Source organism: Streptomyces sp. MGP-BFMKR1 (genome assembly GCF_057766585.1).
In genome coordinates this window covers 6,657,132-6,772,474 of sequence record NZ_CM173408.1, presented here as the reverse complement: position 1 = coordinate 6,772,474, position 115,343 = coordinate 6,657,132, and the positions used below count along the sequence as shown (strand labels likewise).

Here is a 115,343-nt window from a genome sequence, read left to right as displayed (position 1 = left end):
CCACTAGCGCGCGTTGTCCTCAACACCACGCGAAGGCCGCCCCGAGGGGCGGCCTTCGCTGCGTGTGCGGGCCGTCCCTCCCCCCGTAGGTCCACCTGACCCGTGGACCCCTCCGGACGGAAGGACCCCATGTCAGAGCAGTCAGACCAGCCAGAGCAGCCAGACCAGTCACAGCAGTCAAGACCGTCACAGAAGTCACAGCCGTCACAGCGAGCCGGGCGGTCACCGCGGGCGGAGTCGACGCCAGCGCCCGGCGGGCCCGAGCGCGCCCAGCCCGACGCCGCCGCGCTCGTCCGCCGCCTCCTCGCCGCCGACTGCCCGCCGTACGCGCTGCTGCGCCGCCGGGCGCCGGGGCACGACGTGGACACCGTCGAGGTCCTGATCGGGCCGGTCACCGAGGTTGACCGGCTCGCCGACATCCCGCTGCCCGAGCCGGGCGCGGACCCCGCGCGGGCGGGGCGGCCGGCGTGGGACGCGCTGGCGCTGGTGCCCTTCCGGCAGATCCGCGAGCGCGGCTTCCAGGCGCACGACGACGGGACCCCGCTGGCGGTGCTGCGGCCCGACGAGGCGTACGCGCTGCCGCTGCCCGCGCTGCTCGCGGCGTTGCCCGCGCACCAGGTGCGGGTGACGGGTGGCGCCTTCGACGTCGACGACGAGGGGTACGCGCGGATCGTGCGGCGCGTCATCGACGAGGAGATCGGCACCGGCGAGGGCGCCAACTTCGTGATCCGGCGCACGTTCGAGGGCGAGATCCCCGGCTTCGCCGCCCGCGACGCGCTCGCGCTCTTCCGCCGCCTGCTGGCCGGCGAGCGCGGCGCGTACTGGACGTACGTGGTGCACACCGGCGAGCGGACGCTGGTGGGCGCCAGCCCCGAGGTGCACGTGCGGATGTCGGGCGAGACCGTCGTGATGAACCCCATCAGCGGCACCTACCGCTACCCCGAGCAGGGCCCGAGCGTCGAGGGCCTGCTCGCGTTCCTGGGCGACCGCAAGGAGGTGGAGGAGTTGTCGATGGTCGTGGACGAGGAGCTGAAGATGATGTGCGCCGTCGGCGACCGGGGCGGCGTGGTGGTCGGCCCGCGGCTGCGGGAGATGGCGCACCTGGCGCACACCGAGTACGAGCTGCGCGGGCGCAGCACGCTGGACGTGCGGGAGGTGCTGCGGCAGACGATGTTCGCGGCGACCGTCACCGGCTCGCCCGTACAGAACGCCTGCCGGGTGATCGCCCGGCACGAGCCGCGCGGCACGGACGGCCGGGGGCGCGGCTACTACGCGGGGGCCCTCGCGTTGATCGGCCGGGACGCCGGCGGGGCCCGCACCCTGGACTCGCCGATCCTCATCCGCACCGCCGACATCGACCGGCGCGGGCGGCTGCGGGTGCCGGTCGGGGCCACCCTGGTGCGCCACTCCGACCCGGCCGGCGAGGTCGCCGAGACGCACGCCAAGGCCGCCGGGGTGCTGACGGCGCTCGGGGTGCGGGCGGCGCCGGCCCGGGTGGCCGGCGCGAGCGCCGGCCGGCTCGCGGACGACCCGCGGGTGCGGGCCGCGCTCGACGCCAGGCGCGCGGACCTGGCGCCGTTCTGGCTGCGGATGAACGCGCCGGGGCAGGGCGCGGGGAGCACGGGGCACGCGCTGGTCATCGACGCCGAGGACACGTTCACCTCGATGCTGGCGCACCTGCTGGCCACCTCGGGGCTGCGGGTCGAGGTGCGCGGGTTCGCCGAGCCGGGGCTGCGGGAGGCCGCGCTCGCGCACCCGGGGCCGGTCGTGCTCGGTCCGGGCCCGGGCGATCCGTCGGACGCGGCCGACCCGAGGATGCGGCTGCTGCGCGGCCTGGCGGCGGACCTGCTGCGCGAGCACCGGCACGGGCTGCTCGGGGTGTGCCTGGGGCACGAGTTGATCGCCGCGGAGCTGGGCCTGGAGATCGTCCGCAAGCGGGTGCCGGCCCAGGGGGCCCAGGAGCGGATCGACTTCTTCGGCCGGCCGGAGACGGTCGGCTTCTACAACACCTTCACGGCCCGCTGCGACGCGGAGGCGGAGGCGGCACTCGCGCCGCGCCGGGTCGAGTTGAGTCGGGACGGGGTGAGCGGCGAGGTGCACGCGCTGCGCGGGCCCGGGTTCGGCGGGCTCCAGTTCCACCCGGAGTCGGTGCTGACGCTGGGCGGCGCGGCGTTGGTGGCCCAGGAGTTGGCGCTGGCCCGGCAGACGGTGCCGCAGGCGTAGCGGGGCGAGCCCAGGGGCGGCCGGCGCGGTGGCCGGTCGCCCCGGCGGCGGGGTGTCGCGCCCCGCCGGGCCCCGGCCGGGGCGGGCCCGCCGCGGGTGCGTGGCGGGCCCGCCGGTCGCTCAGCCGAAGAAGACCCCGGCCTCCGCGTAGAGGCGCGGGTCCACGGTCTTGAGCTTGGCCGTGGCCTCGGCCAGGGGCACGCGCACCACGTCCGTGCCGCGCAGCGCGACCATCGCGCCGTACGCCTGGTCCCGTACGGCCTCGATGGCGTGCAGGCCGAAGCGGGTGGCCAGCCAGCGGTCGAAGGCGCTGGGCGTGCCGCCGCGTTGGACGTGGCCGAGCACGGTGGTTCTGGCCTCCTTGCCGGTGCGCCGCTCGATCTCCTTGGCCAGCCACTCGCCGACGCCCGAGAGCCGCACGTGGCCGAAGGAGTCCAGCGAGCCGTCCTTGAGGACCATCTGGCCGTCCTTGGGCATGGCGCCCTCGGCGACGACGACGATCGGCGCGTAGCGGACCTTGAACCGGGACTCCACCCAGCCGCAGACCTCGGCCACGTCGAACCGCTGCTCGGGGATGAGGATCGCGTTGGCCCCGCCGGCAAGTCCCGAGTGCAGGGCGATCCAGCCGGCGTGCCGGCCCATCACCTCCACCACCAGGACCCGCATATGGGACTCGGCGGTGGTGTGCAGCCGGTCGATGGCCTCGGTGGCGATGTTGACAGCGGTGTCGAAGCCGAAGGTGTAGTCGGTGGCGGACAGGTCGTTGTCGATGGTCTTGGGGACGCCGACGCACGGCACCCCGTACTCGTCGGACAGGCGCGCCGCGACGCCGAGGGTGTCCTCGCCGCCGATCGCGATCAGCGCGTCCACCTCGTACTTGGCGAGGTTCTCCTTGATCCGGCGGACACCGTCCACCGCCGTGAGCGGATTGGTCCGCGACGATCCGAGGATGGTGCCGCCGCGCGGCAGGATGCCGCGCACCGCGGGGATGTCGAGCGGTACGACCTGGCCCTCCAGCGGTCCGCGCCAGCCGTCCCTGAACCCGGTGAAGGTGTATCCGTACTCCTGGACGCCCTTGCGGACGGCCGCGCGGATGACCGCGTTGAGACCGGGGCAGTCACCACCACCGGTCAGCACTCCGACCCGCATCGCATCTTCCCTTCTCCCGTGAATGACCCGATATGGCAGCCACGCTAATGGTGACGCAGGTCACACGAGTGAGGGTAGGGGGCGAATTGCCGCGCGCCGCGCGGAAGTTGGGCCGGCGCGTTCACTCGTACGAGGGGCGCGCGGGGCGCGGACGACCGGCGGCGGGCGGACGCCGGCGGCCTCGCGCGCTACGCGTCGCCGTCCAGGCCGCGCTCTATGGCGTAGCGCACCAGCTCGACGCGGTTGTGCAGGTGCAGCTTGCCCAGGGTGTTCTGGACGTGGTTCTGCACGGTGCGGTGCGAGATGACCAGCCGCTCGGCGATCTGCTTGTACGAAAGGCCCTTGGCCACCAGCCGCAGCACCTCGGTCTCCCGGTCGGTCAGCCGGGGCGCGCCCGGCTCGTCGGTGCTGGCCGGGGTCGGGTCGGTGGCCAGGCGCCGGTACTCGCCGAGCACCAGGCCCGCGAGGCCGGGCGTGAACACCGCGTCACCGGCGGCCGTGCGGCTCACCGCGTCCAGGAGTTCGGCGGTCGACGCCGACTTCACCAGGTAGCCGGTGGCGCCCGACTTCACGGCCTCCAGCACGTCCGCGTGCTCGCCGCTGGCCGACAGGACCAGCACCCGCAGCGCCGGGTCGGCGCCCACCAACTCCTGGCACACCCGCACCCCGGGCAGCCCCGGCAGGTTGAGGTCGAGCACCAGCACGTCGGGCCGCGCGGCGGTCGCCCGGCGCACCGCCTGCGGCCCGTCGCCGGCGGTCGCCACCACGTCGAACCCGGCCTCCGCCAGGTCGCGGGCGACCGCCTCCCGCCACATCGGGTGGTCGTCCACCACCATCACCCGTACGGCCGCTGCCTCGCTCATGACGCGTCCTTCCTCCCCCGTGGGACTCTCAACTCCACCTCGGTGCCCTGCCCCGGCACCGAGTCGAGGTCGGCGCTGCCGCCCAGGTCGCGCAGCCGTCCCCGGATCGACTGGGCGACGCCGAGCCGCCCCTCGCGCTCGGCGTCCACGAGTCGGCCCTCCGGGATGCCCGGGCCGTCGTCGCGGACGGTGACGAGCACGGCGTCCGGCTCGTCCTCGACCAATATGAAGGCTTTGGCGCCCTCGCCGGCGTGCTGGCGCACGTTGTCCAGCGCGGCGCTGACCGCGCTGGCCAACTCGGTCGCCGCGTGCGCCGGCAGCAGCACGGGGGCGCCCGGCTCGGCGAGCGAGACCGAGGCCCCGGCGAACGGCGCGAGCAGGGTGCGCAGGTCCAGCGGCTCAGACGCGCGACCCACGTCCCCCGCCTCACGGGCGGCGTGCGCGGCGTCCCGGGCGGTGGCGAGGGGGGACGGCGCGGCCGGGCCGGCGGACGGTGTCGCGTCGGTGGGCCGGGCGCCGGACGGGGGGCCCGACCGGTCCAGGCCGCTGGTGATCAGGGTGCGCAGCGCGACCTCCTGCTCGCCGGCCATCCGGCCGAGTTCGGCCGCCTCACCGCCGATGGCCACGCCCCGCCGCTGCACCTTGGCCAGCACCTGGAGGACGCTGTCGTGGATGTCGCGGGCCAGCCGCTCCCGCTCCCGGGTGGCCGCCTCGATCTGCAGGGCCCGGGCGAGGGTGCGCTCACTGGCGCGGGCCACCTCGACCACGTAGCCGATCGCCACGCTGGCCACCCAGACCAACATCACGTTGTGCACCGTGTTCTGGGCGAAGGCCCCGCGCTCGATGATGTTGGCCGCGCCCGCTATGGCCGAGGCCACCGCGCCCCAGCGCCAGCCGCCCTTGATGGCGAAGCCGAGCACGGCGCCCGCGGTCCATATCGAGGGCAGCGTGGGGCCGCCGTCGATGATCCGCTGGTCCGTGTCGACCAGCGGCGTCAGCAGGATGCCGACGATCGCCACGGAGAGGTCCGCGATCAGGAACCGCTTGGTGCACCGCTCGGCGGAGCTGACCATGCGCCAACTGAACGCCATCCAGCCGGCCAGCAGCAGCATGTACGCGCCGGCGCCGAGCGGGTGCGCGTACTCGCCGTAGGCGTGTACGTACAGGGCGATCGCGTAGAGCGCGGTCAGGATGCGGTAGCCGGTGAGGGCTCGCCACAGCGGCTGCTCGACCGACATCCGCACCACGCGCTCGCGCACCGGACGCTCACGCACCGGTTGCTGAGCCATCTGACACCCCCCGCTGGGCACCGCTCCCCGTTGACCGTAGCGGCCCGGCCTGGTCGGCTGCGACCCCCGGCCTACTCGACTGCGACCCCCGGCCTACTCGGCCTCGTTGCGGCCCGCCGCGTCCGGGTCCTTCGCGCCGGACCGGCCCGTCCGGCCCGGCTTGCCGGCCTTCGCGGCCTCGTCCTTCGCCGCCTTGGCCGCCTTCTCTTCCTTCTCCTGCTTGGCGGCCTCGGCGAGCTGCCGCTTGGCGGCGGTCGCGTAGATGTCCACGTACTCCTGGCCCGAGAGCTTCATGATCTCGTACATGACCTCGTCGGTGACCGAGCGCAGGATGAACCGGTCGCCGTCCATGCCGTGGTAGCGGCTGAAGTCCAGCGGCTTGCCGATCCGGATGCCCGGCCGCATGAGCTTGGGCATCACCTTGCCCGGCGGCTGGATCTTCTCGGTGTCGATCATCGCGACCGGGATCACCGGCGCGCCGGTGGCCAGCGCGACCCTGGCCAGGCCGCCCGGCTTGCCGCGGTAGAGCCGGCCGTCCGGGGAGCGGGTGCCCTCCGGGTAGATGCCGAAGAGTTCACCGCGCTCCAGCACCTCGATGCCGCTCTTGATCGCGGCCTCGCCGGCGCCGCGCGCGCCGGAGCGGTCCACCGGGAGCTGGCCGACGCCCTTGAAGAAGGCGGCGGTCATCCTGCCCTTGAGGCCGGGCGAGGTGAAGTACTCCGCCTTGGCGATGAAGGTGACCTTGCGGTCGAGCATCGCCGGCAGGAAGAAGGAGTCCGAGAAGGAGAGGTGGTTGCTGGCCAGGATCGCGGGCCCCTCGGCCGGGATGTTCTCCAGGCCCTCCACCCAGGGCCGGAAGGCAAGCTTCAGCGACCCACCGATGGAAAGCTTCATTGCGCCGTAGAACAACCGAGGACCTCCTGTATCCGACGAGGAGACCTTAACCCGCCGCGGGGCACGCCTCTCGCCCGCGTTCGGCGGCGGCCGGCGGGCCAGGCCACGGAACCGGCCCGGTTCCGCGTCCCTGGCCCGGCTCGCCCCGGGCCCCGCGTACGGCCCGTGCGCGGCGCACCGATCGGCCTATCCCACGTGCGGCGCTCCGCGTAGGCTGAGGTCCCAACCGTCCGGCCGCGCCCGGCCCCTGACCGAACGGAGACCCCGGTGCCGCTGTCCCCCGGAGCCGAGCCGTTCCACCACCCGGGAAACCCCGGAAACACCGTCGGTGTCCTCGTCTGCCACGGCTTCACCGGCTCCCCCCAGTCCGTCCGGCCCTGGGCCACCTCGCTCGCCGAGCGCGGGTACGCGGTCTCGCTCCCGCTGCTGCCCGGCCACGGCACCCGGTGGCAGGACTTGGCGCTCACCGGCTGGCAGGACTGGTACGCGGAGGTCGACCGGGAGCTCGGCAGGCTGGCGGCGCGCTGTTCGCGGGTCTTCGTCTGCGGCCTGTCCATGGGCGGCACGCTGGCGCTGCGGCTCGCGGCCCGGCACGGGGCCACCATCAGCGGCCTGGTCCTGGTCAACCCGGCGAACAAGATGCACGACGTGGCGGCCAGGGCGCTGCCCGTGGTGCGCCACCTGGTCCCCTCGACCAAGGGCATCGCGAGCGACATCGCCAAGCCGGGCGGCCAGGAGCTGGGCTACGACCGGGTGCCGCTGCACGCCGCGCACTCGCTGCGTCAGTTCTTCCGGATCGTGGACGCGGAGCTGGCGCAGGTCACCCAGCCGCTGCTGGTGCTGCACAGCCCGCAGGACCACGTGGTGCCGCCGGTGGACTCGGCGCGCATCCTGGCCCGGGTCTCGTCCACGGACATCACCGAACGGCTGCTGGAGCGCAGTTTCCACGTGGCCACGCTGGACCACGACGCGGAACTGATCTTCGCCGACACGCACGCGTTCATCAGCCGCCTGGCGTCGCCCGCCGACGCGCCGCACCCGGACCGGGTGGGTTGAGCCATGCCGCGGGCTGAGGGAGAGGCAGGACAGGGACCGGTGCCCGAGCGCGACGCACACACCGACGACCCGGCGGACGCCGGCGCCCCCGACGAGCGGCCGGCCACCCCCGGCCCCCAGGAACCCACCGCCGACGCACCGACCGACCGCGCGCCGGCTCCGGTCGGCGAGGCCGAGGCCGCGCGGGCGGCCGACGAGGCGTCCGCGTCCGGGGCGGCCGAGCCGCAGGACGGGCCGCCCGGCGACACCCACCGCACCACGGGCGACCTCGCCCCCCGCGACGGAGCGCCGGGCCCCGAGACCGCCACCGGCCCGGCCGCCGCGCAGCAGCCGACGGGCGACGGCGCGGCGAGCGGTGGCGGGGCGGGCGCGACCGCCACGGAGCCGGAGCACGACGCGGCCCGGCGCTCGGCCGAGGAGGCGGCGTGGGCCGAGATCGTCGCGGGTTACGGGGACGAGCCGCCGGACCCGCCGGGCGTGGCCCCCTGGTCGTCGGCCGACGCGCGGGAGCGGGCGGCGAACGGGCCCACCCGCGAGATCGCGCCGGGCAAGCCGGACAAGACGCTCGGCACGGCGGGTGGCTCCGGCCGGGAGGCGGACGAGCCCCCGGCGGAGCCGGCCATGGCGCTCGGCGGCTCCGTGATCTTCGCGCCGGGCGTCGGCCCGCGCGACTGGTCCCCGGACGAACCCTCCGACGACGACTTCGACGCGAGCGACGAGGGCCATTTCGTACCGCCCGAGCCGCCGCCGCTGCCGCACGCGGACACCACCGCCCGCTTCGCCTGGCTGGCCGTGCTCGGCGGGCCGCTGCTGCTGTTGCTGATGGTGGTGCTGCGCCAGGAGATCACCTGGTGGATCGCGACCCTGGGGGTCGGCGGCTTCCTCGGCGGCTTCGCCACGCTGGTGATGCGGATGCGCGGCGACGAGGACGACGAGGACGAGGACCCCGGCCGGGGCGCGGTCGTCTGAACGGCGGCGGGCCGGTCTGGTCCGGCCGGCCCGTCGGACCTCCGGCGGGCCGGCCCGACCCGCGACCGGCCCGCGGGCTTGGCCTTCCCCGACGGAGCGCACCCAGCCCGCCGGGCCCGGTCGGGGCGGCGGGTCAGCCCTCGGACAGCGCGGGGTGCGGCAGCCGGAGGGCGGCCAGCACGGGCAGGTGGTCGGCCGCCGCGCTCAGGTCGGCGGGGCGTACGGCGGGCAGTTCGGCCGGCACGCCACAGCCGAGAATCTCCACGCCACCGGTGGTCAGTACGGCGTCCACGCGCTCGCGCGGCCCGGCGGGCGGCGCGGTGTGCTCCCCGCCCCACGGCCGCTCGGCCCACGCGTCCCGCAACCGGTCGTCGGTCAGCCGCCGGAAGGCCCGGCCGTCCGGCGCCTCGCCGAGGCTGCCGGCGAGCACCGCGTACGGCGCGTCGAGCCCGCCGAGCCGGGACAGCAACGCCCCCGCGTGGGTGTGGCGCTCCGCGGCGTCCGGGCCGAGGTGGCAGCTCAGCACGCCGAGCCGGACGTCGCCGAAGCGCAGCACCGCGGCGGCCACGCCGCGCCGCCGCGCGCCGGGCGTGCGGGGCAACAGGATCTCCTCGGTCCGCTCCACATGGGCCCGCAGCGTGCTGAAGATCGCCGGCCCCGCGGTGGTGGCGCCGCCCGTCACGTGCACCAGGCCGGCCTCGCGGGCGAGCCGGGCGAGCGCCTTGCGCCAGCGGAAGAACCTCGGCGCCTCCTGGACACACACCACGTCCGGGGCGGTGGCGCGGATGACCCGGGCCACCGCGCGGCAGGCGGCGCCGGACGGTTGGCCGGGCGCGTCACGCAGTGAGCGGACGTTGTAGCTGAGCACCCGCACCACGACGGAGCCGTCCGGCTCCCTGCGCGAGGCGGGCAGGTCGTGCTGTTGACTCCGTACGGCCGCGAACGTCACTTCGCCACTCCAGAACTGGGACCGGACTCGATGATCTGCTGTGCGCTGTTCCGTGCTGCTGGGTCACGCTGGTGGTGCTGAGGCAGCCTGGTGATGCGTGCCCCATGGTGCCGACGATGCTGGTGTGACGGAAGTTCCCGCCGGCGGCGGCCCGTTCGAGCCGCGCGCGGGGCAGTGTCGCCGCCGGGGCGCGGGGCGAGCGTACGCCTGCGGCACACCGGCCTGCCGCGTACGACGCGACGGCGCGGTGCCGCCCGCGCGGGTGGGCGGGGGCGGCAGCGCGCCGTCGGTGTGAGGTCAGCCCTGGCGGGCCAGGTCGGCCGCGCCGACCAGCCCCGCCTTGCCGCCGAGCTGGGCGGCCAACACCTGGGCGTGGGGCCGCCATTGGCCGCCCACCAGCCAGCGGCGGAAGGACTTGCGGATCGGGTCGAGCACGAGGTCGCCCTCGTCGGAGACGCCGCCGCCGACGATGAACGCCGACGGGTCGAAGAGCGAGGCGAGGTCGGCGAGGCCGGCGCCCGCCCACCGGGCGAGTTCGCGGAAGGAGTCGATGGCCACCGGGTCGCCGCTCCGGGCGGCCTGGCTCACGTGCTTGCCCTCGATCCCGGCGGGGGTGCCGTCGCCGAGGCCGAGCAGGACCGTCGCGTTCTCCGGCGTCGCGGCGGCGCGCTGGCGCGCGTACCGGACCAGGGCGCGGCCGGACGCGTACTGCTCCCAGCAGCCCTGGCTGCCGCAGCCGCACAGCAGGCCGTCCGGGACCACCCGGATGTGCCCGAACTCGCCCGCCACGCCGAACCGGCCGCGGCGCAGCTTGTTGCCGATGATGACGCCGCCGCCGAGGCCGGTGCCGAGCGTGATGCAGATGACGTCCTCGTGGCCCTGGCCCGCACCGAACCGGTACTCGCCCCAGGCCGCGGCGTTGGCGTCGTTCTCCACCACGACGGGCAGCCCGACGCGCTGCTCGACCTTGTCCTTGAGCGCCTCGTGGCGCCAGTTGACGTTCGGGGCGAACAGCACCGTGGCCCGCTTGTCGTCCACGTAGCCGGCGGCGCCGATGCCGACCGCCTCCACCTCGTGGTGCGCGCTGACCGTGCGCACGGCCTCCGCGATCGCGTCCACGACGGCCTCGGGCGTGGGCGGGGTCGGCACCTTGCAGGTGTCCAGGATCGCGCCCTCCTCGTCGACCACGCCCGCTGCGATCTTCGTGCCGCCGATGTCGACGCCGATGGTGAGTCCCATGTGTCCCTCAGTCTCCGGTCGAACCCCGCTGCGGCCCACCGTACCGGAGCACGGGCTCAGTCGAGGTCGATGTGTTCACTTCCTGGAGGCGTATCGTCTCGGCGGTCGTCGTCTTCGCGCTCCGTCGCCGCCTCCGGCGCCGCCCCGCGCGCCGCTTCGTCGTCGCCCCGGGTCCAGCGCTGTTCCTGTCCGCTGACCGCGGCCCGAGCAGCAGCGAGCAGCTCCGTACCGGCAGTTGCCAGGTGGTCGAAGACGTCGGGGTTGCGCTCGATGACGGGCTCGACCACCGCCTTCGCCTGTCCGATCAGTTGCCGTACGACGGTTTGGGCGGCGGCGCCAGCAATCGGGCCTTGAAGCGAAGAGAGCTTGTTGGTCACTGTTTCCGCCAACTTACGCAACTCTTCGGCGGCACTGACCTGATGCGGTCCGTAGCGGTCCCGTCGCCTGGCGCGTTCGGCGTCCAGGTCCTCGGCACACGCCTGCTCCCAGGCGCCCGGGTCGGGCGCCTGACGCGGCTCGCTGTCGCGGGTGTCCTGGTCGGCGGGGCGGGGCCGGTCGCCGGCGGGGCCGTCGGCGCCGGGTCGGGAGGCGGGCCCGGGGGCGCTGGCGGCGTCGTCCGGGCGCTCGGTGGCATCGCTCATGGCGGGCTCCTGCGGTGCGGCGGGGCCGTCGGCCCGTCCGGCGCGATCGGCCCGGCCTGGTCTGGTCGGCTCTTTCGACGGTACCCGAACAGCGGTGTGCCGTTCAGTGGTCGCGGGGCCACAACCGTGGGTCGGGGGCGAAGCGCACGCGCAGGGCGCCCTCGTGCAGTCCCGCGCCGGCGACGGTGCACCGGCGCAGCGCGGAGGGCAGCGGCAGCACGCGGCGGAACTCGCCCACGGTGACGACGAGTTCGTCGCCGCGCCGCACCAGGGACAGGTCGTCGCGCTCGGCGCCGTCCAGCGGCAGCCGCCACACCAGCAGTCCCTCGTCCGCCAGCCGGTCCTCGACCGTCCACGGCTCGGCGGCGGGCTGGTCGGGGCGCGCGTCGACGGGCCCGACGGCGTCCGCGAGCAGCCCGAGGTCGGCCAGGCCCCGTGGGTCGCGGCCGGCGTGCGGCACCTCGCGTACGGGGATGGCGGCCGGCCCGCCGCCGGCGGCCTCGGCGGCGGCGTGTTCCGGGGCGGCCGGGCCGCGCCCGCACGCCTCGCGCAGCTCCTTGAGCGCGGCCTGCTGCTGGCCCGAGGCCGCGGCCAGCCACGGATCGGCGGAGCCGACCGGCAGCAGCCGGTTGGCGATCACCGCGTCCACCCGGCAGCCGTGCAGGGCGAGCCCGGCGCGCGCGGCGCGCAGCGCCCGCGCGGCCAGCGGTCCCGGCTCGGCGACCAGGCGTACGGTCACCGCGTCCGACTCGATGATCCGCCGCACCGCCGCCAGGTCCTCCTGCCAGCGGCCGAAGGTCTCGTAGAGCCGCTGCGCGGGCACGGGCACGCCGGCGAGCTGGGCCAGCATGGGGTGCAGCGCGCGGGACGCCTGGCGCTCGGCGGGCAGCAGTCGGCGCAGGTAGCGGCCGAGTTGCTCGGGCAGGCCGAGGAGGCGGATCGCCTCGGGCGCCGGCGGCAGGTCCACGACGAGCACGTCCCAGCCGCGCGGGGGCCCGCCGGCCGCGCGGGCGGCGGCGGCGCGGTCCGCGGCCTGGTGGACCGCGCGCAGGGTGGCCATGAGGGCGAACGCGTCGGCGCCCGGCAGTTCGGTGGCCTCCTCGGCGGCCACGGCGTTGGCCCCGAGGTAGTCGAGGACGCTACGGGCGCGCTCCTGTACCGCGGCCAGCTCGGACCGGAAGTACTCCGGCGTGGCGATCCGCGCCACCCACAGCCGGGGGGCCAGCTCGGTCGGCGGGCTCCAGGGCGCGGGCGCGGTCTCGGCCGTCGGCTCGGCGGCGGGGGCCGGGCCCGCGGGGTGGAAGACCTCGTCCAGGGCGCCGGCGCGGTCGGTGCTGAGCAGCAGCGTGCGCTGCCCGGAGCGGGCCGTGGCGAGCGCGGTGGCGGCGGCGACGGTGGTGCGTCCGCTGCCGCCGACGCCGGTGATCAGAACGGTGCGCATGCGGGTCAGCCCGTGGGGGCGCTCTCCACGCGCTTCTTCAGGCCCGCCAGCGCGCGGTCGATGATGACCTTCTCGGCCTTGCGCTTGATCATGCCGAGCATGGGGATCTTGACGTCCACGGTGAGCTGGTAGGTGACCAGGGTGCGGGCGCCGCTGTCGAGCGGGTCGAGCCGGTAGGAGCCGTCGAGCGAGCGCAGCATCTGGGACTTGACCAGGGACCAGCTCACCTCGCGCTCGCCGATCCAGGTGTACGCCAGGGTGTGGTCGTCCTTGATGGCGCCGGCGTCGAGCAGCAGTCGCACCTGTTCGGCGCGGCCCTGCGGGTCCCTGGCGATGACCTCGGCTTCCTTGACCTCTCCGGTCCACTCGGGGTAGCGGTCGAAGTCGGCGATCACCCCCATCACGTCGGCCGGGGCCGCTTCGATCGTGATGCTTGAGCTGGTGTGTTCCGCCATCGCCGTGGCTCCTCCGTACCCGTTCGCCGCCTGGTGCGCCTGCGGTGAAGGCTATCGCGCGCCGCCCGCCGCACCGACCGCCCCATGAGCCCGGCGCCGGCTCACCACTCCAACACCCAGGGGGTGCCGGACGAGGCGAAGTGGCCGACGTTCACGCACTCGGTCGCGCCCACCCGCATGCGGCGCGCCAACGGCTGGTGCACGTGGCCGAAGAGGGCGTACGCGGGACGCGTCGCGCGGATCGCCTCAAGGAGCGCGGAGCTGCCGCGCTCGAAGCGCCGGGCGACCGTGTCGTAGCACAGCTCCGGTACGTCGGGCGGGATGTGCGTGCACAACACGTCCACCTCGCCGAGCGCGGCGATCTTCGCCGCGTAGGCGTCGTCGTCGATCTCGTACGGGGTGCGCATCGGGGTGCGCAGCCCGCCGCCGACGAACCCGAAGACCCGGCCGCCGATCTCCACCCGCTCGCCGTCGAGGACCGTGGTGCCCGGGCCCGCGTAGTCGGGCCACAGGGCCGGGATGTCCACGTTTCCGTACGTGGCGTACGTGGGCGTGGGGAAGGCGGCGAAGAGTTCGGCGTACTGCCCCCGCACCGCGGTCTCGATCGCCTGCTCGCGGCTGCCGCCCGTGCGCTCCTCCAGGTCCGCCCAGAGCGCGCGGCCGAAGTCGCGGGCCTCGTCGAAGCGGCGGGCGGTGCGCAGGGCCACGATGTGGTGCGCGTTCTCCACCCCGAACAGGTCCGGGAAGATGCCGCGCGAGTGATCGGCGTAGTCCAGGAAGAGCACGAGATCCCCGAGACACACCAGGGCGTCGGCGCCGGCCCCCGCCTTGCCGAGGTCGGCACTGTTGCCATGCACATCACTGACCACGTGAACTCGCATGCGGCTCACCTTATGCCCGTTAAGCAGCTCGCCGGAAGGGCCCCCACCTGCGGTTACTTCCGCGTCACCCGGGTTTGGGACTACTGTGCGCGAAGCCAGCTTCCTAGTGTGTGACGCATCAAACATCTAGGCGTGACCCCTATCCCCTAGCCGTACCGATGGGTAACGTCCGGGCAGTCCTACACCTCTGCCTGATGGACCGCAGCCGACGCAGCACGCCACAGCGACGTGGCGCCGGCGCCCGACGAGGAGCAGCAGTCTTGCGCGAGTTCAGCCTCCCGGCCCTCTATGAAGTACCGGCCGACGGCAATCTGACGGACCTCATCCGGCGCAACGCCGCCCAACACCCGGACGTTCCCGTGCTGGGACGCAAGGTCGACGGCCGCTGGCAGGACGTCACGGCGGCGACCTTCCTGGCCGAGGTCAGGTCCGCGGCCAAGGGACTGATCGCCTCCGGCGTGCGCCCCGGCGACCGGGTCGGGCTGATGTCGCGCACCCGGTACGAGTGGACGCTGTTCGACTTCGCCATCTGGAGCGCCGGCGCGGTGACGGTGCCGGTGTACGAGACCAGCTCGGCCGAGCAGGTGCAGTGGATCCTGGGCGACTCGGGCGCCGTGGCCTGCCTGGTGGAGACCCCCGAGCACGAGGCCGTCGTGGACTCCGTACGCGACCGGCTGCCCTCCCTGGGCCACGTGTGGCAGATCGAGGGCGACGCGGTGGGCGCGCTGGCGGCGGCCGGCGACGGCGTCACCGACCAGGCCGTGGACGAGCGCAGCGCGGCGGCGACCGCCGACTCCCCCGCCACCATCGTGTACACCTCCGGCACCACAGGCCGGCCCAAGGGCTGCATGCTGACCCACCGCAGCTTCTTCGCCGAGTGCGGCAACGCCGTCGAGCGACTCAAGCCGATCTTCCAGACCAACGAGTCGTCGGTACTGCTCTTCCTCCCCGTGGCACACGTCTTCGGGCGCCTGGTGCAGGTCGCCTCCGTGCTCGCGCCGATCAAGCTCGGCCACGTCGCCGACATCAGGACCCTCACCGACGAACTCGCCGCCTTCCGCCCGACGCTGATCCTCGGCGTACCGCGCGTCTTCGAGAAGGTCTACAACTCGGCGCGCGCCAAGGCCCAGGCCGACGGCAAGGGCAAGATCTTCGACAAGGCAGCGGACTGCGCCATCGCGTACAGCCGCGCCCTGGACACCCCCGGCGGCGTGCCGCTCGGGCTGCGGCTCAAGCACAAGGTCTTCGACCGGCTGGTCTTCCGCAAGCTGCGCGCCGTGCTCGGCGGCCGGGCCACGCACGCGATCTCCGGCGGCGCGCCGCTGGGCGAGCGGCTCGGGCACTTCTACCGCGGCATCGGCTTCACGGTCCTGGAGGGCTACGGGCTGACCGAGTCCTGCGCGGCCACCACCTTCAACCCCTGGGACCGGCAGAAGATCGGCACGGTCGGTCAGCCGATGCCCGGCTCGGTGGTGCGCATCGCCGACGACGGCGAGGTGCTGCTGCACGGCGAGCACCTGTTCAGCGGTTACTGGAACAACGAGGCGGCCACCGCCGACGCGCTCTCCGACGGCTGGTTCCACACCGGCGACGTGGGCACGCTGGACGAGGACGGCTACCTGACCATCACCGGCCGCAAGAAGGAGATCATCGTGACGGCGGGCGGCAAGAACGTCGCCCCGGCCGTCATCGAGGACCGCATCCGGGCGCACGCGCTGGTCGCCGAGTGCATGGTGGTGGGCGACGCGCGGCCGTTCGTGGGCGCCCTGATCACGCTGGACGAGGAGTTCCTGCCGCGCTGGGCGGCCGAGCGGGGCAGGCCCGCCGACGCGCCCGCCGCCGAGCTGCGCTCCGACCCGGAGCTGCTGGCCGAGATCCAGCGCGCGGTGGACGACGGGAACGCGGCGGTCTCCAAGGCCGAGTCGGTGCGCAAGTTCCGCATCCTGGCCACCCAGTTCACCGAGGACTCCGGCCACGTGACGCCGTCCATGAAGCTCAAGCGGAACGTGGTGGCCAAGGACTTCGCGGACGAGATCGAGGCCATCTACCGCACCTGAGACCCGCCCCGTCCGGGCCCCCGAGGGGCCCGGACGCCCGCGTACCACCGGCGCGCCAACGGCCCACGCCCCGCGCCCACCCGGCCAGCGCAGCACGGTCAGCACGGTCAGCCGGTCACAGCGGCCCTCCCAGCCCGGTCGCAGCAGCCCGGTCAGCTCCGTCAGGGCAGCCCGGTCAGAGCAGCTCGGTCAGGCGCTCGGCCAGCAGGTCCCAGCGCCAGCGCTGCTCCACCCAGGCGCGGCCCCGCTCGCCCATCCGCTGGCGCAGCTCCGGGTCGCCCAGCAGCGCGATGATCCGGTCCGCGCTCTCCTCGACCGAGCCGCCCCGTACGACCCAGCCCGTCTCGCCGTCGAGCACCGCGTCCGGCGCGCCGCCCGAGTCGCCGGCCACCACCGGCAGTCCGGTCGCCGACGCCTCCAGGTAGACGATGCCGAGCCCCTCGACGTCGAGCCCGCCGCGCCGGGTGCGGCACGGCATGGCGAAGACGTCGCCCGCCCCGTAGTGGGCCGGCAGTTCGGCGCCGGGCACCGGGCCGGTGAAGCGCACCGAATCGCTCACCCCGGTCTGCCGGGCCAGCCGCTCCAGGTCGCCCCGGTACGGGCCGCCCCCGACGATCAGGAGCACCGCGTCCGGCACCCGGCTCAGGATGCGCGGCAACGCGAGGATCAGGGTGTCCTGCCCCTTGCGCGGCACGAGCCGCGAGACGCACACCACAACCGGCCGGTCGGCGAGGCCGAGCCTGGCCCGGATCTCGTCGCCGCCCGAGCCGCGGTGGAACGCCTTCTCGTCCACGCCGGGCGGGAGTTGGACCATGCGGCCCGCGGCCGGCTCGGAGAGCGCGCCGGCGATCCGGGAGCGGGTGTACTCGCCCAGGTAGGTGAGCGTGTCGGTGCCGTCGCCGATGCGGCGCAGGAGTTGGCGGGCGGCGGGGAGTTGGGCCCAGCCGGCCTCGTGCCCGTGTGTGGTGGCCACCAGCCGGCGCGCGCCCGCCGCGCGCAGCGCGGGCGCCATCAGCCCGAGCGGCGCCGCGGCGCCGAACCACACGGACGAGCAGTCGTGGGCGCGCAGCAGTTCCGTCGCCCGCCGGGTGACCCGGGGCGTGGGCAGCAGCATGGTCGTGCGGTCCCGGACCACGGTGAAGGGCTGTTCCGCGTCGAAGGCCGCGCAGGCCCGGGCGCCCTCCGCGCCGCGTTTCCAGGTGCTGGCGTAGACGACGAGGCGGGCGGGGTCGAGGCGCAGCGCCATGTTGTGCAGGAAGGTCTGGATGCCGCCGGGCCGGGGCGGGAAGTCGTTCGTGACGATCAGGGTCTTGTCCATCGCCGCCGACAGTACCCAAGGCGCCCCCGCCGCACGTCAGCAGGCGAGCCGGGTCCGCGCGCCCGTGCTAGGAGGCGGCCCGTGGCAGGGCGGGCGCGGCGAGCTGCTTCGTGAGGTAGGCCCGCCAGCGCCGGACGAACTCCCTCTCGCTCACCCGCAGTTCGTCGCGGAGCGCGTCCCGCACGCCCGCTTCGCGCTCGGGCGCGCTGCCGACCGCGCGGTAGAAGGCGACCAGTCTCCGCTCGCCCCACTGCTCGGCGATCATCCGGCAGGCGAGCCAGCCCTGCTCGTACGCCTGAGCCAGGACGTTGCCGTCCCCCGCGAAGCCGAAGTCGGCGTCGCGCGGCAGGTCGCTGGGGAGGTCGCCGCCCTCGACGGCGCGGGTCAGCTCGGGGGCGACCTGGCGCGGGAAGGTCTTGGTGTCGCGGTAGCCGACCCAGTCGGCGAAGCCCTCGGAGAGCCACAGCGGCGTACTGGCCGAGGTGTGGGCGCGGGTCGCGACGTGGGTGGCCTCGTGCGTCATGACGACCTGCCGGCCGAGGTCGCCGAGCGCGTCGTACGCCTCCGGGTTGATGATCACGCGGTCCGCGGGGACGGTGCCCGAGCCGCCGATCTCGCCGGTGGTGACCGCCGCTATGCCCCGGTAGCCGGAGGCGGAGCCGCCGAGCAGGGCCGCCATGTCCGCGAGCGAGCGGGGCACCAGGACCACCACGCGGCCCGCCCACGGCCCGCGCCAGGCGCGGTGCACGCTCGGCACGGCGCTGTCCGCGGTCGCGGCGACGCCCTGGAGGTAGCGCCGGTCCTGCCCGACCCCGAGCACGAGGCTGCGCTCGCCGCGGACCACCGAGACCCGGCCCTGGTCCCACAGTTGCGCGGCGCCGCGCTCCGCCGCCCCCGGCGCGGTGCGCGTCGGTGCCTGGACGGCGGCCACGTACCAGCGGTGCCCGCGCTGCGCGAGGGTGAGCCGTTGGGGGGCGACGACGGGCGCGGTGTCGTAGCCGGCGAGCCGGTAGCGCATCTCGACCTGGGCGGTGACCCTTCGGCCGGTGCCGTCGACGGGCGGAAAACCGCCCTTTCGGATGAAACGGTACTGCACGGAGCTGAGGGGGACCTCCGCCAGATTGTCGAACGTCCGCTGCTGCTGGGCGCGGTAGCGACCGGCCGCGCGGTCGACGGTGGCCATGAAGGCGCCCTCGTCCCGCTCGCGGACCGCGTCAGCGCGCCGCTCCAACAGCCGCTCTATCGCCCGCGCGTCCGGGTCAGGCCCGTCCGACTCGCCGCCCCAGCCGGCCATCGCCGCCAGCGTGCTGAGCAGCGCCGTGAACACCACAAGGGCGGCCACCACACCGCTGACCGCCCACCGTCCACCCCGCCGCAACCTGCCCGCCACGCCGTCGATCGTACGGGGTGCGCGCGAGCGGCAGCAGGCGAACACCGGACGACGCGGCGCGCCGTCAGGGGCGGTTGACGGACGTCACGGGCATCATCCCCACCGGGTCGTAGCGCACGTTCGCGCCGGGGTGCGGGGCGTGGATGACCTGGCCGCCGCCCACGTACATGCCGACGTGACTGGCGTCGCCGCGGTACACCACCAGGTCGCCCGGCTGCGCCTGGCTCAGCGGCACCCGCTGCCCGACGCCGGCCTGGCCCTGCGAGGTACGCGGAACGGCCACCCCGGCCTGCCGCCAGGCCCACTGGGTCAGCCCCGAGCAGTCGAAGGAGCCGGGCCCGCTCTGACCCCACGCGTACGGGGCGCCGACGGCGCTCTGCGCGGCGCGCACCGCGGCGGCGGCGCGCGGGGAGGCGGTGGCCCCGCCCGCGGGCTGTTGCCGCTCGTGCCGCGCGGCGGCCCGGCGGTCCTCCTCCTTGGCGCGCTCGCTGCGGCGCAGGGCGGCGCGCTCGGCCTCGGTGAGCCCGTTGAGCACGGTGCGGGCGGCGGCGAGCTTGGCGGTGACCTCGCGCTTGTGCCGGGCCACCGCCTCCCGGCTGCGTTCGAGTTCGACGAGCTTGCCGGTGGCCTCGGCGCGCTCCTGCCGCAGGGCGCGCTGCGCCGCGTGCAACACGCGGAGTTGGCCCGCCTGACGGTGGGAGATCCGGTCGAGCGCCGCCGACTTGGTGAGGAAACCGTCCGGGTCCTCGGTGAGCAACAGGGTCAGGCTCGGGTCGACGCCGCCGGAGCGGTACTGGGCGCCGGCGAGCCCGGCGAGCGCCCCGCGCAACTGGTTGACCCGTTCCTGACCCCGGGCCACGCTGTTCTGCAGCGCGCCGACCCGCTCGCGGAGTTGGTCGGACCGCTCCTTGGCCAGGTTGTACTTCTCGGTGGCCCGCTCGGCGTCGTGGAAGAGGCGCTCCACGGCGCGCCGGGCGGAACTGGTGCTCTGACCACTGCTCTGGCCGCTGCTCTGACCGCTGGAACCGCTGCTCCGCGCGTCACTGCTGTGCGCGTCGGACGACGGGGCCCCCGGGTCGGCGCCGGCCGGGACCGCGGTGAGCGCGACCGCCGAGGCGGCCAGCGCGGCGGACAGCATGGCCACTCGGGCCGGCCGGTCATGAGCTGAGGGCGAGGTACGGCGATGGGACGCCACTGGAGGCCGCATTCCCTTCCGCTGGCGGCGGTCCCCCGCGCCCACGGACAGGCGTACGACAGGGCGTGACCGCGCGCGGCAGAGAGTAGCCGCACGGACACGGAGGGTCCAAAGACCGTGCGCCGCGCCGCATCCCGTCCGCGCCCGGCGCCGTCGCCTCAGGCGCAGGTCACCGGCGGGGTGGCCGGTCAACCGGGGATCGGGCGATTCCCTCGTACGGGTGGCCGCCGGGGTTCGGCCGATGGGGCGGCCCGGTGGCCCGCGCCGCGACCCGGTCGTGACGCGGGGGCGGGCCGCCCGGCCGGCGGCCAACCACGGCCGCGCGGGCGGCGGTTGGCGGGCGCGCCGCCGCCGGGGCGGGCCGGCGGGGGCTTCGGGTACGCCGCGGCGCCCGGGCCGGAGGGGGCCACGGGCGCCGACGGAGCGAGCGGGTGAGGCGTCAGATGCGGACGCCGAACTGGAACGGCATGTTGTTGATCGACTCGTAGCGCACGTTGGCGCCCGGCTTGGGCGCGTGCAGCACCTGGCCGTTGCCGGCGTACAGGCCGATGTGGTGCAGGTCGCTGTAGAAGAGCACCAGGTCGCCCGGCTGGAGTTCGCTCTGCCCGATGCGGGTGCCGTTGTTGGCCTGCGCCTGCGACGTGCGGTCCAGCGAGACGTCGGCCTGGCTGTAGGCCCAGCCGGTGAGGCCGGAGCAGTCGAAGGAGTTCGGGCCGGTCGCGCCCCAGACGTACGGGGAGCCGATCTTGGTCTTCGCGGCGGCGAGGGCGATGCCGGCGCGTCCCGAGGTCGGGACGTCCTTGACGGGGTCGGAGTCGCCGCCCTTGTCGGCGTCGAGGTCCTCGCGCTGGTTGGCCGAGCGGTTGGCCCGCTCCTGGTCCTCCCGCTCCTCCTTGGCGAGCTGCTCGCGCTCCTGCGCGGTCAGCGAGTTGAGCAGCGACTGCGCCTTGGAGAGCTTGCCCTGGATCTCCTTCTTCTTGTCGCCGAGCGCCTTGCGGGTGTCGGCCAGGTCCTTGAGCTTGAGGCCGGCCTCCTCGCGCTGCTGCTTGAGGGTGCGCTGCTTGTCGGCGATCTTCTTGAGCGCCCCGGCCTGCTTGCTGGTGACCTGGTTGAGCGTGGACGCCTTGTCCAGGTAGTCGTCCGGGTCGGAGGAGAGGATGAGCTGGAGGGAGGGGTCCACGCCACCGGAGCGGTACTGGGCGGTGGCCATCGAGCCGAGGCCGTTGCGCAGCTTGTTGAGCTCCTCCTGGCCGCGTGCGACCTTGTCCTGGAGGCCGTCCACCTGCTCTTCGAGGGTGTCCTGCTTCTCCTTGGCCCCGTTGTACTTCTCGGTGGCCACCTCCGCCTCTTCGTACAGCTTGTCGACCTGAGCCTTGACGTCCTTCTTGGTCGGCTTCGGGTCGGCCTGGGCGGCCTGCGAGGTGAGGGCGACGGCAGCGGCGGCGGTCGCGGTGAGGACGGTTACCCGAGTGCGGCTCGGCTGCTTGGGTCGACGGTGGGACGCCACAGTGGGCGAGCTCCTTCTTCCTCCAGCCGCCTACCGGGTGGCGGGGGGCGCTAACCCCGGCTCCGCGTCGCGAGCGCCCAGGGCGGACGGCCGTCAACACGGACTCGGCGGTACCTCCGCTGCCACTCCGGATGAGTGATCAACCGCGCGAAGGTTCGGGGCCTGACCTTAGTGACCTCGCCGTGATCCGTTCAAACCCACAGGGAAAAAACTTGGCTCACGGGCCCATCCTTTACCAACATCACACAATCCGTCACCCCGAATTGACACACAGCTCATGAGAGAGCGATGAGTATGCCGGTCTTGATCGCCCTATGACGGGACCTGACCGATCCGCCCGGAGATAGCGGCAGATGAGCGACTATCAGGTCAGATGCGGTGGCGCGGGTGACCGAGGCGTTGATCACCATGCGGGCCCCGAGGGACAAACCAGCGAGGGCGGACGGGCGTTCGCGCGCACCGGCCCACCGCGCCCACGCGGGGCCCGCCCACGCCGTACGGGACGAGGGCGCGCACGGGGCCGCCAGCGGCCACGAGAGCGGGGCCCCGGCGCGGACGGGGGTGGGGCGCCGGCGCGGACGCGGGCGGGGCCTCAGGTGCGGGCGAGGCGCTTGAGGAGCAGGGCGGAGGCCACCGGGCGGGCCCCGGCCTTGGCGACGCCGTCCGCCACCTCGCGGTCGGTGGAGACCACCACGACGGGACGGCCCGGCGGCTCGGCCCGCACCAGTTGCCGGATCAACTCGTCCGCCGTCACGCCGGGCTTGCTGAACATCACCCGCACCCCGCGCGGCGGCGCGAGCAGCACCGGGGCGGCCAGCTCGGCCCCGTCGAAGACGCAGGTCATCTCCGCGCCGGTCTGGGCGGCGAGCACCGCGAGCCCGCCGAGCAGCCGCAACCGCTGCTTCTCCAACGGCATCGTCGGATAGCCGGTCTTGGTCACGTTGTAGCCGTCGACCACCAGGTGGGCCTGCGGCAGGGCCAGGAGTTGGTCCAGGAGCGCCGGGTCCATGTCGGACAGCGCGCGGGTGGCGATGTCCTTGGGCGTCATCTTGCCGGGCTCGACGGCTTCCACGGTGTCGGCCGGACGCATCGACGCGGGCGGCAGCGCCAGTTCGCGGCGCAGCCCCTGCGCGGCGTCCAGCATCGTGTCGAGCAGCAGCCGCAGCCGCATGTCCTCCACGCTGCGCCCCTCGCGCACCGCGCGGCGGCTGGCCTCAAGCGCCGCCTCGGTCTCGGCGAGCCGCGTCTTGAGCCGCCGCGCCTCCCCCTCGGTCCTGGCCCGCTCGGCCGCCGCGGCGGCGCGCTGCGCCTCCAGTTCGCTCGCGGACTTGCGCAGCGCAGCCTCGCCCCGGCGTACGTCGCTGAGCGCGCTGCGCAGCTTGCGCTGGAGCACGTCGGCCTCTTTGCGGGCCGCCTCCAGTTCCGCGCGCGAGCGCTCGGCGTCGCCGCGCGCGGCCGTGCGTACCTGGTCCAGCTCCTCGCGCAGCCGGCGCATCTCGTCCAGGGCGCGCGCGCCGGCGCGTTCCGCGTTGGCGCGCTGGGCCTCCTCGCCCGCGGCCTCGACGAGCTTGACCCAGCCGGTGGGGCGCAGCACGTACGCCAGGGCCGCGACGTCCACCGGGTCGGCCGCGGCGGGCGGCGAGCCGGCCTCGATGGTCTCGGCCAGCTCGGGCTGCGTCTCGCGCAGCCGGGCGGCGATCCGCTGTCGGAAGGCGGGGGCGGTGGCGATGGCGGCGGCCATGGCGTTGCCCGCGAACTTGGCCCGTCGGGTCGGGGTGAAGCGGGCGTACTGCCGCAACTGGGGCGGCAGCTCGCCGACGGTCAGGGCACCGAAGGCGTCGGCGACCAGGGCCACCACCCGGTGCCTGACCCCCTCGGGTAGCGGGCGGTCGAGCGCCTCGGCGGCCTCGCCGGTGCCGCCGTCGGGCCCGTCGAGCCCTTCGGGGCCGACGGCACCCGCGACGCCGTCAGCTCCGTCGGCGCCGTCCACGGCGTCCGGGCCGCTCGTCCGCTCCACCACCTGTCACCGCTCCGTTCTCAGGCGCTCGCGCCCGGGCGGTCGACGAGCTCGATCTGGTCGACCGCGTTGCACCAGCGGCAGCGCACCGACTCAATGGTCTCACTGACCACCTTGCGCTCCTCGGTGCTGGGCTCCCCGGCCAGGTCCAGGTGCACGTACTCGACGGCCTTGGTCGAGCGCGTCACGTCGAAACGGGTGAGGTTTCCGCACAGGGTGCAGCGCCAGCGGGTCTCGGCTGTGGGCTGGGGAGCGGCCATCGTGTCGTCCTTCACGTCTTCGTTCGCATTCGTTCGCGGTCCACGCGGCCTTCCGCCCGGCCTGGTGCACCCGGTACGCCGCGACCACGCGCGTCGCACCGAGCGCGGTACGCCGCACACGGCTGCCACCTGCCCCCGGGAGGGCCCGGGCCCCTCCGCGGTGCGCCGTCGGACTGCGGGAGTGCTGGGCGTAACCCTACGGCCTGACGGTCGCCGGGTGGGGGCCCCGGCGGCACCCGCGGCGGGTGCGGGGATCTGCGGGGTTCCGTGTGGTACGGGATGATCCGGACATGTTCAAGAAGGCGACGGCGTCCGACGGCCCTCTGGTGACATATGCGCTCATCGCCGCCTGCTGTCTGCTCTTCCTCCTCAGCCCCGCCGCCGGGCTCGCTCCCCCGGACGGGGACCGCACCGAACTCCTGCGCGCGCGGCAGGACCACTTCGCCCGGTGGGGCGTGGTCCCCGCCGAGCTGTGGGCCGGCCCCGCCCGCGCCGCCCTGACCCCGCTGACCGCGCTGTTCGTCCACGGCACCTGGCTCCACCTGCTGGGCAACATGCTCTTCCTCCAGGTCTTCGGCTCGCTGGCCGAGGCCCGGATGGGGCGGCTGCGGTTCCTGGCCTGCTACCTGGCCGCCGGCTACCTGGCGCTGGTCGGCTTCGCCGTGGCGCACGCGGACTCCACGCAGCCGCTGGTCGGGGCGTCCGGGGCGATCTCCGGGGTGCTCGGCGCCTTCCTCTTCCTGCTGCCGCGGGCCCGGGTCACCAGCCTCTTCCCCTTCCTGTTCTTCCTGCCGCTGCGCTTCCCCGCCTGGCTCGTGCTGCCGCTGTGGTGCGCGCTCCAGTGGCTGGCGGCCCGGCACAGCGGCCCCCGCCCCGGCGTGGCCTACCTCGCCCATCTGATCGGCTTCGGCGTCGGGTTCCTGTACGCCCTGCTCCGCTGGCGTGGGCGGACGGGCCCCGGGGCGGGTTCCGGGCCGCCGGCTAGAGTGAAAGAGCCCGTTCAGGCCACCGAGGGAGACAGCCAGCCGTGATCACGTCAATCGTGCTCATCAAGACCAGCGTGGACCAGATCCCCGAGGTCGCCGAGAAGATCGCCGCCCTGGAGGGGGTGAGCGAGGTCTACTCGGTCACCGGCGCGCACAACCTGATCGCCATGGTGCGGGTGGCCCGGCACGACGACCTCGCCGACGTCATCCCCGGCCAGATCAGCAAGGTGCCCGGCGTGGCGTCCACGGAGACGCACATCGCCTTCCGCACGTACTCGCAGCACGACCTGGAGGCGGCGTTCGCGATCGGGCTCGACGCGTAACGAAGGCCGCGCGGCGGGCGCGCGCGGAGCCGGCGCGGGCCGCCGCGCGCGGTACGGCCGGCCCGCGGGCCCGCTCGCGCGGCGGCCCGTCCGCGCCGTCGGCGCACCGCGCGACCAGCGAAGATGAAGAAGTCCTCATGGTGTCTTCATCGCGGCCAGCGGGTCGGCGGGACACCGTGGGCACATGGCCCTCTCCCACCGGCTCGCCACCCTCACGGCCGTCGTCGCGATCCCGCTCGGCATAGCCGTCACGAGCTACCTGCTGACCGACAGCCCCGACTCGCCCAAGGCCCCCTCCAAGGTCGAGCTCGAATCCGGCACCCCGGCGCCCGACCCGAGCGCCCCGCCGGACGCCACGCCCACCGGGCCGCCCCCGGCGTCCGACCGGCCCGCCTCCCCGAGCCACGAGGCCGTACCCCCACCGCCAGCGACCGACGGTATGGCCGATGACACCGCAGACGACACCACCGAGCACGACGACGACGCGGGCGACGACGGACCCGGTGACGACGGCTGACGCGCCCCCCGCGCCGGGGCGCCGGATCTCGGCCCGGGTACGGATCCTGCTGTGGCTGCTCCTGGTGATGGCCGTCGCGCTGGCCGCCGTCGCCACCACCACCCGCTCGATCCTGCTGCGCGACGTCGACCAGCGCACGACGGAACTCCTCGCGCAGGAGGCCGGCGAGTTCGCCAACTTCGTCGAGCGCGGCCAGGACCCGCGCACCGGCGCCCCGTTCACCGAGCCGCGCCGGCTGCTCAAGGTCTTCCTGGAGCGGCAGTACGCCGACCCGTACGAGGAACTGCTCGGCCTGGTGCACGACGCGAAGCCGCCGTCGGTGGTCCGGCAGAAGCGCGACATCCCCGTGCGGCTGCCGTTGTACCGGGACGACCGGGCGCTGGCCGCCATCGCCCGCTCCGAGCGGCACACCGGCACCCTCGACCGGGACGAGGGCGAGGTGCGCTGGGCCAAGGTCGCCATCCGGCCGGGCGGCGCGGGCCCCGAGGGCACCTTCGTGGTCGCCTTCCACGCGGATCGCGAAACGGCGCGGGCGGGCGAGGTGTTCCGGATCCTGCTGGCCATCTCGGGTGTCGCGCTGCTGATGACCTGCGGCATCGGCTGGGTCGTCGCCGGCCGCATCCTCGCCCCCGTACGCCTGGTGCGCACCACCGCGGCGCAGCTCACCGAGCAGGACCTGACCCGGCGCATCCCGGTGCGGGGCCGCGACGACATCTCGGCGCTCGCCGAGACATTCAACGCGATGCTGGACCGCCTGGAGCGGGCGTTCGGCGCCCAGCGCCAGTTCGTGGACGACGCCGGCCACGAGCTGCGCACGCCCATCACCATCGTGCGCGGCCACCTGGAACTCATGAACACCGGCCCGGACGGGGCGGCCGAGCGCGAGGAGACCGTGCGCCTGGTCACCGACGAGCTGGACCGGATGAGCCGCATCGTGGAGGACCTGCTCCTGCTGGCCAAGGCCGAGCGCCCGGACTTCGTCGCGCCCGCCCCGGTGCAGCTCGCCGAGCTGACCGCCGACGTCTTCGTCAAGGCCCGCACGCTCGGCGAGCGCCGCTGGGAGCTGGCCGAGGTCGCCGAGGGCGAGGCGCTGCTCGACGCCCAGCGCATCACCCAGGCCATGGTGCAGCTCGCGCAGAACGCCGTGCAGCACACCGCCGTCGGCCAGCGCATCCGCATCGGCTCCCGGCGCGCCCCCGGCCTGGTGGAGCTGTACGTGAGCGACACCGGGCCCGGCGTGCGGCCCGAGGACGCCGAGTTGATCTTCGAGAGGTTCCGTCGCGGCACCGCGCGGCGCGGCGCCCGCGGCCCGGGGGCGGCCACCGACACGCACGGCGGCGGCGCCGGCCTCGGCCTGTCGATCGTCAAGGCCATCGCCGAGGGCCACCGGGGCCGCGTGGAGCTGCGGCCCGGCGACTGGCACGCCCCCGCCGCCACCGCCCCGACGACCGGCCCCGCCACCGCGCCGCGCCCGTGCCCGGCCGCGCCCGGGGACGGCGCCGGCGCCACCTTCGCCCTGCTGCTGGAGGACACCACCTGATGAAGCGCATTCTGATCGCCGAGGACGAGGAGCGCATCGCCGCCTTCGTCGAGAAGGGCCTGCGCGCGAGCGGCTTCACCACCACCATCGCGGCCGACGGCGACACCGCGGCCGACTACGCCCGCACCGGCGGCTTCGACCTGATCATCCTCGACATCGGCCTGCCCGGCCAGGACGGCTTCACGGTGCTGCGCGGGCTGCGTGAGGACCGGGTCTCGACACCGGTGATCGTCCTGACCGCGCGCGACTCCGTACGGGACACGGTGGCCGGCCTGGAGGGCGGCGCGGACGACTGGATGACCAAGCCGTTCCGCTTCGAGGAGTTGCTGGCCCGGGTGCGGCTGCGGCTGCGCACGGCCGCCCGCGCCCCCGAGGTGACCGTGCTGCGCAGCGGCGACCTCAGCCTCGACCTGCGCACCCGCAGGGCCCGCGCGGGGCAGACCTCCGTCGACCTGACGGCGCGTGAGTTCGTGCTGCTCGAACTGTTCCTGCGCCACCCGGGCCAGGTCCTTACGCGCGAGCAGATCCTCTCCCACGTGTGGGGGTACGACTTCGACCCCGGCTCCAACATCGTGGACGTCTACGTGCGGGCGCTGCGCAAGAAGCTGGGCGCGGGCCGGGTGGAGACCGTGCGGGGCATGGGCTACCGACTGCCCTGAGCCGGGCGCCCGCGCGGGCGCGTCCCGCACCGGCACGGGTGTCGGGAGGCAAGCCGCAGGGCGTCGCGGGCGCCGCCGGCGGGATGAAGTTCTCCTCATCGAGCGCTCATCGGCGGCTCACCGGCGGCGCCAAGACTGACGGCGTGACCCTCACCCACCGGCAGGCCGCCGCCTGGTGCGCCGCCCTCAGCGCGTGCGCCGTACTGGCCGTGCCCGGCACCCTGCCGGGGCTGGCCACCGACGCCAGGCTCACCCTGGCCGTCTTCGCCCTCGCCACCTGCGCCTGGATCGCCACCCCGATCGACGACACCTACGTCGCGCTCGGCGCGGGCCTGGCGCTCACCGCGACCGGCGTGATCAGCAGCGAGACGCTGTTCGGCACCCTGGGCGACGCCACCGTGTGGCTGCTGATCTGCGCCTTCGTCCTCGCCGCCGCCGTGGGCCGCAGCGGGCTCGCCGGCCGGGCCGCGGCGTTCCTGGTGAGCGGGGCGGGCAGCGTACGCCAGCTCGTCCACCTCACCACGGCCGCCTTGGTGGCCACCGCCTTCGCCGTCCCGGCCACCTCCGGGCGGGCGGCGCTCGCGCTGCCGGTGTTCCTGGCGCTGGCGCGGGTGCTGGCCGACCGGGCGCGGCTGGTGGTGATGCTGGCGCTGCTGTTCCCCACCGTCATCCTGCTCTCCGCGGTGGCCACGCTGATCGGCGCCGGGGCGCACCTGATCACCGTCTCGGTGCTGTGGGAGTCGACCGGCGAGGACATCGGCTTCGCCCGCTGGCTGCTGCTCGGGCTGCCGCTGGCCATCGCCTCCTCGCACCTGGCGGCCGAGGTGGTGCTGCTGACCATGACCCGGCGGGCCGACCGCGAGGGGCCCGTACGCATCACCGCCGAGCAGCTCCAGGAGCACACCCCGCACCCGGTGACCGGGCCGCTGACCGCCGCGGAGGCCCGCTGCGCGCTGCTGCTCGGCACCGTCGTCCTGCTGTGGTGCAGCGAACCCCTGCACCAGGTGCCGCCGGCCGTGGTCGCGCTGATCGGCGCGCTGGTGGCCGCCTCGCCGGCGCTCGGCACGGTGCGGCTCAAGGACGCGCTGAGCACCGTCCCGTGGTCGCTACTGCTGTTCATGGCGGCCACGATGGCGATGGGCATCGCGCTCTCCGTCTCCGGCGCGGCCCGCTGGCTCGTCTCGGGCCTGCCCGGCGGGGGCGTGCCGCCCTGGCTGTTCCTGGGCGTGGTCATCGCCCTCAGCACGGCGGCCCACCTCGCGCTCCAGTCCCGCTCCGCCCGCTCCAGCGTGCTGGTCCCGCTGGTGGTGGCCGCCGCCGGCGAGGCCGGGGTCAACCCGGTGGCCGCCGCGCTGGCCTCCACGGCCGCCGCCGGCTTCTGCCACACCCTGCCGGCCTCGGCCAAGCCCGTGGCCCTCTTCGCCGACCTGCCGGACGACACCCCCACGTACGCGCCGCGCGACCTGTTGCGCCTCTCCCTGGTCCTGGCCCCGCTGACGGCCGCCCTGGTGTGGCTGTTCGCGCTGGGCGTCTGGCCCCTGCTCGGCGTACCGCTGTGACCCGCCGACGCCGGCCCCCACCGCCGGACCGCCACCCACCCCTCACCCCTACGGATCCACGGAGCACCATGAACGCCCCCGCACCCCGCCCCCTGCGCTTCGCCGTGGCCCCCAGCGGGTTCAAGGAGTCGCTGTCCGCCCGCGAGGCCGCCGAGGCCATCGCCGAGGGGCTCCAGCGCGTGGTGCCCGACGCCGACACCGACCTGATACCGCTGGTGGACGGCGGCGAGGGAACCGCCGAGGCGCTGGCCGCCGCGACCGGTGGCGCCCTGCACCACCTCACCGCCACCGGCCCGACCGGCGTCGCGGTCCCCACCCACTTCGCGCTGCTCGGCCCCGGCGCGCGCGGCGCGGCCGGGGGGCGCGCCGCGGCGGTCGAGATGGCCGCCGTCGCCGGGCTGTCCCTGGTGCCGCCGGACCAGCGCGACCCCGGCGCCACCACCACCCGAGGCGTCGGCGAACTCATCCGCGCCGCCCTGGACTTCGGCGCGCGCCGTATCCTCGTCGGCTGCGGCGATTCGGGCACGTCCGACGGCGGAGCGGGCGCGCTCCAGGCCCTCGGCGCCCGGCTGCTCGACGCGGACGGTCGCGAACTCCCGCCCGGCGGCCGGGCCCTGGCCCGCCTCGCCCGCGTCGACCGGTCCCGGCTCGACCCCCGGCTGGCCGACACCGAACTCCTGGTCGCCTGCAACCCGTTCAACGTGCTGTGCGGACCGCAGGGCGTGGCCCGCGTCTTCGGGCCGCAGAAGGGCGCGAGCCCGGCCCAGGTCGAGGAGTTGTCGGCGGCGCTCGAACGCTGGGCCCTGATCCTCGCGCGCGACGTGTGCGGCCCCGCCGTCGCGCTCGCCTCCCCCACACCGGGCCCGCCGCCGTGCGCCGCCCCCGCGCCGGCGCACGCCACGTCCGGCGCGGCGCCCGCCCTGGCCCCGTTGCCCTCGGCCGCCGGCGGCGTCGACCTGCGCCACGGGCCCGGCACCGGCGCGTCCGGAGGGCTGGGCGCCGGGCTTGCGGCGCTCGGCGCGCGGCTGTTGCCCCGCTTCGACGTCCTCCTCGACGGCCTGGACCTCGACGCCCGGTTGGCCCGCGCCGACCTCGTCGTCACGGCCGAGGGCGCGCTGGACCGGCAGACGACCCGGGGCAAGATCCCGGCCGAGGTGGCGCGCCGCGCCAAGGCCCACGGCAGACCGGTCCTCGCCCTCGCGGGCACCATCGGCGAGGGCGCGCGGGAGGTGCGCGGCGCCGGGGTCGACGCCTACCACGGCATCCTGCCCGGGCCCGTGGCGCTCGCCGAGGCCCTGGGGCGGGGCCGGGAGTTCCTCGCGGACGCGGCGGAGGCGGCCCTGCGGATGATCCTCATCGGCACCCGACTCGCCGGCGCCCCGGGCCGCTTCGCGCCTCCGGCACCGGCGCCGACTCCGCCCCCGGGCCCCGGGCAGCTCGTGCCGCTGCCCGGACCGCCCGCCGCACCGCGCTGAGCCCCGCACGGTGCTGAGCCCCGCCCGCCGCCGGCCCGTGGCGGGAGCGCGGCGACGCGCGGGGGCTACGGCGCTACGACGCCACGGGTCAGTGCGCCGCCGCCCCGCGGTCCGGCACGCAGCGGCCGTCCTCGGTGCGGTAGCTCCAGCGGGCGCCGTCGCGCACCAACTCCCGTACCGCCCGCACGAACCGCTCGACGTGCTCGTCGGGCGTCCCGGCGCCGAAGCTGACCCGGATCGCGTTCAGCGAGCCGGAGCCGCCGGGCGCCTGGTCCGGCGCGCCGCACTCCCCCGGCTCCGACGCCTCGCTGTCGAGCAGGGTGCGCACCAGCGGATGGGCGCAGAACAGCCCGTCCCGCACGCCGATGCCGTACTCGGCGGAGAGCGCGGCGGCGAAGTGCGAGCTGTTCCAGCCGTCCACGACGAAGGAGAGCACCCCGACCCGGGGCGCGTCGTCGCCGAACAGCGACAGGACGCGCACCTGCGGGATGTCGGCGAGGCCGGCTCGTACGGCGGCGATCAGTTCCTGCTCGCGCTCGACCAGCGCGTCGAAGCCGGCCTCGGTCAGCGCCCGGCACGCCGAGGCGATGGCGTACACGCCGATCACGTTCGGCGAGCCGGCCTCGTGCCGGGCGGCGGTGGTGTGCCAGGCCACGTCCACGCCGCCGTCGGCGGCCCGCACCACGGTGCGGCTGGCACCGCCGCCGGCGAGGTACGGCTCGGCCGCGCGCAGCCAGTCCGCGCGGCCGGCGAGCACGCCGGAGCCGAACGGCGCGTACAGCTTGTGGCCGGAGAACGCGACCCAGTCCACGTCCAACTCGGCGATGTCGACCGGGTGGTGGGGGGCCAACTGCGCGGCGTCGAGCACGATCCGGGCGCCGTGCGCGTGCGCCGTCGCCGCCAACTCGCGCACCGGCCACAGCTCGCCGGTCACGTTCGACGCGCCGGTCACGCAGACCAGCGCGGGCCCGTCGGCCGCCTGGCCCGTCAGCGCCGCCTCCAGCGTCCGCACGGCAGCGGCGGGCGAACGGGGCGCGCTGAGGTAGGTCACCGACACGCCCTCCTGCCGCTCCCAGGGCAGCAGCGCGGCGTGGTGCTCGGTCTCGAAGACGTACACCCGCGTGCCGGTGGGCAGCACGGCGGCGAGCAGGTTGAGCGAGTCGGTGGTGGAGCGGGTGAAGACGACCTGGTCGTCCGCGCGGCAGCCGAGGAACGCGGCCACGTCAGCGCGGCTGGTCTCGAACAGGTCGGTGGACAACTGCGAGAGGTAGCCCGCCCCACGGTGCACGCTGCCGTAGTACGGGGCGTACGCGGCCACGTCCTCCCACACCCGGCGCAGCGCGGGGGCGCTGGCGGCGTAGTCCAGCGCGGCGTAGCTGACCTCGCCCCCGGTGACCAACGGCACCCGCACGTCCGCCCCGAGCACGGGCAGCGGCAGCGAGGCCGACCGGGCGGCACAGGCGGGCTCGGCCGCCACCCCGGTGTCGGAGGTGGCGGACGGGGCGGCGGTGGCGGCGGTGAAGGGGCGCGTGGACATGGCGAGATCTCCCGGCAGGGCAGGGCTTCACACGAGGGAAGCAACAGGGCTTGGGGAAACGCACGGCCGACGGCTGACCCGTCGGTGGGTGCGGGAAACGGCCCGGAGGTGCCCGCGCGCTGGCGCGGATCGGATGGGCCGGAATGTCCGGAAAACCGGAGCGTGCGGAACGGGGCCGGTCGGCCCTATCGCATTCGCTGACTCACGGAGCTTCTCCCTCGACCACCAGGACCCCTGGATGTCTCACTCGAGGAAACGAGTGCGAGGGGTCCGCGCTTGCCGTAGACCTCGCTGCCTACGGCCTGGTCATCACCCGGGGCACCCCGCCACGGACGGAGGGTTGCCGGACAGCGGGCCGGGGCCTGTGTCGCTGTCACTCGTGACCTGCGAAGCATCATGCCATACCGCGCCCACACCGCAACCGCCGACCTCTCCCACCGGCAGCGCGCGGGGTAGCGAATCGGCCACGTGCCCGGACCCCGGGGCCCGTTGACGGACCCCGCACGCGGCGCGAGGGCGCGCCCCCACCCGGGGACGCGCCCTCGCGCTGTGCTGCCCTGTACCGCCACGTGCCGTGCCGCCTGGCCCGCTCTCCGTCGCGGCGCGCGGCTACTCCTGGCTGGCCGCCACCCACCGCTCCAGCGTGCGCCTGGCCGCGCCCGAGTCGATGGCCTCGGCCGCGCGCCCCATCGCCGCCCCGATCCGCTCGGCGAGCGGCGGCAGCTCCGGCGCGGGAGCACTCGCCTCGAACCGCGCGGCCGACTCCGCCGCCGACGTCGTGCTCAACGCGTCCAGGGCGACGAGCGCCGCCGCCGAGTTGAGCAGCACGGCGTCCCGTACGGGCCCACGCTCGCCGGCCAGCAGCCGGCGGGCCACGTCGGCGTTGTACGAGGCGTCAGCGCCCCGCAGGGCCTCCACGGGGACCAGTTCCAGGCCGACGTCGCGGGGGTCGAAGCTCTGCTCGCGCACGGTCCCGTCGCGCACCTCCCACACCCGTGAGGTCGCCGTGGTGGTCAGCTCGTCCAGGCCGTCGTCGCCACGGAAGACCAGCGCGCTGGTGCCGCGCCCGGCGAGCACCCCCGCCAGGATCGGCGCCATCCGCGGGTCGGCGACCCCGGTGGCCTGGGCCGCGACCTTGGCCGGATTGGTGAGGGGCCCGAGGAAGTTGAACGTGGTGGGGATGCCCAGTTCGCGGCGGGCCGCCGCCACGTGGCGCAGCGAGGGGTGGAACTTGACGGCGAAACAGAAGGTGATGCCCGCCTGCTCGGCGACCTCGGCCACCCGCGCCGGCGTGAGGTCCAGGTTGACCCCGAGCTTCTCCAGCACGTCGGACGCTCCGCTGGCCGAGGAGGCGGCCCGGTTGCCGTGCTTGACGACCCGGGCGCCGGTGCCGGCCACCACGATCGAGGACATCGTGGAGATGTTGACCGTCCTGGCCCCGTCGCCGCCCGTCCCCACGATGTCCACGGTGGGCCCGGGGACGTCGATCAGGTTGGCGTGCTCGTACATCGTGCGGACCATGCCGGCGACCTCGTCGACCGTCTCGCCCTTGGCCCGCAGGGCGACCGCGAACCCCGCGATCTGGGTGTCGCTGGCCTGGCCCGTCATGATGCGGTCCATCGCCCAGGCGGAGGCGTCGGCGCCGAGGTCCTGTCCGGCGAGGAGGCTGCGCAGGATGCCCGGCCAGGTGTGGGCCGTCGCGCTGTCGCCGCCTGCCGGGGTCACAACGTTCATGGTCCACGCTCCTGGTGGTGGGTGAGGTGTGGAGCCAGCCTATCCAGGGCCGGGAACAGACGAAGAACCCCGTCCAACCATCGGACGGGGTTCCTCGTGTGGCGATCAGCAGGTGATCAGGAGGGGTCAGTGGTGACCGTGGCCGCTCGTGATCTCCTTGTACTCCTCGACGGTGGGCTTGGCGATCTGGCTGTCCTCGCCGTACAGGCCCTTCGACAGCTTGACGCGGAGCTTCTCGGAGCGGGTGGGCTTGCGCACCACGCCGTTCTCGTCCACCTCGGGCTCCAGCTCAAGCGGCTGGTACTGGTCGTGCGCCGTGAGCGTGTGCAGCTGGTCCGACGACAGCGGCTCGTGCACCTCGATGAACTCGCCGTGCGGCAGCCGCTTGATGATGCCCGACTCGCGGCCGTGCAGCACCTTCTCCTTGTCGCGGCGCTGCAGACCCAGGCAGATCCGCTTGGTGACGATGAACGCCACGACCGGTGCGACGAAGAACGCGATGCGCGAGAACCAGGTGATCGCGTTGATCGACAGGTGGAAGTGCGTGGCCCAGATGTCGTTGCCACCGGCGACCAGCATGGTCAGGTAGCTGACGCACCAGGCGACACCGAAGCCCGTGCGGACCGGGGTGTTCCGCGGGCGGTCCAGCAGGTGGTGGTGGCGCTTGTCGCCGGTGGCCCAGGACTCGATGAACGGGTACACCGCGATGGACACCAGCATCAGCGGGAAGATCACCAGCGGGATGAACACACCCAGGACGAGGGTGTGGCCCCACATGTTGATCTCCCAGCCAGGCATCACTCGGATCAGCCCCTCGGCGAAGCCGAGGTACCAGTCTGGTTGGGCACCGGTGGAGACCTGGTCTGGTCGGTAGGGACCGATCGCCCACACCGGGTTGATGGTGGCCACGGCGGCGATGGCCGCGATGACACCGAACACCAGGAAGAAGAAGCCACCGGCCTTGCCCATGTACACCGGCAGGAACGGCGTGCCCACCACGTTGGTGTTGGTCTTGCCGGGTCCGGCCCAGTGGGTGTGCTTGTGCAGGAACACCATGATCAGGTGCGCCACGACCAGGCCGAGCATGATGCCGGGCAACAACAGGATGTGGATCGAGTAGAACCGGCCGACGAAGTCGTGCCCGGGGAACTCGCCTCCGAAGAGGAACATCGACAGGTAGGTGCCGACCAGCGGGACCGACAGGATGGCGCCCTGGGTGAAGCGGACACCGGTGCCGGAGAGCAGGTCGTCCGGCAGCGAGTAGCCGGTGAGGCCGGTGAAGAGGCCGAGCACCAGCAGCAGGAAGCCGAACACCCAGTTCATCTCACGCGGCTTGCGGTACGCACCGGTGAAGAAGACGCGCATCATGTGCACGAACATGCTGCCGATGAAGATCAGCGCGGCCCAGTGGTGGATCTGCCGGATCAGCAGACCACCGCGGACCTCGAAGCTGATGTCCAGTGTCGACTTGTACGCCTCCGACATCCGGATGCCCTGCATCGGGACGTACGGACCGTCGTAGACGACCTCCCCCATGCTGGGGTTGAAGAACATCGTCAGGTAGACGCCCGTGAGGATGATGATGATGAAGCTGTAGAGGCAGACCTCACCCAACATGAACGACCAGTGGTCGGGGAAGATCTTGCGCATGTTGGCCTTGGCCAGGCTGTAGATGCCCAGCCGGCTGTCGGCCCAGTCGGCGACGCGCTCGCCCGCTGGAGCCTTCTTGCGCCGAGTGTCGGTTGCAGTACTCATCCGCGCTCCCAGTAGGCAGGACCGACGGGCTCCGCGAAGTCGCCCATCGCCTCAAGGTAGCCCTTGTCGTTGACCGTGATCCGAAGCTGCGGCAGGGCGTGGCCCGCCGGGCCGAAGATGACTCGGCCGCCGTCGGTCAGGTCGAAGGTCGACTGGTGGCACGGGCACAGCACGTGGTGCGTCTGCTGCTCGTAGAGGCTGATCGGGCAGCCCACGTGCGTGCAGATCTTCGAGAACGCGACGATGCCCTCGTGCGACCAGTCCAGTTCGCGCTTGTCCTTGATGTTCTCCGGCTGCAGCCGGACGATCATGAGCGCCGCCTTGGCGATCTGGTTGTTGAAGTCATGGTCTTCTTCACTCAGACCCTCGGGCATGGCGAACGTCAACGAACCGACGGCGATGTCCTCGGGACGCAGCGGCTCGTGCGTGTTCTCGTTGATGAGCATCTTGCCCTTGGCCCACTTGGTGTGCCGGAGCATCGTGCCCGGCATGGGGCCCAGGTCACGCAGCAGCACCAGGCCGGTCAGCGGCACCATGGCCATCGCGCCGATCAGCGTGTTGCGGACCAGCTTCCGGCGGCCGAGGTCCGACTCGCGGGCACCGTCCTGGAACCCGGCGAGCACCTCCTCGCGCACCTCGGGGGTGGCCTCTATGTCGTGCCGCTCCTCGGGCACCTCGACGTCGGTCATCAGCGTGCGGGCCCAGTGGATGGCGCCGGCGCCGATGCAGAACAGTGCGAGGCCGAGGGTCAGGCCCAGCGAGAGGTTGAGCGCGCTGACATGCCCGATCGGGAAGACGTAGACGATCTTGTCGACCGGGAAGGCGACGAACGAGGCGATGAAGCCGATCGTCGACAGCATCGACAGCGTGAACAGCCCGGCGACCACGCGCTCGGAGCGCTTGGCGGCCCGCTCGTCGATGTCCTGCACACGGTGCTCGTGGGGCGGCAGCCCCGGGTTGGCGAACGGGTTGTCCCGGGTCGCCAGCACGCCGCCGTCGGCGTCGTCCTGCTGCTGTGGCAGGTTCTCTTCTGAGTTGTCTTGGCTGCTCATGACTTCTTGGCCTTCGTGGTCCGGGCTGCGACCCAAATGGTGATGGCGACCAGAGCGCCCAGGCCGAACACCCAGGCGAACAAGCCCTCGACCACCGGGCCGAGGCCACCCAGTTGGAAACCACCGGGGCTCTCGGTGTCCTCGCTGTTGACCTTGTTCAGGTAGGCGATGATGTCCCTCTTTTCCTTCTCCGGCATGACCGTGTCGGGGAAAGACGGCATGTTCTGCGGGCCGGTCTGCATGGCCTCGTAGATGTGCTTCGGGCTCACACCGTCAAGAGCGGGCGCGTACTTGCCGTTGCTCAGCGCGCCACCCTTGCCTGAGAAATTGTGGCACTGGGCACAGTTCGAACGGAAGAGCTGCCCACCGTTGGCAGCGTCCTCCTTGCCGTTGAGGCTGTACTGGCTCTTGGTCGGCGTTTCCGGGCCGGCGCCGAGCGAGGCGACGTACGCCGCGAGCTGCTCGGTCTCGGCGGCCGTGTAGACCTTGGGCTTCTTCGGGGCCTGGGCACCGTTCTGCTGGGCCGGCATGCGGCCGGTGCTCACCTGGAAGTCCACGGCGGCGGCGCCGACGCCGACCAGGCTCGGACCGTCAGATGTGCCTTGGCCGCCGGTGCCGTGGCAGCTTGCGCAGCCAACGGCGTAGAGCTTCTTGCCCTCGTCGATGGCGAGGGAGGTCTGGGCCTCGTCGGCCTTGGCCTTGTCCGCCGGCGCGAACGCGGCGTAAAGCCCCCCCGTGGCCGCCAGCGCGAAGAGTAGGACGACGAGCGCCGCCAGCGGATGGCGCCGTCGTGCGGAGAGCTTTTTCACGGATTACCCCGGTGTCAGGATCTTCAGCGTCGATGCTTTTGGCTGCGTCTCGGGTGAAACGCGGGTCCGGTGCGGGACCGGTTACTTGATCATGTAGATCGTGGCGAAGAGGCCGATCCAGACGACGTCGACGAAGTGCCAGTAGTACGACACGACGATGGCCGCCGTCGCCTGCTCGTGCGTGAACCTCTTGGCCGCGTACGTCCTGCCCAGGACCAGCAAGAACGCGATGAGTCCGCCCGTCACGTGCAGCCCGTGGAAGCCGGTGGTCAGGTAGAACACCGAACCGTACGGGTCGGACGAGAGCGTGAGCCCCTCGTGCTTGACCAGCTCGGTGTACTCGAAGACCTGACCGCCGATGAAGATCGCACCCATCACGAAGGTGACCACGAACCACATGCGCAGCTTCTTCACGTCACCGCGCTCGGCGGCGAAGACGCCGAGCTGGCACGTGAGGGAGGAGAGCACCAGGATCGTGGTGTTCGTGGCGGAGAACGGGAAGTTCAGCGCATCGGCCATTTCCTTCCAGTGCTCTGCCCCGGTCACCGATCGGAGGGTGAAGTACATCGCGAAGAGGGCCGCGAAGAACATCAGCTCGGAACTCAGCCAGATGATGGTTCCGACGCTGGTGAGGTTCGGCCGGTTGACCGACGGGTGCGCGTGCCCGGTATCTACTGCTGTTGCTGTCGCCACGACCGACATTATGTCGGTCGCTTATCCCGCCCTCACCTCGGGGGGTCCCGTTCGGAGTGTCAAGGCTGTTCAAGCGGCTCGTACGGCCTATTGCGGCGGTCCCTCGAAGGAGGGAAACGGTATCCGGGGCTCCGCAACGCGTTCCGCGCGCCAGCCCTCCTGACGCCCCGTCGAGCCCGGGGAAGATCCGTACGACCTCTCCTCGCCACGGGCCCCGGCGCAGTAGCATCCGCCCCACGGACCCAGTCCGTTCCGTGCCGTCCACCTGCCTGGAGGAAAGATGCGGCCCACTGCCACGGTGCTGGTCTACAGCGATGACGCGGGCACCCGCGAGCAGGTGCGGCTGGCCGCCGGGCGGCGACCAGCGGCGGACGTCCCCGAGGTCGAGTACCTGGAGTGCGCCACCCTGCCCGCCGTCCTGGAGGCCCTGGAGGCCGGCGGGATCGACGTCTGCGTCCTGGACGGCGAGACCGCGCCCGCCGGCGGCATGGGCGTGTGCCGGCAGATCAAGGACGAGATCTACGCCTGTCCTCCGGTGCTGCTGCTCATGGGCCGCCCGCAGGACGCCTGGCTGGCCACCTGGAGCCGCGCCGAGGCCGCTGTGACGCTCCCGGTGGACCCGGTGGCGCTCGCCGACGCGCTGGCCGGGCTGTTGCGCCAGAAGCGGGCCATCAGCGCCTGAGAGCGGCGCACAGCCGGTCGACGGCGAAGGGGGTCCGGACCGCGGGAGCGGTCGGGCCCCCTTCGGCATGCGGTGGGCGGCTCGGCGTGTCGTGGGCCGCCGCCTGGGCGGCGGGGCCGCCGTGCCCGGACCGGCCGTGGCTCAGATCGCCGGGCGCAGTCGGGCCGCGTCGGCCGGGTCGCCGCCGTCGCGCGGGCCGGTGGTGAGGGCGCTGCCCTGGCGCCACTTGTCCCAGGACAGGTTCCAGTCGCCGAAGCCGTTGTCGAACGGCGTCATCGTGGTGCCACCGCTGCCCGTGACCGTCACCAGGTCCCCGGGGCGCACGGTGTCGAAGAACCAGCGGGCGTTGGCGGTGCTCATGCCGGTGCAGCCGTGGCTGACGTTGGCGGCGCCGTGCGAGCCCGCCGACCAGGGCGCGGCGTGCACGTACTCGCCGCTCCAGGTGACCCGGGTGGCCCAGTGCACCGGCAGGTCGTACGACTCGGAACTGCCCTCCGCGATGCCGATGCTGGTCCCGCGCATGCGGACGAAGGACTCCTTGGCGAGGACGACCTTGACGCCGTTGCGCGTGTCGAAGCCCGGCTTGCCGGTGGTGACGGGGATGGTGCGCAGCGTCCTGCCGTCGCGCCGTACGGTCATCCGGTGCGCCGCCGCGTCCGTGACGGCCTCGATCCTGGCGCCGGTGCGCAGCGTGAGGGGCTTGGTGGGGCCGCCGTAGAGGCCGCCGGCGACCTTGATGCCGTCCAGGTGGCTGCGCACGGTGATGGTGGCTCTGGCGGGCCAGTACGCGCGCGGGCGGTAGTGCAGGCTCCGGTCGTCCACCCAGTGCCAGGCGCCTTCGACGGCCGGCCGGGAGCTGACGCGCAGGGCACGCTCCACGGTGGCCTGATCCTTGCGGTTCTTCACGGGGGCGCTCAGCTCGGCGGTGACCGGCTGGCCGACCCCGTAGGTGCCGCTGTCCGGGCCGAAGCGCACGCGGAGCAACGTGTCGGCGGGGGCGGTGTCGTAGCTGATGGTCCTGCGGCCCGGCCTGCCGTCGGCGTTCTCGGTGCTCACCCGGAGCGTGTAGTGGGCGCCTGCCGCGAGCGGGGCGGTGGAGCGCCACCGCTTGCCGTCGGCGGTGAGTTCGCCGCGCAGGTAGCGACCGGTGGCGTCGGTGGCGGTCACGTCGGTGATGCGGCTGCCGCCGCCCTTGGCGGTGACCTCCAGGGGCTGGTCCGGGTCGGCCTGGCGGCCGTGCGGGTCGCCGTTGAAGACCACCTGTTCGGCGGCGTCGTACGGCTTGTCAGCCAGCGGGTCGGAGGGGGAGCCCGCGCAGGCCACGGCGCCTATCGCCAGCGGCGTCACCAGGAGGGCGCAGCGGATGGGTATTCGGGAGCGAGAGGTGTGGCTCATGACCACACGCTAAGAACGGCGGCCGGTTTCGGCGCGCGCAGCGGGCCAAACGAGGGGCGGCCACGGCGGTGACGGGGCCCGGCACGCGTACGGCCCGGACGCCCCCGTGGGGGACGTCCGGGCCGTACGGCGGACGGGTGTGCCTACTGGGTGCGGTTCTCGCCCCGGTAGTACTCGAAGACCCAGCCGAAGATGCTGATCATGATGATCGGGGCCGAGAAGTACATCAGCCACCAACCGAAGATCACACCGAGGAAGGCGAACGAGCCACCCACCGCGAGGAACAGCGGCTGCCAGCTGTGCGGGCTGAAGAAGCCCAGCTCACCGGCGTCGTCAGCGACGTCAGCGTCCTTGTTGTCCTGCGCTCCGGCGTCCACCCGGCGCGCGGTGAACGCCAGGTAGTAGCCGATCATCATGCTCAGGCCGAAGGACAGGAACAGCGCGGTCGTGCCGACCGGCTCCTTGGACCAGACGCCATAGACGATCGCCATGGCGAGGATGAAGACGGCGAGCCAGATGAACATCCGGCCTTGGATCTTCACTTGCCTGCCTCCTTGCCACCCGCGAGGGCCTTCTCTTCGGTGTGCCCGACGTTCTCAAGCTGGTCGAGCGCGGCGATCTCCGGGTGGTGCAGGTCGAACGCCGGGGATTCGGAGCGAATCCGCGGCAGCGTGAGGAAGTTGTGCCGCGGCGGCGGGCAGGAGGTCGCCCACTCCAGCGAACGGCCGTAGCCCCACGGGTCGTCGACCTCGACCTTCTTGCCGTACTTCGCGGTCTTCCACACGTTGTAGAAGAACGGCAGTACGGACAGGCCCAGCAGGAACGAGCTGATGGTGGAGATGGTGTTGAGCGTGGTGAAGCCGTCCGCGTGCAGGTAGTCGGCGTACCGGCGGGGCATGCCCTCGGCGCCCAGCCAGTGCTGCACCAGGAACGTGCCGTGGAAGCCGATGAACAGCGTCCAGAAGGTGATCTTCCCGAGCCGCTCGTCCAGCATCTTGCCGGTGAACTTCGGCCACCAGAAGTGGAAGCCGGAGAACATCGCGAAGACCACGGTGCCGAAGATGACGTAGTGGAAGTGCGCGACGACGAAGTACGAGTCGGAGACGTGGAAGTCCATCGGCGGCGAGGCCAGGATGACGCCGGTCAGACCACCGAAGGTGAAGGTGATCAGGAAGCCGACCGCCCACAGCATGGGCGTCTCGAAGCTCAGACTGCCCTTCCACATGGTGCCGATCCAGTTGAAGAACTTCACACCGGTGGGCACCGCGATAAGGAAGGTCATGAAGGAGAAGAACGGTAGGAGCACGCCGCCTGTGACGTACATGTGGTGCGCCCAGACCGTCACTGAGAGACCGGCGATGGCGATCGTCGCGGCCACCAGACCGATGTAGCCGAACATCGGCTTGCGGCTGAAGACCGGGATGACCTCGGAAATGATGCCGAAGAACGGCAGGGCGATGATGTACACCTCTGGATGGCCGAAGAACCAGAAGAGGTGTTGCCACAGCAGTGCGCCACCGTTGGCCGCGTCGAAGATGTGCGCCCCGAACTTACGGTCCGCCTCCAGGGCGAACAGCGCGGCGGCGAGCACGGGGAAGGCGAGCAGCACCAGAACACCGGTGAGCAGCACGTTCCAGGTGAAGATCGGCATCCGGAACATCGTCATGCCGGGAGCGCGCATGCAGATGATCGTGGTGATGAAGTTGACCGAGCCGAGGATGGTGCCGAAGCCCGAGAGGGCCAGACCCATGATCCACATGTCGGCGCCGACGCCCGGCGAGCGGACCGCGTCCGACAGCGGGGAGTAGGCGAACCAGCCGAAGTCGGCCGCGCCGTTGGGGGTGAGGAACCCGCCGACCGCGATGAGCGAGCCGAAGAGGTACAGCCAGTAGGCGAACATGTTCAGCCGCGGGAACGCCACGTCGGGCGCGCCGATCTGCAGCGGCATGATCCAGTTGGCGAATCCGGCGAACAGCGGCGTCGCGAACATCAGCAGCATGATCGTGCCGTGCATCGTGAACGCCTGGTTGAACTGCTCGTTCGACATGATCTGCGTGCCGGGGCGAGCGAGTTCGGCGCGCATGAACAGCGCCATGACGCCGCCGATGCAGAAGAACGCGAACGAGGTGACCAGGTACATCGTGCCGATCGTCTTGTGATCGGTCGTGGTCAGCCACTTCACCACGGCACTGCCGGGGGCTTTCCGGTACTCGGGTGGTGCTGCCTTTGCCGTGTCGGCGGCGGCACCCTGAGGTTCGTTGAGGATGCTCACTGGTTCTTGGTCTCCGCGTTCTTGGCGGCGTCCGTCTGCTTGATGGTTGCCGGGAGGTATCCGGTCTGACCCTTCTTCGCCAGGTCCTTCAGGTGCTTCCGGTACTCCTCGGGGGAAACCACCTTGACGTTGAAGAGCATCCGGGAGTGGTCCTTGCCGCAGAGCTCGGCGCACTTACCCATGAAGGTGCCCTCCTTGTTCGGAGTCACCTCGAATCGGTTCGTGTGGCCCGGGATGACGTCCTGCTTCATCAGGAACGGAATCACCCAGAACGAGTGGATGACGTCCCGCGAGGTGAGCACGAACTGGACCGTCTCGCCCTTCGGCAGCCACAGCGTCGGGCCCGGCCAACCCTTGTCCGGGTCACGGTCGCCCGGGATGCCCTGGTCGTACACGCCCTCGGCGCCCTTGGGCACGGCCTTCAGCATCCGGTCCGGGATGCCGGCGACCTCCTTGGGGGTTTTCGCGGGTGTGGACAGATCACCGTCCACGTTCTCCATGTAGTTGAAGCCCCAGCTCCACTGGTAGCCCACGACGTTGATGACGTGGTCGGGCTTCTTGGAGGTCTTGAGGAGCTCGCTCTCATCGCGCGCGGTGAAGTAGAACAACACCGAGACGATGACGAGCGGCACGACGGTGTACAGCGCCTCGATGGGCATGTTGTACCGCGTCTGCGGGGGAACCTCGACCTTGGTCCTGCTGCGCCGGTGGAAGATGACGCTCCACAGGATCAGGCCCCAGACCAGCACGCCTGTGGCAAGTGCTGCCGCCCAGGAGCCCTGCCACAGGGAGAGAATCCGCGGCGCCTCCTCCGTGACGGGGGTGGGCATTCCGAGGCGGGGGAAGTCCTTGGATGTGCAACCGGTAGCGGTCGCGAGGACCAGGCCCGCGGCCAGCGCCTGCGGCAGCTTCCGCCGCATCGGGCGCCGCGACGAGCGGTCGGAGCCGTTGGGACTCACGTAGCGCCTTCCCGAGAGTCTCGCCCGTGCGGCCGGCTGCGGCCGTCTCGCTGGTCGGTCGCCGGCCCGCTGCGGGCAGGGGTTTGGATGTTTATGCGGACCAAACCCTACTGGACGCTATTTGAGGTCGCGCGGGGAGGGTGCCCAACGCGCCGGTCCGGGCCCCGAAGGGGTGGAACAGCCGGCTCCGGACGGCATCTGACGGTGTGCTGACGGCGCCCTGTGGCGGCCCGCCGAAGGGGCGGCTGCCTGGTCGAACGCCGGGTCGGGGCGGCGCGCGCCGCCGGTCGCGCGCGGGCCGGGGCCCGGCTTCGGCGGCGGGCCCCGGCCGGGGGTGACCGGGGCTGACCGGGGCTGAGCGGGCCTGACCGGAACCGCCCGCGCGCGACCGGGCGCGGCCGGGTCCGCTCGGCCACCCCTCGGGGCGGCCGGTCGCCCGGCGTTCCGTGGTCCGCCCGGGCGACGCCGCGTGAGCCGCGCTACGGCGCTCGGCGCATCGGTCGTCTAGCGTCGTCGCGTGCCCTACTTCGACGCGGCCTCCTCCGCTCCCCCGCACCCCGTGGCCCGGCAGGCGCTGCTCGCCGCCCTGGACGAGGGGTGGGGCGACCCGGCCCGGCTCTACCGGGAGGGGCGGCGGGCCCGGCTGCTGCTCGACGCCGCGCGGCAGACCGCGGCCGACGCCGTCGGCTGCCGCCCCGACGAACTGGTCTTCACCGCGTCGGGGACGCGCGCGGTGCACCAGGGCATCGCGGGCGCCCTCGCCGGCCGGCGGCGGGTCGGCCGGGGGCTGGTCGTCTCGGCGGTCGAGCACTCGTCCGTACTCCACGCGGCCACCGCCCACACGGTCGCGGGCGGCACGGTCACCGAGGTCGGCGTGGACCGTACGGGTCGGGTGGCGCCCACCGCGTACGCCGACGCGCTGCGCGGGTCGGCCGAGCCCGTCGCGCTGGCCTGTCTCCAGTCGGCCAACCACGAGGTGGGCACCGAGCAGCCGGTGGCCGACGTCGCGGAGGTCTGCCGCGCGGCGGGCGTGCCGCTCCTGGTGGACGCCGCGCAGTCGCTGGGCTGGGGCCGGGTCGAGGGCGGCTGGTCGCTGCTGACGGCGAGCGCGCACAAGTGGGGCGGGCCGGCGGGCGTGGGGCTGCTGGTGGTGCGCAAGGGCGTGCGGTTCGCGCCGCAGGGCCCGGTGGACGAGCGGGAGTCGGGCCGGTCGGCGGGGTTCGAGAACATCCCGGCCATCGTCGCCGCCGCGGCCTCGCTGCGCGCCGTGCGCGCGGAGGCCGAGTCCGAGGCGCTGCGGCTGCGCGGCCTGGTCGACCGCATCCGGACCCGGGTGCCGGAGCTGGTGCCGGACGTGGAGGTGGTCGGGGACCCGACGCGGCGACTGCCGCACCTGGTCACCTTCTCCTGCCTGTACGTCGACGGGGAGAGCCTGCTGCACGGGCTCGACCGGGCGGAGTTCGCCGTCTCGTCCGGCTCCTCGTGCACGTCGAGCACGCTGACCCCGAGCCATGTGCTGCGGGCGATGGGGGTGCTGTCGGAGGGCAACGTGCGCGTGTCGCTCCCGGTGGGGACGGCCGAGGCGGACGTGGAGCTGTTCCTGGAGCTGCTGCCCGGCATCGTGTCGGCGGTACGCGCGAAGCTGGGGGCGCCGACGGGGCGGGAGTCGGCCTCGGTACGGGGGCCGCGCGCCGACGGCGCGGCGCCGTCGGGCGTGGCGGACGCGCCCGGCGCCCAGAGCTCGGCCGCCGCGGACGCGGCCGGCGACGGGGCCGAGGACGGGGACGGGGCTGGGGACGGGGAGGGGGCCCGGAGCGACGGCGGGGTCGGGGCCGGTGGTGGCGTCGAGAGCGGCGGCGGGGCTGGGGGCGACGCGCGCGAGGAGGCGCCGGCGCTGACCGTGGACGCGCTGGGCAAGCGCTGCCCGCTGCCGGTCATCGAGTTGGCCAAGGTGATCGAGGACGTGCCGGTCGGCGCGGTGGTCGCGGTGCTGGCCGACGACGACGCGGCGCGCCTGGACATTCCGGCCTGGTGCGACATGCGGGGGCAGGAGTACGTGGGCGAGCGCGCGGCGCAGCGCGGGGCGGCGTACTGGGTGCGCCGCAGGTAGCGCCCCGCCCCGGGGACGCCGGGGGCGGCGGCGCGTACCGGGGGCGCCGAGGGCGGCGGCGCGTACTGGGGGCACCGTGGGCGGCGGCGCGTACCGCTTCCGTCACGTCCGGCCGGCGGGCCGTTCGGCCTGTCCCCGGCCGCCCGTCGCCGCTGGTCGGGCTCGTGCGGCGGGGTGGACGGGCGGTGGGCGCGGGCTCGGGTGCGCGCGAGGGCGCGCGCACGGGTCGGGCGCGGGGCCCGGCGCGGTGGCCGGGCGCGCCCGCGCCCGAATCGCTCAGCGGAGGTCGCTCGCTGGAGGTCGCCCGGAGCGGGGTGCTCGGAGCGGGTCGCTCGGAGCGGGGTGCTCAGACCAGGTCGGCCGGCAGGTGCGGGGTGATCTCGGCGGCGGCCTCGGCGCCGTACGCCTTCTGGAACCGCTCGACGAAGTTGCCGGAGCGCAGCTCGTACTCCTGCGTGCCGAGCGTCTCGATGACCAGCGTGGCCAGCATGCAGCCGACCTGCGCCGCCCGCTCCAGGGTCAGCTCCCAGGAGAGGCCGGCGAGGAAGCCCGCGCGGAAGGCGTCGCCGACGCCGGTCGGGTCGACCTTGGCCTTCTCCTCGGGCACGCCCACCTCGATGGCGGGCTCGCCGACGCGCTCGACGCGCACGCCCTGCGCGCCCAGGGTGGTCACCCGGGTGCCGACCTTGGCGAGGATCTCCTCGGCGCTCCAGCCGGTCTTGCTCTCGATGAGCGCCTTCTCGTACTCGTTGGTGAACAGGTACGTGGCGCCGTCCACCAGACGGCGGATGTCCTCGCCCTCCATCCGGGCGAGTTGCTGCGACGGGTCGGCGGCGAACGCGTAGCCGCGCGTCCGGCACTCGTCGGTGTGTCGGACCATCGCCTCGGGGTCGTCGGCGCCGATCAGCACGAGGTCGAGTCCGCCGACGCGCTGCGCGACGGGCTGCAGCTCGATCTGGCGGGCCTCGCTCATGGCGCCGGTGTAGAAGGAGGCGATCTGGTTGTGGTCGGTGTCGGTCGTGCACACGAAGCGCGCGGTGTGCAGCAGCTCCGAGATGCGCACCGACTCGGTGTCGACGCCGTGCCGCTCCAGCCAGGCGCGGTACTCGGCGAAGTCCTCGCCCGCCGCGCCGACCAGGACCGGACGCAGGCCGAGCGCGCCCATCCCGAAGCAGATGTTGGGGCCGACACCGCCACGGCGGATGTCGAGGGCGTCGACCAGGAAGGACAGCGAGACCGTATGCAACTGGTCGGCGACCAGTTGGTCGGCGAAACGGCCGGGGAAGGTCATCAGGTGGTCAGTGGCGATAGAGCCGGTGACAGCAATGCGCACGGCGAGTCTGCTCCTGCGGGCGACGACAAGGACGGTGGTGAGGACGGTCGCTTCACGCTACCGGCTCCGCCGCCCCGCGCCGAACGGGCAAAACTACCCAATAGTAGGGCTTTCTTCGCAGCGTACGACGTGCCTACGGTTCCCCCAGCCGGGGTGTGCGCCAGCCGCCCCACGGACCGGGAGAGCCCATGCCACAGGACGCCACCCCCGACCTTCCCGTACACGCCGCCGAGCCGGAGTCGTTCGCCGAACTGCGGGCCGACTGCGCGCGGATGGCGCCGCGCTGGGCCGCCAGCGGCGCCGCGGACGCCGTGCCGCCGGTGGGCCCGGCCCAGATCCGCGGCGTACGGGTGCCCTCGGCCTCCGCTCACCTGGTGGACGGCATGGCCGACTACGGCGACTGACCGCCGCGCGCGGGGCGGCCGGCGACGGGTCGCACCGCCCGCGGGGGCGGCCGGCTCCGGCCGCGTTCCCGCCGCTCGGGCCCTCGGGCCGTCGCGTGCCATCCGGGCGCGCGGCGGCCCGGTTTCCGTGCCACGCCGACCCGGTGATACCGGCCCGGTGGAACCGACCGCTCCCCCGCTCCGTCCCATCGGCGTCCCCGTCCCGGGGATGGAGCCGAACCAAAGAGCGGAGCCGAAGGAGTAACACCGTGAGCACCGAGGACACCCCCGAGGACCTCTCCGAGGAGACTCCCGGCCACACCAGCACGAAGACCGCGAGCAGGCGCCGTTCCCCGTGGGCCATCGCCACGGTGGCCGCGGCGGTGATGGTGGTCGGCGGTGGCGGCGCCTACTGGGCGTCGTCGGCCTCCGACGACGGCGGATCGAAGGACGGCGGCCGGTCGAGTGACCCGGCGCCGCTGGCCATCGGCGACCGGGCCAGCGACGAGCGTGAGGCGGGTGGGACGCGCGAGGGCATCGCCCCCGGCGAGCCCAGCCCCGGCCGCGCGCACTACCAGGCACCCGGCGAACTGCCCGCCGCGCCACGGGAGACGGCCCCGGTCTACCGCACCGCCCCGAAGGTCTCCCGTGCCGATGTGGAGCGCCTGGCCAAGGCGTTGCGCGTGGCCGGCGAGCCCCGGCTGGAGCGCGGCGTGTGGAAGGTCGGCGGCACCCCGGACCGGATGAGCCCGACGCTGCGCGTGAAGGAGACGGGCGCCGGCGGCTGGTCGTACACGAAGTTCGGCGCGCCGGGCGGGGACGGCTGCCTGGAGCCGCCGCACACCATGGGCGACGCCGACGACGCCACCCAGTCCAGCCCGGCCGGCCCGCGCTGCGGCTCGCTGCGGGACGGCACCTCCGGTGGCGGCACCAAGGACGCCGGGCGTGGCCGCGAGGCGCGCGGCCCGAAGAACGCGCCGGCGGTGCCCGACGGCGGTTCGCGGCCGGTCTCCGTCGCCGAGGCCAGGAAGGCCGCGCAGCCCGTACTCGACGCGCTCGGCCAGTCCGACGCGAAGCTGGACGCGAGCCGCACCTACGGGGCGGTCCGCGCCGTGACCGCCGACCCGACCTTCGACGGGCTGCCCAGCTACGGCTGGCAGACCACGCTGGAGGTCGGCGTGGACGGCGGGGTCGACGGGGCCAACGGCTTCCTCAACAAGCTGGCCAAGGGTGACGAGTACCCGCTGATCGACGCGGACGAGGCCGTCAAGGCGCTCAACGCCGGCCCGGGCAACGCGGGCCGGGCCCCCGTCGGCGACTGCGCCCACACCGAGCCGGCCGCGCCCGACGTGGCGGACGACGCGGAGAAGGGCGACCAGGGCGCCAAGGCCGAGAAGGGCACCGACGGCGCGAGCGGCGCCGGGGACGGCGAGCGGGAGATCGCGCCGTGCGCGCCGGCCGGCGGCAAGCGGTCCGCCGCGCACGAGGTGCGGGAGGCGACGTTCGGGCTCGGCATGCGGTTCGAGGAGGGCCGGCAGGTGCTGGTGCCCTCGTGGATCTTCACGGTGCGCCCGGCGGACGCCAAGAACGGCGAGTCCGACTTCACCGTCACGCACCCGGCCGTGGACCCGAAGTACGTGATCGGCGCCAGGACCGGCCCCGGGGCGCCCGCTGACGGGGACTCGAGCCGGGAGTCCGGGAACGGCACCCGCCCGGGCAAGCACATCGAGTCCTACAGCGCGGACGGCCGGAGCCTGACCGTCCGGTTCTACGGCGGCGTGTGCTCGACGTACCAGGCCACCGCCGACGCCTCCGACTCGGCGGTCACCGTGCGGGTGACGGGCAAGGAGAAGAAGCCGGGCGCGAAGTGCGTCCTGGTCGCCGAGGAGTTCGAGAAGAAGATCACGCTCGACGAGCCGCTGGGCGACCGCGAGGTGGTGGACGCCGCGACCGGCGAGTCCGTGCCCAAGGGTGAGGGCGCGAAGCAGGACAAGTAGCGCGAGCGCGGCACGGCCCGTACGGCACCTGGCGCCGGAGCGTCAGAGCGTCGGCAGTGCGGCGGACACGAAGAAGGCGGCGGCCCCCGTCGGCCATGGACTGGAAGCCATGGGGCGGGGGCCGCCGCCTTTGTCGTGCTGTGCCGCGAGCCGGGCGCCGGCGCGGTCGGAGCGCGCGGCGGGCTGGCGGGCGTGCGACCGGGGCGCGGTGCGCCGTCGGCCGCCGTGTCGGACCCTCGACCCCGCGGGCGGGTGCGCCCGCGGAGGGGCGGGGGCCTTAGCTGAAGGAGTCACCGCAGGCGCAGGAGCCCGTGGCGTTCGGGTTGTCGATGGTGAAGCCCTGCTTCTCGATGGTGTCCACGAAGTCGATGGAGGCGCCACCGAGGTACGGGGCGCTCATGCGGTCGGTGACGACCTTGACCCCGCCGAAGTCCTTCACGACATCGCCGTCGAGCGAACGCTCGTCGAAGAAGAGCTGGTAGCGCAGGCCGGAGCAGCCACCAGGCTGAACTGCGACGCGCAGCGCGAGGTCCTCGCGGCCTTCCTGCTCAAGGAGCGCCTTGACCTTGCCCGCGGCGGCATCGGACAGGAGGATGCCGTCACTCGTGGTGGTGTCGTCCTGAACCGTCATCTGCTTCTCTCCCGGGTTGTACGGACTGCTTGCCCTCGGCTGCAACCCACGCCGTGCCGAATTCATTCCGGGTCTGGCGCGCGTCTTCCGTCTTCATGCTCGCACACCGGGCTCCGCTCGGACACGGGCCGCCGAACCGGGCATGCGTCACATCGACGCGATGGGCATCGTCAACGTGACGCGAAGCGGTTATGATAAATAGCGTCAATCAGACGAAAAGGCTTGTCTGCGGAAACAGAAAGGGTGCGTGCTGTGACCACCGCCCAACCTCTCGACGTCCAGCCCACGCCTCTGGCCCTGCTGCTCCTGGGTCGCGAGTCCGACCCGAGGAGCGAGCGCGGCGTGGAGTGCCCGGGCGACCTCCCCGCCCCCTCCGACCCCGACCTGGTGGCCCGCGCCCGCGCGGCCAAGGAGCGGCTCGGGGACCGGGTCTTCGTGCTCGGCCACCACTACCAGCGTGACGAGGTCATCGAGTTCGCGGACGTCACCGGGGACTCGTTCAAGCTCGCCCGGGACGCCGCCGCCCGGCCGGACGCCGAGTTCATCGTCTTCTGCGGCGTGCACTTCATGGCCGAGTCCGCCGACATCCTCACCGGCGACGACCAGCAGGTCATCCTCCCCGACCTGGCCGCCGGCTGCTCCATGGCCGACATGGCCACGGCCGAGCAGGTCGCCGAGTGCTGGGACGTGCTGACCGAGGCCGGGGTGGCGGAGGCGACCGTGCCCGTCTCGTACATGAACTCCTCCGCCGACATCAAGGCGTTCACCGGCAAGCACGGCGGCACGATCTGCACCTCGTCCAACGCGCGGCGGGCCCTGGAGTGGGCCTTCGCGCAGGGCGGTCCGGCCGGCGACGCCAAGGTGCTCTTCCTGCCCGACCAGCACCTGGGGCGCAACACGGCCGTGCGGGACCTCGGGATGTCCCTGGAGGACTGCGTCGTCTACAACCCGCACAAGCCCGGCGGCGGCCTGACCGTCGAGGAACTGCGCGCGGCGAAGATGATCCTGTGGCGCGGCCACTGCTCGGTGCACGGCCGGTTCTCGCTGGAGTCGGTGCGGGACGTGCGCGAGCGCATACCCGGCGTGAACGTGCTGGTCCATCCCGAGTGCAAGCACGAGGTCGTGGCGGCTGCCGACCACGTGGGCTCGACCGAGCACATCATCCAGACCCTGGAGGCCGCCCCGGCCGGGTCCAAGTGGGCCATCGGCACCGAGCTGAACCTGGTGCGGCGGCTGGCCAACCGGTTCGCCGACCAGGACAAGGAGATCGTCTTCCTCGACAAGACGGTGTGCTTCTGCTCCACGATGAACCGCATCGACCTCCCGCACCTGGTCTGGACCCTGGAGTCGCTGGCCGACGGCAAGGTGGTCAACCGCATCGAGGTCGACCCGGAGACGGAGAGCTTCGCCAAGCTGGCCCTGGAGCGGATGCTGTCCCTGCCGTAGCCGTCCCGCGCCCCGGCGCCCCCTGCCAGCGGGGCCGCCGGGGCCCGCCGCGCGCACGCCCCGCCCGACGTCCCACCGACGCGGGGCGGGGCGTTCTCGCACCACGCCCCGCGCCACGCCCCGCAGCACGCCGCCCGCTCACCGCCGGCCGCGTCCCCGGCCTCACGGGGCACGACAGCTACTCCGAGCGCGGGCGCACCAGGCCGGTCTCGTACGCGATGACCACGAGCCCGGCCCGGTCGCGGGCGCCGAGCTTGGCCATCGTCCGGTTGACGTGCGTCTTCACGGTGAGCGGGCTGACCTGGAGCCGCTCGGCGATCTGGTCGTTCGACAGCCCGCCGGCGACCTGCACCAGCACCTCGCGCTCGCGCACCGTCAGCGCTTCGAGTCGGGCCGCCTCGTAGCCGCCGTCGGCCGCGTTGTCGCCCGAACCGGCGCCCTGCGCGAGGAACTTGGCGATCAGCCCCTTGGTGGCGACCGGGGACAGCAGGGCCTCGCCCGCCGCCGCGACCCGGATGGCGGCCAGCAGTTCCTCGGGCTCGGCGCCCTTGCCCAGGAAGCCGCTGGCGCCCGCGCGCAGCGACTCCACCACGTACTCGTCCACCTCGAACGTGGTCAGCATGACCACCCGCACGTCCGCCAGCGCGGGATCGGCGCTGATCAGCCGGGTGGCGGCGAGCCCGTCGGTGCCGGGCATCCGGATGTCCATCAGCACCACGTCGGCGCCGGTCTCGCGGGTCAGTCGCACGGCCTCGGCGCCGTCCGACGCCTCCCCGACGACCTCCATGTCGGGCTCGGAGTCCACCAGGATGCGGAAGGCGCTGCGCAACAGCGCCTGGTCGTCCGCGAGCACCACCTTGATCGTCATACGCTCTCGTCCCCTCCCGTGCGGCCCCGTACGGGAAGTGTCGCGCGCACCCGGAAGCCACCCTCGATCCGGGGGCCCGCCTCGCAGACGCCGCGCAGCGCGGCGACCCGCTCGCGCATCCCGATCAGGCCGTGCCCGCCGCCGTCGGCCGCCTCCCGCCAGGCGCCGCCGAGGTCCCGGGCGGCGGGCGGCGCGCCCCGGTCGCCGCCCCGTGCCGCGGGCTGGCCCTTGCCGGCCGCCGGGCCCGCCCTGCCCTGGAGCGCGCCGACGCGGGCGGCCGGCTGCGCCGCCGGCTCGCCGGTGCCGCCACCGTCGTCCACGACGGTGATCTCCAGCTCGTCCCGCTGCCGCACGATGCGCACCGCGGCCGTGGCGCTGGGCCCCGCGTGCTTGTGCACGTTGGTCAGCGCCTCCTGGATGACGCGGTACGCGGTGAGGTCGACGGCCGTCGGCAGGGCGCCGGACACCTCGGCGACGCCGGCCGCGTCGGTCACCCGCGTACCCGGATCGCCCTCGCTCGCCGCCTCCACGGTGACCCGCAGCCCGGTACGGACGAAGCCGTCGATGAGCTGGTCGAGGACGCTGAGCCCGGGCGCCGGCTCGGTGGGGGCCTTCGGGTCGCCGTACTGGCGCAACAGGCCGACGGTGGCGCGGAGTTCGCCCAGGGCCGAGCGGCTCGCCTCGCGCACGTGCGCCAGGGCCTGCTTGGCCTGGTCGGGGCGGCTGTCCATGACGTGCGAGGCCACCCCGGCCTGCACGTTGACCAGCGCGATGTGGTGGGCGACCACGTCGTGCAGCTCGCGGGCGATGCGCAGCCGCTCCTCGGCCACCCGGCGCCTGGCCTCCTCCTCGCGCGTGCGCTCGGCGCGCACCGCGCGTTCCTCGATCGCCGCGATGAAGGCCCGCCGGCTGCGCACCGCGTCGCCGACGGCCGCGGCCATGCCGGTCCAGGCGAAGATGCCGAGGTTCTCCTGCGCGTACCAGGGCTGGACCCCGAAGATCATCACGGTGCCGGTGAGCAGCGCGACGGTGGCCGCCCCGATCCGCCAGGTGGTGTGCCGGTCGGTGGAGGCCGCGACGGTGTAGAGCGCGATGACCACGCTGATGGCCAGTTGGGAGGGGGGTACGACGCCGTCCCGCGAGCCGGCGATGCCCAGCACGCTCAGCACCGTGGTGACGGCGAGCACCGTCCGCGGGCGCCGGCGGCGCAGCACGAGCGCGGCGCTGCACAGCCCGGCCAGGCCGACGAGCAGCGGGCCGACGTCGGGCCTGTTCTCGGACGGCCCGGTCACCGAGCTGACCAGGATGCAGACGAAGACGCCGGCGGCGATCACCGCGTCCACGGCGAGCGGGCGCGCACGGAGCCAGCAGTCGCGGATCGGCCCCGGTCTCGGGGTGCTCGGTCCGGTGGCGGGAGGAGTCACGGCATCCAACGGTACGGGCTGGCGCGAGGGCCGGTGGCCACCGTGGAGCACGCGCCGCCCCCGGCGCCGGGAGGTCGTCCTCCGGGCGCCGGGGGCGGCGGGTGCACTCGGTCCGGGCCGGGCGCGTGGGGTGGCTGGAGCGGTCGGGCGGTGCTCAGTTCGGGATGAGTCCGTCGTCGCTGAGCATCTGTTCGACCTCTTCGAGGGTGGCGTCGGGCCCGGGGAGGATCAACTCCGACGGCTGGAGCGCGTCGTCGGGCAGTGGTTTGCCCAGGCGTCGCACGGCGTCGAGGAGCGCGGCCAGCGTGCGTCGGAAGCCGTCGTGGTCGCCGCCCTGTATCTCGGCGAGCAACTCGTCGTCCAGGCGGTTGAGTTCGGCGAAGTGGACGTCGTCCAGCTCCACCTGGCCCTCCCCCATGATCCGTACGATCACGATGGCCTCCTCAGCTCACGGTCTCCCCGGCGCGGCCGAGCGGCCGGCGCCGGTGTCCTCGCCACGTCGCGCACGACGTCGCGTCCGTCGAGGCTACTTCTCGAAGCGCGGCTTCTGCCGGTCCACGGGCTGCACCTGGCCGCCGGGCGCGGCCTGTCCGCCCTCGATGGCGGGCGCCCCGCTGCCGCCGGCCAGCTCGGCCTTCATGCGCTGGAGCTCGATCTCCACGTCCGTGCCGCCGGAGATGCGGTCCAGCTCGGCCGCGATGTCGTCCTTGGCGGCGATCCCCGACTGGTCGTCGAGCGCGCCCGATGCCAGCAGTTCGTCGATGGCGCCGGCCCGCGCCTGGAGCTGCGCGGTCTTGTCCTCGGCGCGCTGGATCGCCATGCCGACGTCGCCCATCTCCTCGGAGATGCCGGAGAACGCCTCGCCGATGCGGGTCTGGGCCTGGGCGGCGGTGTACGTGGCCTTGATGGTCTCCTTCTTGGTGCGGAAGGCGTCCACCTTGGCCTGGAGTCGCTGGGCCGCCAGGGTGAGCTTCTCCTCCTCGCCCTGGAGCGTCTGGTGCTGCGTCTCCAGGTCGGTGACCTGCTGCTGGAGGGCGGCCCTGCGGGAGAGCGCCTCGCGGGCCAGGTCCTCGCGCCCGAGCGCGAGCGCCTTGCGGCCCTGCTCCTCCAGCTTGGACGACTGGCCCTGCAACTGGTTCAGCTGCAGTTCGAGCCGCTTCCGGGAGGTCGCCACGTCCGCGACCCCGCGTCGCACCTTCTGCAGCAGCTCAAGCTGCTTCTGGTACGAGTAGTCAAGAGTCTCTCGTGGGTCCTCGGCCCGGTCCAGGGCCTTGTTGGCCTTCGCGCGGAAGATCATTCCCATACGCTTCATGACACCGCTCATGGGCCTCGCGCGCCCCCTTCTGACGGACTTCGGCTCCAGCACCCTCTACAGACCCAGCGTACGGGCCCCACATCTATTACCGCACTGTTCGGGCGCCTTCGGACTCCTCCTGGAGGACGATCAGGCGCGACCGGTCTCCGGCGCGAGGAGTAGGTGGCGCCCGGGGAAACACCGCTACACGCGGGTGCCTCACTGATGAGACGTACCGCCGTTGCCGGATCGTTCCCCCCGAGGCTGTGGTCCACCCCCCGCCACCCCGTACCCTTGGGTTTTGTGTTCCGAAGCCGTTCGAAGGATGAGCAGTCCGCGCCCTCACGGGTGAGCGCGGACGAGCCGCAGCAGTCCCGTGACCCGCAGGCACCCAAGGGTCGCCCCACGCCCAAGCGCAGCGAGGCACAGTCGCAGCGCCGCAGCCTGGCCAACACGCCGACGTCCCGCAAGGACGCGGCCAGGCGGCAGCGGGAGGCCCGGCGGGCCGACCTGGCCAAGCAGCGGGAGGCTCTCGCCAACGGCGACGAGCGGTACCTGCCGGTGCGCGACCGGGGCCCGATCCGGCGGTTCGCCCGGGACTACGTGGACTCCCGGTTCGTCATCGCGGAGTTCTTCCTGCCGCTCGCGGTGATCATCCTGATCCTGAGCCTGGTGCAGGCCGGCGCCATGCAGCAGTACGTGCTGCTGCTGTGGATGATCGTGATCTTCCTGATCGTGATCAACTCGGTGGTCATCGGCGTCTCGCTCAAGCGCCAGTTGCGCCAGCGCTTCCCCGACGAGAACCTGCGCGGCGCCGTGGCCTACGCCCTGATGCGCAGCCTCCAGATGCGCCGGCTGCGGCTGCCCAAGCCGCAGGTCAAGCGCGGAGAGCGGCCCTGACCGGGGGCGCTGCCTTCGCCCGCGGCGCGCAGAACTGGCTCAGCGGCCTCGGCGGGCTGCGCAACACCGTCCGCCAGGAGTTGGTCGCCCGACAGCTCGACGAGCAGATCGCCGGGCGCTACCCCGCCGGGCAGCAGCTCCGCGTGCTCGACGTCGGCCTCGGGCAGGGCACCCAGGCGCTGCGGCTGGCGCGCGCCGGGCACGAGGTGACCGGCCTGGAGTCGGACCCCGCGATGCTCGCGGCCCTGCGCGCCGCCCTGGAGGGTGAGCCGCGGTTCGTGCGCGAGCGGGTGCGGCTGATCCAGGGTGACGGCCGGGACACCGGCGCGCACTTCCTGCCGGGCGCCTTCGACGTCGTGCTCTGTCACGGCGTGCTCATGTACGTGCCCGAGCCGGACCCGATGCTCGCCGGCCTCGCCCGCGTGCTGGCCGCCGGCGGGCTGCTCTCGCTCGTCGTACGGAACGCGGACGCGCTCGCCCTGCGGCCCGGGCTCGCCGGCGACTGGGCGGGCGCGCTGGCCGCCTTCGACTCCCCCGCGTACACCAACCGGCTCGGCCTGCCGGTGCGCGCCGACCGGCGCGCGGACCTGACGGCCACGCTGGCGGGCATCGGCGCTCCGGTGCACGCCTGGTACGGCGTGCGGCTGTTCACCGACGGCGCCGCCGACGGCGCGGCGCCGCCGGCCGCCGACGAGCTGGCCCGGCTGCTCGACGCGGAGGACCGCGCCGGGCGCACCGACCCGTACCGGTCCCTGGCGGCGCTGCTGCACCTGTGTGGGGTGCGCGGCTAGCGAGCGGGCTTGCCTGTCGGGTGAAAGCCGGCCTCCGGGGCCGCGCGTGGCGAGATCGGCCGGGTGTTCGGGTCAGGTAAGGGTGTCCGTACCGCGTCCTGTCCTTCGCCAGATGGTCCCGGAGCCCAGGAGAGAACGTGCCCGCCGAGCAGGACGCCGCGCCGCCGTCGACGCCCAAGGCCCAGCCGCCCGGGGGTGGATCGGACACGACGGCGGAGTCGGCGCCGCCGACCAAGCTGCCCGCCCGTCAGACGTGGGCCATCCTGCGCGAGCACATCCGGCCGCACCGCTGGACGATCGTGCTCGCCGCGGTGTTCGCGCTGATCGGCGCGGCGACCGGGCTCGCGCAGCCGCTGGCCGCCAAGGAGTTGGTCAACCGGCTCGGGGACGACGAGTCGATCGCCGGGATGCTGGTCGTCCTGACCCTGCTGGTGGTGCTCGGCACGGCCATCGAGGCGTTCGGCGCGTACTTGCTGGAGCGCACGGCCGAGTCCGTGGTGCTGGCCGCCCGGCGCCGCCTGGTGGGGCGGTTGTTGCGGCTGCGGGTGCCCGAGGTCGAGCGCACCCAGCCCGGTGACCTGATGTCGCGGGTGACCTCCGACACCACGCTGTTGCGCTCGGTGGCCACGGAATCGCTGGTCGGGGCCGTCACCGGGGCGCTCACGCTGATCGCGACCGTGGTGTTGATGGGGCTCATGGAGCCGGTGCTGCTCATGGTCACGCTGGGCGTGATGGTGCTGATCGGCGGCGCGGTGGGGCTCGTCATGCCGCGGATCGCCCTCGCCAGCAAGGCGGCCCAGGAGGCGGTCGGGGCGATCTCCACGGTGTTGGAGCGCTCCTTCGGGGCCCTGCGCACCATCAAGGCGTCCGGCGCCGAGGACCGGGAGAACGCCGCGGTGGACGCGGCGGCGCACGACGCCTGGCGACACGGCGTACGGGCCGCCAAGTGGCGGGCGCTCGCCTGGTCGTCGGTGGGGTTCGCGGTGCAGGTCTCCTTCCTCGCGGTGCTCGGCGTGGGCGGCGCGCGGGTGGCGTCGGGCGCGACCGACGTGGGCACGCTCATCGCCTTCCTGCTCTTCCTCTTCTACCTGATCGACCCGGTCAGCCGCCTGGTCGAGGCCGTCTCCCAGTACCAGGTCGGGGCCGCCGCCGTGGCCCGGATCAGCGAGGCGGAGCAACTGGCGACCGAGCCGGTGGGGTCGGCCCGGCCACGGGTCGGGGCGCCGGTCACGGAGGGCGCTGGCGGAGCCGAGGAAGCCGAGGGAACCGGCGGGAGCGGGCCGGCCCGCCCCGCGACCGTCGTCTTCGACGACGTCAGCTTCCGCTACCGCGACGACCTGCCCTACGTCCACCACGGCGTCAGCTTCGCCATCCCCAGCGGCGGGCTGACGGCGTTCGTCGGCCCGTCCGGCGCCGGCAAGACCACGGTCTTCGGGCTGATCGAGCGGTTCTACGAGGCCACCGGCGGCCGGGTGCTCGTGGACGGGCGGTCCGTCCTGGACTGGCCGCTGGACGAGCTGCGGGCCGCCATCGGATACGTCGAACAGGACGCGCCGGTGCTCGCCGGGACGCTCCGCGACAACCTGCTCTTCGCCCATCCGACCGCCAGCGAACAGGAGCTGCGCGAGACCCTCGTGCGCACCAAGCTGGACGCGCTGGTGGAGCGGCTGCCGGACGGGTTGGAGACGCTGGTGGGCCACCGTGGCAGCAAGCTCTCGGGCGGCGAGCGGCAGCGGGTGGCGATCGCCCGGGCGCTGCTGCGCCGCCCTCGGCTGCTGCTCCTGGACGAGGCGACGTCCCAGCTCGACGCGGTCAACGAGATGGCCCTGCGGGACACGGTGGCGCTCGCGGCCCGCGAGACAACGATCCTGGTCGTCGCGCACCGGCTGTCGACGGTCACGCTCGCCGACCGCATCGTGGTGATGGACGGCGGCCGGGTGCGCGCGGTGGGCACCCACGCGGAGCTGGTGGCCGCCGACCCGCTGTACGGGGAACTGGCGGCGGCCCAGCTCCTGGCCACGGGCCCGTAGCGGGCGACGCGGTCAGGGCCCGACGCGGGCGGTGGCCCCACGACGGCGGCCGGCGCGGGCCCCGTGGACGGGGCCGTGAGGGTGACCCGAGCGGCGGCGTCCGCGGGCCGACGGCCGGCCGGCACGGGAGACTCCCGGCATGAGCCTTCCTCGTGCGTACGGTCTCCCGTGGCGGCTGCGCCGGGCGGCGCCCGCCGTCGGGTGCGTGCTGGCCCTGCTGGTCGGGTGCAGCTCCGACGGGTCCGACGGCTCCGATCGCGGCACCGCCTCCGCGTCGGCCACCGGCGCGGAGTCCGGGCCGGCCACCAGGACGCCCGGCGCGAGTGAGCTGGGGGGCGGGGGCGAGGGGCCCCAGGTGCAGCGCGCGTACGAGGAGACGGTGCGGGCCGTGCTGCCGTCGGTCGTCCAGATCACCACCGACGGCGGCCTCGGCTCGGGCGTCGTCTACGACCGGCGGGGCCACATCGTCACCAACGCGCACGTGGTGGGCGACGCGCGCGCGTTCGAGGTCACCCTGGCCACCGGCAACGCGACGCTGCCGGCCCGCCTGGTCGCCAGCTTCCCGCCGCAGGACCTGGCCGTCATCAGGCTGGAGGACCCGCCGAAGGACCTCAAGCCCGCGGAGTTCGGCGACTCGGGGAAGGTGCGCATCGGGCAGCTCGTGCTGGCCATGGGGAGCCCGCTGGGCCTGTCGGGCAGCGTCACCCAGGGCATCGTCTCGGCCCTGGACCGCACCGTGGGCGAGGGCCGGCGCGGCGGCGGCACCGGGGCCACCATCGGCAACCTGGTGCAGACGTCCGCCGCGATCAACCCGGGCAACAGCGGCGGCGCCCTGGTCAACCTCGACCACCAGGTCATCGGCGTCCCGACGCTGGCCGCCGCCGACCCCGAGCAGGGCGCTCAGGCCGCCGGCATCGGCTTCGCCATCCCCGCCTCCACGGTCACCCACATCGCCGACCAGATGATCGAGCACGGCCGGGTGACGCAGTCGGGCAAGGCCGCGCTCGGCATCAGCGGGCGCACCGTGCTCGGCCCGGGGTACGAGCCGGCCGGGATCGCGGTCGTCGCGGTCACCCGGGGCGGCGCGGCGGCCAAGGCCGGGCTGCGGGCCGGCGACCGGATCGTCCGCGTCGACGACACGTCGACGGCGACCATGTCGGCCCTGACCGACGTGCTGGCCCGGCACCAGCCGGGCGACCCGGTCGAGGTGACGTACGACCGGCGCGGGCGGGAGCGGACGGTGTCCGTCAGGCTGGGCGAGCTGTAGCGGGCCCGGGGCGCCGCCGGTCGGTGGTGCGGGGCCTGACGTGCCGTGGCGCCCGCCCCGGTGCTCGGCGGGCGCCACGGCACGGCGGGGTGCTCAGCCGGTCGACTCGGCCTGGTCCGCGTGCAGGCTCATCGGCCCGTAGATCTTGGTGTCGTCCTCATACAGGTGCACCTGGTCCACGCCGCCGCCGGCCAGTTCCTTCCACACCTCGCCGAGCCACGACTCCGCGTCGCCCTGGGTCGGGAAGTCCTCCGGCTCCACCGGGGGAGCCGTCTGCGTCCCATCGGCCTTCTCGAACCGCCACGTCCACGCCATGTCCGCTCCGTCTCTGCCGCCGTCTCGCCGCACCGCCCGGGCCGCGCCGCCCGCCCGTTGGCGACGCGCCGCGCCCCGCGCGCCCGGCACGTCACGCCGCCGCGCGGGGCGGTCGCGCCGTGCCGGTACGGCCTGGTGACCGCAGCGTAGCCCGGCCGAACACCCCATCGGAGGTGGCCCCGCGCGCTGGCCGACCGTGGACGCGAGACGATCAGGGCGTGGAACTGACTCTCCTCGGCACCGGAGCCCCGGGTGGGCTGCCCCGGCCCGACTGCCCCTGCGCCGCCTGCGCCACCGCCGTGGGCGCCGCCGCGCGGGCCGCGACGGCGCTGCTCATCGACGACGCGCTGCTGCTCGACCTCACCCCGGGCCCGGCCCTGGCCGCGGCGCGGGCCGGGCGCACGCTGGCCGGCGTGCGGCAGGTGCTGCTCTCGCACCCGCACAACGGGCCGGCGCTCGAGGTGCCGCCCGGGCTGCCGGCGCCCGGCCGGGCCGCGGACGGGCGGGAGCTGGCGCTGCTCAGCGGGCACCGGGTGCGGGCCATCGCCCTGGACGCCCCCGGTACCGGGTACGAGGTGACCGGTCCCGACGGCGAGCGGCTGCTGTACCTGCCGCCCGACGCCGCGCCCGCGGGCCTGGCCGACCCGGTGCCCGCGCGTCCCGGCAGGCCGTACGACATGGTGCTGCTCGACGTGTTGGGCCGGCCCGACGCGCTGGCCAGGCTGCGGGCCGCGGGACTGGTGGCGCCCACCACGGACGTGCTGGCCGTGCACATCGACCACACCGTGCCGTCGGGCCCCGAGCTGCACCGCCGGCTCGCCGCCGCGGGCGCGCGGACCGTCGCGGACGGGCGGACGCTGGTCGTCGGCGAGTACCACGCGGTGCCCGACCTGCCGCGGCGCACGCTGGTGCTCGGCGGCGCGCGGTCCGGGAAGTCGTTGGAGGCCGAGCGGCGGCTGGAGACGTTCCCCGAGGTGCTGTACGTGGCGACCGGTGGGCGCCGGGCGGGCGACCGGGAGTGGGCGGCGCGGGTGGCCGCGCACCGCGAGCGGCGGCCGGGGAGCTGGCGGACGGCCGAGACGTGCGACCTGGAACCGCTGCTGGCGGACGAGGGCCCGCCGCTGCTGGTGGACTGCCTGTCGCTGTGGCTGACGGACGCGATGGACACGGTCGGGGCGTGGGAGGACGAGCGCTGGGCCGACGGCGGCGAGCACGCCCTGCGCGAGCGGGTGGCGGCGCTGGTCGCCGCGGTCCGGGCCACCCGGCGCCCGCTGGTGGCGGTGAGCAACGAGGTCGGCTCGGGCATCGTGCCCGCGACGGCCTCCGGCCGCCGCTTCCGGGACGAGCTGGGGCGGCTGAACGCGGCCGTCGCCGCCGAGTGCGAGCACGTCCTGCTGGTGGTCGCGGGCCAGCCGCTGACGCTGCGCTGAGCGGGCCCGCCGGTGGCCACGAGGCCCGCCGGGCACGCGGCCGGGCCCCCCGTTCCACGGGGCGGGGCTGGGGGCCCTACGGGAGGGGCGGGAACGGTAGGGTGCGGCGGATGAGCGGTCTACACCTCGATGACTTCGTCGACCTGATCGAGCGCCCCGACGGCGGCGTACGCCGTGACGCCGAGGAGCGCCGCGCCCGGTTCGCCACGCCACCCGGTGCGCTGGGGCGGCTGGACGAGCTGGGCGAGTGGCTGGCCGCCGCGCAGGCGAGCGTGCCCGTCAAGCCCATCGAACGGGCGCGGGTGCTGCTGTTCGCCGGCGACCACGGCGTCGCCGAGCTGGACGTCTCAGGGCGCCCGGCGGGCACCACCAAGGACCTCGTACGGGCCGCCCTTGACGGCACCAGCGCGGTGGCCATCCTGGCCCGCCGCTACGGCGTCGGGCTGCGCGTGCTGGACCTCGCGGTGGACTGCGACCCGGCCGAGCTGCCCGAGGAGGTCACCCGGCACCGGGTGCGGCGGGGCTCGGGCCGGATCGACGTCGAGGACGCGCTCAGCGCGGAGGAGGTCGAGCAGGCGTTCCGGGCCGGGATGGCGATCGCCGACGAGGAGGCCGACTCCGGCACCGACCTGGTGGTGCTCGGCGATCTGAGCGTGGGCGGCACCACCGCCGCCAGCACCCTGGTCGCGGCGCTGTGCGGCACCGACGCCTCCGTGGTGACCGGGCGCGGCGGGTTCGGGATCGACGACCTGGCGTGGATGCGCAAGTGCGCGGCGATCCGGGACGCGCTGCGCCGGGCCCGGCCGGTCCTCGGCGACCAGTTGGAGCTGCTGCGCACCTCGGGCGGCGCGGACCTGGCCGCCATCACCGGGTTCCTGTTGCAGAGCGCCGTGCGGCACACCCCGGTGATCCTGGACGGGGTGGTCTCGGCCGCGTGCGCGCTGGTGGCGCAGCGGGTGGCGTTCCGGGCGCCGGACTGGTGGCTGGCCGGCCACGCGAGCGGCGAGCCCGCGCAGGCCAAGGCGCTGGACCGGACCGCGCTCAACCCTCTGCTCGACCACGGCGTCAGTGTGGGTGAGGGAACCGGGGCGCTGCTCGCCCTGCCGATGGTGCAGGCGGCTGCCGCCCTGGCGGCGGAGCTTCCGCTGCGGGACTGACGTACGGGCCCGCTGGCCCGGCACCCCGCGGCGCGCGCTCGCGCCGCGGGGTCGTGCTGGGCTCCGGTGCGATCCAATCGGGCAAAGAGCCCAAAATTCGGATAAAACGCTCCTCCCTCATATGCTCTACTTTCATGGGAGAAGTCCGCTTGAGTCCGGATGAAGGCAAGCAGCGCGGCCCTTGGGCTCAGCGGAGTGCGGCGTTCGCGGTCTGGTATCTGCGCGCCGTCACGTTCGTCAACCTGCTGAGCGCCGTGTGGGTGTCCTTCGGCAACGACGTGCGCCGCCACAACGTCGACGAGTACTTCACGCCCTACCTGCTGACGGCGGGCTTCTTCTCGGCCGCGCTCTCCCTCTTCCTCGCCGTCACCATGCGCCGCCGCAAGCGCGCCGCCTGGATCCTCAACCTGGTGCTCAGCGGCCTGCTGCTGGTGATCTTCGCGCTGGCGATGCCCTTCCAGGAGTTCCGCCAGCACGCGCAGAACTGGATCTCGCTGCTGCTGACCGCGCTGTTCGTGGCGGCGCTCCTGGTGGGCCGGCGCGAGTTCTACGCCAAGGGCGACCGCTCCAACCCCAAGCTCGCCGCCGTCGTCGCGGTGGGCGGGCTCCTGGTCGGCTCGCTGCTCGCCGCCGGCCTGGTCACCGTCGCCAACACCGCCACCGACGACGAGCGCTCCAGCTTCCTCACCCGCTGGCGGTACGGCGTCATGCGGCTGATCTCGCTCGCCGCCGACGAGGACCGGTTCGCCGGCATCGCCACCCCCGGCTGGGTGGACGTGATCATCAACATGATGAGCACGCTGCTGCTGCTCCTGGTGCTGTACGTCGCCTTCCGCTCCCGGCGCGCCGTCGACCCGATCACGCCGGGCGACGAGGAGAAGCTGCGCGCCCTGCTGGCCCGGCACGGCGAGCGGGACTCGCTCGGCTACTTCGCGCTGCGCCACGACAAGAGCGTCATCTGGTCCCCGTCCGGCAAGTCCGCCGTCACCTACCGCGTCGTCGGCGGCGTCTCCCTGGCCTCCGGCGACCCGATCGGCGACCTGGAGGCATGGCCCGGCGCGATCGACCGCTGGCTGGCCGAGGCCCGCGAGCACGGCTGGGCCCCCGCCGTCATGGGCGCCAGCGAGGAGGGCGGCACGGTCTACGCGCGGCACGGCCTGGACGCGCTGGAGCTGGGCGACGAGGCGCTGGTGGACACCGCCGAGTTCACCCTCGAAGGGCGCGCGATGCGCACCGTGCGGCAGGCGTACAACCGCGTGAAGCGGGCCGGGTACACCGTGCGCATCCGGCGGCACGAGGAGATCCCGGACGCGGAGATGGCCGAGCTGGTCCGCCTCGCCGACGACTGGCGCGACGGCGCGACCGAGCGCGGGTTCTCCATGGCGCTCGGCCGCCTCGGCGACCCGAACGACGGCCGCTGCGTGATGCTGGAGTGCTTCGACGCCGACGGCACGCCCAGGGCCCTGCTCAGCTTCGCGCCCTGGGGGCCGCACGGCCTCTCGCTCGACCTGATGCGCCGGGACCGCGACTCCGACAACGGGCTGATGGAGTTCATGGTCCTGGAGCTGATCCAGCGCGCCGACGAGGTGGGCGTCCGCCAGATCTCGCTGAACTTCGCGATGTTCCGGTCGGTCTTCGAGCGGGGCGCCAGGCTGGGCGCCGGCCCCGTGCTGCGGCTGTGGCGCTCGCTGCTCAGCTTCTGCTCGCGCTGGTGGCAGATCGAGTCGCTGTACCGGGCCAACGCGAAGTACCGACCCATCTGGGAGCCGCGCTACCTGCTCTTCGAGAAGAGCACCGACCTGCTGCGGATCGGCCTCGCCAGCGCCCGCGCCGAGGGCTTCCTGGAGGCCCCGGGGCTGCCCAAGTGGCTCAACCGCAAGCACCTGGAGACCCACAGATGACGCCCCCGACGCCGCTCGGCCTCGTGCCCGCGCCGGTGCGCCGGCTGGTGCGCGCCGAGTGGGGCTCGCTGGCCGGGGCCGTACGCGAGGGCCTGGCGCGCCGTCGGGCCGCCGCGCTGACGGTGACGATCACGGCCGTTTTCCTGATCGTGGCCTGCCAGTACGTGCAGAACCAGCCCTGGGGCCGCGAGCCCATCGCGCTCCTCGGCTACGTCCAGGCCGACCAGCCCTGGTGGGGCGCGCTGCTGCGCACCCCGCTGTCGCTGTTCGTGCCCGCCCCCGACCTGCCGGTGTGGGGCGGGCTCCTCCAGATCTTCGTCGTCTTCGCGATCTGCGAGTGCGCGCTGGGCTGGCGCCGCACGCTGGTCATCGCGTACGTGGCCACGCTGGCGGGCACGACGTACGCGCGGATCGGCATCGCGCTCGGCCCCGGCGGCCCGCTCGGGCTGCCGCCGGAGACCGCTCAGGTGCACGACACCGGCCCTTCGGCGGCCGTGGTCGGGCTCTCGGTGTACGTGTGCTGGCGCCACCGTGCCTGGCTGACCGGCGCGTTGACGATCGCCTCGATGGTGGTCGAGGTGCACGCCAAGCCGAACCTGGCCGGCCGGGAACACCTGGTGGCGATCGGGGCCATCCTCGTGGTGTGCGCGGTGGGCACCTGGGCCGAGCGGCGGCGCGCCGCGCGCCCGGGCCGGGCCGGACCACGCGAGTGGCTCGTCCGGGCGGCCGACGGGCTACGGGGCCCGCACGGCTATCCGGGCCCGCCGCTGCTGCGGGTGCTGCGCACGGCACGCCGGCTGCGCCCGCACGCCCAACGCCCCGGGCGCGCGGCGGCGCTGCCCGCTCCGCGCGACGGCGGGGCTCACGAGTGCGAGAAGCCGCCCAGCCAGTCCTGGACCCTGCGGCGCAGCCGGCTCCACCGGGCGTCGTGAGCCAGGGCCCGGCGCCGCGCCCTGGCCCTGGCGCGCGGCCGGTTCCGGTAGCAGCGCCGGGCCCAGGGTGAGCCGGGGCGGGCCAGGCGCACGGCGCCGAACGGGGCCACCAGCGGCACCAGCACGCCGAGCACCGCCATCCGTGGCTTGCCCTTGGCGAGGGCGACCAGCGAGAACAGGAAGTTGACCGCCACGTTGGCCGCGACCAGCCGCCGGTCGTGCCGCTCGGCCGCCGTCAAGTCGTTGACCCCGAACGGCAGGAAGCCGCCGAGCAGCAACGCCACCAGGGCGGCCGTCAACACCACGACCTCCACGCTCTTGCGGCCCTGCTCCGACCAGTACACGTCGTCCAGGTGCAGCACGAGCGCGAACTCGTCCAGGACGAGCCCCGCCCCGAGACCGAAGATCACCGCGCACACCGCGGCCCCCGCCCCCTGCCGCCCGCTGGCCACCGCGCCGAAGCCGCCGACGACGGTGAGCACCACACCCGGCACCACGTGGTGCACGTGCAGCCCGCCGGCCGTCACGTTGCGGAAGGGCCCCCTGCCCGCCCGGATCAGCCGCGTGACCAACCGCGCCGCGACGAAGGCCAGCACGAACGAGGCGAGCGCGAGCAGCAGCGGCAGCTTGCCCGGCTCCACGATGTCGCGCTGCCACCAGTGCCCCATGGCTCCTCACCCTGCGCGATAACCTGCGGCGCGATGGACACCACGCCGCCCCCGTCCCCCGCACGCCCGCCCGGCCCCGACCGCGCCGACGCCTCCAGCGCGCCCGCCGACGACCCCGCCGAGGCCGACGCCCCCGCCGAGCCGGACGCCTCCGCCGAGGCCGGCGGCCTCGATCGCCCGGGTCGCGCCGCCGCGCTCGCGCACGGCCTGCGGTTCGCCTTCGGCACGCTCACGGCGGTGCCGGTACGGGTCACCCGCTGGGACCGGCACGCCGCGCGCGCGGGCATGCTGTGCGCGCCGCTGGTCGGCCTCGCGGTGGGGCTGTGCGCGGCCGTTCCGGGCGGGCTGTTGCTGCTGGCCGGCGCCGGTCCGCTGCTGGCGGCCGTCGCCACCGTCGCGGTGCCGGCCGTCCTGACCCGCGCCCTGCACCTGGACGGCCTCGCCGACACCGCCGACGGCCTCGGCAGCGCCAAGCCGCCAGCGCGGGCCCTGGACATCATGAAGCGCTCCGACATCGGCCCGTTCGGCGTGCTCGCGCTGGTCTTCGTCACCCTCGCCCAGGTCGCGGCCGTGCGCGAGCTGTACGCGGACCACTGGGCCACCGGCGCGCTCGCGGTGGCCGTCGCCGGGCTGGCCGCGCGCTGCGCCCTCACCCTGGCCAGCCGCGCCGGGGTGCCGGCCGCGCGCCCGACGGGGCTCGGCGCGGCGGTGGCCGGCGTCGTCCCGGCGCGCGCCGCGCTGGCCGTCGCGGTGATGGCGGCCGGGTGTTGCGCGGGCGCGGGCGCGCTGACGGGCCCGTACGGGGCGCTGCGGTGCGGCCTGGCCGTGCTCGCCGCGCTGGCCGTCGCCGAGGCGCTGCTACGGCACTGCCGGCGCCGCTTCGGCGGGGTGACCGGCGACGTGTTCGGGGCCCTGGCGGAGACGGCGGCGACGACGGCACTGGTGGTACTCACGCTTGGCTGAGCACCGCGCACGCCGCGCTCACGCCTGGCTGAGCACCGCGCACGCCGTCCTCACGCTCGGCTGAGCGCCGCGCACGCTACGGATTCGGCCAGCCCGTCGCGCCGGACGGCTTGGCGAAAGTGCTGGTCGGCGGGGCGGTCGGGGTCAACGGCCGGGCGGTGGGCGGCAGATGGGATCCCACGCGCGCCGGGCCGACGGCCGCGCGCCGCCGCTGCCCCGGTCCATCGGCCAGGTCGGCCGATGCTCGCACAACACGCCCCGTACAGCGCGAGTTAGGCTCGCGCTGGCCGCCACGACCACCGCACCGGGCCGCGCCCGTCCCCAGGCCGGCGCATACGATGCCCACGGCGCGGCCGGCCCACCAAGCGGCCTTACCTCAACGGAAGAGAGACCCCACCACCGTGACTGCTCTGACTCTCAGCACGTCGAGTGCGACCACACTGCGTGCGGACGCCGTCGTCGTCGGTGTGGCGAAGGGCGCCAAGGGCCCCGTCGTCGCGCTGGGCGCCGAGGCCATCGACAAGGCGTTCGACGGCAAGCTGGCCGCCGTACTGGAAACCCTCGGCGCCAGCGGCGGCGAGGGCGAGGTGACCAAGCTGCCGTCCGCGTCCGGGACCAAGGCCCCGGTCGTGCTCGCGGTCGGCCTCGGCGACGCCCCGGCCAAGGGCGAGGACTTCGACGCCGAGACGCTGCGCCGGGCCGCGGGCTCCGCCGCCCGCGCGCTGACCGGCGCCAAGAAGGCCGCGTTCGCGCTGCCGCTGGCGGACGTGGAGTCCGCCGCCGCGGTCGCCGAAGGCGCGCTGCTCGGCGCGTACGCGTTCACCGCCTACCGGGGCGGCGACGGCAAGGCCGCCAAGGGCGACGCCGGCAAGAACGCCCCGCTGGCCGAGGTCGTCCTCCTCGGCGGCAAGCCGCGGGACAAGGCGTACAAGGCCGCGATCGAGCGGGCCGAGGCGCTGGCCGCCGAGGTCAACCGCGCCCGCGACCTGGTCAACATCCCCTCCAACGACCTGACCCCGAAGTCCTTCGCCGCGCAGGCGCAGGCCGCGGCCAAGGAGTTCGGGCTCAGCATCGAGGTGCTGGACGAGAAGGCGCTGGCCAAGGGCGGCTACGGCGGCCTGATCGGCGTCGGCCAGGGCTCGGAGAACCCGCCCCGGCTGGTCAAGATCGCGTACCGGCACTCCAAGGCGAGCAAGACGCTGGCGCTGGTCGGCAAGGGCATCACGTACGACTCGGGCGGCATCTCGCTCAAGCCGGCCGGCCACAACGAGACGATGAAGTGCGACATGAGCGGCGCCGCCGCCGTCTTCGCCGCCGTCGTGGCCGCCGCCAGGCTGGGCCTGAAGGTCAACGTCACCGGCTGGCTGGCGCTGGCCGAGAACATGCCGTCGGGCTCGGCGACCCGCCCCGGCGACGTGCTGCGGATGTACAGCGGCAAGACGGTCGAGGTGCTCAACACGGACGCCGAGGGCCGCCTGGTCCTCGCGGACGCGCTCACCCGGGCCTCGGAGGAGAAGCCGGACGCGATCGTGGACGTGGCGACGCTGACCGGCGCCATGGTGCTCGCGCTCGGCAACCGCACCTTCGGCATCATGGCCAACGACGACGCCTTCCGCGCCTCGCTGCACGAGATCTCGCAGGAGGTGGGCGAGCAGTCCTGGCCCATGCCGATGCCCGTCGAGCTGCGCAAGGGCATGGACTCCCCCATCGCCGACATCGCCAACATGGGCGAGCGCGCCGGCGGCGGCCTGGTGGCCGGCCTATTCCTGCAGGAGTTCGTGGGCGAGGGCATCACGTGGGCGCACCTGGACATCGCGGGTCCGGCCTTCCACGAGGGCGCGCCGTACGGCTACACGCACAAGGGCGGCACGGGTTCGGCCGTGCGCACCCTGGTGCGGCTCGCCGAGCGCACCGCGGCGGGCGACCTGGGCTGAGCGCCCGGCGCCGCGTGATCCGGGGGCTCGGTCGCCCGCCTCGGGCGTCCACCACCTGAGCAGTCGAGCAGCCGACCCCCGGATGAACGCGGCCCACTCCGGAGCGTGACCAACGGCCCCGTGCGTGCGCGCACGGGGCCGTGGCGCGTTCGCTCACAGCGATCTACTCGCCGGTACGAACGGCGCCGAGCACCGCGCCCGCCCGGGATTCGGGCCGTACGTGGTGCTTTCCACCACCTCACGGACCGGCCCGGCGTCCCGCCGTCCGCGAACAAGTGCGAAGATGTTGTCTCGGCAGGACAGGGCCCCGGCTCGGACACGAGCCAGACCGCAGGGCCGATTACACAGCGGCCGAACAACAGCCGCCGCCCGGTCACGGGCTCTGCTTCCGTAGGCTCTGTTGGAGACAACCGAGAAACGAAGCGCAGCGGAGTGACCGGCTCCGGCGTACCCATGCATGGAGGACGTGACGTGGCGAACGACGCCAGCACTGTTTTCGACCTAGTGATCCTCGGGGGCGGCAGCGGTGGCTACGCCGCTGCCCTGCGCGGAGCTCAGCTTGGCCTGGACGTCGCCCTGATCGAGAAGAACAAGGTCGGCGGCACCTGCCTGCACAACGGCTGCATCCCCACCAAGGCGCTGCTGCACGCCGGTGAGATCGCCGACCAGGCGCGGGAGAGCGCCGAGTTCGGCGTGAAGGCCAGCTTCGAGGGCATCGACATCGCGGCCGTGCACAAGTACAAGGACGGCGTGATCTCCGGCCTGTACAAGGGCCTGCAGGGCCTGATCGCCAGCCGCAAGGTCACCTACGTGGAGGGCGAGGGCCGACTGTCCTCGCCGACCTCCGTCGACGTGAACGGCCAGCGCTACGAGGGCCGGCACATCCTGCTGGCGACCGGCTCCGTGCCGAAGTCGCTGCCGGGCCTGGAGATCGACGGCAACCGCGTCATCTCCTCGGACCACGCGCTGACCCTGGACCGCGTGCCGGAGTCCGCGATCGTGCTCGGCGGCGGCGTCATCGGCGTCGAGTTCGCCTCGGCCTGGAAGTCCTTCGGCACCGACGTGACCATCGTCGAGGCGCTGCCGAACCTGGTTCCGGTCGAGGACGTGAACAGCTCCAAGCTCCTGGAGCGCGCCTTCCGCAAGCGCGGCATCAAGTTCTCCGTCGGCTCGCGCTTCTCCGGCGTCGAGTACACCGCCAACGGCGTCAAGGTCTCGCTGGAGAACGGCAAGACCTTCGAGGCCGAGCTGCTGCTCGTCGCCGTCGGTCGCGGCCCGGTCTCGCAGGGCCTGGGCTACGAGGAGGCCGGGGTCGCCATGGACCGCGGCTACGTCCTGGTCGACGAGTACATGCGCACCAACGTGCCGACCGTCTCGGCCGTGGGCGACCTGGTCCCCACCCTCCAGCTCGCGCACGTCGGCTTCGCCGAGGGCATCCTGGTCGCGGAGCGGCTCGCCGGTCTGCAGACCGTGCCGATCGACTACGACGGCGTGCCGCGCGTCACGTACTGCCACCCCGAGGTCGCCTCCGTCGGCATCACCGAGGAGAAGGCCAAGGAGCTGTACGGCGCCGACAAGGTCGTGGCCCTGAAGTACAACCTGGGCGGCAACGGCAAGAGCCGCATCCTGAAGACCACGGGTGAGATCAAGCTCGTCCAGGTGCGCGACGGCGCCGTGGTCGGCGTCCACATGGTCGGTGACCGCATGGGTGAGCAGGTTGGCGAGGCCCAGCTCATCTACAACTGGGAGGCGCTGCCCGCCGAGGTGGCCCAGCTCATCCACGCGCACCCCACGCAGAACGAGGCCCTCGGCGAGGCCCACCTGGCCCTGGCCGGCAAGCCGCTGCACTCGCACGACTAGTAGTCCCGGGCGCGACCACATCCGCAAGATCGTTAGGAGCAACCGAAACCATGGCGGTTTCCGTAACCCTGCCGGCGCTCGGCGAGAGCGTCACCGAGGGCACCGTCACCCGCTGGCTCAAGGCCGAGGGTGAACGCGTCGAGGCCGACGAGCCCCTGCTCGAGGTCTCGACCGACAAGGTCGACACCGAAATCCCGGCCCCCGCGGCCGGTGTCCTGAGCTCCATCAAGGTGGCCGAGGACGAGACCGTCGAGGTCGGCGCCGAACTGGCCGTCATCGACGACGGCTCCGGCGCCCCCGCCGAGGCCCCCGCCGCCGAGGAGGCCCCGGCCCCCGCCGAGGAGCCGGCCCCGGCCGCCCAGCCCGAGCCGGCCCAGGCCGAGGCCCCGCAGGCGCAGGCGCCGCAGGCCGAGTCGGGCGCGGCCGAGGGCACCGCGGTCACGCTGCCGGCGCTCGGCGAGTCCGTGACCGAGGGCACCGTCACGCGCTGGCTCAAGTCGGTGGGCGACTCCGTCGAGGAGGACGAGCCGCTGCTCGAGGTCTCCACCGACAAGGTCGACACCGAGATCCCGGCGCCGACCTCCGGCACTCTGCTGGAGATCGTCATCGGCGAGGACGAGACCGCCGAGGTCGGTGCCAAGCTGGCCGTCATCGGTGCCGCGGGCGCTGCCCCGGCCGCCGCTCCGGCGGCGCCCGCCGAGGCTCCGGCCCCGGCCGCCGCCCCGGCCCAGCCCGCCCCGGCCCAGCAGGCGGCTCCGGCACAGCCGGCTCCGCAGGCGCCGTCGGCTCCGGCCCCGCAGGCCGCCACGCCGGCCCCGGTCGCCCCGGACCCGGCTCCGGCCGCTCCGGTGCCCGCGCCGGCCCCGGCCGCCGCCCCCGCCGCCTCGGCCCCGGCCGCTTCGGCCGGTGGCGACGCCGAGGGCGCGTACGTCACGCCGCTGGTGCGCAAGCTCGCCGCGGAGAGCGGCGTCAACCTGTCCACGGTCAAGGGCACCGGCGTCGGTGGCCGCATCCGCAAGCAGGACGTCGTGGACGCCGCTGCCGCCGCCAAGGCCGCGCAGCAGGCCGCCCCGGCCGCGGCTCCGGCCGCCGCCGCGCCGAAGGCTCCGGCCCTCGAGGTCTCCCCGCTGCGCGGGCAGACCGTCAAGATGCCGCGCATCCGCAAGCTCATCGGCGACAACATGATGAAGGCGCTGCACGAGCAGGCGCAGCTCTCCAGCGTGGTCGAGGTGGACGTCACCAAGATCATGAGGCTGCGGGCCCGGGCCAAGGACGCGTTCGCGCAGCGCGAGGGCGTCAAGCTCTCGCCGATGCCGTTCTTCGTCAAGGCCGCGGTCCAGGCGCTGAAGGCGTACCCGACCGTCAACGCCCGGATCAACGAGGCCGACGGCACGATCACCTACTTCGACACCGAGAACGTCGGTATCGCGGTGGACGCCGAGAAGGGCCTGATGACCCCGGTCATCAAGGGCGCCGGTGACCTGAACCTGGCCGGCATCGCCCGTAAGACGGCGGAGCTGGCGGGCAACGTCCGGGCCAACAAGATCAGCCCGGACGACCTGGCGGGCGCGACGTTCACGATCAGCAACACCGGTTCGCGCGGTGCGCTGTTCGACACGATCATCGTGCCGCCGAACCAGGTGGCGATCCTGGGCATCGGTGCGACCGTCAAGCGCCCCGTGGTCATCGACCACCCGGAGCTGGGCGAGACCATCGCCGTCCGCAACATGGCCTACCTGACGCTCTCCTACGACCACCGCCTGGTGGACGGCGCCGACGCCGCCCGCTACCTGGGGGCCGTGAAGGCGATCCTGGAGGCCGGCGAGTTCGAGGTCGAGCTCGGCCTGTGAACGACGCCGCGCTGACGCGGTAGCCCGGCGGCCCCGGTTCACCTCGGTGAACCGGGGCCGCTGCCGTCCGCGCGCCGGCGCGCGCCCACGCCATCCGGCCGTGGCGGGCCGGCCCCGCGCGGTACGAGCCGTCGCCGGGCGCGTGACGGGGCTCGGCCGGTGGCCGCGATACCGGGATAATGGCCGACGTTTCCGCGCGCCCCGTACGGTGCGCGGTGCGCGACCCCGAGGAGCACCTTCATGACCCCGCCAGTCGTCCACTCGCTGCGCGAGCAGATCCGCGAGCACATCCTGGAAGGGATCATCAGCGGGCGATGGCAGCCGGGCGAGCGGATCGTGGAGCGGCACATCGCCGTGGAACTCGAGGTCAGCCAGACCCCGGTGCGCGAGGCCCTGCGCGAGCTGGAGTCGCTGCGTCTGATCGAGTCGGCCCCGAACAAGGGCGTACGCGTCCGCAGTCTGACCGCCGCCGACCTCAAGGAGAGCTATCCGGTACGGGCCGGGCTCGAACAGGTGGCGGCGGAGCTGGCCGCCGGCAAGCTGGCCGCCGACACGACGGCGCTGGAGCGCGAGGTGGCGGCGCTGTGTGAGGCGGACCGGGCCCCGGACGGTGAGGCGCAGGTCAGGCACACCGTGGCCTTCCACCGCGAGATCGTCCTGGCGTCCGGCAACAGCGTCCTGCTACACACCTGGGAGTCGCTGGGCGTCGAGGTGTGGACGACGCTCTCCATCCGCTGGCTGAGCCCCGAGCCGCGCTCCCACGCGCAGGAGCACCAGGAACTCGTGGACGCCTTCCGCCGCCGCGACCCGGCGATCGGCGAACTGCTGCGCACGCACGTGCTGAGCTGCGCGCCCCGGCTGTGACCGGGTCGGGCCGGCCGGGGTCGGGGCCGGGGCCGGGGCCGGGGCCGGGTCAACCGTGACCGGTTCTGCCCGGCGATGACCGGCCTGGCTCGGGCCGGTTCGGTCTGGGCCGGTTCGGCCGGGATCGGTTCCGTTCGGCGGTGATCGGTTCGGTCGTGGCCGGGCGCGCTACCGGTCACAGGCGGCGTCCGGACGCGAAGGCCATGGCGACGATCACCGCGAGCAGCAGCCAGACCATGGGCACGTTTCCTCCTACGGGAGTGCGGGGCGGCGACCGGTCTCCCGGCCGCCGCCCCAGGGGGGCGACCCGCGCTGGACGCGGGCCGCGCCGGTGGGGTTCGGCGCCCCGGCCGGCGGCGCCCGGCGCGCGCCGCTGGGTCGGGCACGCGCCGGAGCACCGCCCGCGCTCGGGCGGCGGGCCCCGGTGAGTGGTCACGGGTCCACGGTGCCGCGCCCGCCACCCGCGGGGCATCGGGCCGGCGGCGACAACACGGGGCGCCGGAGGTAGCCCACGGGCGTACGCCCCCGGGCCGATGCCCCGGCGCGGCGGCGGGCCGTACGATCCGGCCATGCCTGACACCGCGCGCCGTGGGCGCGCCCGCCCGCCCCGGCCAGCCCCCGACCCCGCCGGCGCGTCCGACGCCCCGCCCGCGGGGTCCCTGCGACGCGCCCGGTCCGTCGCGGCGACGGCGCTGGCCTGGGGCGGGGCCCTGGTGTACCCGGTAGCCCTGTTCGCGGCGGTGCAGGCGGAGCCGCGCCAGGCGGTGGCGGTCCAGATCATGCTCCTGGTGATCGCCACGATGCTGCCGGTGTCGCTGCTGCGACGCAGCCCGGTGGCGGCGCTGCCGCTGATGCTGGCGGGCACGCTCGCCGCGTCGACGCCGCCGGAGATCACCTGGGAGGTCGTCTACCTGCTGGCCCTGGTGGACGACGTGGCGCTCGGCTACCTCGCGGCGCGCAGGTCGCGCCGCGTGAGCCTGTCGATGGCGGCGCTGACCCTGCTGACGCACGTCACCGTCGTGTCGACCGGGGCCCGGGCGAACGACGACGCCCTCAACGCCTCCGTGCTGTTCGCGCTGACCGCCCTGGTGGCCTGGACGAGCGGGCGGACGCTGCGCGAGCGCCGCGAGCACGCCGCGGCGCTGCGCGACCAGGCCGCCGCCCGGGCCGTCACCGCCGAGCGGCTGCGCATCGCGCGCGAGGTGCACGACATGATCGCCCACAGCATCGGCGTCATCGCCATCCAGGCGGGCGTGGGGGGCCGGGTGATCGACTCCCAGCCCGCCGAGGCGCGCAAGGCCCTGTCCGTCATCGAGGCCACCAGCCGGGAGACGCTCGCCGGGCTGCGCCGGACGCTGGTCGCGCTGCGCCGCGACGAGTCGGACGGGGCGGGCGCGACCGGCTCCCGCGAGCCCGCGCCCGGCCTGGACGACCTGGGCAAGCTCGCCGCGACGACGGCGGACGCGGGCGTGCGGGTCGAGGTGTGTTGGGAGGGTACGCGCAGGCCGCTGCCGGCCGACATCGACCTGGCGGGCTACCGGATCGTGCAGGAGGCCCTCACCAACGTCATCCGGCACGCGCGGACCGACGCGTGCCGGGTGACCGTCGCCTACCGGGCGGCGGCGGTGGCGGTCGAGGTGGTCGACGCCGGGCGCGGCGGCACGGTCCCGCCCGGCGCCGGCCTCGGGATCGTCGGCATGCGGGAGCGGGCCGCGCTGCTGGGCGGCCGGTTCACGGCGGGCCCGCGGCCGGAGGGCGGGTTCACGGTGGCGGCCGTGCTGCCGGTGCCGGTGCCGGATGGTACGGAGGAGGCCGATGTGGCGGCGAGTTCGGGGTCGGGTGCGGCGGCGGTGGCGACGGGGGTGGCGGGATGAGCGTGCGCGTCGTCCTGGCCGACGACCAGCCGCTGGTGCGGACCGGCCTGCGGGTGCTGATGGCGGACACGCCGGACATCGTCGTGGTGGGCGAGGCGGCGACCGGCGCCGAGGCGGTACGACTGGCCGCCGAGGTCACGCCCGACGTGGTGGTGATGGACATCCGGATGCCGGAGCTGGACGGCATCGAGGCCACCCGGCGGCTCACGGCCGACCAGCCGGACGTCCGCAGCCTCATCCTCACCACCTTCGATGACGACGACTCCGTGTACGCCGCGTTGCGGGCCGGGGCCAGCGGGTTCCTCGTCAAGGACATGGCGTTGGAGGCGATCCTGGACGCCATCCGGGTGGTCGCCGCCGGGGACGGGCTGATCGCGCCGAGCGTGACCCGCCGGCTGATCGAGGAGTTCGCGGGCCGCCCCGAACCCGCCCCGCCGCCCCCGCCGCCGAGCGGGATCACCGACCGGGAGCGCGAGGTGCTGACCCTCGTCGGCCGGGGGCTGTCCAACGCGGAGATCGCCGGCGAACTGTGCATCGCCGTCGCCACCGCCAAGGCGCACGTGGCCCGGCTGTTCACCAAGCTCGGCGCCCGCGACCGGGTGCACCTGGTCATCGCCGCGTACGAGGCGGGCCTGGTCACCCCGACGCGCTGAGCCGCGCCACCGCACCGCGGCGGTCTGCCCGTGTGGGTTCCATCCGTCGGCGGTTCGGCGCGCGGTACGGGGATCGGTGACGGGCTCGGTGGGGCCGGGCGTGAGCGCGCCCGGCGGGGTCCCGCGCGGCGCCCACCGGCCCTCCCCCGAGCCCTTAGATGCGCGCGCGAACGGCGTTTCGCCGTCGCCCAGTTGCGGCACGCAGTGCCGGCGATGGCGACACCGCGTGCCGACTTTTGCGCTTTCGCCCGAGAATCATTGATCGATCATCGATCACAGTCGTATCGTCGAACGCGGGGTGCGACCCCTGCCTGCCGCTCTTGCCTTCACTCGTCCGGAAAGGGGCCACCCATGCCCGACGCCGTACGCCCGCCGTACAGCCAGCTCGACCAGCTCCCGGACCGGGACCCGCAGGAGACGGCCGAGTGGCGCGAGTCGCTCGACGCCGTGACCGAGGCGGCGGGCCCGCACCGCGCCGCGTATCTGCTGCGCCGCACGCTGGAGCACGCCGCGCGCCCGGACGCCCCGCGGGGCCTGAGCCTGCCCCCGCTCCAGGAGACCGACTACGTCAACACGATCCCCACCGCCGCCGAGCCCGCCTATCCGGGCGACGAGGCGCTGGAGGCCCGGATCACGGCGTGGAACCGGTGGAACGCCGCCGCGATGGTCACCCGTGGCGCGCGGTTCGGCCTCGGCGGTCACATCGCCACCTTCGCCTCCGCCGCCTGGCTCTACGAGACCGGGTTCCAGCACTTCTTCCGCGGCAAGGAGGGCGACCAGTCCGGCGACCAGCTCTACCTCCAGGGCCACGCGTCGCCCGGCATCTACGCCCGCGCGTTCCTCGACGGCCGGCTCGGCGAGGCGCAGCTCGACCGGTTCCGGCAGGAGACGGCGGGCAACGCGGGCGGGCTGCCGTCCTACCCGCACCCGCGCCGGCTGCCCTGGCTGTGGGAGTTCCCCACGGTCTCGATGGGCCTCGGCCCGCTCTCGGCGATCTACCAGGCGCGGTTCAACCGGTACCTGGAGCACCGGGGCATCAAGGACACCTCCGCCTCCCGGGTGTGGGCCTTCCTCGGGGACGGCGAGATGGACGAGCCCGAGTCGACCGCCGCCCTCGCGCTGGCCGGCCGGGAGGGGCTGGACAACCTCACCTTCGTCATCAACTGCAACCTCCAGCGCCTCGACGGCCCGGTGCGGCCCAACTTCAAGATCGTGCAGGAGCTGGAGGCGCAGTTCCGCGCCGCGGGGTGGAACGTCGTCAAGGCGCTGTGGGGCGCCGCCTGGGACGAGGTGCTGGCCCGCGACACCGAGGGCGCGCTGCTGCGCAGGCTGCGCGAGGTGCCGGACGCCCAGTTCCAGACGTACGCGACGCGTGACGCGAGCTACGTGCGCGAGCACTTCTTCGGCGGCGAGCCCGCGCTGGCCGCGCTCGGCCGCGAGCTGACCGACGCCAAGCTCCTCGAACTGTTCCAGACCTCGCGCGCCGGGCACGAGCCGCGCAAGGTGTACGCGGCCTACCGGGCGGCGGTCGAGCACCGCGGGGCGCCGACGGTGATCCTGGCGCAGACCGTCAAGGGGTACACCCTCGGCCCGGGCTTCGAGTCCCGCAACGCCAACCACCAGATGAAGAAGCTCACGGGCAAGGAGTTCCGCGCCATGCGGGACCTGCTGGAGCTGCCCATCCCGGACAGCGCGCTGAGCGGCGACCTCGTGCCGTACTGGCACCCCGGCCAGGACTCCCCCGAGGTGCGCTACCTGCACGAGCGCCGTGCCGCGCTCGGCGGCCCCGCCCCGGCCCGCAAGGTGGTCGCGAGGCCCCTGCCGGCCCCCGCGCAGAAGCCGTTCGAGGCGCTGTACAAGGGCTCGGGCACCCAGGAGATCGCCACCACGATGGCGTTCGTCCGGCTGGTCAAGGACCTCATGCGGGACAAGGAGACCGGACACCGCTGGGTGCCGATCGTGCCGGACGAGGCGCGCACCTTCGGCATGGAGTCGCTGTTCCCGTCGGCCGGGATCTACTCGCCGGTCGGCCAGACGTACGACCCGGTCGACCGCGACCAGCTCCTGTACTACAAGGAGGCCAGGAACGGTCAGATCCTCAACGAGGGCATCACCGAGGCGGGTTCGCTGGCCGACTTCACCGCGGCGGCGACGTCGTACGCGACGCACGCCGAGCCGATGATCCCGTTCTACATCTTCTACTCGATGTTCGGCTGGCAGCGCACGGCGGACCAGTTCTGGGCGCTGGCCGACCAGTTGGGCCGCGGCTTCGTCATCGGCGCGACCGCCGGCCGCACCACGATGACCGGCGAGGGACTCCAGCACGCGGACGGTCACTCGCACCTGATCGCCTCCACCAACCCGGCGGCGCTCTCGTACGACCCGGCGTTCGCCTACGAGGTGGCGGTGATCGTCAAGGAGGGGCTGCGTCGGATGTACCGCCCCGAGGCGGGCGAGGACCCCGACGTCTTCTACTACCTGACGGTCTACAACGAGACCAAGGTGCAGCCGCCGATGCCGGAGGGCGTCGAGGAAGGCATCATCAAGGGCCTCTACCGCTACCGGCCGGCCGACGAACAGGCCGCGGCGGCATCGGCCGCGGCAGGCACCGGCGCGCCCACCACCGACGGTGGCGGCCCGCCGCGCCTGCAACTCCTCGCCTCCGGCACCGCCATCCACTGGGCCCTGGACGCCCAGCGGTTGCTGGCCGACGACTGGGGAGTCGCCGCCGACGTCTGGTCGGCACCCTCATGGACCGAGTTGCGCCGCGACGCCCTGTCCTGCGATGCGGCGCAGCTCAAGGGCGAGGATCGGGTCCCGTACGTCACCCGTGCCCTGGCCGGCGCACCGGGCCCGGTCCTCGCTGTCAGCGACTGGATGCGGTCGGTTCCCGACCAGATAGCGCCCTGGGTGGAGCAGGACTGGACCTCGATCGGTACGGACGGCTTCGGCCTCTCCGACACCCGCGAGGCCGTCCGCCGCCACTTCGGCGTCGACCCCCAGTCCGTGACCGTGGCGGCGCTCGCCGCGCTCGCCAAGCGCGGGGAGGTCAAGCCGGAGACGGTCCGCGAGGCCGCGGAGCGGTACGGGCTCTGACGGTTCACGGCGGGCGGGCCGGCCCGCGCCATCGGCCCGCCCGCGCCCCGGTGGCCGTTCCCTCGATGACCGTTCCCCGTCGGCCCGTTCCCTGGGCGGCTCTCCCGTACGGACCGCCTCGGACCGCCCCGGACCGACCCGCTCCCCTCCCGACCGCGCCCGCCGGCCCGCTCCCCCGGGCCGGTGGGGCGCAGCAGCCGCGACTGTCAGTGGCCGCGTGCATCATGAGCCCATGCGCGCGGCCCGACTGATCAAGATGGTGTTGCTGCTCCAATCCCGGGCCCTGATGACGGGGGCGGAGCTGGCGGAGGAGTTGGAGGTCTCGGAGCGGACGGTGGCCAGGGACGTGCTGGCCCTGTCCGAGGCCGGCGTCCCGATCTACGCGGACCGGGGCCGGGCCGGGGGGTACCGCCTCATCGGCGGCTACCGCACCCGCCTCACCGGCCTCGGTCGCACGGAGGCCGAAGCGCTGTTTCTGTCCGGGGTGCCGTCGGCGCTGCGCGAGATGGGCCTCGCGGACGCCGCCTCCGCGGCCCGGCTGAAGGTGTCGGCCGCCCTGCTGCCCGAGCTGAGCGACGCGGCGGACGGCGCGGCGCAGCGCTTCCACCTGGACGCCCCGGGCTGGTACCACGCGCCGGACACCCCCGAACCGCTCCCGGTGATCGCCGACGCGGTGTGGGACGACCGTCGGCTCACCGCCCGCTACCGCCGGGGCGGCAGCGAGGTGGAGCGCGAGCTGGAACCGTACGGGCTCGTGCTCAAGGCGGGGGTCTGGTATCTGGCGGCGCGCGTGGACGCCTCGTGGCGGGTCTACCGCGTCGACCGGTTCACGGCCGTCGAGCCGTCCGGGGAGCGCTTCGAGCGCGACGCCTCCTTCGAGCTGCCCGCCTTCTGGGCGGACCGCGCGGCGGACTTCCGGCGCTCGATCCTGCACGCGGAGGTCGTGCTCCGCCTGTCGGAGCGCGGCGCCCGGCTGCTGCCGCGCAGGACGGACCCCGGCACGGCCCGGGAGTCGATCGCCGCGGCGGCCGACCCCGACCCGCGAGGCTGGATCACGGTCACCCTGCCCGTCGAGACGCTGGACGTCGCCTACGAGCAGCTCCTCGGGCTCGGCCCGGAGTGCGAGGTCATCGAGCCCCCCGCGCTGCGCGCACGCATGGCCGAAACCCTGGCCCAGGCGGCGGCGCTCTACGCCTAGCGCCGGCCCGGCGCCCCCGATCCCGTCCTCGTTCCCGCTCCCCCGCAGCGTCCGGTCACGACTCGGGGACGTACCTGGGCCGGGCAGGGCCGCGCCGCCCCGCCCTGCCCCGCCCCGGGAAAGGCGGCACGGCCCTTCCCCGGAGCGGCCCCCGCGCGCCGCCGCGCGCGCCCTACCGGTAGTCCTCGACCGACCCCTCCTTCTTGCCGAAGACCAGGTCACGGAAGTAGCCGAAGCAGTCGGGCTGGGAGCCGTCGGTGTCGCGGAAGTCGTAGACCCTGGCCAGTTCGCCACTGGAGAGCGAGGCGCCGTTCCAGCGGGCCCGGTCCTCGTCGCCGGCGAGCGCGGCGACCGCCTTGCCGATGAGCGCCGGGGACTCGGCGATGGCGAAGTGCGGCTCCTGCGCGATGGCGTCGCGCCAGTTCTCCTCGGTCACCCCGAAGTGGTCGAGCATCTCCTCCGACCGCAGGAAGCCGGGCGTCATGCTGACGGCCGTGCCGCCGTACTCCTTCAGCTCCTCCGTGATCCCGAACGCGACCCGGATCGGCACGTTCTTGGCGATGTCGAAGAAGAGGTTGCCCCGGTAGGTGGTGTTGAAGTCGGCGGTGCCGTCGGTCAGCTCGACCACCAGGCCACCGGGCCGCCGGATCAGCAGCGGGAGCACGTGGTGGTGGGTGATCAGGTGCGAGTCGATGCCGAGCCGCAGCATGCGCAACCCCTTGTCGAGGTCCACCTCCCACGCCTTGGTGTCGAACTCGATCAGCCGGTCACCGCCCCAGACGCCGGTGACCAGGATGTCGAGCCGCCCGTGCCCGTCGTCGATGCGCCGCGCGAGGGCGCGTACCTGCTCCGGCTCCAGGTGGTCGGTGCGGACGGCGATGCCCGTGCCGCCGGCCGCCGTGACCAGCTCCGCGGTCTCCTCGATGGTCTCGGTCGCCCGTCCCACCTCGCTCAGCCGGGCCCCGGCCCCGTCGTCGCCGCGCGAGGTGCGCCCCGTGACGTACACGGTCGCGCCCGCCTCGCCCAGCGCGACGGCGATCGCCCGGCTCGCGCCGCGGGTCGCCCCCGCCACCAGTGCGATCTTGTCCGACAGCGCGCGCCCGCCCTGGGTGTTCACGTGTCCTCGTCCCTTCATCGGTGCCTCACGGTGTTGCCGCCGATGACTGTGTCGAAGAAAGGAGTCATCTCCTGTCGTGATTGCCGAGGAACTCGCGGCCGTCGAAGGTCGCGCGCCCGCCGGTCGGGCCGGCGCGGCCGGCGGGCGCGCGGCAGTCGTACGAACTGCGGAATAACGGGTCGACCCCGCGCGCGGTAACGACACAGCCGCATCCGGGGTACTCGGCGTGCACGGCCATGGCGCAGGGCCGATGCTGGTCCCTGTGATGGACGAGACGGAGTTCTGGGCACTGATCGACGCCTCGCGCGAGGCCGCCGACGGGGATCCCGAGGACCAGGCGGACCTGCTCATCGACCGGTTGATCCAACTCGACCCGGACTCCGTGGCCGACTTCGCCCGCCACTTCGAGGCGCGCTACCACCGCGCCTACCGCTGGGACCTGTGGGGCGCCGCCACCGTGTTGCTGGACGACACGAGCGAGGACATGTTCGACGACTTCCGCTGCTGGCTGATCGGGCAGGGCCGGGAGGTCTTCGAGGGGGCGCTGCACGAGCCCGACGACCTGGCGCGGCTGCTGGACGACTTCGACCCGCGTGCGGACGGCGACGCGGAGGACCTGGGGTACGCGGCGGACGAGGCGTACGAGCAGCTCACCGGCCTCGAAACGCCCGACCTCGGCCTTCCCGAGCCGCCGGGCGAACCGACCGGCCCCGCCCTCCCGCTCCGCGACGACAAGGCGCTGGCGGACCGCTTCCCGCTGCTGTGGGACCGGTTCCGGGGCGCGGGCGGCTGACCTGGCGGCGCGGCGATCCGGCCCCCGAGGGGCGGGCCCGCCGCCTCACAGGCCGCGCCCCATCAGCACGTCGTCCACGTACGCGCCCGCGAGTAGGAACTCCCCGGGCAGCACGCCCTCCACGGCGAACCCCTCGGACGCGTACAGCTTCCGGGCCGCGTCGTTGTGCCCGAGCACGCGCAGCGTGATCCGCGTGGCACCTTCCGCACGCGCCTGGACGCACGCCGCGCGCAGCAGGGCTCGCGCCGCGCCGCGCCCCCGGGCAGCGTCGTCGACGGCGAGCCCCAGGATCTGGCGTACGTGGGCGTTGGCCGCCAGCGGCGTCGGCGGGCACAGCCGGATGTAGCCGGCGACCCGGCCGTCCACCTCGACCACCAGGTACTGCGCCGGCGGGCCCTGCTCGTCGAAGAACGGCCGGGCCGGGCCCTCCGACGGCGCGGGCGCGGGCGAGTGCACCGGGGACCACACGCGCCGGTCGATGGCGGCCAGCGCCTCCCCGTCGGCCCACCGTGCGGGCCGCACCACCACACCGCCCACGGGCGCCGGCCCGGCCGACACGACGGGTTCGGCCGAGACGGCCCCGGCCGACACGGCGCATTCAGCCGGCGCGGCGGATTCGGCCGATACGGCGGGGGCCGACACGGCGGGCTCGACGCGGGCGGATACGGACGGGTCGGCCGGGCGCGCGGCGGGCGCGGGTTCGCACATGTGGATCACTGTGCCACCGGGCCCCGCCACCCCGACACCCCCGGGCAACCCACGGGCCGCCCACAGGCAACCCGCGGGTGTGCCCGGCCTGTCCGCCGTGCGGCGCCCACCCGCCTGTCCGGGCACATCCCCGGGCCGATCGGGGGCAGGATGGCGGGCATGCGTATTGCAGTCACCGGTGCGTCCGGCCTCATCGGCTCCGCGCTCGCCCACGCGTTGCGGGGCGACGGCCATCACGTCGTACGCCTCGTGCGCCACGCCCCGCGCACCGACCACGAGGTGGAGTGGGACCCCCACCGACAGTGGGTGGACGCCAGCGGGCTGATCGGCTGCGAGGCCGTCGTCCATCTGGCCGGCGCGGGCATCGGCGACCGGCGCTGGAGCGCGGCGCGCAAGCGGGAGTTGCGGGACAGCCGGGTGCTGGGCACCGCCGCCATCGCCGAGGCCGTCGCGTCGCTCGACACCCCGCCGGCGGTGCTGGTCTCGGGCAGCGCCATCGGCGTCTACGGCGACACCGGGGACCGCCCGGTGGACGAGGACACCCCGCCCGGGCACGGTTTCCTGGCCGATCTGTGCCAGGAGTGGGAGGAGGCGGCGGAGCCCGCCGTCGAGGCCGGCATCCGCACCGCGTACGCCCGCACCGGTCTTGTGGTGGCGCGCGGCGGCGGGGCCTGGGGGCGGATGTTCCCGCTGTTCCGGCTGGGGCTCGGCGGCCGGCTCGGGGCCGGCGACCAGTACTGGAGCTTCATCGCCCTGCGGGACGAGGTGGCGGCGCTGCGCCACATCATCGCGACCGAGTCGCTCTCGGGCCCGGTGAACCTCACCGCACCCGAGCCGGTCACCAACCGCGAGGTCACCGCCGCCATGGGGCGCGTGCTGCGCCGGCCCACGAAGCTGGCCGTGCCCCGGCCCGCGCTGCGACTGGCCCTCGGCGAACTGTCCTCCGACGTCCTGAGCAGTCAACGCGTCCTGCCCCGGCGCCTGTTGGACACCGGCTTCCGCTTCGACTTCCCGCACATCGACGACGCGATCCGGGCCGCCTGACACACCACCAGCCGGCCTCACCCGCCGCCGGCGACCGTTGACGCGGCCCGCCACCGCCCCGCCCGCCCCGGCGCCACCCGCGCCACCCGCGCCGCCGGCACCCCGCGCCCCGGCGCCCGCGCGCCCGCCGTGCCGCGTGCCGGCGGCGCGGGGCTCACGCGCGCGGGCCTCGCGCCCCCGGCCCCACCACCGGTGCCCGCGTCGCCCGCCGGTCCCACCCGACGCGCGTGCGACCGTCGTGCGACCGTGCTCGGTCGATGCGCGACTGCCGTCGCCCGGCTTTCTTCCTACCGTCGAGTCCGGTTCACGCATCCCCCTAGCCAGTTGAGGGCATCAGGCCCCAGAAACATCGCAGCGACCTCGGGGAGGGGCACGTGCTCGGCAGCGCACGCCACACGGACGTCGTCATCGTCGGGGCCGGTCTCGCCGGCCTCGCCGCGGCTCACCAACTGATCAACGCCGGGCTCACGGTGACGGTCCTGGAGGCCGAACCCAGGGTCGGCGGGCGCATGACCACCGACGACATCGACGGTTTCCGGCTCGACCGCACCGGCGAGTTCCTCAACACCTCCTTCCCCGAGCTGCGGCGCACGCCGGGGCTCGGGGAACTGCCCCTGCGCCCGCTGTCGCCCGGCGTGCTGGTGCACGGCGAGGGCCGCACGCACCGGATGGGCGAGCCGCGCGGCACCGGCGGCGCGTTCACCACGGCGCGCGCGCTGGCGACGGCGGCCCGCGCGCCGCGCGCCGGCGGGCTCGACCAGGCCCGGCTCGGCGCCGCCCTCAGCCGGCTCGCGGCGGTGCCCACGCACCGGCTCCTCGCGCGCCCCGAGCGCCCGGCCGCCGCGTCCCTGACGGTCCGCGGACTGCCCTCGCGCACCATCGACGGCTTCCTGCGCCCCCTGCTGACCGCGCTGCTCTCCGACCCGGAGCTGATCACTTCGAGCCGCTGCGCCGATCTGGCGCTGCGCGGATACGCGCGCGGCCGGCTGTCGCTGGCCGCGGGCGGCGCCGCCACGGTTCCGGAACTGCTGGCCGAGCTGCTGCCGCCCGGGACGGTGCGCACCGGCGTACGCGCCGTCTCCGCCTCCACCACCCGGGTGGCCACCGCCGAGCACGGCGAGCTGAGCTGCCGTTCGGTGGTCGTGGCCACCGGCGCCAAGGCCGCGGCCGACCTGCTGCCCGGGCTGCGGCTGCCGGCCTTCCACCCGGTGACGGTGTTGCACTACGCGGCGCCGAGCGCGCCGTTGCGCGAGCCCGCGCTCGTGTTGGCCGGCGACCGGCGCGGCCCCGTCGCGTACACCATGGTGGCCAGCGAGGTGGACCCGGCGCGCAGCCGGCCGGGCCAGGCGCTGATCACCGCGGTCGCGCTCGGCGCGGCGGCGACGGCGCCGGCCGGCACGCTGGACGGCGCCGCGCGCGGCCAGCTCGCGCGCGTCTACGCCACCTCCACCCGCGACTGGCGGCTGCTCGCCGCCTTCCCCGACCCCTACGCGGTACCGGCCATGCCCGCGCCCCACGACCTGCGCCGCCCGGTACGGCTGCTGCACGGCCTGTACGTGTGCGGCGACCACCGCGACACCAGCTCGGCCCAGGGCGCGCTGTACTCCGGGCGCCGCGCGGCCTGGGAGGTCCTGCGCGACTTCGGGCTGACCCCGGGCTGCGACGCCACGCCGCTCAGCGCGGCTGCCTGACCGCCCGCGGGCCGGCCGGGGAGGCGGCGGCCGGCCCGCGGGAGCCACGTACGGCACGCGCGCGCCGGGTGGGCCGTGCAACCGCTCCCACTCGCGCCCGTGCCGCACCCGAACGCGGAACCGGCCGTACGACACCCGTTCGACGTTCCCCCGCGAGCGAGGTGCCCCGGCTCATCCCAGGGCCGCCACCCGCTCCCGGTACCCGCGCACCGGGGCCGCGTCCCGGTACGGTTCGAGCCGGCGCTCGAAGTCGCGCACGTACTCCACCGCGCGCGCCGAGCGCATCTCCGCCGCCTGCTGGGCCGCCTCCGCGCCCAGCGCGCACGCCTGCTCCAGCTCGCCGAGCCCGAGCCGGGCCGTCGCCAGCACCACCCGGCAGAACACCCGACTGCGCGCGAACCCCGCCCCGCGGAGCTGGAGCGAGCGCTCCGCGTGCTGGGCGGCGGCGCGGTACTGCTGGAGGTCGCGGTAGCAGTGCCCGAAGTCGTCGGCGAGCTGCGACTCGTCGAAGAAGCGCGCCCAGTACGGCACGTCGTCGCCCGGCCGCGCCGTCTCCAGCGCCCGTTCCGCCCGCGCCAGCGACGCCGTGCAGGCCCGGGCCTCGGACAGGACGGCGTGCCCGCGCGCCTCGGCGGCGTGCAACAGCGCCTGCACCACCGGCGGCGCCCCGGAGCCCACGCCCTGCTGCGCCACCCGCGCGAGCTGCACCGCCTCCCGGCCGTGGCCCAGGTAGACGGCCTGCCGGCTCATCGTGACCAGCACGTAGCTGCCGTAAGCCCGGTCCCCCGCGGCCTGGGTCAGCCGCAGGGCCTGCACGAAGTAGCGCTGCGCCAGTCCGTGCGCGGCGATGTCGTACGAGGTCCAGCCGGCCAGCCGGGTCAGGTCCGCGATGGCGGCGAACAGGCGGCGCCCGATGGTCTCGCCGTAGCTGCCGCGCAGCATGGGTTCGCCCTCGTGCTCCAGGTAGCGCACCAGCGCCTGCCGGGCGTGGCCGCCGCCGTAGGCGTGGTCCAGTGCCCGGAAGAGTTCGCCGACCGAGCGCAGCGCGGCGATGTCGCCGGCGGTCACCCGGTGCCCCGGGCCCCGGTCGGTGCGGTCGGTGAGCCGCTGGCGCGGCACCGCCACGCGGTTCTGTAGCGGCACGCGCGCGTTGCCGACGCCCGCCACGGCGCCCGCGGCGCCGGCGACCGCCGGCTGTCCCGCGCCCGCGCCGGGGCCGCCGGGGCCGCCCGGTGCGGCGCCGCGGCCGACCCCGCTGGGGGTGGGCCCGCTGGCGCGCGGTACGCCGACGCCGGGTCGGCCGGCGCCCTCGGGCCCCGGCTGGCCCGGCCTGGTGGGCGCGGGGACGCCGCGGGCCACCCGGTCGTCGGCCCGCCCGATCAGCCAGTCCCGGCTCGGGACCACCAGGCCGGCCGGGGTGAAGGCGATCTTCCGTAGTTCGCTGTGGCTGCCGGAGTCCTTCCGCCACAGTCCGCTGACGATGTCCACCGCCTCCTCCGGCGAGGACGCGAACTCCAGTCCCGCGTAGACCGGGGCGCACGCGTCGAGGCCGAGGTCCTGGGCGGACAGGCGCCTGCCGAGGCGGCGGGTGAAGACCTCGGCGATCAGTGCCGGGGTCGTGCCACGCGGCTGTTGCCCGCGTAGCCAGCGCGTTACCGACGTCTTGTCGTATCGCAGGTCAAGGCCGTGCTCAAGCCCGAGCTGGTCCACTCGCCGGGCGAGGCCCGCGTGCGAGAAACCGGCCTCGGCGATAAGCGCGGCGAGCTGACGGTTGGGGGTGTGCTGCGGGGATCGTTCCGTCATCAGCCTGCCGGTCTCCCTGATCGCATCGCTCTGTGGAACGGCGTGAATTTAGCGGTTGACAGTGCGCTGCTCGCCAGCTTCGCCCTACATTCATCCGATCGTGTGAGAAGCGATGAGATACGTAACGCCCAGCTCACGCCCGTTCGCTCCGGTGCGGGCCCGCCCGCCTCCCACCACCGGCAACGGCCCCACCTCACGCTTTGGCACGGCCTCGCCCCCACCCCTATCCGGGCATGGTCGAAACCCGGCCGACCACCGTCCCGGTCACGGCTCGAACTCGTCCCCGCCACTCCCCTCACACCACGCCGGCGAGCCCTCGTCCCGCCCGTCGCGCGGGCCGCCCCCCGCCCGCCCTCCGGCCCGCCCCCTGGCGCTCCCTCGGCCGTCCCCATCGCGCGCGCCGGTCGGCTCCCGGGCGCCGCGCGGCCGGGAGCCGGGGCGGCTCGCGCGCCCCGACGGCCCGCGCCGGGCGAGCGCATCCGACGGCCGCGCGCCAGCAGGTCGCGGCACCGCCGTACAGTGGCGGAGGCGGAACGGTTGCGAGTTTGTTCGAAGGAGCTGCCATGGGGCTTCCCCAGCCACACGGAGATCAGAGCGAGCTGCGCTTCGTCCACCTGGGATTCGGCGCGGACGCGGTCGAGTACCAGGAGGCTTGGCAAGAGCAGCGCCGGGTGCACTCGGCACGCTTCGCCGACGAGATCCCGGACACCTGCCTGCTCCTTGAGCACCCCGCGGTCTACACCGCGGGACGGCGCACGGCCGACAACGAACGCCCCCTGGACGGCACCCCCGTGGTGGACGTGGACCGCGGCGGCAAGATCACCTGGCACGGCCCCGGACAACTCGTCGGCTACCCCATCCTGAAGCTGCCGCGCCCCGTGGACGTGATCGCCCACGTCCGGCGGCTCGAGGAGGCGCTGCTGCGCACCTGCGCGGAGCTAGGCGTGGAGACCACCCGTATCGAGGGCCGCAGCGGCGTGTGGGTGCTCGGCGACCCGGTCGAGCAGCGCCCGGCCATCGGCGGCCTCAACCTGGACTTCGACCCGCGGCTGACCGACGAGGAGTTCGACGCCCGGCTGAACGGCCCGGAGTACGCCCCGTCCAACGCGGGCCAGCGCCGCGAGGACCGCAAGCTTGCCGCGATCGGCGTGCGCATCGCCAAGGGCGTGACCATGCACGGCTTCTCGCTGAACTGCAACCCGGACAACACGTCGTTCGACCGCATCGTGCCGTGCGGCATCCGCGACGCCGGCGTGACCTCCCTCTCCCACGAGCTCGGGCGCGACGTCCCCGTCGCGGAGGTGCTCCCGCTGGTCGAGCGGCACCTGACGGACGTGCTGGCCGAGAGCGTGCCGCTGCCCCGCGCTGTCTGAGGAATGCACCCCGCAGCTCGCGGGTTGGTCTCGACAGAAGAGCACGCGATGTACGGGCGTACCCTGGTGTTCGCCGAAGATTCGAAAGCCGCGCCAAGCGAAGTGGAGTGCCGGACGTGTCCGCAGTCGCACCCGATGGACGCAAGATGTTGCGCCTGGAGGTCCGGAACAGCCAGACCCCCATCGAGCGCAAGCCCGAGTGGATCAAGACCCGGGCGAAGATGGGTCCCGAGTACAACCAGTTGCAGAAGCTGGTCAAGACCGAGGGCCTGCACACGGTGTGCCAGGAGGCTGGCTGTCCCAACATCTTCGAGTGCTGGGAGGACCGCGAGGCGACGTTCCTGATCGGCGGCGACCAGTGCACCCGGCGCTGTGACTTCTGCCAGATCGACACCGGCAAGCCGCAGGCGCTCGACCGCGACGAGCCCCGGCGGGTCGCGGAGTCCGTGCAGCAGATGGAGCTGCGCTACGCCACCATCACCGGCGTCGCCCGCGACGACCTGGAGGACGGCGGCGCCTGGCTGTACGCGGAGACCGTGCGCCAGATCCACGCGGCGATGCCGGACACCGGCGTCGAGCTCCTCATCCCGGACTTCAACGCCGAGCCCGCCGCGCTCGCCGAGGTCTTCTCCTCCCGCCCCGAGGTGCTCGCCCACAACGTCGAGACGGTGCCCCGCATCTTCCGGCGCATCCGCCCCGGTTTCCGCTACGAGCGCTCCCTCGAGGTCATCACCAAGGCCCGCGAGGCCGGCCTGGTCACCAAGTCCAACCTGATCCTGGGCATGGGCGAGGAGCGCGCGGAGATCAGCGAGGCGCTGCACGACCTGTACGAGGCGGGCTGCGAGCTGATCACCATCACCCAGTACCTGCGCCCCACCCCCCGCCACCACCCCGTGGAGCGCTGGGTGAAGCCGCAGGAGTTCGTGGAGCTGCAGGAGGAGGCGGAGGAGATCGGCTACGCCGGCGTCATGTCCGGCCCGCTGGTCCGCTCCTCCTACCGCGCCGGCCGGCTCTACCAGCAGGCCATCGAGCGGCGTAACGCGGCGGTCCCCGCCAGGACCGCCTGACCCCACCGGTCAGGCGGGGCGGCACGGCCCCGCTCCCGGCCGTGAGCACCTTCGGCACGCCCCGCGCGGCCCGCACCACCCGTGACACCACGCGGTCCGTGCGGGCCGCGCCGGCGTTTGCCGGGGCTCGGCGCGTAACGGAGGCTTGACCGCGCCGACACCCCCGGCTCACGCCGGAGGGCGACCATGGAGACGTAGCGACACCCCGGCACCCCCCGGCACACCCCGGCACAGCCCACCCACGCGCACCCGCGATTCGCCCGAGGAGACCGCCACCATGCTGGCCGCGCCCGCCCGTCCCGCCGCCCGCCCGTCCGTGCGCCCGACCGTCGCCGTGGCCCTGCGCGCGATCGAGGGCCTGCTGCTCGGTGCCGGGCAGCGCACCGCCCGCCGTAACGCCTGGACGGCGGTCCTGGAGGACCGGCGCCGCGCCAAGGCCCGTCACGAGGCCGAACACGTGCTGGAGGCCGTGGCGACCCGCACGCCGCAGGCGACGTAAACTGCGATACATGGCGAGGAAGGAAACATCCGAGAACCCCGGGCGGCTGAAACAGATCGCCCTGACCTACAAGATGACCAAGAAGGTCGACTCGAAGGTCGGTCTTGTCGTCGCGGCTGTGGGCATCATCACGTTCGGTGTCTTCCTCGCGATCGGCCTGTGGATCGACCATCCGATCCTGCTGGGCATCCTGGGCTTCGTGCTGGCCTTCCTCGCGATGGCCATCATCTTCGGCCGACGGGCGGAGCGGGCGGCCTTCGGGCAGATGGAGGGCCAGCCGGGCGCTGCGGCGGCCGTACTGGAGAACGTGGGCCGTGGCTGGTCGGTGACGCCGGCCGTGGCCATGAACCGCAACCAAGACGTCATCCACCGCGCCGTCGGCAAGGCCGGCATCGTGCTGGTGGCCGAGGGCAACCCGAACCGGCTGCGGTCGATGCTGGCGGCCGAGAAGAAGCGCATGGCCCGCATCGTGGCCGACGTGCCGGTGCACGACGTGATGGTCGGTGACGGTGAGGGCGAGGTGCCGATCAGCAAGCTCCGGACGAAGCTGCTGAAGCTGCCGCGCGTGCTCCCCGGCGCGCAGGTCACCGCGGTCAACGACCGCCTCAGGGCGCTCGGCGACCTGATGAGCAACATGCCGATCCCCAAGGGCCCCATGCCGAAGAACGTGCGCATGCCGAAGGGTCGCTAGTCCCCCACCACCGGCGCGGCGCGCCCCAGAGCCTCCCAGGAAGGGCGGCCCGAACACTCCCGTTCGGGCCGCCCTTCGCACGTGCGGGCGCGTGAGGGCGCGTACGCGAGGCCCTGGGAAGCGGGCCGCCGTGCACCCCCGCTACGCCCGCCGTACGACAGCGAAGCGCGCCCCTGGCGGGCCGGTGAGGCCGCCGGGAGCGCGGGGGTAGAGCGAGGCCGTATGGCGCGGACCGTAGGACGCCGTACGCAGATGCGGACGCCGGCATACACAGGCGCGGCAGGCACCGCACCAGTAGCCGTAGCCGCCGGTACGTGAAGACCCGCGGGCGGCGGTGGGTCGGTAACGGGCGACGGACGCCGCGCCGGATACCGCGCGTGCCGTACGACGTGCCGCGCGCCGCGTGGACTCCAGGGATGGACTACAGGCGGACCTGTACGGCGCCCGCGGCCCGGTCGTGCAGGCCGCGGGAGTCGCGGTCCCAGATGACGGCCGGGACGACCAGGCCGAGCAGGACGCAGCGGATCAGGGTGCGCGGCAGCGAGAGCCGGTTGCCGCTCAGGTCGACGACGCGGATGCGCAGCAGCATCTTGCCCGGCGTGCAGCCGAGCGTGCCGACGGTGAACAGGGACATCACCAGGAAGACGGGGAGCGCCCAGTTCCCGGCCGACGCCGCGTCGCGGTCGGCGATCAGCCCGTACGCGATGAGGAGGCACAGCCCCCAGTCGACGAGGAGGGCGAGCATGCGCCGGCCGGGCGGCGCGACGGCGCCCCGTCCGTCGCGGGGCAGGCCGAGCCGTTCACCCCGGTAGCCGAAGTCGACGCCCATCTCCTCGGCCGCCGCGCGGGGCCCGGAGAGCCACGAGCCGATTACTTGCCTGTTATCCACCCCACCACGGTACTGCGACAGTGCCCCGTCCCGGCCCCTCGGGGGCGAGGAACGTCCCGGCGGGGGGCGGTGGCCGGCCACGGGCAGCGCGCGGAGCACGCGTTCCGGCCCCGCGTACCGGTTAACCTGAGCGAAACAAATGGGTCATGCTCGGGAAATCCCGGCTACCTATGGTCGGGCCCGGCGCACCACCGCACAGGTCAGCGCTATCGAAGCAACCCCGACCGCTCCCGGCCGGGCTAGGAGGAGTGGGATGTTCCAGAACGGCGACGACGCCAAGAAGTTCATCGCGGATGAGGACGTCAAGTTCGTGGACGTCCGCTTCTGCGACCTGCCTGGCGTGATGCAGCACTTCACCATCCCGGCGACGGTGTTCGACCCCTCCGAAGAGCTCGCCTTCGACGGTTCCTCGATCCGCGGCTTCCAGGCGATCCACGAGTCCGACATGGCGCTGCGCGCGGACCTGAGCACGGCGCGCGTCGACCCGTTCCGCCGGGACAAGACGCTCAACATCAACTTCTTCATCCACGACCCGATCACGGGCGAGCAGTACAGCCGCGACCCGCGCAACATCGCCAAGAAGGCCGAGGCGTACCTGGCCTCCACCGGCATCGCGGACACCGCGTTCTTCGGCCCCGAGGCCGAGTTCTACGTCTTCGACAACGTGCGCTTCAACACCGCCGCGAACGAGTCCTTCTACCACATCGACTCCGAGGCCGGCGCCTGGAACACCGGCGCGGTGGAGAACAACCGTGGTTACAAGGTGCGCTACAAGGGCGGCTACTTCCCGGCCCCGCCGGTGGACCACTTCGCCGACCTGCGCGCGGAGATCTCCCTCGAGCTGGAGCGGTCCGGCCTCCAGGTCGAGCGCCAGCACCACGAGGTCGGCACCGCCGGCCAGGCCGAGATCAACTACAAGTTCAACACGCTGCTGGCCGCGGCCGACGACCTGATGCTCTTCAAGTACATCGTGAAGAACGTCGCCTGGCGCAACGGCAAGACCGCGACCTTCATGCCCAAGCCGATCTTCGGCGACAACGGCTCCGGCATGCACGTCCACCAGTCGCTGTGGACGGGCGGCGAGCCCCTCTTCTACGACGAGCAGGGTTACGCGGGCCTCTCGGACATCGCCCGCTACTACATCGGCGGCATCCTCAAGCACGCCCCGTCGCTGCTGGCCTTCACCAACCCGACGGTGAACTCCTACCACCGCCTGGTCCCCGGCTTCGAGGCCCCGGTCAACCTGGTCTACTCGCAGCGCAACCGCTCCGCCGCCATGCGCATCCCGATCACGGGCTCCAACCCGAAGGCCAAGCGCGTCGAGTTCCGCGCCCCGGACCCGTCGTCCAACCCGTACCTGGCGTTCTCGGCGCTCCTCCTCGCGGGCCTGGACGGCGTGAAGAACAAGATCGAGCCGGCCGAGCCGATCGACAAGGACCTCTACGAGCTGGCCCCCGAGGAGCACGCGGGCGTCCCTCAGGTCCCCACCTCCCTGCCGGCCGTCCTGGACGCCCTCGAGGCTGACAACGAGTACCTGCAACAGGGTGGTGTCTTCACGGCCGACCTGATCGAGACCTGGATCGACTACAAGCGCACCCAGGAAATCGCCCCGATCCAGCTCCGGCCGCACCCGCACGAGTTCGAGCTGTACTTCGACTTGTAAGTCGACCTGAGGACAGTGGGGCTGGGGCGCGCTGGCCCGGGGCACAGGAGGTTGCACCGGACGTCTGCCGCCTAGCCCAGCCGCATCTCATGAGCAACTGAGGACCGTCTTCCCCGCGAGGGAAGGCGGTCCTCAGCCGTGTGGTGCTTCTCAGGGCTGGGTGTCGTCTCTCAAGGTGACCAGCCGACATCCAAGCAAGGGGGCCTGGTACCGAACGAGGCGGTCCGAGTACGGGAGACCATCGTAGCTCGCAGCGGCAACTTCATCGAAGCAACGCGGCAACTGCCTTACCGAGCAAGCCCTTGCGGCGCGAGTCTTCTCCGTGAACCCTTTGGATGTGCGGACACACCTTAACAAGTTGCTCTGCAATGAAATTGACGTCCTGTCGAATGTTTCGATAGTCGAACCTCAAATATTGCAGTCTCGACATCTCGTTAGGCACTTCAAGCGGGCCCTCTGCGCTCAAGCGTTTAACCCCGGAAAGCAGTATGGGGATTATCTTCTTCTCGCACCTGAACGCCTCCCCAAGCTCCCGCAACACCCAGCCGCTCCCATCGGCACCCTCGCCGAATTGGTGCTTCACACTCGCCTCCCATCCTTCATCTATGACTGCAAGCATGACTTCACACTCGGCCACAGCTCGAAGAATGGCGTCCGCGTAGTCCGATCCCGGACGGATCGACCTGGCGGCACGGAAGACCTGCCCTTCGCCGAAACGGCTGATCAACAACTCATCAAGTAGAGCCGCCGCGTAAGCTCCACCTTCTTGACGGTAATTAAGAAAGATCAATGTCAACGCATCCCGCTTTCCACGCCATCGATGCGATTACCTTTCCATGAACTCCCCACATTGATCACACCTCTGCCCTAGGATAGCCGGCCAGCGGAAACGTGTTAGGCCAGCAAGGAGCCGCACGTCATGAATCGTGCGCTTGTGACGACGGGAGGACAGGCCCAGTGGCTGGAGCTCACGACGGGAGTCAACCGCGACAAGACAAGAGCAGGTGCAAGACATCGCTCACAAAACGAGGCAGCACCGGAGGGCCGCTACCTGAAGCCGACTTACTAGACCTGACGAAATGGCACATCGACAGATACGACCGACTGCGCTCGTCCACATCGACCCGCGCTTCTGCCTTACTCAGTGCTAATTCAATATTGGCAACTGGCGCACTGATCCTTGTGAACTATCACCTGCAAACCAGCAGAGGCTCATGGTCTCTGTGGGGGGAAAACTGCTTCGGAGCGCTGACCACTCTGACGCTAGCACTCATTTTGCGGAGCTTATGGGGCTGCATTAACGCTATCGCAACGCGCAAGACTATCCGCGTGCTGCACGCCGCCGAGATTCCATCGAGGTTTCTGTTCAATTGGGGGGACACTCTCAAGTCTGTTGCCGACCAGAGCAGCTTCGCGAGGGAAATACGCGAACTCAGCTTAGATGCAGCTCTGGGCCACGCCGTGGCTGAGCTCTGGACGGACATCCTGCAGCACGCACAACGGCATCAGCACCTCAGATCAGCGATCAGCACCTTTCAGTACTGCGTTACAGCTCTGCTGGGGCTCGCTTCCTTCACGTTCACTGCGGCGCTGATGTAACGCGCACCTGAACGAGGGTGCCTACTAACTGATTCACGACGACCGGCCACAATCGTCAACGGACCATCATGACGTACACCCCCAGATTGAACTCCCGGTTTCGCCGTGCTGACCTCAGCGAGGGATGGGCCGCTTTCGCCGAAGATCGGCTGCTGCGGTGGTGCCGTCTCAACAGAGCTTGATCGAGTTGGTCGCCTGGGAGCCTGATGCTGCGGAAGACCCGTAGACCCGGCGCTTCGTCACTCGATCGTTGAGGTCAGCGCTCAGTCGTCGTCATGGTCGTGATGAATGGTGCCGTCCTCGTCCATGGTCGGGTGGAGCTTCATGGGGCCGTATCCGTCGACGTCGGTGCGGCGCGGGGGCTCCGGGCCGTCCGGGCCGCAGCGGATGAGGCGCTCGATGCGGCAGATGCGGTAGTGACGGTCGCCCACGCACACGTCGTTGGCGTTGCCGGCGGCCTTGAACTTCTCGGCCGCCTCGACGTACGCGGCCTTCTCCCGCTCGTCGAACTCGTAGAGCACGGGCCAGAACTCGATCATCGCGCCGTGTAGCAGGTCGCGGGCCTCGTGCGGGGTGGCCATCATGGCGCCGTGCGGCTCCCAGCCGCTCTCGTTGCGTTCGGCCACGCGGAAACCGACGGGCAGCAACGCGATGTCCGGGTAGGCGGCGGCTGCCCGCTGGGAGTCCGCGCGTACGGCGGCCGGGTAGCGGGAGCCGGTGTAGGCGAAGTCGCGCATGCCCAGCTTCGTGGCGCCCGCGATCAGGCCGTCGTCCTGGTCGGGGTCGATGGCGAAGTCCACGTCAGGCGAGGGCTCTTTACTGGGTACGCCCCAGGTCCGGTCGGCCGGCTCCCGGTCGGTGGGGCGGGGCGGCTCCAGCCCGTCCTCGCCGCTGCGCGCGAACTCGTCCCCGCGTACGACCCGGTAGCGAACGCCGAGGACCTCGATCTCGTTGACCGGTTCGCGTTCGAGCACGGCCACGGCGGCCAGCAGTTCGCGTCGCACCGCGGGGTCGTCGGTGTCGTCCTTGGCCTTGAACCACAGGTGCGAGTTGAGTGCGTCCCGGGCCTGCTGGGGCATCCCGTCCACGACCGGCAACAGCACCCGCCAGCGCGCGTCGCCGGCCGGGTCCTGCGCGGCGACCCCGAAGACGGGCCCTCGCAGGGCCGGGTTCGGGTAGCGCCGCGAGGCAGTCACCGCGTCGGCCTCCGTCACCCAGGCGACCGGGTCGTCGCGGCGGACCAGCGCTGCGTGCAGGGCGTCGAGCTGTCGCTTCCAGTCATCAACCATGCGCACATTGTGAGCGACGCGGGTTGGTGGCCGAGGTGAATCCGTCCAAGTGGTCCAGGGGTGGCCGGGGTTGGGGCATGGTGTGTTGGTTGGGGGTGTGTCCGGGGGGCGCTACCGACCTGGCCATATCGGAACGCGTGGCACAACCGCGGCAGGACACAGGGCGGGCGGTCGGAGCCTTGGAGCGCGCTGGGGGCGCGGCAGCCGAGGCTAGCTCCCCCACCACGTGCACACATCAGGGTGTGAGCGTGCGAAGCCAACCCGCCTTGCGCGCTGGTGGGTATTCACGGCACTCCCCGCCATCGCGCACGCGACAGCGGCCACCTCCCTTGCCGCGGGCTCCCGAACGCCCGCCCACGCCCGCGCCGAGGAGTCGCCCCTACTCCCCCTCCTCCCCCTCATCCCGCACGCTCAGCGCCAGGTTGTTCGTGGCCGTGAAGAACGGCTTGATGCGGGTGGTGCCGCGGGTGGGGTGTTCGTGGTGGGCGGGGGGTGCGTAGTCGGTCTTCTTCCGGTCGACGATGTCGCCGGTGATGCGGCCCACCGGGACGGGGGCCCGGCCCGGGGTGCGGACGGTGAGGTCCCACAGGTCGTGTTCCACGGAGCGGCGGCGCAGGGCCTCCGCGTAGGGGAGGGTGAAGCTGAAGCGGCCGTCGCCCAGGTCCGTGACGGGGACGTCGAAGTCGTACGCGGAGTCCTCGCGGGCCGCGGCGTGGACGGTGGCCGAGGTCAGGGGGAGGTCGGTGGGGGCCAGTACGCGGGCGGTGAGGGTGGCCGCGTCGTGGTCGACGGCGACCCTGGTGACCTCGGCGTGGGCGGGGCGCTGCCAGCTCCGTAGGGCGAGGAAGCCGTCGGTGGTGGCGTACGGCACCCAGGCGGCGATGCCCTCGGCGTCGCGGGCGGGTGGTTCGCCGATCAGGCGGGCGGTCTCGGCGATGACCGCGGTCAGGCGGGTGCGGTTGTGGGTGTCGCGCGGGGCGACGTAACAGTCCCAGCGGCCCTCGGCGAGCGCGTGGTCGCGGTGGCTCAGCAGCACGCCGGCCTCGCCCTCGGGCACCGGGACGCGGATCTCCCGGCGTTGCGGGTCGCGGCGCAGCCGGGCGACGAAGTCGAGGGGGCCCGGCGGGACGTCGGCCAGCCGGATGGTGATGTCGCCGTTCGCGCTCGATCGGGCGAAGGCCACGGTGCGCGGCGCCTCGGACGCCGTGCCCTGGGCCGCCGTTTCGCCGGCCGGCGCCGGCGTCGCCTCGTCACCGCGCAGCGCCGCCCGCACGCGCCGCAACAGGCCGGGGCGCGCGGTCTTGCGCTCGGGCCCGCGGTCGGCGCCCTGGCCGCGCGCGGCCTGCTGGCCACGGGCCGGGGCGCGCCCCTTGCCGAGGGTGGTGAACAGTTCCTCGTAGCGGCGGCCGATGACGTCGGGGGCGAAGGTGGCCGCCTTGGCGAGCGCGCCCTCGCCCAGCTTGCGGCGCAGCGCGTCGTCCGACATGAGCGAGCGCAGGGCGGCTGCGTACGCGGAGACGTCCGTGCCGGTGGCCGGGGCGAGGGGGACGAGCAGGCCGTCCTGGCCGTCGCTGATGATCTCGGCGGGACCGTGCGGGCAGTCGGTGGCGACGACCGGGACGCCGCAGTGCATGGCCTCCACGATGGTCATGCCGAAGGACTCCATGTCCGAGGAGACCGCGGCCAGCGCGCCCTTGGCCCACTCGGTCTCGATCGGCGACACGGCGCCCATCAGGAACACCCGGTCGTACAGGCCCAGTTGGTCGATGAGCCGGCGCAGCTTGGCCTTCTCGGGGCCGCGGCCGTAGACCCGCAGCGTCCAGTCGGGGAACTCGTCGGCGACCGCGGCGAACGCGTTGATCAGCCGGTCGTAGCGCTTGACGGCGACCAGCCGGCCGGCGGAGACGATGACCCGCGTGGCCAGGTTGGAGGGCTCGACCTGCGCCTTCGGTACGCCGTTGGGGATGGCCAGGATGGTGGTGGTGACGTCCGGGAGGGCCGCGCGGTACTGGGCGGCGTCGGCCTCGGAGACGGTCACGAAGGCGTCGAGGTCGCTCAGGGCGGAGTTCTGGTCGGTGCGCAGTTGGTCGCTGTGCGCGTCGAGCGAGAGGTGCTCCTGGCCGATGCGCACCTGGTGGGGCTTGCCGTAACGGGCGAGGTAGCCGTTGAGGATGGGGCGGGTGGCGATCACCACGTCGGCGTCGGTGCGGGCCAGGAAGTCGGCGATGCGCTCGTCGTGCAGCGCGGTGTAGTGCAGCCGGCCGAAGTCGACGCCCTTGTCGGGGAACATCGTGTTGGGCCGCTTCGTCAGCTCGTGCTCGCCCTCGTAACCGGGGCTGTCCTCGCGCATGTCGATCAGGGAGCTGAGCCGCACCCCGGCGCCGTAGGTGAGCTGCGGCTCGTCGGCGACCCGGTGCACGCTGACGACCTCGACGTCGTGTCGGGCCGCCAGCGCGGTGGACAGGTTCACCGTCGAGCGGATGGTCCCCCCGATGCCGTACGCGTTGTGGATCAGGAAAACGATCTTCACTGTGGGGCTCCCACCGCTTCTGTCGTCACGGCCCGTCCGTGAGGTCGTGGACTGTTGGACCCCTGGCCTCGTCCGGCCAGAGAAAGCCCCTCGTCCAGGGGTTCGGAACCACTGGGGTTCGCCACCGCTGGGGTTCGGAACCACTGGGGTTCGCAAGCTGCCGAAGGGCACGAGCATGATCGGATGCGTGGCATTCCGGGAGCAAAATTAACCCAAAGCTGGTTCGCCCGTCATCTCGCGGCTGAATTGCCTGCTCCCACCGTCGCACGCCCCCGCTCGGGCGCGGCACGCGGGGCCGTGCGCCGGGCGCGCGACCGGGGCGCGCGAGCCGGGCCGTACGTGCGACGGCCCGCCCCCCGGACGGGGAACGGGCCGGTTCGCGCGGCGAGCGAGACGGTACGGAAACCCGCCTTCTCACAGGGTGGCGGGCCGGTGCGGAGCGCGGCGGCGCAGGCGTGGGGCGGGTCAGAGCCGGGCGGTCGGCGGGCTCACTCCGGCGCGTCCAGCAGGGCGCGCATCTCGGCGACCGCCGTGCGCAACTCGGCGGCGAAGGCGTGCATCTGGTCGGCCACCGGGCGCGGGGTGCTCAGGTAGACGTGGAAGCGGTCCGGGAGCAGGACGTAGGCGACGCCGATGCAGCGGGGGCTGGTGGAGCCGAAGCCGAAGTACTGGATGTGGGCCGAGGGCGCGGAACTCGTACTCAGGTAGTCGTCCCGCATGATCACCCATCCCGGGCTGCGGTAGAGCGCGGGCTGCTCGGCGACGCCGAGCTCCGCGCCTCGGCGGCGCTGGATCAGCTCCAGCTCCCATAGGTGCTGCTCGGGCGCCTGGCCGAGCTGGCACTCCCTGGCCCGGGTCACGTGCTGCTCGGCGGCCGAGCGCAGCGCGGCGCGGCGGGTGGCGGCGTCGGCCGCCGGGTCCTCCATCGCCGCCACGAACCGCTGGATCCTCGGGGTCACCACGCGCATCGCCTCGGTGCGCCCGCGCCGGTACTGGCGGGTGGCGATCGACTCGTACGTGGCGCCGAGCCGGCCCTTGGCGCGCTGGTGGGCGAGTTGGTAGGCGAGCTGGACGAACGCGTCCGGCGAGACGCGCAGCGACTTGGCGTGCTGGGCGCCGAAGTCGTCGAAGGGGACGGTGCGGGTGGCGGTGTTCTCGCCGTACTCCGCGAAGGCGTCGGCGGCCGAGCGCACCTGGGCCCGCAGCGCCGCGTCCAGCTCGAAGTGGATCGGGCGGGGCGTGGGCGCGCCCTGGGTGCGCGCGCCGGCGCGCAGGGCGTGTTCGGACGCCGGGGTGCCGAGGACGGCGTCCACGAAGCTGAGGATGGTCGTGCCGTCCAGCTCGCAGTGTTCGACGTTGACGCCCGCCCGGCCGTCGGCGAAGACGATCAGGGACAGGGCCTTGTCGAACCAGCGGTTGCCCCGGTCGCCGTAGAGGAGTTCGTCGCAGGCCTGCTGGGTGTCCGCGGGCGCGAAGTCCTCCAGGCAGAGGCAGAACAGCGCCGTCTCGACGTCGTCCAGGGCCGCCGCGTTGCGCGGGTGGCAGGCGAGCAGCGCGTCCCTGGCCGCGGCCCACTCCGCGCGGGCCATGGTGGTCAGGTGGCCCACGGACGTGTCGGGTGCGGGCGGTTCGGCGCCGGCGGCCCGCACGGCGCGCAGCCCGGCCGTCAGGTCGGCCAGGCTGTGCGGGGTCCCGTCCGGGCCGATGACGTCGAGGCGGAACATGTGGCCTCGGTGGAAGACCACGATGTGCCGGGCCCGCGACGGGCCGGGCCACTGCGCGGTGTACGGGGCGCGGACGGTGTCCTGTTCGGGGCCGGGGATGCGGGTGGTGGAGAAGAGGTACTTGTTCTGCTCCATCGACTGCGGCTGACCGCGCTGCACGAGCGGCGGCACCCGCTCCTGGTCGAGCAGCCGCTTGTAGTGCACGGCCCCGGCGATGAGCCCGGCGGCCCGCTCCACCTGCGGCTGGTCGGGGCCCCGCACCTCGCTGTCCCGGACCCCCTGGCCGTCCTGGGCACCCTGGCGGCCCTGGGCACCCTGGTCGTCCTGGGCGCCCTCGGCACCTTCGACATCCTGGAAGAGGAAGAAGAAGTTGGCGTTGAGCGCGATCCGGTCCCGTCGCCCCAGGTAGCGGTAGGGCCAGAAGGTGTCGAGCCAACTGTGCACGCCCTCGCTCGCGTCGTACTCCGCCAGCGCCGCCTGTAGGGTCCGGCCCGCGCCCCCCTCAGCGGCGAAGGCCGCCACCTCGGCTTCCGTCGCCGCGCGTTCCTCGGCGGTCAGCAGCGGCGCGCACCAGGCGAGGAACCGCTCGCAACTCTCCTCAAGCGTGGGCAGCGGGACGCGCGGGAGGACGTCCTCGTGCGCGAAGGTGGACGCGCCGGCCGGGTCGGGGGCCGGCGCGGCGGCGCCGTGGGCACCTGTCGCGCCTCGGCCGGTCGGGGTGGGGTCCGTTTCCTGGCTGGTGTGCATGGGGCTGCTTCCTTCGGGCGCGGTGGACGGTAGGGACGGCGACCGGGCCGCTCCCCCTGGCTGCCCGGACGGGCGGCGCGGGCGGCTCCGGTGCGGCTGTTCAGGGTGCGGGCGGGGGTGGGAACGGGCGTGCGCGGGACGGGCGACCTGGGTGCGGCGAGGGTACGGCGGGGCGCCCGGCCGCGCGGTCAACAGCACTCGCACGCCCGCGCGTTGAGGCTAGGGCCGACGCCGACCGGGCGGCACGGCGGGGCGAGGTGGGGCGGCGCGGGGGGGCGGGGCCCACCGTACGGGCAGCGGCCCGGCCGGCGCGCTCCGCCAGCCGGGCGGCGGGGTGCTCCGGTCAGTCGAGGAGGCTGTCGCCGCGTACGGCGTCGGCCGCCAGGTGCGCGGGCAGCACCCGGCCGAAGAGTTGACGGGTACGAGCCACGCTGCCGACGACGCCGGGGCGCTGGCTGTAGGCGAAGATCGCGGAGTGCCGGGCGCCGGAGCCGCGCACCGGGCTCACCCGGTGCAGGCTGTAGCGGCCGGCGAAGAGTTGGAGGTCGCCGGGGCCGAGCCGCAGGCGCCTGATCAGCCGCTCGCCGCGCCCGGCGAGCACGTCCCGCACGTCGTCGAAGTTCTCCGACCGCGCCGACCTGATGTGCGGGCAGAACTCGAAGAGGCCGCCCTCCCGTGGCGCCTGGGTCAGCATGCTCACGGTGAACTCGTTGGTGTCGAAGTGCCACGGGTGGCCCTTGCCCGGCTCCACGACGTTGAGCACCAACCCGGAGAGCGGGTCGGCGAGTTCGTACAGCTCGGGCAGCGCGAAGCAGCGGGCGACGAAGCGCTGGAAGGCCCGGTGCGCGTAGAGCTGGCTGATGAGGGCCTCCGCCGGGATGTGGTCCCGGGCCACGAACGCGTTGCCGCGCTCGAAGAGCGTGCGGCCGGGGTGGTCGGCCGGCAGGTCGGCCGTCTCGGCGATGTTGTAGACGTTGACCGTCTCGACGTCGGCGTACGCCCGGGGCGCGAGCGCCGCGCACTCCCGGCGCACGGCCTCGTGCAGCTCGGGACGGACGAAGTCGTGCAGCACGGTGCAGCCAAGCGAGGCCAACTCGCGCCGCGCCCGGTCGACCACGGACCGCCCGACGGGCCCCGCGAGGTCCAGCAGGGGATATCGGGCCGTGTCCACCACCTGATCGAGCGACGTCGCTTCCGCAGTGCCCATGGGGGTCCTCTCCAGGTACGGGTCGGCCGTTGCGAACCGGCGGCGAATGCGGCGAACCGGCGCGCGCCCGGCCCCGCCCCTGAGTGCCTCGCGGCACCCGGGCATGACTGACGGACCCTGCGGCCCACCGCCTCAGCGGCAGCAACTTTACTGACGAGTAAGGCAGTTGGTGATGGCCATGGTGATGCCTTTGCCTGTGACACGTCACACGCTGCCCCGCCCCCGCCGTCCATACCCCGCCCCGACGCCCCGCGCACACCCCACCGCCCCACGGCCGAAGCCGCGGGGCGGTGGGTTGGTTCGTCGCGTCGGTCAGTCGTCGTAGTGGATGAGCGAGCGCACCATGCGGCAGGTGGTGTCGGACGGCGGGTGCACGCCGATCCGGGCCGCGGTGGTGCGTATCTTGCGGTTGGACGCCTGCTCTGGGCGGTACACCCCGGCGTGCAGCAGGGCGATCGCCAGGCGCATGGCCTTCAGGCGGCGGTGGTGCGACTCGTACCACTCGCGCGGGTGGCCGGCTGGCACCCGCTTCTTCGGCAGCGTCGGGAAACTGGGCAGGTCCGGCAGGTACGGAAGAGGTGTTGCGGCAACGGCCATCGGCGTCCTCCAGATCGGTCGCTCGCCCTCTCTCTTACTCCCTTATTTTACGTCAGGGCACTGACAATCGCCCCAGGCCAGACGGGGTTTGACCGGGGTCGGAGGGGGCGGGAGGGGGTACCGTGGCGGGCATGGAGATCTGGATCAATCCGGCCTGTTCCAAGTGCCGCAGCGCGCTCACCCTGCTGGACGCGGAGGGCGCCGACTACACCGTCCGCCGCTACCTCGACGACGTCCCGAGCCAGGACGAGATCCGGGCCGTGCTGGAGCGGCTGGGCCTGGAGCCGTGGGACATCGCGCGCACCCAGGAGGCCGTGGCCAAGGAGTTGGGGCTGCGGGAGTGGCCGCGCGACGCCGGCGCGCGCGAGCGCTGGATCGCGGCGCTCGCCGAGCACCCCAAGCTGATCCAGCGGCCGATCATCACGGCGGACGACGGTTCGGCCGTGGTGGGGCGTACGGACGAGGCGGTGCGGGAGGCCGTCGCCCGCTCCCGGGGCTGAGCCCGCCGGCCGGTGGCGCGACGCCGGTGCCCTCGCTCGCGGACCCGCGCCGCACGGGGGGCCGCCGCCCCCGGCCGGTGGCGTGCTCGGCCGGGGGCGGTGGTGCGATGCGGTGCCAGGTGGTGCTGGGGGCCGGGGCGTACGGGGCCGGTGGCCCGTACCGTACGACGGCCGGCCCCCGCTGGCGCGGGTGCGCCGGGGTCAGGCGGCGTACTGGTACTGGATGCCCTGCCGCACGGTTTCCGCGGCCTCGGGGCTGTCCATGCGGCCGACCAGGTGCAGCGCCATGTCTATGCCGGCCGAGACGCCGGCGCTGGTGACGACGGTGCCGTTGTCGACGAAGCGTTCCTCGACGCGGACGTCGACCGAGGTGTCGATGTCGGCGAAGAACTGGCCGTAGCGCCAGTGCGTGGTGGCGGGCTGGCCGGCCAGCAGGCCGGCGGCGGCGAACACCAGGGAGCCGGTGCACACGCTCGCCAACAGGGTTCCCTCGCCGTGGAGTTCGCGCAGCCACTTGAGGTGGCGTTCGTCCTCCTGGAGGACGTTGGTGCCGTCACCGCCGGGGTGGACCAGTAAGTCCAGCCGCGGGGCGTGCTCCACGTCGTAGTCCATCGTGAGGCCGAGCCCCTTGGAGCAGCGGACGACGCCGGCCTCGCGGCCGATCGCGAAGATCCGGACGGGGAACGAGGCGACGTGGTGGGCCCAGTAGCCGAGGACCTCCCAGGGTCCTACGGCGTCGAGTTCCTCGACTTCCTCGAAGAACAGCACTCCGACGTTCACGGGCGTGACGGTGTTCATGGAGAGTGACCAGCTTTCGTGATGTGGGGGACGGTAGGGGGTGCAGATGGTGCGAATGGTGCGGTTGTGGTGCCGTGCGGGCGCACGAGGGCGCACGCGGGCCGGGGTACCGGCCAAGGGGTGAGGGCTCGCGGCAGACGAACACCACGGGCGGGGCATCACCCGGGTGGTGCGATGGTGCGGCCGAGCGGTGGAACCGTGGGACAGGTGCTGTGCGGTGGGACGTGCGCGCACAGCGGGGCACGAGCCGGGCGACACCGCGCGGTGGGGCAGTGGAGCATGAACCGAGCGGCGGGTTCCGGTGTGCCGATGTGCGGGTGGTACGCCGCGGTCGGCCGGGGGTCGCGCGTGGGGACGCGCGGTCGGTCCGGGCCACGGGTGCACTCGTACGCGGGGCACGGGTGCACGTGCGGGGGTGGAGCGGGGACGTGCGGGTGGTGCGGGTGGTGCGGGTGGTTCGGGTGGTTCGGGTGGTTCCGGTGGTGCGGTCACGGTGGTCGTGCGGCCCAGGGGTCGGGCGGCCGGGTCTTCGGGCAGGTCAGGCGCTCGTACGGGCCGTGCGGGTCGGGCGGTCGTACGAGGCGGGCCGGCGGGTGGTCGCGCTCCGCGGGGCGGGGCGGTCAGCCCGGTACCGGGGCCTGGGCCTCGTGTTCGGTGGGGGTCAGGGGGGCGGGGGGCGCCGGTGGGGTCGGCGCCGGGGGCGTGCGGTCGGACGGTTCGGCCGACGCGGCCGACGCGGCTGGGTCCGTCGTCGTGTCGTGGAGGGCCAGCGGGTCGGCGCCGTAGGTGATGCGGATGACGCCGTCGGCGTGCCGTTCCGCGACGGCCCGCACGCCGAAGACCTCGCGCAGGACGTCGGGAGTCAGCACGTCGAGCACCTTGCCGGCCGCCGCCACCACGCCCTCGCTCAGCACCACGAGGTGGTCGCAGAGCCGGGCGGCGAGGTCGAGGTCGTGCAGCACGGCCAAAGTCGTGGTGCCGGTGCCGCGGATCAGGTCGAGCAGTTCGAAGCGGGCGCGGATGTCGAGGTGGTTGGTCAGCTCGTCGAGCACCAGGAGCTTCGGCTTCTGCGCCAACGCCCTTGCCAGCAACACCCGTTGACGTTCGCCGCCGGAGAGGGACGCGAAGTCCCGTTCGGCCAGCGGGCGGGCGCCGCAGGCGTCCATGGCCTCCGCCACGGCGCGGTGGTCCTCGGCGCCGTCCCGGCCGAGCAGCCCGTGGTGGGGGGTGCGGCCGAGCGCGACGATCTCCTGGACGCACAGGCCCACCGCGTTGCTGTTGCTGTCCTGGAGGACGGCGGCGGTGCGCCGGGCGGCGGTGCGGGCGGGCAGTTTCCACACGTCGTCGCCGGCCACCCGCACCACGCCCTGGGTCGGGCGCAGCGAGCGGTAGACGGCGCGCAGCAGCGTGGACTTGCCGCTGCCGTTGGGGCCGATGAGGCCCACGATGTCGCCCTGGGCGGCGTCGAGGCTGACGTCGCGCAGGATGGGTTGGTGGTCGAGGGTGACGTGGAGCCCGTCCACGGTGAGCTTCATGTCGTCACGCTCCTCAGGGGTTTCACGCGGTTCACGCTGTTCATGCGGTGTCCAAGCTGGTGGCTCCCGGTCTCCGGGGCCCGTACCTCGCGCCGCCGCGCGGCGGTCGGCCGAGCCGGGGTCACGGGCGCGTACGCCAGGGGCGGGCGGGCGGCCCGGGACCGCATCACGCTACTCACGAGGCATCAAGCGTCTTGTTGCGACGCAGCAGCCACAGGAAGAAGGGTGCCCCGAAAAGTGCCGTGAGGATGCCGAGCGGCAGCTCATTTGGCCGGTTAACGGTGCGCGACAACAGATCGACAACGACGAGATAGATGGCCCCGACGACCGCGGCCAGCGGCAGCAGCCTGCGGTGATCCGCTCCCACGGCCAGCCGTACCAGATGGGGAATCATCAGGCCAACGAAACCGATGCCGCCGGCGACGGCGATCACGGTGCCGGTGAGCAACGAGGACAGCACGAGCAGCGCGCCCCGCAGCCGGTGCACGTCCACGCCGAGCGCGGTGGCCGACTCGTCGCCGGCCAGCAGCGCGTTGAGCTGGCGGCCGAACAGGGCCAGGAACACCGTGCTGGTCAGGACGACGGTGCTGACCAGGCCGAGCTGGTTCCACTTGGCGCCCGCGACGCTGCCCAGCATCCAGAACATCACCGAGCGCAACTCGGTCGGCGTGGCCTGGAGTTGGAGGTAGCTGGTGCCGGCGAGGAAGAGGTAGCCGACGGCCACGCCGGAGAGCACGAGGCGGGTGGGGGCGAGCCGGCCCCGGGTCAGGCCGAGCACGAAGACCAGCGCGACGGCGACCATGGCGCCGGCGAAGGCCGCGGCCGAGACGCCGAGCCCGCCCAGCGCGCCGCCGGCCATGGTGATGACCATGACGGCGCCCAGCGAGGCGCCGGAGGAGACGCCGAGGACGTACGGGTCGGCGAGCGGGTTGGCCACCACCGCTTGCAGGACCACGCCGGCGACCGCGAGGCCGGCGCCGACCAGGGCGGCGAGCACCACGCGCGGGGTGCGGAAGTTCCAGACGATCTGGTCCAGGGCGGGGTCGGCGGCGGCGCCCGCGCCGGTGAGGTGGTGCCAGACGATCCGCCACACGTCGACGACCGGGATGGTGACCGAGCCGATGCTGATGGCCACCATCATCGTGCCGACGAGCACCGCGAGCAGGGCGACGAGCAGCGGCCCGGTGGGCACGTTGAGGATGCGCGGGCCCTTGGCCCGGCGCGGCGTGCCGGGCTTGGCCGTCGGGGCGGGCCCGGGCCTGGTGTCGGTCGCGCTGTCGGTCGCGCCGCGGGCGGCGAGGGCGCGTGGCGGGGCGCCGGCCAGCGAGCGGGCGGCCCGGCCCGGCGGGGCGCCCGCGGCGCTCGCGTGCGGTATCCGGGGCGGGTAGGGCTCCTCCGCTGCCTGCGCGCTCACCGCTCCCCCAGCGCCTCGGGGTGCAGCATCTCGCCGATCTTCGTCACGGCCAGGTCGTTGCTGGGCCCGAGGTAGGCCGAGTCGGAGAGGGTGACGTACCGGTTGTTCTTGGCGGCGGGCCACTGCGGGAAGTCCCGCAGCAGCTTGCGGGCGAAGGCCGCCGGGTTCTTGTCCTGGTAGCCGATGACCACCAGCGCGTCCACGGGCTCGGCCGCGACCTTCTCCTTGCTGAGGTCGGCGAAGGTGTTCTTGGTGACCGTGGCGAAGGCGTTGGTGCCGCCGGCCTTGTTCAGGATGTCGTTCCAGATCCCGTTGGCCGCCACGGAGCTGAAGTCGTTGGCGCCCATCGACATGTTGGAGAAGACCACCATGACGCGGGGCTGCTTGCCGCCCTTGGCCCTGATCTTGTCGGAGACGGCGGCGATCTTCCGCTTTGATTCGGCGATCAGCTTCTCCGCGCGCGCCTCGACCTGGAAGATCCTGCCCAGGTCGCGCAGCAGTTGGTAGCTGTCCTCGATGGTCATCTTCGAGGTGTCCTCGTCGCAGCCCTGCGGCGAGACGTAGCTGTTGGCCGCGACGGAGGCCAGGTCGTCCCGGGTGGCGAAGCCGTTGCCCGAGGAGAAGCCGTACGCGGTGGTGGAGAGCACCAGGTCGGGCCGCAGGCCCAGCATCGCCTCGCGCGGGATGTCGAAGGCGTCGTTGGGCTTGACGCCGCCGTCGGGCAGCTTCTCGATCGCCTCGGCGCGACCCCCCACCTCGGAGGCACCGTACGACTGCTGGTTGGCCACGATCCGGTCGCCGAGGCCGAGCGCGAGCAGCGTGGAGACCTCGGCGACGGAGGCGCCGTTCATGACGACGACACGGCTGGGCGCCTTGGTGTACGTGGTGCTGCGCCCGCAGTTCTCGATCGTGACGGGGTAGCCGGCGCCGGAGCGTTCGCCCTTGGCGGCGTTCTCGGTCGTGGCGGACGTCGAACTTCCGCCGCAGGCCGCCGTGACCAGGCAGAGCGCTCCGGCCAGCACCGCCATGGCGGGCCGTTTCCTATGCATGCGGGCTCCTCGGGGGTGGGTCGGACTCCGCCTCAGTAGTCGTGGCGGAGTCCGACCCAGTTCCCGAGACGCCTCAACCCGCCGTGACGGGTTCCGGCCGGTCACCTCCCGTGGGGCGGGGCAGGCTGCCGGTTTTCACGCAATGGTCCAGGTATCGGAAGACCAGCGACCGGTCGATGGTCGGGCAGGTGATGCCGGTGTCGGCCAGGCCGCGCAGCACGTTGTCCGCGCGGATGTGGCCGAGCCTCAGCTCCGGCTCGGCCGCCGCCTCGGGTGCGGGGGTGGCGCCGTCGCCGCCCCGCGCGCCGTTCGCGTCGGAGCCGTGGTCCGCGTCGCCCGGGCCGTCGAAGGTGTCGAAGAAGGCGAGCGTCGTGGTGGCCACGTCCGCGGCGCGCGGCAGCTCCGCGCGCCACTGGGCCAGCGGCATCCGGCGCACCCGGTAGCCGTAGGCGGCGATCCAGTCGTACAGGTCGTCCAGCCTCAGCTGCGGCGCCGGCGCGTGGTTGAACACGACGTCGGTGCCGCCCTCGTGGCGCAGGGCGAGCCGGACGACGGCGCGGGCGACGTAGTCCACCGGCGTCCACACCTCGGCCTCGAAGAGGTCGGGCACGATGCCGGCCGGGATGCCGGCGCGCAGCACGCTCCAGACGAAGTCGCGGTCGTTGACGAAGCCGGTGTCGGGGGCGCCGACGACCCGGCCGAGCCGGTGCAGGGTGACCGGGAAGCCGCGCTCCGCCGCCTGCTCCAGGAGCCGTTCGGAGGCCCACTTGCTCTGCTGGTAGCCGTAGATGAGACCGGAGTGCGGTGGCAGGAACGCCTCGGGCACCTCGGGGCTGCGGCTGTACGGCGGGGCCGTGGAGAGCGTGGAGACCAGGTGGAACGGGATGCTCCGGTCGGCCGCCAGGCGCAGCAGCTCCCGGGTGGACTCCGTGTTGGCGCCGCGCAGGCTGGAGTACTCGCGCATGATGCTGACGGTCGCGGCGTTGTGGAAGATCGCGTCGCAGCTCGCGGCGAGTTCGGCCAGCCGTTCCGGGGTCAGGCCCAGGTGCGGGCGGCCCAGGTCGGCCGGCTCGGCGACGATGCGCCGGGCGGCCTCGCCGACGGCGAGTTGCTGCTCGTCCAGCGCCTGCCGCAGCCGGGCGGTGGCCTGCTCCCGGTCGGCCGCCCGTACCAGGCAGACGACCTCGGCGTCCGTGCTGGTCAGCAACTCGGCCAGCAGGTGGGCGCCGACGAAGCCGGTGGCGCCGGTGAGCAGCACCTGACGCGGCGGCGCCGTCGGATCGACCCGGGTTCCGGTGCCGGGCGCGATGTCGGCCTCCAGCTCCGCGTCGCGCGCCACGGCGGCGACGGCGGCCGGCAGTCCGTTCTCGGCCACCTCCGTCGCGTCGGCGGCCGGCGTGCCGGTCGCCTGGGTGGCGGCCGGCCGCGCGCTGGCCGGCGTGGCGGAGCCGTCCGGGCCCGCCTGCTGGGCGAGGTGGGCCGCGAGGTCGGCGGCCGTCGGGTACTGGAACAGCCAGGCCACCTTGACCTCGCGGGCCAGCTCCACGCCGAGCCGGTTGGCGACCTGGATGGCCTGCAGCGACTGGGCTCCGAGGTCGAAGAAGTCGTCACCCGGGGCGATGTGGTCGGCGCCCAGGACCTGGGCCCAGACCCCGGTGATGGCCGCTTCCAGCGGGTTGGCCGAAGTCGTGCCCGGGGCGTCGGCCGGGGTGGCGTCGGCGTCCTGGGCGGCGGGGGCCGGGGCGTCGAGGGCGGCCAGCGCCTTGCGGTCGATCTTGCCGGAGCCGGTCAGCGGGAGCCGCTCGTGGAAGGTGAGCGCGGAGGGGATCATCGCGGCGGGCAGCACGGCCCGCAGCGCCTCGCGTACCTCGGTGGCCTGCGGCGCGGTGCCGTCGGCGACCAGGTGGGCGACGAGCCGGCGGGTGCCGTCGGGCAGGATCTGCCCGATCACCGCGGCCTCGCGCAGACCGGGCTGGCGCAGCAGCGCCGCCTCCACCTCGGTGGGGTGCACCCGGTGTCCGCTGATCTTGAACTCGCCGTCGACCCGGCCGACGAACCGCAGCAGTCCGTCGTCGGCGAGCCGTACCAGGTCGCCGGTGCGGTAGGCGCGGGGCGCGCCCGGCAGGTCGGTCAGCGGGGCGAACCGCTCGGCGTCCGCGGTGCGGGCGCCACGGTAGCCGCGCGCCAACGCGTCGCCGAGCAGGTGCAGTTCGCCGACCGTGCCGCCCTCGCCCGAGCCGGCGCCGGCCCCCTGGTCCGTCCCGCCGTCCACCGGGACGAGGACCGCCCGGGTGCCGGGCAGCGGGCGGCCGATGGGCACGTCGCCCGTGGCCAGTTCGGGGTCGTGCAGGTCGGCGACGGTGGCGACGACGGTCGCCTCGGTCGGCCCGTAGGTGTTGAACAGGCGCACCGACGACCCGACCGCGTGCCGCCAGCCGACCACCCGCTCGGGCACGGCGGCCTCGCCGCCGATGATGACGGTACGTACCGACGCGGGCAGCGTGGCGGAGCCGGTGGCGAGCGCGTACGCGACCTCGTGCCAGTACGCCGTGGGCAGGTCGAGGACGCTGACGCGCAGCCGTTCGCAGGCCCCGGTCAGGGTGGCGACGGACTCGGTCATGTCGTCGGTGCGCACGACCAGCGTGGCCCCGGCGCACAGGGTCAGGAAGATCTCCTCGACGCTGGCGTCGAAGTGCAGCGGCGCGAACTGCATGACCCGGTCGTCCGCGCCCAGCTCGTAGCGCTGGGTGGCGCCGGCGACGAAGTGGGCCAGCGCGCCGTGCCCGATCTCCACGCCCTTGGGCTCGCCGGTGGAGCCCGAGGTGTAGATGACGTACGCCAACTCGTCGGCGGCGGCCCGCTCGGCGGCTGCCGCGCGGTCGGCGCGCTGGGCGGCGGTCGCCGGCTCAGGGTCGGCCGCGGCGTCCAGGAGGAGTACGGGGACGGTGCCCCTGCCGTCCGGCAGTGCCACGGCGAGCCCGGCCGAACCGCCGGCGCCCGCGCCGCCGCCGGGCAGCTTGGCCACGTGGTTGGCGGTGGTGAGCACGGCCGCGGCGTCGGCGGCGGCCAGCAGGGCGGTGGTGCGGGTGGCGGGCGCGCCGAGGTCGATCGGACAGTAGGCGGCGCCCGCGTAGAGCGTGCCGAGGATGGCGGTGACGGCGTCGATGCCACGCGGCAGGGCGACGGCCACGAGCGCGCCACGGCCGAGCCCCTGCGCGGTGAGCCGCTCGGCGAGCCGGCGCGCCGCGGCGTCCAGTTCGGCGTAGCTCACGCGCTGGTCGCCGTGTTCGACGGCGGTGGCGTCGCCCCGGGTGGCGACCCGCTCGGCGATGTGGTCGAGCACGGGGCGGGCCGCCGCGCGCAGCGGGCCGCCGTCCACGACGGGCCAGTCGGCCGCCGTGGTGCCGCCTGCCGGGCCGGTCGCGGTGGTGGCCGGCGCGGGGATCTCGGCGAGCTGCGACAGCGGGCGGTGGGGCTCGGCGAGCGCGGCGCGCAGCAGCGCGAGCAGCCCGCGCTGGTGGGTGGCCAGGTCGCTCGCGTCGTACAGGTCGGGGTTGGCGTCGAAGGCGAAGCGCAGGCCCGCGCCCTCGGCCCGGTCGTAGACGTTGACGGACAGGTCGTCGACGGGGCCGGCGGACACGTTGTGCACGGTGCTGGCGTGGCCGGCGAAGCGCAGGTCGTACTCGAACGGCATGATGTTGACGCCGGGGCCCGAGAGGCGTCGCTTGCCGCCGACCAGCTTGAGGTCGCGCCGCAGGTGCTCGTAGCGGTAGCGCTGGTGGGGCAGGCCGGCGCGCAGTTCGGCGGCCACCCGCGGGGCGAGGTCGGCGAGGCTGTCGTCCGGGCCGGATGCCACGCGCAGCGGCAGCACGTTGCGCACCATGCACGGCACGCGCAGCGACACCGAGCCGAGCCGGCCCATGACGGGCACGCTCAGCACGGCCTCGGGGGCGCCGCTGACCTGCTGGATGTAGCGGGCGGTGATCGCGAGCAGCACGTCCGACCAGGTGACGGAGAGTTCGTCGGCCCGCTGGCGCAGCTTGGTCACCTCGGCCGGCGCCAGGTCGGTGATCTGCCGCCGGAAGGTGCGGGCGGGCAGCGCGGAGTCGTCGGTGAGGCTGGGCACGGGGGGCCGGTCGGCGTACCGCGCCGCCCAGTACGCGCCGTCCTTGTCGCGCCGCGCGGAGTTCTGGTACGCGTGCTCCTCGTCGCGCACGGACTGCAGCGTGCCGAAGCCGCTGTCGCCGGTGGGCCGGCCCGCGACCAGCGCGGTGTACACGTCGGCGACGCGGCGGGCGACGAGCGAGAGACCGAAGCCGTCGAGCGCGATGTGGTGGACGCGGTGGTACCACCAGTACTCGTCGGGCCCGACGCGGAACAGGGCGTGCCCGAAGACCGGCTCGCGCTCCAGGTCGACGGGGCGCGCCATGTCGCGGGCCATCCAGGCCAGCGCGGCGGCGCGCGGCGCGGCCTCCGGGGTCAGGTCGGCCACGTGTGGCTGCCAGTCGGTGGTGTCCGCGGTGACCTGCCAGAGCTTGCCGTCCTGGACGGTGAAGCGGACGCCGAGCGCCTCGGTCTCGGCGACCACCTGGCGCAGCGCGGCGACGAAGACCTCGGTGTCGACGGGGCCGGCGATGCACACGTACTCGGCCGTGTTGAACGCGGGGCTGTCCAGGTCGAGTTGCTGACCGGTCCAGATGCCCTCCTGCGCGGCGAGCAGCGGGTGCCGCTCCCCCGCGCCGTCCGCGCCGGGGCCGGCGGGGGTCGCGGTGCCGTTCTGGGTGCCGTCAGGCTTCGGCATGTTCGACTCCCGCCTGGCGTTCGGCGATCAGGTCCCACCACTGGGCGAACGAGGTGCGCTCGGCCAGTTCCACGAAGCTCACCTCGGCACCGGCCGAGCGCCAGCGCTCGGCCAGGGTGACGATGCGCAGCGAGTCCAGGCCCGCGTACAGGGGGTTCTCGTCGAGGTCTACTTCATCCGGCTGCTGGTGCAGCACCTCCGCGAGGTCGGCGCGGAAGGTCGCCAGCGTCAAGGGCTCAGACATGTCGTTCTCTCTTGGGTAGCGGGGCAGGGGCTGCGGCGACGGCGGTCAGTTGACCTTGCGGTCCGCGTCCTTCCAGAAGCGGTCGCGCAGTTCGCGGCGGAGGATCTTGCCGCTGGGGTTGCGCGGCACCTGGTCGATGAACTCGTACTTGGCGGGGAGCTTGAAGCTGGCGAGCCGGTCCACCAGGAAGCGGTGCAGGTCCCGGGGGGTCGGCTGCTCGCCGGGGACGGCGACGACGAAGGCGTGGATGGTCTCGCCCCAGCGCTCGTCGGGCGCGCCCACCACGCACGCCTCGCGCACGCCCGGGTGCGCCTCCAGGGCGCCCTCGATCTCGGCGGGGTAGACGTTCTCGCCCGCGACGATGACGGCGTCCTTGATGCGGTCGCTGATGAACACGTAGCCGTCGGCGTCGAGGTAGCCGGCGTCGCCGGTGTGGATCCACTCGCCGACCAGCGTCTCGCGGGTCTTGTCGGGCAGGCCCCAGTACTCGACCATGCGGGCCGGGGTGGCCAGGCACACCTCGCCGACCGTCCCGACGGGCAGCTCCCTGCCGTCCCCGTCGATGACCTTGGCGCGCACGCCCGGGTAGGGGTGGCCCGCGGCCTTCATCCGGGGGTGTCCCGGCACGTGGTCGGCCGGGGGCAGGCACACCGCGGTGTTGCCGGTCTCGGTGAGGCCGTAGATCTGGGCGAACTCGCAGCCGAAGAGGGCCAGGCTCTGTTCGAGCAGCGCCTCGGAGATGGGCGAGCCGCCGTAGACGATCTTGCGCAGGGTGCTGAAGTCCGCCGGGCTCACGCCGGGTTCGGCCAGCATCATGCGCAGCATCGCGGGCACCACGCAGGCGGTGGTGATGCCCAGGTCCTTGATCAGGGCGTTGGCCTGGTGCGGCGCGAAGGCGCGCATGGCGACGACGGTCACGCCGGCGCTGAAGTTCTGCGTGGCCCACCACAGGCCGCCGACGTGGAAGCCGGGGATGCCGATCAGGGCGATGTCGCCGGCGCGCCAGTCGATCCAGTCCAGGCCCTGGGAGGCGAGCGCGTCGCGGATGGCGAAGAAGCTGCG

At 73.7% G+C, this 115,343-nt stretch carries 94 protein-coding genes and 1 riboswitch (1 of these 95 only partly in view); of the genes, 43 read left to right on the top strand and 51 right to left on the bottom strand.

Going from position 1 to position 115,343, the window contains the following annotated elements:
* Positions 1–129 precede the first annotated feature (129 nt).
* Positions 130–2,223, top strand: coding sequence for a chorismate-binding protein (locus tag AC3CHW_RS27125; RefSeq protein ID WP_488468212.1), 2,094 nt, complete (start codon positions 130–132; stop codon positions 2,221–2,223).
* A gap of 120 nt (positions 2,224–2,343) precedes the next feature.
* Here AC3CHW_RS27125 and AC3CHW_RS27120 read toward each other — a convergent pair whose 3' ends face one another.
* The 4 genes from AC3CHW_RS27120 to AC3CHW_RS27105 all read right to left on the bottom strand — a co-directional run bounded on the left by AC3CHW_RS27120 (position 2,344) and on the right by AC3CHW_RS27105 (position 6,418).
* Positions 2,344–3,372, bottom strand: coding sequence for a 6-phosphofructokinase (locus tag AC3CHW_RS27120; protein ID WP_398607772.1), 1,029 nt, complete (start codon positions 3,370–3,372; stop codon positions 2,344–2,346).
* Positions 3,373–3,560: 188 nt separating this feature from the next.
* Complete coding sequence (locus AC3CHW_RS27115) at positions 3,561–4,235, bottom strand: response regulator (protein ID WP_187086225.1); 675 nt, start codon at positions 4,233–4,235, stop codon at positions 3,561–3,563.
* Positions 4,232–5,524: a MacS family sensor histidine kinase gene (gene macS, locus AC3CHW_RS27110; RefSeq protein ID WP_488468211.1), complete on the bottom strand. Its 1,293-nt coding sequence runs from the start codon at positions 5,522–5,524 to the stop codon at positions 4,232–4,234. The genes AC3CHW_RS27115 and macS overlap by 4 nt, the downstream gene beginning before the upstream one ends.
* 93 nt (positions 5,525–5,617) lie before the next feature.
* Positions 5,618–6,418: a lysophospholipid acyltransferase family protein gene (locus tag AC3CHW_RS27105; RefSeq protein WP_398607774.1), complete on the bottom strand. Its 801-nt coding sequence runs from the start codon at positions 6,416–6,418 to the stop codon at positions 5,618–5,620.
* Positions 6,419–6,685: 267 nt separating this feature from the next.
* On the opposite strand from AC3CHW_RS27105, the gene AC3CHW_RS27100 reads away from it, so the two are divergent.
* Together AC3CHW_RS27100 and AC3CHW_RS27095 are read left to right on the top strand one after the other, a co-directional pair.
* Positions 6,686–7,474 (top strand): alpha/beta hydrolase, encoded by a 789-nt coding sequence (locus AC3CHW_RS27100; RefSeq protein WP_488468210.1) that lies wholly within the window; start codon positions 6,686–6,688, stop codon positions 7,472–7,474.
* 435 nt (positions 7,475–7,909) lie between these two features.
* The gene (locus AC3CHW_RS27095) at positions 7,910–8,443 is read left to right on the top strand and encodes a hypothetical protein (RefSeq protein WP_387593596.1); all 534 of its coding nucleotides are present in this window, start codon (positions 7,910–7,912) and stop codon (positions 8,441–8,443) included.
* 133 nt (positions 8,444–8,576) lie between these two features.
* On the opposite strand, the gene AC3CHW_RS27090 is transcribed toward AC3CHW_RS27095, so the two are convergent.
* From AC3CHW_RS27090 to AC3CHW_RS27065, 6 genes are all read right to left on the bottom strand, one after another.
* Positions 8,577–9,392 carry an endonuclease/exonuclease/phosphatase family protein gene (locus AC3CHW_RS27090; RefSeq protein ID WP_488468209.1) on the bottom strand — a complete coding sequence of 272 codons (816 nt, stop codon included), beginning with the start codon at positions 9,390–9,392 and terminating at the stop codon, positions 8,577–8,579.
* A 297-nt stretch (positions 9,393–9,689) separates the two neighbouring features.
* Positions 9,690–10,631 (bottom strand): ROK family glucokinase, encoded by a 942-nt coding sequence (locus tag AC3CHW_RS27085; RefSeq protein ID WP_398607777.1) that lies wholly within the window; start codon positions 10,629–10,631, stop codon positions 9,690–9,692.
* Between the two features lie 56 nt (positions 10,632–10,687).
* The gene (locus AC3CHW_RS27080; RefSeq protein WP_488468208.1) at positions 10,688–11,272 is read right to left on the bottom strand and encodes a DUF5304 domain-containing protein; all 585 of its coding nucleotides are present in this window, start codon (positions 11,270–11,272) and stop codon (positions 10,688–10,690) included.
* Between the two features lie 103 nt (positions 11,273–11,375).
* Positions 11,376–12,713 (bottom strand): ArsA family ATPase, encoded by a 1,338-nt coding sequence (locus AC3CHW_RS27075; protein ID WP_488468207.1) that lies wholly within the window; start codon positions 12,711–12,713, stop codon positions 11,376–11,378.
* A gap of 5 nt (positions 12,714–12,718) precedes the next feature.
* The gene (locus AC3CHW_RS27070; protein WP_176161181.1) at positions 12,719–13,168 is read right to left on the bottom strand and encodes an SRPBCC family protein; all 450 of its coding nucleotides are present in this window, start codon (positions 13,166–13,168) and stop codon (positions 12,719–12,721) included.
* A 101-nt stretch (positions 13,169–13,269) separates the two neighbouring features.
* Entirely contained in the window at positions 13,270–14,049 is a 780-nt protein-coding gene (locus AC3CHW_RS27065; protein WP_381165762.1) for a metallophosphoesterase family protein, read from the bottom strand.
* A 260-nt stretch (positions 14,050–14,309) separates the two neighbouring features.
* Here AC3CHW_RS27065 and AC3CHW_RS27060 point away from each other — a divergent pair, with 260 nt between their 5' ends.
* On the top strand, positions 14,310–16,106 hold the full coding sequence (locus AC3CHW_RS27060; protein WP_488468206.1) for an AMP-dependent synthetase/ligase: 1,797 nt from the start codon (positions 14,310–14,312) through the stop codon (positions 16,104–16,106).
* A 175-nt stretch (positions 16,107–16,281) separates the two neighbouring features.
* Here the strand turns inward: AC3CHW_RS27060 and AC3CHW_RS27055 are convergent, their stop codons facing one another.
* From AC3CHW_RS27055 to AC3CHW_RS27030, 6 genes are all read right to left on the bottom strand, one after another.
* Positions 16,282–17,424 (bottom strand): glycosyltransferase family 4 protein, encoded by a 1,143-nt coding sequence (locus tag AC3CHW_RS27055; protein WP_488468205.1) that lies wholly within the window; start codon positions 17,422–17,424, stop codon positions 16,282–16,284.
* 67 nt (positions 17,425–17,491) lie between these two features.
* The gene (locus AC3CHW_RS27050; protein WP_488471181.1) at positions 17,492–18,718 is read right to left on the bottom strand and encodes a hypothetical protein; all 1,227 of its coding nucleotides are present in this window, start codon (positions 18,716–18,718) and stop codon (positions 17,492–17,494) included.
* A gap of 160 nt (positions 18,719–18,878) precedes the next feature.
* The gene (locus AC3CHW_RS27045) at positions 18,879–20,009 is read right to left on the bottom strand and encodes a C40 family peptidase (protein WP_488468204.1); all 1,131 of its coding nucleotides are present in this window, start codon (positions 20,007–20,009) and stop codon (positions 18,879–18,881) included.
* Between the two features lie 439 nt (positions 20,010–20,448).
* Positions 20,449–21,516 (bottom strand): C40 family peptidase, encoded by a 1,068-nt coding sequence (locus AC3CHW_RS27040; RefSeq protein WP_398607784.1) that lies wholly within the window; start codon positions 21,514–21,516, stop codon positions 20,449–20,451.
* 592 nt (positions 21,517–22,108) lie between these two features.
* Positions 22,109–23,506, bottom strand: a complete 1,398-nt coding sequence (locus tag AC3CHW_RS27035; protein ID WP_488471180.1) for an NYN domain-containing protein — start codon at positions 23,504–23,506, stop codon at positions 22,109–22,111.
* Between the two features lie 47 nt (positions 23,507–23,553).
* A complete protein-coding gene (locus AC3CHW_RS27030; RefSeq protein WP_398607785.1) occupies positions 23,554–23,793 on the bottom strand; it encodes a hypothetical protein in 240 nt (79 codons plus the stop codon).
* Positions 23,794–24,083: 290 nt separating this feature from the next.
* Between AC3CHW_RS27030 and AC3CHW_RS27025 the strand changes: the two genes are divergently transcribed.
* The 7 genes from AC3CHW_RS27025 (at position 24,084) to AC3CHW_RS26995 (ending at position 30,852) form a co-directional block, all read left to right on the top strand.
* Positions 24,084–24,824, top strand: a complete 741-nt coding sequence (locus AC3CHW_RS27025; protein WP_488468203.1) for a rhomboid family intramembrane serine protease — start codon at positions 24,084–24,086, stop codon at positions 24,822–24,824.
* Positions 24,821–25,102, top strand: coding sequence for an Lrp/AsnC family transcriptional regulator (locus tag AC3CHW_RS27020; protein WP_176161189.1), 282 nt, complete (start codon positions 24,821–24,823; stop codon positions 25,100–25,102). The genes AC3CHW_RS27025 and AC3CHW_RS27020 overlap by 4 nt, the downstream gene beginning before the upstream one ends.
* Before the next feature lie 184 nt (positions 25,103–25,286).
* On the top strand, positions 25,287–25,619 hold the full coding sequence (locus AC3CHW_RS27015) for a small secreted hydrophilic protein (protein ID WP_187064196.1): 333 nt from the start codon (positions 25,287–25,289) through the stop codon (positions 25,617–25,619).
* Positions 25,606–27,159, top strand: a complete 1,554-nt coding sequence (locus tag AC3CHW_RS27010) for a sensor histidine kinase (RefSeq protein WP_488468202.1) — start codon at positions 25,606–25,608, stop codon at positions 27,157–27,159. The genes AC3CHW_RS27015 and AC3CHW_RS27010 overlap by 14 nt, the downstream gene beginning before the upstream one ends.
* Complete coding sequence (locus AC3CHW_RS27005) at positions 27,159–27,818, top strand: response regulator transcription factor (protein WP_398607788.1); 660 nt, start codon at positions 27,159–27,161, stop codon at positions 27,816–27,818. Before AC3CHW_RS27010 ends, AC3CHW_RS27005 begins: the two co-directional genes overlap by 1 nt.
* A gap of 143 nt (positions 27,819–27,961) precedes the next feature.
* Complete coding sequence (locus tag AC3CHW_RS27000; protein WP_398607789.1) at positions 27,962–29,377, top strand: SLC13 family permease; 1,416 nt, start codon at positions 27,962–27,964, stop codon at positions 29,375–29,377.
* A gap of 68 nt (positions 29,378–29,445) precedes the next feature.
* The gene (locus tag AC3CHW_RS26995) at positions 29,446–30,852 is read left to right on the top strand and encodes a glycerate kinase family protein (protein ID WP_488468201.1); all 1,407 of its coding nucleotides are present in this window, start codon (positions 29,446–29,448) and stop codon (positions 30,850–30,852) included.
* An 88-nt stretch (positions 30,853–30,940) separates the two neighbouring features.
* Here the strand turns inward: AC3CHW_RS26995 and AC3CHW_RS26990 are convergent, their stop codons facing one another.
* From AC3CHW_RS26990 to ctaE, 6 genes are all read right to left on the bottom strand, one after another.
* Positions 30,941–32,389, bottom strand: a complete 1,449-nt coding sequence (locus tag AC3CHW_RS26990; protein WP_488468200.1) for an aminotransferase class V-fold PLP-dependent enzyme — start codon at positions 32,387–32,389, stop codon at positions 30,941–30,943.
* Positions 32,390–32,656: 267 nt separating this feature from the next.
* Positions 32,657–32,774: riboswitch (SAM riboswitch) on the bottom strand.
* A 224-nt stretch (positions 32,775–32,998) separates the two neighbouring features.
* Complete coding sequence (gene trpD / locus AC3CHW_RS26985; RefSeq protein WP_488468199.1) at positions 32,999–34,123, bottom strand: anthranilate phosphoribosyltransferase; 1,125 nt, start codon at positions 34,121–34,123, stop codon at positions 32,999–33,001.
* A 126-nt stretch (positions 34,124–34,249) separates the two neighbouring features.
* The gene (gene qcrB / locus AC3CHW_RS26980) at positions 34,250–35,878 is read right to left on the bottom strand and encodes a cytochrome bc1 complex cytochrome b subunit (protein ID WP_176161197.1); all 1,629 of its coding nucleotides are present in this window, start codon (positions 35,876–35,878) and stop codon (positions 34,250–34,252) included.
* On the bottom strand, positions 35,875–36,930 hold the full coding sequence (qcrA, locus tag AC3CHW_RS26975; protein ID WP_398607794.1) for a cytochrome bc1 complex Rieske iron-sulfur subunit: 1,056 nt from the start codon (positions 36,928–36,930) through the stop codon (positions 35,875–35,877). Before qcrA ends, qcrB begins: the two co-directional genes overlap by 4 nt.
* Complete coding sequence (qcrC, locus tag AC3CHW_RS26970; RefSeq protein WP_176161199.1) at positions 36,927–37,739, bottom strand: cytochrome bc1 complex diheme cytochrome c subunit; 813 nt, start codon at positions 37,737–37,739, stop codon at positions 36,927–36,929. Before qcrC ends, qcrA begins: the two co-directional genes overlap by 4 nt.
* A gap of 81 nt (positions 37,740–37,820) precedes the next feature.
* Positions 37,821–38,441, bottom strand: a complete 621-nt coding sequence (gene ctaE, locus AC3CHW_RS26965) for an aa3-type cytochrome oxidase subunit III (protein WP_176161200.1) — start codon at positions 38,439–38,441, stop codon at positions 37,821–37,823.
* A 271-nt stretch (positions 38,442–38,712) separates the two neighbouring features.
* Between ctaE and AC3CHW_RS26960 the strand changes: the two genes are divergently transcribed.
* Positions 38,713–39,114 (top strand): DNA-binding transcriptional response regulator, encoded by a 402-nt coding sequence (locus AC3CHW_RS26960; RefSeq protein WP_176161201.1) that lies wholly within the window; start codon positions 38,713–38,715, stop codon positions 39,112–39,114.
* A gap of 141 nt (positions 39,115–39,255) precedes the next feature.
* On the opposite strand, the gene AC3CHW_RS26955 is transcribed toward AC3CHW_RS26960, so the two are convergent.
* The 4 genes from AC3CHW_RS26955 to ctaC all read right to left on the bottom strand — a co-directional run bounded on the left by AC3CHW_RS26955 (position 39,256) and on the right by ctaC (position 43,740).
* Positions 39,256–40,509, bottom strand: a complete 1,254-nt coding sequence (locus AC3CHW_RS26955; protein ID WP_398607796.1) for a L,D-transpeptidase — start codon at positions 40,507–40,509, stop codon at positions 39,256–39,258.
* A 143-nt stretch (positions 40,510–40,652) separates the two neighbouring features.
* Positions 40,653–41,051: a cytochrome c oxidase subunit 4 gene (locus tag AC3CHW_RS26950; protein ID WP_187064191.1), complete on the bottom strand. Its 399-nt coding sequence runs from the start codon at positions 41,049–41,051 to the stop codon at positions 40,653–40,655.
* On the bottom strand, positions 41,048–42,781 hold the full coding sequence (ctaD, locus tag AC3CHW_RS26945) for an aa3-type cytochrome oxidase subunit I (RefSeq protein ID WP_176161204.1): 1,734 nt from the start codon (positions 42,779–42,781) through the stop codon (positions 41,048–41,050). The genes AC3CHW_RS26950 and ctaD overlap by 4 nt, the downstream gene beginning before the upstream one ends.
* Complete coding sequence (gene ctaC, locus AC3CHW_RS26940) at positions 42,778–43,740, bottom strand: aa3-type cytochrome oxidase subunit II (RefSeq protein ID WP_176161205.1); 963 nt, start codon at positions 43,738–43,740, stop codon at positions 42,778–42,780. The genes ctaD and ctaC overlap by 4 nt, the downstream gene beginning before the upstream one ends.
* Positions 43,741–44,257: 517 nt before the next feature.
* On the opposite strand from ctaC, the gene AC3CHW_RS26935 reads away from it, so the two are divergent.
* On the top strand, positions 44,258–45,850 hold the full coding sequence (locus AC3CHW_RS26935; RefSeq protein ID WP_488468198.1) for an aminotransferase class V-fold PLP-dependent enzyme: 1,593 nt from the start codon (positions 44,258–44,260) through the stop codon (positions 45,848–45,850).
* Positions 45,851–46,196: 346 nt separating this feature from the next.
* Here AC3CHW_RS26935 and AC3CHW_RS26930 read toward each other — a convergent pair whose 3' ends face one another.
* The gene (locus AC3CHW_RS26930; protein ID WP_217196457.1) at positions 46,197–47,183 is read right to left on the bottom strand and encodes a carbohydrate kinase family protein; all 987 of its coding nucleotides are present in this window, start codon (positions 47,181–47,183) and stop codon (positions 46,197–46,199) included.
* Positions 47,184–47,371: 188 nt separating this feature from the next.
* On the opposite strand from AC3CHW_RS26930, the gene AC3CHW_RS26925 reads away from it, so the two are divergent.
* Together AC3CHW_RS26925 and AC3CHW_RS26920 are read left to right on the top strand one after the other, a co-directional pair.
* On the top strand, positions 47,372–47,587 hold the full coding sequence (locus AC3CHW_RS26925; RefSeq protein ID WP_381165726.1) for a hypothetical protein: 216 nt from the start codon (positions 47,372–47,374) through the stop codon (positions 47,585–47,587).
* A 248-nt stretch (positions 47,588–47,835) separates the two neighbouring features.
* Complete coding sequence (locus tag AC3CHW_RS26920; RefSeq protein ID WP_488468197.1) at positions 47,836–49,563, top strand: hypothetical protein; 1,728 nt, start codon at positions 47,836–47,838, stop codon at positions 49,561–49,563.
* A gap of 277 nt (positions 49,564–49,840) precedes the next feature.
* On the opposite strand, the gene AC3CHW_RS26915 is transcribed toward AC3CHW_RS26920, so the two are convergent.
* Positions 49,841–50,194 (bottom strand): HesB/IscA family protein, encoded by a 354-nt coding sequence (locus AC3CHW_RS26915; protein ID WP_176161209.1) that lies wholly within the window; start codon positions 50,192–50,194, stop codon positions 49,841–49,843.
* A 243-nt stretch (positions 50,195–50,437) separates the two neighbouring features.
* On the opposite strand from AC3CHW_RS26915, the gene nadA reads away from it, so the two are divergent.
* Entirely contained in the window at positions 50,438–51,640 is a 1,203-nt protein-coding gene (gene nadA / locus AC3CHW_RS26910; protein WP_459248683.1) for a quinolinate synthase NadA, read from the top strand.
* A 178-nt stretch (positions 51,641–51,818) separates the two neighbouring features.
* Here nadA and AC3CHW_RS26905 read toward each other — a convergent pair whose 3' ends face one another.
* The 4 genes from AC3CHW_RS26905 to AC3CHW_RS26890 form a co-directional block, all read right to left on the bottom strand.
* Positions 51,819–52,508 (bottom strand): response regulator, encoded by a 690-nt coding sequence (locus AC3CHW_RS26905; protein ID WP_488468196.1) that lies wholly within the window; start codon positions 52,506–52,508, stop codon positions 51,819–51,821.
* Positions 52,505–53,932 (bottom strand): sensor histidine kinase, encoded by a 1,428-nt coding sequence (locus AC3CHW_RS26900; protein WP_488468195.1) that lies wholly within the window; start codon positions 53,930–53,932, stop codon positions 52,505–52,507. Before AC3CHW_RS26900 ends, AC3CHW_RS26905 begins: the two co-directional genes overlap by 4 nt.
* 154 nt (positions 53,933–54,086) lie before the next feature.
* Positions 54,087–54,365 carry a PspA-associated protein PspAA gene (gene pspAA / locus AC3CHW_RS26895; protein ID WP_176161213.1) on the bottom strand — a complete coding sequence of 93 codons (279 nt, stop codon included), beginning with the start codon at positions 54,363–54,365 and terminating at the stop codon, positions 54,087–54,089.
* A 93-nt stretch (positions 54,366–54,458) separates the two neighbouring features.
* Complete coding sequence (locus tag AC3CHW_RS26890) at positions 54,459–55,256, bottom strand: PspA/IM30 family protein (RefSeq protein WP_176161214.1); 798 nt, start codon at positions 55,254–55,256, stop codon at positions 54,459–54,461.
* A 273-nt stretch (positions 55,257–55,529) separates the two neighbouring features.
* Here AC3CHW_RS26890 and AC3CHW_RS26885 point away from each other — a divergent pair, with 273 nt between their 5' ends.
* The 4 genes from AC3CHW_RS26885 (at position 55,530) to AC3CHW_RS26870 (ending at position 60,214) form a co-directional block, all read left to right on the top strand.
* A complete protein-coding gene (locus AC3CHW_RS26885; RefSeq protein ID WP_488468194.1) occupies positions 55,530–56,126 on the top strand; it encodes a DUF3043 domain-containing protein in 597 nt (198 codons plus the stop codon).
* A gap of 80 nt (positions 56,127–56,206) precedes the next feature.
* The gene (locus tag AC3CHW_RS26880; protein ID WP_398607802.1) at positions 56,207–56,917 is read left to right on the top strand and encodes a class I SAM-dependent methyltransferase; all 711 of its coding nucleotides are present in this window, start codon (positions 56,207–56,209) and stop codon (positions 56,915–56,917) included.
* A gap of 236 nt (positions 56,918–57,153) precedes the next feature.
* Positions 57,154–58,947: an ABC transporter ATP-binding protein gene (locus tag AC3CHW_RS26875; RefSeq protein WP_488471179.1), complete on the top strand. Its 1,794-nt coding sequence runs from the start codon at positions 57,154–57,156 to the stop codon at positions 58,945–58,947.
* A gap of 139 nt (positions 58,948–59,086) precedes the next feature.
* Entirely contained in the window at positions 59,087–60,214 is a 1,128-nt protein-coding gene (locus AC3CHW_RS26870) for a S1C family serine protease (RefSeq protein ID WP_488468193.1), read from the top strand.
* A gap of 93 nt (positions 60,215–60,307) precedes the next feature.
* Here AC3CHW_RS26870 and AC3CHW_RS26865 read toward each other — a convergent pair whose 3' ends face one another.
* Positions 60,308–60,529 (bottom strand): hypothetical protein, encoded by a 222-nt coding sequence (locus AC3CHW_RS26865; RefSeq protein ID WP_187063311.1) that lies wholly within the window; start codon positions 60,527–60,529, stop codon positions 60,308–60,310.
* Between the two features lie 218 nt (positions 60,530–60,747).
* Between AC3CHW_RS26865 and AC3CHW_RS26860 the strand changes: the two genes are divergently transcribed.
* The 4 genes from AC3CHW_RS26860 to AC3CHW_RS26845 all read left to right on the top strand — a co-directional run bounded on the left by AC3CHW_RS26860 (position 60,748) and on the right by AC3CHW_RS26845 (position 65,949).
* A complete protein-coding gene (locus AC3CHW_RS26860) occupies positions 60,748–61,959 on the top strand; it encodes a bifunctional adenosylcobinamide kinase/adenosylcobinamide-phosphate guanylyltransferase (RefSeq protein WP_488468192.1) in 1,212 nt (403 codons plus the stop codon).
* A gap of 110 nt (positions 61,960–62,069) precedes the next feature.
* Positions 62,070–63,116: a nicotinate-nucleotide--dimethylbenzimidazole phosphoribosyltransferase gene (cobT, locus tag AC3CHW_RS26855; protein ID WP_176161220.1), complete on the top strand. Its 1,047-nt coding sequence runs from the start codon at positions 62,070–62,072 to the stop codon at positions 63,114–63,116.
* A 134-nt stretch (positions 63,117–63,250) separates the two neighbouring features.
* Positions 63,251–65,017, top strand: coding sequence for a phosphatidylglycerol lysyltransferase domain-containing protein (locus AC3CHW_RS26850; RefSeq protein ID WP_488468191.1), 1,767 nt, complete (start codon positions 63,251–63,253; stop codon positions 65,015–65,017).
* Complete coding sequence (locus tag AC3CHW_RS26845) at positions 65,014–65,949, top strand: hypothetical protein (RefSeq protein WP_398607807.1); 936 nt, start codon at positions 65,014–65,016, stop codon at positions 65,947–65,949. The genes AC3CHW_RS26850 and AC3CHW_RS26845 overlap by 4 nt, the downstream gene beginning before the upstream one ends.
* On the opposite strand, the gene AC3CHW_RS26840 is transcribed toward AC3CHW_RS26845, so the two are convergent.
* Complete coding sequence (locus tag AC3CHW_RS26840; protein WP_488468190.1) at positions 65,880–66,617, bottom strand: hypothetical protein; 738 nt, start codon at positions 66,615–66,617, stop codon at positions 65,880–65,882. The genes AC3CHW_RS26845 and AC3CHW_RS26840 overlap by 70 nt on opposite strands.
* 33 nt (positions 66,618–66,650) lie before the next feature.
* On the opposite strand from AC3CHW_RS26840, the gene AC3CHW_RS26835 reads away from it, so the two are divergent.
* From AC3CHW_RS26835 to AC3CHW_RS26795, 9 genes are all read left to right on the top strand, one after another.
* Positions 66,651–67,580, top strand: a complete 930-nt coding sequence (locus tag AC3CHW_RS26835) for an adenosylcobinamide-GDP ribazoletransferase (protein ID WP_488468189.1) — start codon at positions 66,651–66,653, stop codon at positions 67,578–67,580.
* A gap of 401 nt (positions 67,581–67,981) precedes the next feature.
* Positions 67,982–69,514: a leucyl aminopeptidase gene (locus AC3CHW_RS26830; protein WP_488468188.1), complete on the top strand. Its 1,533-nt coding sequence runs from the start codon at positions 67,982–67,984 to the stop codon at positions 69,512–69,514.
* A gap of 471 nt (positions 69,515–69,985) precedes the next feature.
* Positions 69,986–71,374, top strand: coding sequence for a dihydrolipoyl dehydrogenase (lpdA, locus tag AC3CHW_RS26825; protein WP_176161226.1), 1,389 nt, complete (start codon positions 69,986–69,988; stop codon positions 71,372–71,374).
* Between the two features lie 50 nt (positions 71,375–71,424).
* On the top strand, positions 71,425–73,224 hold the full coding sequence (gene sucB / locus AC3CHW_RS26820; protein WP_488468187.1) for a 2-oxoglutarate dehydrogenase, E2 component, dihydrolipoamide succinyltransferase: 1,800 nt from the start codon (positions 71,425–71,427) through the stop codon (positions 73,222–73,224).
* Positions 73,225–73,464: 240 nt separating this feature from the next.
* Positions 73,465–74,088 (top strand): GntR family transcriptional regulator, encoded by a 624-nt coding sequence (locus AC3CHW_RS26815; protein ID WP_176161228.1) that lies wholly within the window; start codon positions 73,465–73,467, stop codon positions 74,086–74,088.
* Positions 74,089–74,657: 569 nt separating this feature from the next.
* A complete protein-coding gene (locus AC3CHW_RS26810; RefSeq protein WP_488468186.1) occupies positions 74,658–75,962 on the top strand; it encodes a sensor histidine kinase in 1,305 nt (434 codons plus the stop codon).
* Positions 75,959–76,615, top strand: a complete 657-nt coding sequence (locus AC3CHW_RS26805) for a response regulator (protein ID WP_488468185.1) — start codon at positions 75,959–75,961, stop codon at positions 76,613–76,615. The genes AC3CHW_RS26810 and AC3CHW_RS26805 overlap by 4 nt, the downstream gene beginning before the upstream one ends.
* Before the next feature lie 351 nt (positions 76,616–76,966).
* Positions 76,967–79,711, top strand: coding sequence for a pyruvate dehydrogenase (acetyl-transferring), homodimeric type (gene aceE / locus AC3CHW_RS26800; protein ID WP_488468184.1), 2,745 nt, complete (start codon positions 76,967–76,969; stop codon positions 79,709–79,711).
* Between the two features lie 232 nt (positions 79,712–79,943).
* Entirely contained in the window at positions 79,944–80,909 is a 966-nt protein-coding gene (locus AC3CHW_RS26795) for a helix-turn-helix transcriptional regulator (protein ID WP_488468183.1), read from the top strand.
* 172 nt (positions 80,910–81,081) lie between these two features.
* Here AC3CHW_RS26795 and AC3CHW_RS26790 read toward each other — a convergent pair whose 3' ends face one another.
* A complete protein-coding gene (locus tag AC3CHW_RS26790) occupies positions 81,082–82,044 on the bottom strand; it encodes an SDR family oxidoreductase (RefSeq protein ID WP_488468182.1) in 963 nt (320 codons plus the stop codon).
* A gap of 247 nt (positions 82,045–82,291) precedes the next feature.
* On the opposite strand from AC3CHW_RS26790, the gene AC3CHW_RS26785 reads away from it, so the two are divergent.
* Complete coding sequence (locus tag AC3CHW_RS26785) at positions 82,292–82,819, top strand: DUF4240 domain-containing protein (protein ID WP_488471178.1); 528 nt, start codon at positions 82,292–82,294, stop codon at positions 82,817–82,819.
* Between the two features lie 45 nt (positions 82,820–82,864).
* Here AC3CHW_RS26785 and AC3CHW_RS26780 read toward each other — a convergent pair whose 3' ends face one another.
* Complete coding sequence (locus AC3CHW_RS26780; RefSeq protein WP_488471177.1) at positions 82,865–83,356, bottom strand: GNAT family N-acetyltransferase; 492 nt, start codon at positions 83,354–83,356, stop codon at positions 82,865–82,867.
* A 321-nt stretch (positions 83,357–83,677) separates the two neighbouring features.
* On the opposite strand from AC3CHW_RS26780, the gene AC3CHW_RS26775 reads away from it, so the two are divergent.
* A complete protein-coding gene (locus tag AC3CHW_RS26775) occupies positions 83,678–84,571 on the top strand; it encodes a TIGR01777 family oxidoreductase (protein WP_488468181.1) in 894 nt (297 codons plus the stop codon).
* A gap of 374 nt (positions 84,572–84,945) precedes the next feature.
* Positions 84,946–86,262 carry an FAD-dependent oxidoreductase gene (locus AC3CHW_RS26770; protein WP_488468180.1) on the top strand — a complete coding sequence of 439 codons (1,317 nt, stop codon included), beginning with the start codon at positions 84,946–84,948 and terminating at the stop codon, positions 86,260–86,262.
* 171 nt (positions 86,263–86,433) lie between these two features.
* Here the strand turns inward: AC3CHW_RS26770 and AC3CHW_RS26765 are convergent, their stop codons facing one another.
* Positions 86,434–88,065: an NsdA family TPR-like regulatory protein gene (locus AC3CHW_RS26765; protein ID WP_488468179.1), complete on the bottom strand. Its 1,632-nt coding sequence runs from the start codon at positions 88,063–88,065 to the stop codon at positions 86,434–86,436.
* 563 nt (positions 88,066–88,628) lie between these two features.
* On the opposite strand from AC3CHW_RS26765, the gene lipB reads away from it, so the two are divergent.
* The 4 genes from lipB to AC3CHW_RS26745 all read left to right on the top strand — a co-directional run bounded on the left by lipB (position 88,629) and on the right by AC3CHW_RS26745 (position 91,695).
* Positions 88,629–89,438 (top strand): lipoyl(octanoyl) transferase LipB, encoded by an 810-nt coding sequence (gene lipB, locus AC3CHW_RS26760; RefSeq protein WP_187061247.1) that lies wholly within the window; start codon positions 88,629–88,631, stop codon positions 89,436–89,438.
* 116 nt (positions 89,439–89,554) lie between these two features.
* The gene (gene lipA / locus AC3CHW_RS26755) at positions 89,555–90,505 is read left to right on the top strand and encodes a lipoyl synthase (RefSeq protein WP_387604756.1); all 951 of its coding nucleotides are present in this window, start codon (positions 89,555–89,557) and stop codon (positions 90,503–90,505) included.
* Between the two features lie 277 nt (positions 90,506–90,782).
* Positions 90,783–91,004, top strand: a complete 222-nt coding sequence (locus tag AC3CHW_RS26750; RefSeq protein WP_488468178.1) for an SCO2195 family GlnR-regulated protein — start codon at positions 90,783–90,785, stop codon at positions 91,002–91,004.
* Positions 91,005–91,014: 10 nt separating this feature from the next.
* Positions 91,015–91,695 (top strand): DUF4191 domain-containing protein, encoded by a 681-nt coding sequence (locus AC3CHW_RS26745; protein WP_176161242.1) that lies wholly within the window; start codon positions 91,015–91,017, stop codon positions 91,693–91,695.
* A 421-nt stretch (positions 91,696–92,116) separates the two neighbouring features.
* On the opposite strand, the gene AC3CHW_RS26740 is transcribed toward AC3CHW_RS26745, so the two are convergent.
* A complete protein-coding gene (locus tag AC3CHW_RS26740) occupies positions 92,117–92,584 on the bottom strand; it encodes an RDD family protein (protein WP_398607817.1) in 468 nt (155 codons plus the stop codon).
* Between the two features lie 253 nt (positions 92,585–92,837).
* On the opposite strand from AC3CHW_RS26740, the gene glnA reads away from it, so the two are divergent.
* A complete protein-coding gene (gene glnA / locus AC3CHW_RS26735) occupies positions 92,838–94,247 on the top strand; it encodes a type I glutamate--ammonia ligase (protein WP_398607818.1) in 1,410 nt (469 codons plus the stop codon).
* Between the two features lie 262 nt (positions 94,248–94,509).
* On the opposite strand, the gene AC3CHW_RS26730 is transcribed toward glnA, so the two are convergent.
* Positions 94,510–95,043: a toll/interleukin-1 receptor domain-containing protein gene (locus tag AC3CHW_RS26730; RefSeq protein WP_488468177.1), complete on the bottom strand. Its 534-nt coding sequence runs from the start codon at positions 95,041–95,043 to the stop codon at positions 94,510–94,512.
* A gap of 533 nt (positions 95,044–95,576) precedes the next feature.
* Between AC3CHW_RS26730 and AC3CHW_RS26725 the strand changes: the two genes are divergently transcribed.
* Entirely contained in the window at positions 95,577–95,846 is a 270-nt protein-coding gene (locus AC3CHW_RS26725) for a hypothetical protein (RefSeq protein ID WP_488468176.1), read from the top strand.
* 263 nt (positions 95,847–96,109) lie between these two features.
* Here the strand turns inward: AC3CHW_RS26725 and AC3CHW_RS26720 are convergent, their stop codons facing one another.
* The 5 genes from AC3CHW_RS26720 to AC3CHW_RS26700 all read right to left on the bottom strand — a co-directional run bounded on the left by AC3CHW_RS26720 (position 96,110) and on the right by AC3CHW_RS26700 (position 103,940).
* Complete coding sequence (locus AC3CHW_RS26720; RefSeq protein ID WP_488468175.1) at positions 96,110–97,135, bottom strand: DUF5954 family protein; 1,026 nt, start codon at positions 97,133–97,135, stop codon at positions 96,110–96,112.
* Positions 97,136–97,514: 379 nt separating this feature from the next.
* Positions 97,515–99,665, bottom strand: coding sequence for a glycosyltransferase family 4 protein (locus AC3CHW_RS26715; RefSeq protein ID WP_488468174.1), 2,151 nt, complete (start codon positions 99,663–99,665; stop codon positions 97,515–97,517).
* A 488-nt stretch (positions 99,666–100,153) separates the two neighbouring features.
* On the bottom strand, positions 100,154–102,136 hold the full coding sequence (locus AC3CHW_RS26710) for a choline/carnitine O-acyltransferase (RefSeq protein WP_488468173.1): 1,983 nt from the start codon (positions 102,134–102,136) through the stop codon (positions 100,154–100,156).
* A gap of 343 nt (positions 102,137–102,479) precedes the next feature.
* Positions 102,480–103,343 (bottom strand): HalD/BesD family halogenase, encoded by an 864-nt coding sequence (locus tag AC3CHW_RS26705; protein WP_488468172.1) that lies wholly within the window; start codon positions 103,341–103,343, stop codon positions 102,480–102,482.
* A 312-nt stretch (positions 103,344–103,655) separates the two neighbouring features.
* Positions 103,656–103,940, bottom strand: a complete 285-nt coding sequence (locus tag AC3CHW_RS26700; protein ID WP_176161264.1) for a hypothetical protein — start codon at positions 103,938–103,940, stop codon at positions 103,656–103,658.
* A gap of 131 nt (positions 103,941–104,071) precedes the next feature.
* Here AC3CHW_RS26700 and AC3CHW_RS26695 point away from each other — a divergent pair, with 131 nt between their 5' ends.
* A complete protein-coding gene (locus AC3CHW_RS26695) occupies positions 104,072–104,440 on the top strand; it encodes an arsenate reductase family protein (RefSeq protein WP_398607827.1) in 369 nt (122 codons plus the stop codon).
* A 201-nt stretch (positions 104,441–104,641) separates the two neighbouring features.
* Here the strand turns inward: AC3CHW_RS26695 and AC3CHW_RS26690 are convergent, their stop codons facing one another.
* The 7 genes from AC3CHW_RS26690 to AC3CHW_RS26660 form a co-directional block, all read right to left on the bottom strand.
* The gene (locus tag AC3CHW_RS26690) at positions 104,642–105,220 is read right to left on the bottom strand and encodes a DJ-1/PfpI family protein (RefSeq protein WP_488468171.1); all 579 of its coding nucleotides are present in this window, start codon (positions 105,218–105,220) and stop codon (positions 104,642–104,644) included.
* A 638-nt stretch (positions 105,221–105,858) separates the two neighbouring features.
* Positions 105,859–106,773, bottom strand: a complete 915-nt coding sequence (locus AC3CHW_RS26685; RefSeq protein WP_488468170.1) for an ABC transporter ATP-binding protein — start codon at positions 106,771–106,773, stop codon at positions 105,859–105,861.
* Positions 106,774–106,948: 175 nt separating this feature from the next.
* Positions 106,949–107,914, bottom strand: coding sequence for a FecCD family ABC transporter permease (locus AC3CHW_RS26680; RefSeq protein WP_488471176.1), 966 nt, complete (start codon positions 107,912–107,914; stop codon positions 106,949–106,951).
* 269 nt (positions 107,915–108,183) lie between these two features.
* The gene (locus AC3CHW_RS26675; RefSeq protein ID WP_488468169.1) at positions 108,184–109,236 is read right to left on the bottom strand and encodes an ABC transporter substrate-binding protein; all 1,053 of its coding nucleotides are present in this window, start codon (positions 109,234–109,236) and stop codon (positions 108,184–108,186) included.
* A 73-nt stretch (positions 109,237–109,309) separates the two neighbouring features.
* Positions 109,310–114,037, bottom strand: coding sequence for an amino acid adenylation domain-containing protein (locus tag AC3CHW_RS26670; protein WP_488468168.1), 4,728 nt, complete (start codon positions 114,035–114,037; stop codon positions 109,310–109,312).
* Positions 114,024–114,281, bottom strand: a complete 258-nt coding sequence (locus AC3CHW_RS26665; protein ID WP_176161270.1) for a phosphopantetheine-binding protein — start codon at positions 114,279–114,281, stop codon at positions 114,024–114,026. The genes AC3CHW_RS26670 and AC3CHW_RS26665 overlap by 14 nt, the downstream gene beginning before the upstream one ends.
* 45 nt (positions 114,282–114,326) lie before the next feature.
* Positions 114,327–115,343 carry the 3' portion of a long-chain-fatty-acid--CoA ligase gene (locus AC3CHW_RS26660; protein WP_488468167.1) on the bottom strand. 621 nt of this gene lie beyond the right edge of the window, so only the last 1,017 of its 1,638 coding nucleotides appear in the window; its start codon lies beyond the right edge, outside the window; its stop codon occupies positions 114,327–114,329.

Excerpts from the sequence above, each read along its gene's own strand:
- AC3CHW_RS27125 (WP_488468212.1), top strand. The coding sequence starts at position 130 with ATGTCAGAGCAGTCAGACCAGCCAGAGCAGCCAGACCAGTCACAGCAG.
- AC3CHW_RS27120 (WP_398607772.1), bottom strand. The coding sequence starts at position 3,372 with ATGCGGGTCGGAGTGCTGACCGGTGGTGGTGACTGCCCCGGTCTCAAC.
- AC3CHW_RS27115 (WP_187086225.1), bottom strand. The coding sequence starts at position 4,235 with ATGAGCGAGGCAGCGGCCGTACGGGTGATGGTGGTGGACGACCACCCG.
- macS (WP_488468211.1), bottom strand. The coding sequence starts at position 5,524 with ATGGCTCAGCAACCGGTGCGTGAGCGTCCGGTGCGCGAGCGCGTGGTG.
- AC3CHW_RS27105 (WP_398607774.1), bottom strand. The coding sequence starts at position 6,418 with ATGAAGCTTTCCATCGGTGGGTCGCTGAAGCTTGCCTTCCGGCCCTGG.
- AC3CHW_RS27085 (WP_398607777.1), bottom strand. The coding sequence starts at position 10,631 with ATGGGACTCACCATCGGCGTCGACATCGGCGGCACGAAGATCGCAGCG.
- AC3CHW_RS27080 (WP_488468208.1), bottom strand. The coding sequence starts at position 11,272 with ATGAGCGATGCCACCGAGCGCCCGGACGACGCCGCCAGCGCCCCCGGG.
- AC3CHW_RS27075 (WP_488468207.1), bottom strand. The coding sequence starts at position 12,713 with ATGCGCACCGTTCTGATCACCGGCGTCGGCGGCAGCGGACGCACCACC.
- AC3CHW_RS27070 (WP_176161181.1), bottom strand. The coding sequence starts at position 13,168 with ATGGCGGAACACACCAGCTCAAGCATCACGATCGAAGCGGCCCCGGCC.
- AC3CHW_RS27065 (WP_381165762.1), bottom strand. The coding sequence starts at position 14,049 with ATGCGAGTTCACGTGGTCAGTGATGTGCATGGCAACAGTGCCGACCTC.
- AC3CHW_RS27055 (WP_488468205.1), bottom strand. The coding sequence starts at position 17,424 with ATGGACAAGACCCTGATCGTCACGAACGACTTCCCGCCCCGGCCCGGC.
- AC3CHW_RS27050 (WP_488471181.1), bottom strand. The coding sequence starts at position 18,718 with ATGGCCGGCTGGGGCGGCGAGTCGGACGGGCCTGACCCGGACGCGCGG.
- AC3CHW_RS27030 (WP_398607785.1), bottom strand. The coding sequence starts at position 23,793 with ATGGCCGCTCCCCAGCCCACAGCCGAGACCCGCTGGCGCTGCACCCTG.
- AC3CHW_RS27025 (WP_488468203.1), top strand. The coding sequence starts at position 24,084 with ATGTTCAAGAAGGCGACGGCGTCCGACGGCCCTCTGGTGACATATGCG.
- AC3CHW_RS27015 (WP_187064196.1), top strand. The coding sequence starts at position 25,287 with ATGGCCCTCTCCCACCGGCTCGCCACCCTCACGGCCGTCGTCGCGATC.
- AC3CHW_RS27005 (WP_398607788.1), top strand. The coding sequence starts at position 27,159 with ATGAAGCGCATTCTGATCGCCGAGGACGAGGAGCGCATCGCCGCCTTC.
- AC3CHW_RS26995 (WP_488468201.1), top strand. The coding sequence starts at position 29,446 with ATGAACGCCCCCGCACCCCGCCCCCTGCGCTTCGCCGTGGCCCCCAGC.
- AC3CHW_RS26990 (WP_488468200.1), bottom strand. The coding sequence starts at position 32,389 with ATGTCCACGCGCCCCTTCACCGCCGCCACCGCCGCCCCGTCCGCCACC.
- trpD (WP_488468199.1), bottom strand. The coding sequence starts at position 34,123 with ATGAACGTTGTGACCCCGGCAGGCGGCGACAGCGCGACGGCCCACACC.
- qcrB (WP_176161197.1), bottom strand. The coding sequence starts at position 35,878 with ATGAGTACTGCAACCGACACTCGGCGCAAGAAGGCTCCAGCGGGCGAG.
- qcrA (WP_398607794.1), bottom strand. The coding sequence starts at position 36,930 with ATGAGCAGCCAAGACAACTCAGAAGAGAACCTGCCACAGCAGCAGGAC.
- ctaE (WP_176161200.1), bottom strand. The coding sequence starts at position 38,441 with ATGTCGGTCGTGGCGACAGCAACAGCAGTAGATACCGGGCACGCGCAC.
- AC3CHW_RS26960 (WP_176161201.1), top strand. The coding sequence starts at position 38,713 with ATGCGGCCCACTGCCACGGTGCTGGTCTACAGCGATGACGCGGGCACC.
- AC3CHW_RS26955 (WP_398607796.1), bottom strand. The coding sequence starts at position 40,509 with ATGAGCCACACCTCTCGCTCCCGAATACCCATCCGCTGCGCCCTCCTG.
- AC3CHW_RS26925 (WP_381165726.1), top strand. The coding sequence starts at position 47,372 with ATGCCACAGGACGCCACCCCCGACCTTCCCGTACACGCCGCCGAGCCG.
- AC3CHW_RS26915 (WP_176161209.1), bottom strand. The coding sequence starts at position 50,194 with ATGACGGTTCAGGACGACACCACCACGAGTGACGGCATCCTCCTGTCC.
- AC3CHW_RS26905 (WP_488468196.1), bottom strand. The coding sequence starts at position 52,508 with ATGACGATCAAGGTGGTGCTCGCGGACGACCAGGCGCTGTTGCGCAGC.
- AC3CHW_RS26890 (WP_176161214.1), bottom strand. The coding sequence starts at position 55,256 with ATGAGCGGTGTCATGAAGCGTATGGGAATGATCTTCCGCGCGAAGGCC.
- AC3CHW_RS26870 (WP_488468193.1), top strand. The coding sequence starts at position 59,087 with ATGAGCCTTCCTCGTGCGTACGGTCTCCCGTGGCGGCTGCGCCGGGCG.
- AC3CHW_RS26865 (WP_187063311.1), bottom strand. The coding sequence starts at position 60,529 with ATGGCGTGGACGTGGCGGTTCGAGAAGGCCGATGGGACGCAGACGGCT.
- cobT (WP_176161220.1), top strand. The coding sequence starts at position 62,070 with ATGAGCGGTCTACACCTCGATGACTTCGTCGACCTGATCGAGCGCCCC.
- AC3CHW_RS26850 (WP_488468191.1), top strand. The coding sequence starts at position 63,251 with ATGGGAGAAGTCCGCTTGAGTCCGGATGAAGGCAAGCAGCGCGGCCCT.
- AC3CHW_RS26845 (WP_398607807.1), top strand. The coding sequence starts at position 65,014 with ATGACGCCCCCGACGCCGCTCGGCCTCGTGCCCGCGCCGGTGCGCCGG.
- AC3CHW_RS26840 (WP_488468190.1), bottom strand. The coding sequence starts at position 66,617 with ATGGGGCACTGGTGGCAGCGCGACATCGTGGAGCCGGGCAAGCTGCCG.
- AC3CHW_RS26835 (WP_488468189.1), top strand. The coding sequence starts at position 66,651 with ATGGACACCACGCCGCCCCCGTCCCCCGCACGCCCGCCCGGCCCCGAC.
- sucB (WP_488468187.1), top strand. The coding sequence starts at position 71,425 with ATGGCGGTTTCCGTAACCCTGCCGGCGCTCGGCGAGAGCGTCACCGAG.
- AC3CHW_RS26815 (WP_176161228.1), top strand. The coding sequence starts at position 73,465 with ATGACCCCGCCAGTCGTCCACTCGCTGCGCGAGCAGATCCGCGAGCAC.
- AC3CHW_RS26810 (WP_488468186.1), top strand. The coding sequence starts at position 74,658 with ATGCCTGACACCGCGCGCCGTGGGCGCGCCCGCCCGCCCCGGCCAGCC.
- AC3CHW_RS26805 (WP_488468185.1), top strand. The coding sequence starts at position 75,959 with ATGAGCGTGCGCGTCGTCCTGGCCGACGACCAGCCGCTGGTGCGGACC.
- aceE (WP_488468184.1), top strand. The coding sequence starts at position 76,967 with ATGCCCGACGCCGTACGCCCGCCGTACAGCCAGCTCGACCAGCTCCCG.
- AC3CHW_RS26795 (WP_488468183.1), top strand. The coding sequence starts at position 79,944 with ATGCGCGCGGCCCGACTGATCAAGATGGTGTTGCTGCTCCAATCCCGG.
- AC3CHW_RS26790 (WP_488468182.1), bottom strand. The coding sequence starts at position 82,044 with ATGAAGGGACGAGGACACGTGAACACCCAGGGCGGGCGCGCGCTGTCG.
- AC3CHW_RS26785 (WP_488471178.1), top strand. The coding sequence starts at position 82,292 with ATGGACGAGACGGAGTTCTGGGCACTGATCGACGCCTCGCGCGAGGCC.
- AC3CHW_RS26775 (WP_488468181.1), top strand. The coding sequence starts at position 83,678 with ATGGCGGGCATGCGTATTGCAGTCACCGGTGCGTCCGGCCTCATCGGC.
- AC3CHW_RS26765 (WP_488468179.1), bottom strand. The coding sequence starts at position 88,065 with ATGACGGAACGATCCCCGCAGCACACCCCCAACCGTCAGCTCGCCGCG.
- lipB (WP_187061247.1), top strand. The coding sequence starts at position 88,629 with ATGGGGCTTCCCCAGCCACACGGAGATCAGAGCGAGCTGCGCTTCGTC.
- AC3CHW_RS26750 (WP_488468178.1), top strand. The coding sequence starts at position 90,783 with ATGCTGGCCGCGCCCGCCCGTCCCGCCGCCCGCCCGTCCGTGCGCCCG.
- AC3CHW_RS26745 (WP_176161242.1), top strand. The coding sequence starts at position 91,015 with ATGGCGAGGAAGGAAACATCCGAGAACCCCGGGCGGCTGAAACAGATC.
- glnA (WP_398607818.1), top strand. The coding sequence starts at position 92,838 with ATGTTCCAGAACGGCGACGACGCCAAGAAGTTCATCGCGGATGAGGAC.
- AC3CHW_RS26720 (WP_488468175.1), bottom strand. The coding sequence starts at position 97,135 with ATGGTTGATGACTGGAAGCGACAGCTCGACGCCCTGCACGCAGCGCTG.
- AC3CHW_RS26710 (WP_488468173.1), bottom strand. The coding sequence starts at position 102,136 with ATGCACACCAGCCAGGAAACGGACCCCACCCCGACCGGCCGAGGCGCG.
- AC3CHW_RS26705 (WP_488468172.1), bottom strand. The coding sequence starts at position 103,343 with ATGGGCACTGCGGAAGCGACGTCGCTCGATCAGGTGGTGGACACGGCC.
- AC3CHW_RS26700 (WP_176161264.1), bottom strand. The coding sequence starts at position 103,940 with ATGGCCGTTGCCGCAACACCTCTTCCGTACCTGCCGGACCTGCCCAGT.
- AC3CHW_RS26695 (WP_398607827.1), top strand. The coding sequence starts at position 104,072 with ATGGAGATCTGGATCAATCCGGCCTGTTCCAAGTGCCGCAGCGCGCTC.
- AC3CHW_RS26685 (WP_488468170.1), bottom strand. The coding sequence starts at position 106,773 with ATGAAGCTCACCGTGGACGGGCTCCACGTCACCCTCGACCACCAACCC.
- AC3CHW_RS26680 (WP_488471176.1), bottom strand. The coding sequence starts at position 107,914 with ATGATGGTGGCCATCAGCATCGGCTCGGTCACCATCCCGGTCGTCGAC.
- AC3CHW_RS26675 (WP_488468169.1), bottom strand. The coding sequence starts at position 109,236 with ATGCATAGGAAACGGCCCGCCATGGCGGTGCTGGCCGGAGCGCTCTGC.
- AC3CHW_RS26670 (WP_488468168.1), bottom strand. The coding sequence starts at position 114,037 with ATGCCGAAGCCTGACGGCACCCAGAACGGCACCGCGACCCCCGCCGGC.
- AC3CHW_RS26665 (WP_176161270.1), bottom strand. The coding sequence starts at position 114,281 with ATGTCTGAGCCCTTGACGCTGGCGACCTTCCGCGCCGACCTCGCGGAG.